Below are 107,845 nucleotides of genomic sequence, written 5' to 3'. Positions count from 1 at the left end.
GCGGCAACTTCGTTGTCTACATGGACGGGTTCATCGTCACCCTCGCCCTGCCGGCGATGGCGCGACAGTTCGGCGTCGGGCTGCCGGTTCTCAAGTGGGTGATCGTCGCCTACCTGCTCACCGTGACGGTCACCCTGCTGCCGGCCGGGCGCCTGGCCGACATCTGGGGACGCCGGCGCATCGTCGTCCTCGGCATGGGCGTTCTTGTCGTCACGTCGGTCCTGTGCGCGCTGGCGCCGACGGTGGAGATCCTGATCGGCTTCCGCGTGCTCCAGGGCGTGGGCGGCGGCCTGGTGCTGGCCAACGTGATGGCCGAGATCACCGCCGTCTTCCCGAAGCAGGAGCGGCGCAAGGCCATGGCGGTGAACGCCTCGATCCTGGCGCTGGCCCAGGTCACGGGGCTGGTGCTCGGCGGCCTGCTGATCGGCCAGTTCGGCTGGCGCTCCCTGTTTCTGGTGATCCTGGCGGTGAGCCTGGCCGGACTGATCCTCAGCCTCCGGATCCTCAAGGCCCGCCCCCGCAGCCAGGACCGCAGCGCCATGGACTGGACGGGGGCCGTGCTGGCGGTGGTGGCCACCAGCGCGCCCTTCCTGGTGATCGAGCAGCTCTCCCAGCAGGGCCTGAGCCCGGCCAGCCTGGCGATCCTGTTGGGCGGCGCGGCGGCCCTGGCCCTGTTCGTGGCGGTGGAGCAGCGCCTGGCGAAACCGCTGCTGACCCTCAGCCTGTTCCGCTCGCGGGCCTTCACCTTCGGCTCGGTGGCCGCCGCCTTCTACTTCGTGGCCGCGGTGGCCTGCTACTTCCTGCTGCCTTTGTACGCCCAGCTGGTGCTGGGCCGCACACCGGTGATGTCGGGGGTGCTGATCGTGCCGCTCTCGCTGGTGCTCACCGCCACGAGCCTGACGGTGAGCAGCCTGGGGGATCGGACCGGGGCGCGGACCCTGAGCACCGCCGGCATGCTCTGCGTCAGTTCGGGCCTGGTGGGCCTGTCCTGGCTGGGTCCGGACGCTGCCGACGCCAGCATCATCGGGCCGCTGGTGCTGCTGGGCATGGGCGGCGGCCTGTTCCATCCCCCCAACAACAGCGCCACGCTCAACACCGTGCCGCCGCAGCACCTCAGCGTGGCCAATGGGTTCCTGTCGACAGCGCGCAACTTCGGCCAGGCGATCGGCACGGCGCTGGCGGCCTCCCTGCTCGCCCACGGCCTTGGCGCCGCCGGTGCCGACGCCGCCCTGGCCGGGGAGGTGGGAGCGCGGCTGGGCGGGTCCCAGCTGGAGGCCTTTCTTGGCGCCCAGCAGTTGGCCTTCCGTCTGGCGGCCGCCCTCGGCCTGGTGGGAGCGCTGATCTCCGTTTGCCGCGGGGCCGAGGCCCCGGCGGCTCAGTGAGGCACCACGATCCAGCCGGTCTCCGGTTCGCCGTAGTGCACGCAGGCGCCACCGACGGCGGCATGGTGGGCCGTGAGGGCGCAGAGGGCGGCATCGATCCAGTCGATGCTGGTGAGGGGTGCCAGGTCGATGCCCGCCTGCTGCAGCACCGCCCGGCGCTGCGCACGCTTCTGGGAGGCCTGGGCCTGGCCGCCGCGCAGGTGCCAGGTGATGGCGTGGGGGAAGGTTTCAAAACAGCCCGGCCCGTTGATGGGCAGGCGAGCGACCAGGGGATGGGACGCCGCCAGGGCCTGATACAGCGCCTCCCCCTGCAGCATCCAGTTGTAGTAGCCGTTGGGGTGGGCCACGGCGGCCTGGCGGGTGGGGGAGGCGAAGCAGATGATCCCCTGCTGCCTCAGCTCCCGTTCGCAGGGTCGGGCGCGGCCGTCGCTGCTCCAGCGGCAGGGGGCGTCGATGGCGATCACGCTCGCCTGGACCACGGAGCGGCACCAGTGGGCGAGGTCCTGCACATCGCTCGTGGCCAACTGGGCGGCGTAGGCGCCGCCGCTGAGGGCCACGGCATGGAAGCCCTTGCGGGGGCCGCCGACATCGATGCCAACGGCCGTGCATGGGGGGCCACTGGTGGCGGGTGGGGCGAGAAAGGCTTGGGGTCCGGTCACAACGCGAGAGATGGGCGGCGGGGAATCATCCGTTTCATGGCGACGCTGCCAGCACGGCATTCGCTGCTGCTTCGCCCGCCGCGCAGGCCCCTTCCATGTAGCCCCTCCAGGCGCGGGCCAGATGGGTGCCAGCCCAGAAGATCCGGCCGCAGGGTTGCCAGAGGCGATCACCGATCGTCGTGAGGGTCCCGGTCGTCATGTAGGAGCAGGCGCCGCCCTGCGACCAAGGTTCGTTGACCCACTCCTGGACCACCATCTCGACGGGATGGCGTCCTTGCTCGCCCAGGGCAAAGGCCACCTGATCGAGAATGATTCGGTCGCGTTCTTCCACGCTCAAGTCCTCAAGCCGAAGCGACGGCTCACCGCCAAACAGAATCGAGATGGCCCCATGCCTGGCGTCGCCATCGCCAAGGTCAAAGATGCCCGTCATGCCGTTATCGAGGCTCGTGGCGATACCCGACAGCCCTTGCTCACGCCAGAACGGTGTTTCGTAGGCAAGGATGGCCTTGGTGTAGCGACCGATGGGGCAGCGTTGGTGAAAGGCGCGCCGATAAGCGGGTAGGGGTGGCTCAAACTCCAACCGATTGATCATCACCGGCGGCAGTGCACAGATCAACCGCTTGCCCTGCCAGGTGGAATCGTGGCACTCCACGACGACACCTTGATCGTTCTGAATGATCCGGCGCACAGGAGATCGGAGGGAAACAACCCCGTTGACGCTGGCGGCCAGCCCCTCGGAGATCAACTGGCTGCCCATCATGTGGGCGGCCTGTCCACCGGTGAGGGTATCCCCCATGAAGATGATGTCCCCGCACGTTTTCAACAGATGCAGGGTTTCGAGGAAAGAGACTTCCGCTGGCATCACCCCGAAGTAAGCATTCGTGCTCATCGCCAGGAGCTCGCGCGTGGCCGGTGTCTCCACGTTCTGCTGAAGCCAGGTGGCAAAGGTGATGGCATCAAAGCCCTTGGCCATCGGGTGGTCCCAGGGCGCGTCAAGGTCGATGCCAGAGAGGGCCTCCTCCAGCCTGGCAATGGCGGCCTGGAGTTCAGGCAGGGCCGCATCTCGACCAGGAAAGCTGCCGACCTCTCCGGCATGGGCTGTCGTTCCGTCAACCGCCACCTCTTGCCCGGTCTTGAACTGGCGAATCAGTGGCACAGAGAATTCGCGCACAAGTTCATGCATGCGCGTGTGGTTGTCGGCGAGCCAGGCACCGCCCAGGTCGATGTGTTCGCCGAGGTATTCGCTGTATGGGGAGCAGGTGAGCCCACCGACCCGATCGCGTGCCTCCAGGACGGCGACCCGCTGCCCGGCCTTTGACAGCACACGGGCTGCGTAGAGCCCCGAAAGGCCTGCTCCAACGATGATCGTGTCGAAGATCGGCTGATCTGACGTTGCTTGTGTTGCCATGGTGGATGCGCGTCGTGTGATTGATGAAGGGATGGTGTCGGGACGTGTGTGATCGCAGGGTCAGGAGGCGCTTCGCAGCATTCCCCAGTTCTTCAGGCCCGTGATTCCAGGAACCGAGTCTTCGATGGCGACGTTGAAGCCAAAGCGCCGATACAGGTCCAGGTTGCGCTCGCTTTGGGTCTCCAGGTAGACAGGCATGGACTCCTGCTCGGCACGTTCAAGCAGGTGATTCATGAGGATCTTGCCAACACCCTTGCCTTGCGCCTGAGGATGCACACCAAGCATCAGAAGGTAGTAGTGATGCGTAGGCGCAGATTGCTTGTGCATGGTGTCCATGTGCTCCATGAAGCCCAGGACCCTTGCCAGGGTGGTGAGGCCCAACCGAAAGGGTGCCAGCAGCAAGCCGCTGCGGGCCATGGTTAGGAGGCTGATGTTGGTATTCCCAGGGGGGAGCCAGAGAGCGACACCTTGACGGGTACTGGTGGTGTACACCTCCCCGGAATGGAGCGCATAGGCGCAGGCACAACGCACGAACTCCCTGGTCTGGCATTCGCGTCGAGCGCCTGTGAAGAGGTGGCTCATGGGCGGTTCGTTGAGGAAGGCTGCGCCCAGCAGGGCGGTTGCCCAGTCAAGGTCTGCACCGGTGAGCCTTACAACGCTGGATGTCTGTTGCATCGTCATGGTGGTGATGGGTCGTTGCGCTGCCGCTTACTGGTCTGGCCTCAGGGACATGGCCCATCGGACTTCCGCCCGTACGGCGCGATGGGAGACCGACACCTCCGACATGGCAAGGATGATGGCGGTCAGGAGGGCCAGCGATCCAAGCAGGAACATCGCCATCGCCAGGAAGGAGAAGAAGAGGGGGTACAGATTGATCGACAAACCAATCGCCATCATGCTGAGCAGGAACAGGACGATCGAGACGTAAAGCACCAGGCTCGCCTTCTGGAGAGAGGAATAGCGATCCGCCAGCTGAATCAGTTGCTTGTCGATCAGGCTCAGGCCATCGCGATACGCATGATCCTGGGGGTCGTACCTGTTGAGGATGTCAATGCGCTCCCTCGTCATGCCGCGGAGGCGATCACTGATCTTCAGGTAGCGCCCCAGGGTCAGGTTCAGAAAGACGATGCAGCTTGACAGCATCACGGACGGAGCAATGACGAGTTGAATGGCCTGGGCAACACTGTTGGCGTTCATGCGGCAGTCTCCGGGATGGAGGCAGAAGTGGCTGGCGCGGTGAGTTGCAGCTGGACGTCCGGGGTCGCGCTCTCATCAGCGGCCTGCCGGTGCTGGCGGATCCGCTCGTAGACAGACTGCAACTTCTGCGGATAATCCTTGAATTCCGTGCCCATCCACACATCCCAGAATCGGAAGTAAAGGGTGTAGTTCCCGTTCACATGGGAGTGGTGCATGTTGTGGTGCGTGGAGGGGGTCTTCCACTTCAACAACCAGTGGCCGCTCCAGCTCTCGGGAATGATTTCATAGCCCAGGTGTCCGATCACATTCATGATCAGCGACAGCACCTGATAGACAATCAGCGCCGACCAGTGCACCGGGAAGAGAAAAGGAAAGATGATGTTGGGGATCCCTTCCACAACGGCTTCAACCAGGCTGAACGAGTACGCCGTGAAGGGGCTGGTGTCGATGCTTTCGTGATGGACCCTGTGGCTCCAGCGGTACAAGGGCTTCCAATGCATCAGCCGGTGGGCCCAGTAGAAGAACGTGTCCTGAATCACAATCATCAGGACAACACTGGCCGCCAGGTAGGCGAGGCCATAGTCGCCAATGTGCTGATAGATCGTTGTGAAGCCCGACCGATCGGCCAGAAAGATTCCCACGTCGATGAGCGTGAAGATCGCCACGCTCGACAGAGACTGGCGAATCTCCCTGGTCCATTGGGCGGACGTGCTGCGCTGCTTGGGCTGGATCCGCCGCGGCTGCACCGCCTGCCGGCGCCAGACCCAGAAGACAAAGAAGAAGGGAACGGTGATCAGGGCGTAGATGGCCGCAGCCGGCAGGGCGCTGTCGAACAGCGCAAAGTCGCCGAGGGAGAGGAGGTCCGAGAGCCACGGGGCGCGCTCAAGGCCGAGCAGGAGGTCTTGCATGGGGGAGGGTGCCGCAGGGGCGTGGAGGATGTGAGCTTTGCTCATGCCGCAGACCGTACGAGCTTTGCTCACATCTGTCAACCAGGCGGGCCCTGCCGCGTCGGGCGGGGGTGTAGGACTCCCGTACTGCTCTGTTCGAAGGGGAGCCCATGGCCAGCCGCCCGACCCGGGTCAGTGGCATCCGCAGAAAGCCGCAACAGGCGAGTAGCCAGGAGCGCGTCAACCACATCCTTGACGTGGCCGAGGAGCTTTTCGTGGCCCAGGGCTTCGGTGCCACCTCCACCAACGAAATCGCCAAAAAGGCCCAGGTGCCGATCGGTTCGCTGTATCAGTTCTTTTCCGACAAGAAGGCGATCGTTCTCCTGCTGATGGAGCGGTACAACCGTCTGCTCCACGAGCGGCTTGCCCTGGCCGACAACGCCGAACTGATGCAGCTGTCCTTACCGGAGTACGTCAGCCGGCTGATTGACATCACGTCCCGCTTCTTCGACGACCATCCCGGGTATCACGCGATCTTCATGGAAACCCAGGGCTCGGTACCGGAACTCCGCGAGACCGAAGACGCCGCCGATGCTCAGCTCATCGTTGACCTCGCCGCCTCACTCGCCGGGCGCGGCATCGGCGACGGCAAGAACCAGGAGTCCAGCCCATCCACGACAGATCTGGAGCTGATGGCCCTTGTGCTGGTCAAGGCCATCACACCGCTGATCTGGCTGTCCCGCCTGCAAGAGCCCGAGAAGCGACTCCGAATGGTTGCCGAGATCAAGCGGCTTGCCCTGGGCTATCTGAGCCTCTCGGCCTGAGGATCGCAGGGGAGCCTCCCCCACGAAGAGAGACCCATATCATTGGCGTCGGCAGCCAGATGCCGCCTGCTGGGGAACGCCAACTAACGCCCGAGGGAATGGACAGCCACCCAGATCCAACCGCCCCCAAGAAGAGTGACCAGAAAGGCGCTGTAGAGCAGATTGAACCTCAATAGGCCAGCAGAGATCCCCGGCTTCAGCGTCGCCATGGCGGGCTTGCCTGGCATGTAATGCACGAGTACATCCTGGCCCACGACGAACTCAGCCGCCACCTTCTCTGCTTTGCTGCGGACTGTATTGAACCTGAATCCAAAACTGATTCGTCTGCACTTGTGCTTGGCTTGATCGACGCAGTACTCGCACACAACCCATGGTCGATAGGAAGCGTGCACGGCACTTCCATCGCCACCACTGAGGATAAACACCGTGCCTGAATAGGTGATCGTTCCAGTCACCGTTGGCCAGCTTCTGCTTTCCTCCCCCCACCTCCAGGCCAGAAATGCTGGGTACAAAATAAACAGAGCGGCGATAACGGAGCCCGCCACAAGCATGAGTTGGATGGCTCCAAGAGACGTGGAGTTCATGAGCTTCTGACTGGGTCGATCAAAGCGCCAGATTAACGCTAACGTCAACGGCGGTGTCCACCTGACGATGCAGACACTGCCGATGCCGAACGGATCACGCATGGGCAGGAAGACCCGTCGCCTCAGCGCTCAGGCCCGCCGTGCGCATGAGAACGCCGAAGCCCTCGGTGATGATGCAGAGCGTATTGGGTCGTCTTCGCGCAGCCGCCGGAGATCGTCGCGATGGGGCTCTTCTTTCAAGACACGCTGTTTGAGCGGTTTGCCGTCCGCGCCCTCTCGCACGCGCTCTATGGGGGTGCTGATTTCGGCGAGTGCTTCGTCACGGCTGCGCAGATCACGCCCGCCGATCCGGACAGCTGGTATCGGGCCTGGACAGCCACCGCCGACCGTGTGTTTCAGATCGCCGAATCCTGTGCGGCGGCCGGCTGCTCGGTGAGCGCTCGCGAGGCCTACCTGCGGGCCAGCAACTACTACCGCACGTCCTACCTGCCGCTCTTCGGCGTGCCTGTGGACGTCCGGCTGGTGGAGGCCTTCGACCGGGAGGCCGAGGCGTTCGCCAGAGCCGCCGCCCGAATGTCGCCAGCGGTGGAGGCCGTGGAAATCCCCTACGAGGGCACGAGCCTGCCCGGCTACTTCCACCGTGCCGATGACTCGGGCCAGCCGCGCCCCTTGGTGATCGCCACCAACGGCTACGACGCCACCGTGCACGAGGCGCACTTTGCCCATGCCGTGGCCGCCGTGCGCCGCGGCTACCACTGCCTCACCTTCGACGGCCCCGGCCAGGGCCGCCCCCTCATCCACCAGGGCCTGGTGTTCCGCCCCGACTGGGAGAACGTGGTGCGCCCGGTTGTCGACTACGCGCACTCCCGCCCGGAGGTGGACCCGCAGCGGATGGCGCTGATCGGCTGGAGCTTCGGCGGCTATCTGGCGCCCCGTGCAGCCAGCGGGGAGCACCGGCTTGCGGCCTGCATCGCCGACCCCGGCCAGTGGGACCTTCTCGAAGCGTTGCGGGCGAACCTGCCGCTCCCGCCTGCCGTGCGCGAACGCCTGCCCGAAATCGCCCCCACCGATCTCGAAGCCCTGCAGGGCCAGATCCGCTCCAATCCATCCCTGCACTGGACCTTCCAGCGGGCCCTCTGGGTGCATGGCCTCGATTCCCTCGCCGATTACTTCAGGATCGCCGGCGACTACAGCCTCAGGGGGCGCGCGGAACAGATCCGCTGCCCCACGCTGGTGGCCTGGGCGGAAGGCGATCCGATCGCGCGCTTCGCGGAGCAGCTGCATGGCGCGCTGCGGTGTCCCCGGACCCTGGTGCGCTTCACCAAAGCCGAAGGCGCCGGCGGGCATTGCGAGGAGATGGCGCGTTCATTGTTCCATCAGCGTGCTTACGACTGGCTGGAGTCCGTGTTCACCAGCCCTCCGAGCCGATGAACGACCTGGCCCATGGCCGCGAATCTGCTATGCGTCTTGAGCTCTGGACTGATCCGCGCCTGGATCTCGGGCTTCCAGGGTGTGTGCCTGTCCTTTGAGCTTTTTTTGACGGCACACTTACCAAGTTGCCATTTCAACCCAAGCCACTGCCAGAAAGCCAATGATAGATACGTTTCGAGGGCTTTCGAGAGATTCTTTCCTGAATATCTGACCACAAGAATCAATCGGCTCGACAGCAGAACTAACGCTCATGACCACCTGCCGCCAATCGGCATCGCCAGATCTGATCCATGCTTGAATGGGGGCGGTTCAGGTGGATTGTGATGTTGTACCGCTTGACTTAGACTGTTTCGAGCAAGTCATTAACATCGGCTTCAGCCACTCCGAGGATTCCTCCAACTTTTCGGATGTAGATTCTTTCTGCTGGATGGATACTCCCGTCTCGCCTTGATAAGGCGACCATGTCGACCAGGATTCCCACCGAGTCACTTGGATTGGCGGCCAAACCTCCATAGTCGACATCAATTTGCTTGTAGTTAGCGAGAGCTTCAACGATTTTATCCTTCTCCACTGCTGGGATATCGCAGCTTGACATTATCTCGACAATAAAAGCCGATTCTTGGTCATGAGTCTTTCCATCAATAGCTGCAAGACAGACAAGTATCTTGATCCTCTGGACAACAGAAGATACATCGTTAGATGTTTCTGTATTTTGAGTAACTTCAGGAGACTCACCAGCCTTATCCTGATCACTTTCTGTTTGATCTACTGAGACGTCTTTGCTAAGAATTTCCACGGCTTTTCGGCCAACCTTCTTAGTCATATAGTGAACCCAAGCTGCCATCGCCGCAGCACCAAGAACTGGGACCCACTTGCTTAGCGCTGATTTTAGAGCTTGCTGGGTAACTTTACCTGCCAGCAAGGTCACAATTCGCTGGAAGACTCGGAGTGAAACCCGCTTTACAATTAACTTGCTCCCCTGCATAACAATCAAACTACCCGCACCAATTCCGAATGCATCTAGAAGAACGCCGGCGAGAAGTTCCTTTGTTAGAACGTCAGACTTGCCATAGGCCATTCCAACGTCGTATATCAACATTAGCTGGTTTCGGAAAATCAATGTGAGTTCAGGAACGATGCCTACAAGGCCCCAAGGCCCGGGCGCCAGATTAAATCCTCCGGAAATTGCTGCATTTGTAGCTGAGGATGAGTTGATAAGAGAACCTACTGATTCTGGAGTTGGGATCTTGTCAGGGTGTAGTGCATAATATCCTCTTCTATTGGATATAACAAGTTCGAAGAGGCCCATAAATCCGTCGGAAAGCTTCTGTTGAAATGCTTCACTCGCAGACTTTGTGTCGGTCGCTGAGGAAGGAGCTTTCTCGGCCATGGTTAATCAGTTACTTGAGTTCATTAAAACATACTCCAGCGAGACAGTACAACGCTCGCCATCACCAAGCCACACAGAACCAGGGATGTAGATGCATTCCCTTCGGTGGCGGCTCTGGTGCATGGCGGTGCTATGTGGAGGCTTGGAGCCGAAGGCGCAAACCTTGATTTAGCCTTTCCATGTCCGCACGAATTTCATTTGGGTCAACAGACAAATCAAGCACTCCAAGAAGATCTTCATGGGTGTTATACCTTTGTGCATTGCGAATAACGAACCAGAGCAGCCCTTCAACATAGATTTTTAGGATATAGATAAGACGCTCAATCTCGTCTGGCGTCGCCCCGGCGTGGGCAATCGTGTTTCTGTGATCTCGAATAAACTCAAGCAGGAGCCTGCCCTGCTTAGGTTTATGGTCCAAGAAGGTCACTCTTTTGATCAATCTGTTCGAATCACCCACGCCCTTTACTCCCGCAATCTCTTCAAGAGTACTCCATAGATTAAGCATCGTAGTCGTTGAGTCGTATGAGTCCAGAGCTCTAACATATCGAATCAGAAACCTTTCAATCTTCTCGCCAAAATGTGACTTGCTTATTTGATTTCGTACAAATCTCTCAAACTTCTTAAGATCCGGGTACTCGCTGCCAATGGGTTTGGGCTTAGTCTCCTTGGGCATATAAGAAGTCCACCAAACACCATCGAGGGCGAGCGTTCCAGCTTGTGTGTGCAGTGTATGAATGGGGCCAGGGAGAACTGCATTTACTGGCGTCCATCCTCCATCTGATATCCAAGTCTCCCTTATGCCAATCCGTCTATTGAAATATAGATTCCAGAAGCTTCTCAGCAGATCAAGGGAATGCAACGCCACCTCTGCAGCGCCCCAATGATCTCTTGCTTGGACGTGAACCTTGACGTACGAATAGCCACTTGGTGTCGCATCCTTAACGCGAACACTGCCACCATCGGGAAGACGAAATGAACGTGGCCGAGCTGGATAGAACGTAAACGTGGCCGTTGGAGCTGAGATTCGATTGATCTGTTGACTATACTTCAGCGATACCGACGAAAGCAGGACGTATGATGTCTTATTTATTTGAAGATAGGCTTGTTCTTCTTGCCGTAGTAGCCGTGCCAACTGGGTATCGCTTTGGGGTCCAGATCTCGCAATCCCCAGAATGCACTTTGTCATTGCAGCTTGTCTAGCCTCAGAGGGGATCTCATCATTGAACCGAAAGAGTCCACAGAGAATATCTAGGTAGACACTGAACAGATTGTGGTCTAGGTATGTGATGCCACTCTCTCCCGAGGATGAAAGTAATGAGCAAGCTTCTCTGACAAGCTCTTGGGAGCTCATGACTTTTGAATCGCGCCAGTCAGTTCGGGTCGACATCTTTCTCTGAGACTCTTCGGGCTAGGTTAAACTGGGTTTCTCATGGGCTCAGTAGATGCTTATGCGTCCTGAGGCTTCCATTGCTTTGCATTGTAAGCGCTTTGTCTCGTAATACTTTCATGATGCAAAGGCTGAAAGCCTATGGAAGTGACCGAGATGATGATGCAGAAGCCACGTGTCTCTCTGGGTTCCACCTAACGCTCCAGATCAGAAGCGGGCAGGGGCGAATCGGCATGATAGGCAACCGCCGCTCCCGTCTTCTGCATTAGGATGTTATACCTCAGTTCTCTTGGAGAGACCTTTCGGTACTGTCAACGAGATTCTTTATCAGACGAATAGCCTTTTCTAGGTCATCGCGCTTAACCAGATGTGGAGCGGGTGGCCCACCGTTCTGCGGCTTCGCTCAGTGTACAACATCGCCGCGCTTGGATAAGAGGCTATCCAAGGCTTTTCTCGAAGTGGCAGGATCGGAGTTGGCCCACTTCCAGCATGCGGTTACGTCAAAATCCAAGAAATCGATGAACAGTCGTTTAGTCTTATCAGCTGTCGGATTGTTCAGTCGCTTGAGTTCTTCGGCAAGTTTGCCGCTAACAAATTTGCAAACTGGGCTGCCACTGAGAACTTTCAACCGGGCTTCGACTGCCTCGTTCAGACGGTCTTCAACGTAGGTCTCCCATGCTGTAACCGCCATTATCAGCCCAGCACGCTTAAGAACCTCCGCCGATTCAGCATTGTTCTTCTGCGTTTGGTCAAACAGCTTTAGGAGGCTTTCTGAGTCCTCGATCGCTGTCGCGAATGTGCTAACTGCTTTCGACATGTCTTTTGTAGGTCTAACTCTTTATTGGACGGTTCCGATAACCACCCGCATACCGAGGCAGCAGCGGCATAAGCACTCGCCCCAGTCCAGGCAAGTCCGACAAAACCCTCGCGCCACAACCAATTGCCCATGCGCTCCGCCCCAACCAACCGATTTAGACAAACCCGATAACAAACTGTTCATCCCCTCAAACCTTCGCCAGCGTCACCCTTTCGGGCTGGTGCTGGTACTTGCCCTGGCGGTCGTTGTAGGTGGTGGCGCAGGGGTCGCCCTCGAAGAACAGCAGCTGGCAGATGCCTTCGCCGGCGTAGATGCGGCAGTCGGCGCCGGAGGAATTGCTGAACTCCAGCGTCAGGTGGCCCTCCCAGCCCGCTTCCGCCGGGGTGGTGTTCACGATGATTCCCAGCCGCGCATAGGTGCTCTTGCCCAGGCAGATCACCGTGATGTTCGACGGCACCTTCATCTTCTCCAGCGCCACCCCCAGTCCGTAGGAATGGGCCGGCAGGATGAAGTAGTCGCCGTCTTCGTCACTGTGCATCGGCGCCGGCTCAAGGTTCGCCGGGTTGAACCGCTTCGGGTTCATCACCGTGCCCGGCACGTGGCGGAAGATCAGGAACTCCTTCGGCGACAGCCGCAGGTCGTACCCGTACGACGAGCAGCCGAAACTCAGCACCGGGCCGGTGCGGCCCTCCGGATCCAGGTGGCGCACCAGCGTCGGCTGGAACGGCTCCAGCATTCCGGCCGCGGCCTGTTCGTTGATCCAGTGGTCGTTCTTGAGCATGGCGTCAGCCGCCGCGGCGCAACTGGGTGACCTGATCGGCCATCGCCATCAGGCTGGCCGGCATCGAGGGGCCCGTCAGGATGACATCCAGATGGGCCGGCCGCTGTTCAAGCGCCTCGATCACCGCCTCGGCGCTCAGATAGCCCAGGGCGATCGCCAGGCCCAGCTCATCGAGCACCAGCAGATCCAGGTCGCCCTTGAGCAGCCGCTCGCGGCTCACCTCCCACACCTCCGCCACCGCCTCAAGCGCTTCCTCGGCCGTGGCCCCCTCGGAGCCCTGGGAGCCCGGCGGCCCATCGAGGCAGTGGGGCGTGCCCGGGCGCAGCCACTCCAGCCGGCCGCACAGCGTCAGGCTGCCCGCCGGCCCCTGCTCCACGCCCCCCTTGAGGAACTGGCTCACCAGCACCCGGCTGCCCAGCCCGGCGCTGCGCAGGGCCTGGCTGAACACCGCCGCGAAGCTGCCCCGGAACGGCGCCGTGTGGATCTGCAGCAGCCCCTCCGGCTGGCTCACCAGCCTTAGCGGCGGCACCAGGGCCAGCGGCTCGGTGCGCGCCGGGGTGGCCGTACGCCGGGGGTGGCCGGGGTCGATGAGGCTGGCGGTCATGGACACCCCACGGAAGCGTTGGTGTGAAAGGTCCGGACGGATCGCCCCGGCCGCTCACCTCCCGAATGTAGCGGCCCTCGCCAGCCCGGCACACCATCGGTAGTGGCTGGGAACAGACGTACCACCGGCGCCACCTACGCTGGCCCGGCTCCGCCAAAGGCCGCGTGACCACTCCCGCCGACGCCCCCCGCAACGACGGCCGCGCCGCCGATGCCCTGCGCCCGGTGGCCGTCGACTGGGACCCGATGGGCTTCGCCCTCAGCTCGGTGCTCTTCGCCGCCGGCCGCACCCGGGTGCTCTGCAGCGTCTGCCTCGATACCGAGGTGCCCCGCTGGCGCAAGGGCTCCGGCAGCGGCTGGCTCAGCGCCGAATACCGCCTGCTGCCGGCCTCCACCCCCAGCCGCCAGGGCCGCGAGCTGATGAAGCTCTCCGGCCGCACCCAGGAGATCCAGCGCCTCATCGGCCGCAGCCTGCGGGCCGCCCTCGACCTGGAGGCCCTCGGCGAGCGCACCCTGCTGGTCGACTGCGACGTGCTCCAGGCCGACGCCGGCACCCGCACCGCCTCGATCACCGGCGCCTGGATCGCCCTGGCCGCCGCCCTGGAGCGCCTCCAGCACCAGGGCGTGCTGGCCGCCTCGCCCCTGCGCCAGCAGGTGTCGGCCGTGTCGGTGGGCCTGGTGGATGGCCGGGCCCTGCTGGATCTGGACTACTCCGAGGATTCCCGCGCCGAGGTTGACCTCAACGTGGTGATGGACGAGCAGGGCCGGCTGCTGGAGATCCAGGGCACCGCCGAGGGCGCCCCCTTTTCCCGCTCCCGCCTCGACGCCCTGCTGGATCTGGCCGAACCGGGCCTGCGGGACCTGCAGGAGGCCCAGCGCCAGGCCCTGGCCGTGGCGCCAGGCACCACGACCGGCTAAAGAGTGTCATTGGCTACATGGATCGGCCAGACCGATCCATAGGTTCATCACCAATCGCCACGCCTTGATGGTCGGCGCTACGCGTGGCTTCAGCCGCTACCCCAGCAGCCCTTCCAGCGGATCCCCCGGCTCCGTGACCCCCATGGGCGCCCCCGGCGCCCTGGCCACCACCCTGCTGGACGTGATCCGCGGCCTGGCCGGCAGCAGCGTCGAGACCATCGAGCGCGGCAAGACGATCTTCTTCCCCGGCGACCCGGCCGAGCGCGTCTACCTGCTGCGGCGCGGTGCCGTGCGTCTCTCGCGCGTCTACGAGTCGGGCGAGGAGATCACCGTGGCACTGCTGCGCGAGAACAGCCTCTTCGGGGTGCTCTCCCTGCTCACCGGCCAACGGTCCGACCGCTTCTATCACGCCATCGCCTTCACCCGGGTGGAGATGGTCACGGCTCCGGCCACCTCGGTGCGGCGCGCCATCGAGCAGGACGCCAGCGTCGGCCTGCTGCTGCTCCAGGGCCTCTCCTCCCGCATCCTCCAGACCGAGACCATGATCGAGACCCTCACCCACCGGGACATGTCCTCCCGGCTGGTGAGCTTCCTGCTCGTGCTCTGCCGCGACTTCGGCGTTCCCGGCGCCGAGGGGATCACCATCGACCTGCGCCTCTCCCACCAGGCCATCGCCGAGGCGATCGGCTCCACCCGCGTCACCATCACCCGCCTCCTTGGCGACCTGCGCAACGACGGCCTGGTCCAGATCGACCGCAAGAAGATCACCGTCTTCGACCCCATCGCCCTGGCCAAGCGGTTCAGCTGAGATTCAGCGGATCGGCTGGCCCCGGCCGGGTGCCGTGAGGCCACCGGCATGGATACTTGGTGGATCGCGGAACCGGGGCTCGGAAGGTGTCGGGTTGGCTGCTGATCCTCGCGCTCCTGGTGCTCGGCGGAGTGCTCTCCACCCTGGGGGACCGGCTCGGCAGCCGTGTGGGCAAGGCGCGCCTCAGCCTGTTCAACCTGCGGCCCCGCAAGACCGCCGTGGTGATCACGGTGCTCACCGGCAGCCTGATCAGTGCCGTGTCGCTGGGGCTGATGCTGCTGGTGAGCGAGCGCCTGCGGGTGGGGCTCTTCGAGCTCGACCAGATCCAGGACCGCCTGCGGGACAGCCGCGCCGCCCTGAAGCGCAACGAGGGGGAACTGACCCGCACCCGCGGCGAACTGGAGCGCAGTCGCCTCGATCTGATCACGGCCAAACGCCGCCGGGACCAGGCCCTGGCCAGCCAGCGCCGCGCCCGCGATCAGCTGGTGGCCGCCGAGCGCCGCGTCGACACCCTGCGCCGCGAGCTCCAGCCCCTGCAGGCCGAGCGCGCCCGGCTGGAGGCCGAGCGGGCCCGGCTCAGCCGGGAGGTGCAGGGCCGGGACGCCGAGATCCGCCGCACCGAGGCCGAACTGGCCAGCGTCCGCCAGCGCATCGCCGCCGGCGCCAAGGAACTCAAGGACCTGGAGACCAACGTCATCGCCCTGCGCCGCGGCGACGTGGTGATCGCCAGCGGCCAGCCCCTGGCCACCGCCAAGGTGCAGCTGCAGCGCCCCGACCAGGCCAAGCAGGTGATCGATGCCCTGCTGCAGGAGTCGAACCGGGCCGCCTTCCAGCTGCTGCTGCCCGGCCAGCCCCCCAACCGCCAGATCCTGCTGGTGCCCCGCAGCGACATCACCCGGCTGGAATCGCTGCTCGCCACCCCCGGCACCTGGGTGGTCAGCATCCGCTCGGCCGCCAACGTGCTGCGGGGCGAGGCCCAGGTGCTCGCCTTCCCCGACCTGCGCCCCAACCGCCAGGTGGTGGAGCAGGGGGAGGTCCTCTCCCGCACCTCCCTGGAGCCCGACGTGCGCGACCCCGAAGCGGTCCGCAGCCGCCTCAACCTGCTGCTGGCCGCCGCCTTCGCCAAGGTCCAGCGCCAGGGCACCCTGGCCAACGGCCTCCAGTTCGATGCCGCCAGCATCAACGCCCTGGCCCGCGACCTCAGCGAGCGCCCCGCCGGCGTCACCGCCAACCTCGAGGCCGTGGCCACCCAGAACGCCGACACCCCCGACCCGATCAGCGTGGAGCTGCGCTGGCCCCGCAAGGACGGAGCCGGAGCCACCCGGCCGGGGCGGCCATGACGGTGGCGGTGCCGCCATGACCACCGGCCCTTTGGCGGGCCTCGATCCCGGCCGCAGCAAGTGCGGCCTGGTGCTCACCGATCCCGCCTGCCGCGAGATCCGTGAAGCCCTGGTGCTGCCCCCGGAGGCGGCCTGGGAGCGGCTGGAGCAGTGGCACCGCCAGCAGGCCCTGGCGGCCGTGGTGATCGGCGACGGCACCGGCAGCGGCCCCTGGCGGCGGCGTCTGGAGCCCCTGCTGCCGGTGGAGCTGGTGGATGAGCGCGGCACCACCCTGGCGGCGCGGCGCCGCTACTGGGAGCTGTTCCCCGCCCGGGGCTGGCGGCGGCTCCTGCCCCTGGGCCTGCGCCAGCCCCCCCGCGACTACGACGACGTGGTGGCCCAGCTGCTGCTGGAGCGCCGGCTGGGGCGGGAGCTGCTCAGAACGACGCCCGCACCGTGAACACGTAGTCGCCGCCGGGTTCGAGCTGGTAGTCGGCCTTGAGCAGGAAGCGCAGCAGGGCGTCCTGGATCAGGGCGCGCCCCAGGGACGGCTCCACCTGCAGTTCGCCCCGGTCGAACGCCCAGCGGAAGCGCCACTGGAAGCCGCCGGCGCTGATCTCCCCCTCCAGCAGGCAGGGGCTGAAGCTCTGGCGCAGCACCCGCAGCTGCGCGGTGGTGGCGGGAAGGCGGCTCACGGGATGGTGTCGATGCTCTCAGGATGGCGGCGGATCGGCGCGAAAACTGTTCAAACGGTTGGCCGCCTTCTCCAGCCCCAGCCGCCGGATCAGGTCGATGCCAGCCTCCACCTCCTCCAGCACCGTCTCCAGCACGGGCCGGTCGGCGGCGGAGAACTTGCCCAGCACGTGCGACACAGTGCGGGCCCGGCGCTCCTCGGGGGTCTCACCCGGCGCGCCGATGCCGATGCGCAGCCGGGCGAAAGACTCACTCCCCAGGTGGGCGATCGTGCTGCGCAGGCCGTTGTGGCCGCCGGCGCCGCCCGCGGCCCGCACCCGCAGGCGCCCCAGGGGCAGGTCCATGTCGTCCACCAGCACCAGCATCTGGGCCGGTTCGAGCCGGAACCAGTCGAGGGCGGCGCGGATCGAGCGGCCGCTGTCGTTCATGAAGGTCTGGGGCATCAGCAGCCGCAGCCGCCTGTCCCCCTGGCCGACCTCGGCCAGCAGCCCTTGCAGGCGGCCCTGGTTGCGGAAACTGGCGCCACCGGCGCGGGCCAGCCGCTCCAGCACCATGAAGCCGACGTTGTGGCGGGTGTCGGCGTAGCGGGGGCCGGGATTGCCCAGGCCCACCAGCAGTTGCAGATCCAACGGGTGGCCGTCCTCAGCTGGCGGGGCCGTTGGAGGGTGCGACGCTCTCCTCGACCACCACCACCGGCGGTGCCGGGTCGGCAGCGGGCGTGATCGCGGCGGGTTCGGCCGCAGGCGGCACGGCGGCAGGGGGACCGGAGATGTCGATCGGCTGCTCGGTGCCCACGGCCGTGCGGAACTCCTTCTCGAACTCCTGCGAGGCCGACTGGAAGCCGCGCAGGGTGCGCCCCAGGGTCTTGCCGAGCTCGGGCAGCCGCTTGGGTCCGAAGACCAGCAGTCCGATGGCGGCGATCACCGCCATCTCGGGCAGACCGATGCCGAAGATGTTCATGGACAGGGGGCGAGAGGAATCAGCCGACGCCGTTCCAGTTGACGTTGATGCCCTCGAGCAGCAGGGACTTGTTGTAAAGCTGCAGGATCACCAGCAGGAACACCAGGAAGAGCAGCATGAACACGCCCATCACGGGGGTGGTACCCCAGCCGGGCACCACCTTTCCGTACTCGGAATTCAGGGGGCGCAGCAGGTTTCCCAGACGGGTGCGTTGGGCCATGGCAGCTCGGACCTCTCGGGCACGGGATCGCGGTGCTTACTGTAAGGGTCTTGCCGGCCGCACCGAGATGGGCTGTCGAGAGTTGTGACGGAAGCGCGAGGCCCGAAGCCTCGCCACCCCGCGCCCCCTGCCCCGCCTGAATGCCCTCCATGGATCCCGCCGCCAGCACCTCCCCCGCCCTCTCCGTGGCCCTCGCGGTGCTCGCCGTGCTGCTGGCCCTCACCGGTTTCGGGGTCTACACCGCCTTCGGCCCGCCGTCCAAGGGCCTCACCGATCCCTTCGACGATCACGACGACTGAGCCGCCGCGCTCACCGCCGGCACGCGCCCCAGCCGCCAGTGGCCCAGCTGCCACGGCCCCAGTGCGAGCGGCTCGGCCGCCTGGGACTGGCCCAGGGCATCGCAGCGGCCCAACACGTTCCAGTCCGGGCCGGCTGAGAAGCGCCGCCGGCAGGGCCCCAGGTTCTGGACGCTGAGCAGCACGGAGCCGTCGGCTTCCGCGCCGTCCTCTGCCGGCAGGGGCCGCAGGGCCACCAATTGGAGGTCCTCGCCGAGGGATGGGAACAGCGTTTCGGCCTGATTCCCAGCTTCGGCGCCCGCGCCGGCGCCCGGTGCCATCGGCCGGCACCAGAGCGGCTCCCGCAGCCGGGTGGCCTGCTGGGGCGCCGCGGCCGCCCGCCAGCCGCCGGGGCAGGGCAGCAGGGCCAGTCGCTGCCGCTGCCAGCCGTTGTCGGCGCCGGGATCGGGCCAGGTGGGTGCCCGCAGCAGCGACACCCCCAGGCGCTCCTCCGTCGCCGACACCCCCTGGGGGCCATCCAGCAGCACCGCCAGCCCGTCGCCGCGGCCCGGGCCCACCGCTGCCATCCAGCTGATGGCGCTCACCTCCCAGCGGGCCCGCTCCCGGGCGGTGCGGGCCGTGGCTGGCCGTTCGATCACCCCGCCGGCGGTGTCGGCCGCCCAGCGGCAGGCCGGATCGGCCAGGGGAATCTCCAGCCGCAGCAGCTCATGGCGCTGCCGCCACTGGGTGCCCAGCACCAGCTCCAGCCAGGGACTGCCCGCCAGCAGGCGGCCGTCGAGGCGCACCGGGCTCTCGCCGCAGCGGCCGCGCCAGACGAACCGGGCGCAGAGCGGCCCCGTCTCCAGCCACTGGGGCACCCCCTCCCAGCTCCATTCCAGCGGGTGCTCGCGGTAGTCGGCGGCCAGATCCCAGGCATCCCAGAACTCGCCCCGGTCGCGCCAGCGGCACCAGGCCAGCGGCCCTGCCAGCTGGGGCCGGCCGTTTCCATCGAAGAGCTGCTCCACCCCCGCCGGGCCGACCAGCGCCGACACCAGCCCATTTCCCAGCCGCCAGCGCTCCGGCCCCCCGCCGGCGACCCGCTCCAGGCGCACCGCCCCCGCCACGGGAGCAGCCGCTGCATCGCCGCCGCTGCCGGCGGATGCCGGTTGCCGCCGCAGCGCAGGGCCCCGCGGCCGCCAGCCCCAGCCGCAGGGTCCGGTCGCGGCGGCGGGCGGCCCGGCGGCGGGCGCCCCGCCACTGGGGCTCGGCCTGCTCGAACACCTCCGGGATCGCCGTGCCCGGCAGGATGTCGTGGAACTGCTGGAACAGCAGGGTGCGCCAGTCGTCGGTGGCGGCCGGCGCCGGCCTGCCGAAGAGCGCCGCGGCCAGATCCGCCTCCCGCAGCAGCCGCTCCAGGGTGCGGTTGTGGCGCTTCTGGTCGGGCCGGCTGGTGGGGCAGCCTCGGTGCAGCTCCAGGTAGAGCTCGTCGCGCCACACCGGCAGCTGCTCCGCCAGTGACTCCAGCGGCTCCAGGTAGGCGCGCAGGGTGCCGTGGCGCTGGCCGGCGGCCACGGGCTGCTCCTGCCAGAGCGCCAGCTGCTCCAGCATCTCCGCGGTCGGCCCGCCGCCGTGGTCGCCGACCCCGGGCAGCCACAGGGCATCGGCGCAGCCGCTGGCCTGCTGCCACTGCAACCGGTAGCGCTCCATCGCCACCGGATCACCGTCGGTGCCGATCGGCGCCGTCATCAGGGCCAGCACCTCGGCCCCGCAGCGGCTGCGCCAGCGGAACAGCCGGTGGGGGAAGGGGTTGGTGGCGTTCCAGGCCAGCTTGTGGGTGCAGAACCAGCGCACCCCGGTGGCGGCCGCCAGCGCCGGCAAACCGGCGGCGAAGCCGAAGCTGTCCGGCAGCCAGGCCAGCCGGTGGCTCCACTCCGGGAAGCTGCGCAGGCTGTAGGCCTGGCCCTCCTGGAACTGGCGCAGCAGCGAGGTGGTGGAGAGCAGCACGCAGTCGCTCTCCACCCACGGCCCGTTGAGCGGCTCGAAGCGGCCCTCCCCCATGGCCCGGCGGACCCGCTCGAACAGGGCCGGACGGTGGCGCTCCAGCCAGGCATAGAGCGCCGGGGTGGAATGGCCGAAGTGGAGCGTCTCGAAGCGCTCCATCAGATCGAGGGCGGAGGTGAAGGTGCGCTCCGCCGCCTGCCAGGTGTCGGCCACCGGCCACAGCCAGGCCAGATCGAGGTGGGCATGGCCCAGCACATGCAGCACCCCCTCCCCCGGGGCCCCGTCGTGCCGCTGCTCGCGGCGCAGCTCCCGCAGCTCGTCGGCGGTGGCCGCCAGCAGGCCCAGGGGATCGGCCGGATCCAGGGGCTCCAGCTCGATGCGGCTGCTGATCAGGGCGCCGTCGTCGTGCAGGGGGCTGCGCAGCCGCAGCTCCAGGTCCAGCACCTCCCCCCGCCACCAGCGCTCGGGCAGGGGCCAGCGGCAGGCGGTGTCGAACAGATCGCCGCTGTGGATGCGCTCGCCATCCACCCAGAGCTCGGCGCTGTCGGCCCACCAGCGCAGCGCCAGCCGCGCCCGGGCGCCCTCGGCCAGCGGGACCCAGGCCTCCGGGCACGGGCAGGCCAGGCGCAGATGGCACCACTGGCCGCCCCGCGGCCAGATGATCAGGCCCCGGGCCGCCCAGTCGGGACGGTGGCGGCGGCCCCAGTCCCCCTCCAGCGCCGGACCGCTTCCGCCCCCTGGCTGGACGGCCTGCCAGAGGGGTTGGAGATCCAGGGGGCGGGGCATGGGGAACGTGACCGAAACGTTTCAATCGGAGCCGGTTGCCCCCGCCAAACGGCATCGGACAGCCTGGATGGCCAACCACCACCCATAAGATGATGCGGCTGCCGAGGGGTCATCGAGACCCGTACCGGCGCCTGTCACTCCCTGTCACCCGCCGGACAGACCATGCTCGCTCTCAAGATCTCGGTTTACTCCGTCGTCTTCTTCTTCATCGGGATCTTCGTCTTCGGCTTCCTGGCCAGCGATCCCACCCGCTCCCCCAGCCGCAAGGACCTGGAGGACTGACCCCTTCGGCGGCGGCCCCACCCGCCACCCGTCCGGAAACCGGACCGCCGCGGGGGTCGACCCCGAACTCCCATGGCAGGATCGGCCGCGTTCTCGCTGCCCATCCGCTGCCTGTGGTGCTCCACCCCCGCTCGGGACGCCGCCAGGCCCCTGAAGGCCTGACCCCTGGGCTGGGCCTGTGGCTGGGCATCTCCGGTTTTGTGGCGTTGACGGCCGCACCTGTCCAGGCACGGCCGGAGACACCCTCCAGGCTTCAGGTCGCCCAGGCGCAGCCCGCGGCGCCGGCAGCCCCCTCCACCCCGGATCCCTTCGACGACGAGCCCCAGCCCCCGACGCCCGCCGGGGCCCAGGCCGGAGCCGAGCCCCCCGCCGGAGCCCAGCCCTCAGCGGAGTCGTCGCCCAGCGTTCAGCCCCCGGCTCCCCGTCGCCGCCCCCTGGCGGTCACCCCCCAGCCCGTTCCGGAACCGCTCCCGGCCGACCCCGCCGCCACGACGGCGCCGGTGGCCGGTCTTGACGCCGCCCCGGCGGGCGACGCCATGCCCCTGGAGCTGGAGCTGACCGCCAACCAGCAGGGCTACGACGGCCAGCTGCAGCGCTTCGTGGCCAGCGGCAGCGTCATGGCCCGCCTCGCCGGTGGCCGCCTGCTGGCCGACCGGCTGGAGTTCGAGGCCAGCACCCGCACCATCTTCGCGGTGGGCAACGTGCGCTTCCAGCGCGGCCAGCAGTATCTGCAGGGCAGCCGCCTCCGCTATGCCCTGCTGGAGGGGGTGGGGGAGATCGACGACGTCTACGGCGTCATCGATCTCGACTCCACCAAGGAGGACTTCGACCTCGAGCAGGAGGCCTCCCAGCCCCTGCCGCCACCGGAGCCGATCAGCTGCACGCCCACCTATCCGGCCGTGCCCCAGTGGCAGCCCTACCCCTGGGCCGTCACCACCTGGGCCGGCCAGATGTACGCCGGTGAATTCGGCGACACCTTCACCTTCAGCGGCCGCTTCCGGCCCGAATACCTGGGCGGCATCGGCCTGCAGCGCCGCCTCTTCCAGGCCGGGCCCCTGTCGCTGGAGTTCGATGCCAACCTGCTCGGCCACCGGGCCAGCGCCCAGCCGGGCGGCGGCTTCAACCAGCTCGTCCCCTTCTCCGACACCCCCGCCCAGAACTTCGGTGAGGTCACCGGTGGCATCGGTCTGCGCCTGTGGCTGCGGCCCTGGCTCAACGTCTTCTTCGTGGAGGGCCTGAGCGTCCTCACCGCCAAGAGCAACTACGAGCAGACCTTCCGTCAGAACTCGGCGCGCCTGCTCAACTACCTGGCCTTCGAAGTGGAGGCGCTGGTCACCCCCCGCTGGTCGGCCGTCGGCCGCATCCACCACCGCTCCGGGGCCTACGGCACCTTCAGCGGCGTCAGTGAGGGCAGCAACGCCTATCTGGTGGGCCTGCGCTACCGCTTCGGCACCGACAGGCCCACCAGCCAGCCGCTGCCGGTGCCCCCCGCCCAGGGCTGCCCGGACGCCCCGCCCCTGGCCAGTGAGCAGCCCGATGGCCTGGCCCAGCAGCTCGAGCAGGTGACGATGGGGCCGGGCTGGACCGGCACCAGCGGCCAGCCGGCCCCGACACCAGCCGCCAAGCCCCCTGAGGACAAGGGTGGGGTGTGGCGCAATGCCCGGCATCAGGAGCGGCTGCGCCGCGAGGCCATCGGCCGGATCCCCCAGCGGGTCGAGAACGTCACCTTCGAGCGCAGCCTCAAGGCCGAGCGGCGCTTCGGCTTCCCGCGCGAGTTCACCACACCGGAAGTGGCCAACGACTTCGGCACCACCCGCCCCGAACAGCTCAAGGACCAGACCACCGAAGGCAACCAGGAGCTGATCAAGGGCACCGTGAGCCGCTGGCGCATCCAGGCCCGGCGCCTCAAGATCACCCCCAACACCCTCTCCGGTGATCGGGTGGGCTTCACCAACGACCCGTTCACGCCGGCCCAGTCGTGGATGGATTCGGAGAAGGTCGTCATCACCCTGCTGCCCAACGGCGACACCCTGGTGAAGGCGCGCCGCAACACGCTGCGGCTGGAGGATCGTCTGCCGATCCGGGTGGCGCGCCAGCGCCGCATCCAGAAGCAGGACGAGGTGAGCAATCCCCTGGTGATCGGCAACGACCGGGAGGACCGGGACGGCTTCTTCCTCGGCTACAACATCCCGATCAAGATCGGCGAGAAGGGGCTCCTCAACCTGCAGCCGCAGGTGATGGTCCAGCGCCTCTACACCGGCAACACCGACGCCTACCCCCTGCCCGGATCGCCGGCCGGCTCCACCAACATCTTCGAGCAGCCGGCCAAGACCGGCGACTACTTCGGCTTCGATGCCCGTCTCACCGGGCCGGTGCTGGGGTTCAACGCCGATGCCCGCCTTTCCATCTCCACCCTCAATCCCGACAACTTCGCCAACGGCACCCGCAGCTTCGGCGACCTCTCCCGGCTGGTGAAGGTGCCCGTGCTGGGCTTCAGCACCATGCGGCTGTTCGGGGCCTACCGCTTCCGCACCTGGAACGGCTCCCTCGGCGAGCAGGACGTCTATTCCGCCTACGGCGTCTCGCTGGAACAGCAGGGAAGCCTGCCCAGCTGGGGCAAGTTGAGCCGCAGCTACTACTGGCGCATGGGGGTGGGCAACTTCCAGGCCAACCCGACCACCGGCACCGGCCTGCTTGATGTGTGGCGCGCCAACGCCATCGGCTCCTTCAACTTCTCCTACCCGATCTGGACCGGCAAGCCCACCACCAGTCCGCCGGTGGTCTCCCTGGCCAATTCACCGGTGCCGATCGTGCCGGGGCTGCGCTTCAACGCCAACCTGCTCGGGGTGGCCGCCTACTTCAGTGACGGCACCAACCAGAACACGATCGGCCTCTCCGGAGGGCCCACCCTCACCCTGGGACGCTTCGAGAAGCCCTTCCTCGACTACACCCAGCTGACCGTCACCGGCGGCATCACCCTGCGGCAGGGCCAGAGCCCGCTGAACTTCGACCGGGCCGTCGACCTGGGCACGGTCGGCATCGGCCTCTCCCAGCAGATCATTGGGCCTCTCGTCTTCAGCGGCGGCATCGGCTTCAACGTCGATCCCAGTTCCGGGTTCTATGGCGATGTCACCGGCTCCTACCTGGAGCTGCGCTGGCAGCGGCGCTCCTACGAGATCGGCGTCTACTACAGCCCCTACGACGGGCTGGGCGGCATCCGCGTGCGGCTGAACGACTTCAACTTCCAGGGGCCGGGAACGCCCTTCATCCCTTACCACCCCACCCAGGGGGTCCTGCAGCGCCCCTTCTAGGTCCCTTCTAGGCGGTGGCGAAGCCGGCCAGATACGGGAGCCGGCCGGTGGTGGCCCGCAGCTCGGCGTCGTGGGCCACGAGCTGGGCCGTGCCGTTCCACTCGCCGCTCACCAGCATGCGGCGCGGGCCGGCCGCCAGCTCCAGGGGCCACGCCAGAGCCTCGCCGTCAGCCTGCAGCGTCACCTGGGGCGGCTCGAGATCGAGCTGCAGCAGGGCGCCGGGATGGGCGGCGACGGCGGCCTGGACGGCCAGCACCGTGTCGTGGTCGGCGCTGAGGCAGGGGATCCCCAGGGCCAGGCAGTTGCCGAAGAAGATCTCGGCGAAGCTCTCGCCGATCACCGCCCGGATGCCCCAGCGCATCAGCGCCTGGGGGGCGTGCTCCCGGCTGGAGCCGCAGCCGAAGTTGCGGTTGACCACGAGGATCGCGGCGCCCTGGTTGCCGGCCCGGTCGAAGGGGTGGTCGCCGGCCCGCTCGCGGCGGTCATCGGCGAAGACACCCTCCGCCAGCCCGTCAAAGGTGACGCACTTGAGATAGCGGGCCGGGATGATCCGGTCGGTGTCGATGTCGTCGCCGGGCACGACGACGGCGCGGCCCTGGCAGTGCTGGATCGGTCCGGCCGGGAAGGGGGTGGCGCTCATGCGGGGGTGGGGGCGGGCTCGGGGGAGGACGGGGTGGCGATCAGGCGGCGCACGTCGGCCACGTGTCCGCTCACCGCCGCCGCGGCCACCATGGCCGGGCTCATCAGCAGGGTGCGGCCGGAGGCGGAACCCTGGCGCCCCTTGAAGTTGCGGTTGCTGGAACTGGCGCTGATCTGGCGCCCCTCGAGCCGGTCGGGGTTCATGGCCAGGCACATCGAACAGCCCGGCTCGCGCCATTCGAAGCCGGCCTCGCGGAACACCGCATCGAGGCCCTCGGCCTCGGCTGCGGCCGCCACCTGCTCACTGCCCGGCACCACGAAGGCCTTGATGCCCGCCGCCACCTGGCGGCCGCGGGCCACGGCGGCGGCGGCCCGCAGGTCGCTGAGGCGGCCATTGGTGCAGCTGCCGATGAAGCAGACATCCACCGGCAACCCTTCGATCGGCACCCCGGGGCGCAGATCCATGTAGCGGTAGGCCTCCTCGGCGATCGGCCGCTCGTCGCTGTCGGTCTGCTCGAGGGTGGGCACGGCCTCATCGACGCCGATGGCCTGCCCCGGGGTGATGCCCCAGGTGACGGTGGGCGCGATCGTGGCCGCGTCGAACACCACCTCGTCGTCGAAGACGGCGTCGGGACCGGAGGCGAGGGCGCTCCACCAGGCGACGGCCCGCTCCCAGGCCTCGCCGGCGGGGGCATGGGGCCGCCCCTTCAGATAGGCGAAGGTGATGGCGTCGGGGTTGACGTAGCCGCAGCGCGCCCCGCCCTCGATGGCCATGTTGCAGAGCGTCATCCGCTCCTCCATCGAGAGGGCCTCGATCGCCGGCCCGGCGAACTCGTAGGCGTAGCCGACGCCGCCCTTCACCCCCAGGGTGCGGATCACGTGCAGCACCAGATCCTTGGCGTAGACGCCGCTCTGCAGGGTCCCCTCCACCCGGATCCGGCGCACCTTCAGCTTGCCCATCGCCAGGCTCTGGCTGGCGAGCACATCGCGCACCTGGCTGGTGCCGATGCCGAAGGCGATGGCACCGAAGGCGCCGTGGGTGGAGGTGTGGGAATCGCCGCAGGCCACGGTCATGCCGGGCTGGGTGAGCCCCAGCTCCGGGGCGATCACGTGCACGATCCCCTGGCGGCCGCTGCCGAGGCCATGGAGGGTGATGCCGTGCCGGGCGCAGTTGGCCTCCAGGGTGGCGAGCATCTCCTCGGCCAGGGGGTCGGCGAAGGGCCGGGCCTGGGAGGTGGTGGGAACGATGTGGTCGACCGTGGCGACCGTGCGTTCGGGGTGGCGCACCGACAGGCCCAGATCGTCGAGGGCGGCGAAGGCCTGGGGGCTGGTGACCTCGTGGATCAGGTGCAGCCCGATGAACAGCTGGGTGGCTCCGCCCGGGAGATCGGCGACGCGGTGCAGCTCCCAGACCTTGTCGTAGAGGGTGCCGGCGCTCAAGAGGAAGGATCGAGACGGTCAGAAACCACCCTAGAAGGAGGGTGTTCCACCGGTGCGGGCTCGCGGCGGAACAGGCCGTTGAGGTAATGGCGGGCCACGGCGCGGTCGTGGCTGCCGTGCTGGACCAGGAAACCGGCCAGCGCGGCCTGCATCAGGCGGTACTGGTCCCACTGGGGGTGCACCCGGATGAACTCCCGCATCGCCTCGAACAGGTCCTCCGGCATCTGGTTCTCGATGCTCACGGTGCGGGGAGCGTGGTCGGGAATCTGGCTCATACGGCGCTGGTCGTCGGTCCCCCCCATCAGGCCATGGGGCCGCCCCCCGCGTCAAAGCGACCCCCACCGGGCCGGTCCCAAGGGACCGCCGCTGAGAATCCCGGCGCAGGGCGGCTTCCCGGCCGCCGCCCGGGGGTGGCCGCTGCTGCGGTACCCGCCGGGCGGCGTGGTCAAGGGGGAGAGGCCTTTCCCGCAGCGCCGAGCCAGGACCCCTCCGGCAGCTCGGGCCGACCGCCGCCACCTGTGGAAAACGCCCCTGCTTTCGGGGGAAAAGGGCCAGGTCGGGGGGAAAAGTCCATGCCTCAGGATTCGTGATCGATGGCGGCCGCGGCAGCAGATGTTCCGATCAGGCCGGCTCAGATCGTCCCAATGTTCAGCTGTAACCGCAGACGGTTCAGGCTTTCCCCCACCGTCAGCGTCTGGATCCAGCCACGCTCGCGGCCGCTGCCGAAGCGCACCGCCTCGCTGCGGCAGCCATCGGGCCCGGCCACGGCGATGTGCACCAGCCCCACCGGCTTCTCGGCCGTGCCGCCACCGGGTCCGGCGATGCCCGTGACCGCCAGGGCCCAGGTGGCCCCCGTGAGACGCCGCACCCCCTCCGCCATCGCCTCGGCCACCGGATCGCTCACCGCCCCATGGCGCTCGAGCACCGCCGCCGGCACCCCCAGCACCGCCTGCTTGACGGCGTTGGCATAGGCGATCACGCCACCGAGGAACACCTCCGACGCCCCCGGCACCGCCACCAGGGCGGCCCCGAGGCCGCCGCCGGTGCACGACTCGGCCACCGCGAGGGTCTCGCCCCGGCGGCGCAGGGCCGCCAGCACCACCGAGGCCAGGCTGTCGCCGTCGGCGCCGAAGCAACTGGTGCCGGTGCGGCGACGCAGTTCCGCCTCCACCGGGGCCAGCAGGGCGGCGGCGGCGGCCGCGTCGCCGGCCCGGGCCGTGACCCGCAGCTTCACCTCGCCGGCGCCGGCGTAGGGCGCCACGGTGGGGTTCTCCAGGGCCAGCAGGTCGTGCACCCGCTCGGCCAGATCGGACTCGGGCACCCCCCAGAAGCGCAGCATGCGGCTGGCGAACACCCCGCCCGCCAGGCCCGCCTCCCGCAGCCAGGGGGCCGCGGTGGCCTCCCACATGGCCCGCAGCTCGCTGGGAACGCCAGGGAAGGTGAGCACGGTGAACCCCGGCACCGGGGTCCAGATCATCCCGGGGGCCGTGCCGGTGGGGTTGGGCAGCACGGCGGCCCCCCGGGGCAGCAGGGCCTGCTTGCGGTTGGAGGGGGCGACGGTGCGGCCCCGGGCCGTGATCCGGGCCTGGATCGCCGCCCAGATCTCGCCGTGTTCCACCAGGTCGGCGCCGAAGGCCGCCGCGATCGCCTCGGTGGTGAGGTCGTCGGGGGTGGGCCCCAGGCCGCCGGTGGTGACCAGCACCCGGCAGCGGCCCGCCGCCTGCCGCACCGCCTCGATCAGCCGCTCCCGGTTGTCGCCCACCACCTGCTGGCGGTGATGCACCACCCCGAGGGCGGCCAGCTGTTCGGCCAGCCAGCGGGCATTGCCGTTGACGATGTTGCCCAGCAGCAGCTCGGTGCCGATGCAGAGCACCTCCACCCCGGCGGCGCCGGGGGGGCCGCTCACTTGGCCTCCTCCTGCATCTGGCGGCGGCAGACCACCAGCACGGCGATCAGCACCGCCGTGGCCAGCGCCAGCCAGAGGAAGCGCATCTCGGCATTGGCCAGCACCAGGGCGATGGAGGCCAGCCACTGGGTGAAGGCGTAGATCAGCACCACGGTGCGGCGGTGGCTGAAGCCGGCCCGCAGCAGGCGGTGGTGCAGGTGGCGGCGATCCGGGTAGAAGGGCGAGCGGCCGGCCCGGAGGCGGCCCATGATCACCGCCGACATGTCAGCCAGGGGCAGGGACAGGATCATCAGCGGCAACAGCAGGCTGACGCTGGTGAGGCGCTTGGCCGGGCCGACGATGCTGATCGCCGCCAGGGCGAAGCCGAGGAAATAGGAACCCCCGTCGCCCATGAAGATGCGGGCCGGGTTGAAGTTGTGGCGCAGGAAGCCCAGGCAGCTGCCGGCCAGGGCCGCCGCCAGCAGGCCGGCGGCGGGCTGGCTGAGGCTGAAGCTCACCGAGAGCAGCCCCACGGCGGCGATGCCGCTCACCCCCGCCGCCAGCCCGTCGAGGCCATCGAGCCAGTTGATCGCGTTGGTGATCCCCACCAGCCAGACCACCGTGGCCAGCAGGCTCAGCCCCTCCGGCAGCGGCAGCCCGGCGACGGAATGCCCCAGGCCGAAGGGCAGGTCGATGCTGCCGATGCGCACCCCCTGGTTCCAAACCGCCGCGGCCACGAGCACCTGGCCGCAGAGGCGGGGCAGGGGCGGCAGGGCGAACAGGTCGTCCGCCAGGCCGATCACGAAGAAGCAGAGGGCCCCCGCCAGGGTGGTCCAGATCAGCTGGTCCTTGTCCGGCGGCAGGTCGGCGAAGCCGCCGAAGGTCCAGGTGCAGGCCAGCGAGAGGCTGAATCCCACAACGATGCCCACCCCCCCGAGCCGCACCATGGGGCCGGTGTGCTGCTTGCGGTCATCGGGCGGGTCCACCAGCCCCCAGCGCAGACCGAGCCTCCGCACCACAGGCACGATCAGCGCCGTGAGCAGGGCCGCCGCAGTGGCCGTGAGCAGGGCCGCCGCGTTGGGGCTGTAGGCGAGGGTCACAACGGCGGGCCGGAAGAGTGCGGTCCTGTAGGCGACACGTTACGGGTGAACGGGGCCGTCAGGCGTGCTGGAGCTCACGTTGGCGTCCATAGAGGGGGAAGCGGCCGCAGAGGGAGGCCACCCGCTCACGGCAGCGGAGCTCGACGGCGGCATCGTCCGGGTGCAGCAGGCGGTCGGCGATCACATCGGCCACCTCACGAAAGGCCTCGGCATCGAAGCCGCGGGTGGTGAGGGCAGCGCTGCCCAGGCGCAGGCCGCTGGTCACGAACGGCGACTCCGGATCGAAGGGCACCGTGTTCTTGTTGGCGGTGATGTTGACGTCGCTCACCAGGCGGTCGGCCACCTTGCCGGTCAGGCCGATGGAGCGCAGGTCGAGCAGCACCAGGTGGTTGTCGGTGCCGCCGGAGACGACGGCGATGCCCCGCTCCTGGATCCGCTCGGCCAGGGCCTGGGCATTGCGCACCACCTGCTGGCTGTACGTGCGGAAGCTGGGCTGCAGCGCTTCGCCGAAGGCCACGGCCTTGGCGGCGATCACGTGCTCGAGCGGCCCACCCTGGGAGCCGGGGAAGACGGCCTTGTCGAACTGGCGGCCGAAGGTCTCGTCGTTGCAGAGGATCAGGCCACCGCGGGGGCCCCGCAGGGTCTTGTGGGTGGTGGTGGTGACCACGTGGCAGTGGGGCACCGGGCTGGGGTGCACGCCGGAGGCCACCAGGCCGGCGATGTGGGCCATGTCGGCCAGCAGGTAGGCCCCCACCTCGTCGGCGATGGCCCGGAAGGCGGCGAAGTCGATCGTGCGGGGGTAGGCGGAGTAGCCGCAGATGATCAGCTTGGGCCGGTGCTCAAGGGCGAGCTGGCGGATGGTGTCGAAGTTGAGCTGGTGGGTCTCGGGGTCGACGCCGTAGTGGACGGCCTTGAACCACTTGCCGGACACGTTCACCGGCGAGCCGTGGGTGAGGTGGCCGCCGTGGGAGAGATCCATGCCCAGGATCGTGTCGCCGGGCTGCAGCAGCGCCAGGAACACGGCGAAGTTGGCCTGGGCGCCGCTGTGGGGCTGGACGTTGGCCCAGGCCGCGCCGAACAGCTGCTTGGCCCGCGCGATGGCCAGGTCCTCGATGATGTCGACGTGCTCGCAGCCGCCGTAGTAGCGCTTGTGGGGCAGGCCCTCGGCGTACTTGTTGGTGAGCACCGAGCCCTGGGCCTCCATCACCGCCCGGGAGGCGAAGTTCTCGCTGGCGATCAGCTCGAGGTGGGTCTGCTGGCGCCGCAGCTCCTTCTCGATCAGGGCAGCGATGGCCGGATCGCCGCTGGCCAGGGGGCTGTCGATGGAGGCTGCAGGCTGCGTGGGGCCGTGATCCGCTCGGTCCGCCATGGGGCTACTCAGTGTGAAACCGATCGTAGGCAAACGCCGCAGGCCTGACCGGCCTCGGGCGTGCAGGCCCCTGCATCCCCGTGACAGCCATAAAAAAACCGCCCCGAAGGGCGGTGTGGGAAGGAACGCGCCTGGAGAGATTCGAACTCCCGACCCTCTGATCCGTAGTCAGATGCTCTAATCCGCTGAGCTACAAGCGCCTGCCCCGACATTCTCACCCCACGGGGTGCCGATCCGTCAACAACGCCCCCGCCGCCCCCGGCCCGATAGGGTCCGCAGCAGAGCCCAACCACCGCCTGCGGCGGTCTTCCCCCCATGCCGATCCGCTGGTACGGCCCCGCCGATCCCGACGATCCCACCTATCGGCACTTCGAGCGGATCGTGAACCTCACGCTCCATGCCGCCCTGTTCGCCGCCGTCAACAGCGGCCTCTGGTTCGTCCAGGGCCTGCGCCACCCCTGGGCCCACCTGGGCTGGCTGACGATCGGCTGGGCCGCCGTGCTGCTGGTCCATGGCAGCGTGGTGGTGCTGCAACGCCCCGAGCCCCAGCCATGACGCTTGCCGCCGCCGATCTCGAGGAACTGACCCGGGCGATCGCCGACCGGCTGTACGTGCAGGTGGCCGGCTGGCACCTCTACCTGGGCGATGCGGGCCTGGCCCAGATCCTGGCGATCGAATGCGCCGCCCGGCTCGACCAGGGCGCCGAGGTCTGCGCCCGCCAGGCCCTGGAGGCGGTGCAGGTGCCGATCGGCGGCGGGGCGACGCGCCTGCCCCTGGCACGGCTGGTGCCCGCCGGCCAGCTGCGTGATCTGGAAGACGTGCTGCAACCCTTTTGCTGAAGCCTGCGGCCGGACGGCCGTTCTGCGGATAGGGTGACGCCCCACGCAGGCTGGTCGTGCTGGTCATCGAAGTCACCAATGCCCGTGACGTGGTCCGCCAGCGCATCGGCCGACTCGGCGGGCGTCTGATCGGCAAGGTGGTGGATGCGGAGGCCCAGGTGGAGAAGGCCCTGATCCAGGAACTGGAGAGTGCCTTCCGGGACTTCGGCATCGAGGCCCGCATCTTCTCGATCGACGGCCCCCAGATGATCGGCCGCTCCCATCTGGAGATTCCCGTGCAGGTAAGAGAGGAGCGCCAGGTGCGGCTCCCTTAGGCCCGGCGGCGCACCATCCGCAGCAGCTGGCCCGCCTCGGGTACGCCGGCGAGGCTCGCCAGCAGTCCGTAGAGCCCCACCGCCAGGCCGGCGCAGATCGTGTTCTGGAGCAGCAGCCCCACCAGGCCCGGAGGCCAGGCCACCGCCAGCGACAGCCACCAGCAGGCCCCCCCTCCGACCAGGGCGGCCAGCAGCAGCTTGCCGCTGTCGGCGGCCCAGAGCCGCAGGGGCAGGCCCCCCAGCCGGCGGCTGAGGGCCAGCACCAGGCCGGAGCAGGTGATCAGGTTCACCGCCACGGTGGCCAGCACCAGGCCGGCGGCGCCGGCGTTGAGCATCGGCAGCTGGAGGCCCCAGGCCGGGGTGGGGCCGCCGGTGAAGGCCCAGCAGAACACCGCGTTGAGGCCGATGCCGCCCAGGGACCAGCGGAAGGGGGTGTTGCCGTCGCCGAGGGCATAGAAGACGCGCACCAGCACGTCGCGGCCCAGGTAGGCCGGCATGCCGATCCCGTAGGCCATCAGCAGCTGGCCCACCAGGTCGGCGGCGGTGTGATCGAAGGCGCCGCGCTGGTAGATGAGGGCCACGATCGGCACGGCCAGGGCCACCATCAGTGCCCCCAGGGGCAGCATGGTGGCGTTGGAGAGCATCAGGCCCTGGCGGATGCGCGTGACCAGCTCGGGCCGGTCCTCCGGTGCCGTCAGCCGGGCATAGACGGGCAGCAGCGGCACCAGCAGGACATTGGAGAGCAGGCCCAGGGGCGTCTGCACCAGCAGGTTGGCGTAGCCCAGGCCCGCCGCCGCCGCCGGCATCCCCGAGGCGAAGAACAGCGACACGAAGACGTTGATCTGGAGCATGCCGGAGGAGAGGGTGGCCGGCCCCATCACCTGCAGCACCTCCCGCACCCCCGGATCGCGCCAGTCCCAGACCAGCTGCAGCCGGTTGAGGCCCTCCTTGGCCAGGGCCGGCAGCTGGATCAGCCACTGCAGGATCGCCCCCACCGTGGTGCTGGCGGCCAGCACCACGCCGCCGATCACCGCCGTGGCTGGCAGGGTGATGGTGCTGCCCAGCTGCCACCAGAGCAGGCCGATGCCGCCGATGACAGCGACGCTGGAGAGCAGGGGACTCACCGAGGGCAGCCAGAACACGTCGGCGGCGTTGAGGGCCCCGAAGCCGAGGCCGATCAGGCCGGCGAACAGGGCCATCGGCGCCATCCAGCGCAGCTGCAGCACGGCCAGGGCGTGGCGTTCCGGGTCGAGGCCGGGACCCACCAGGTCGATGAGCGGATCGGCGGCCACCAGCAGCAGCAGGGTGACGACGATCAGCCCCGCCCCCACCAGGGTGTTGATGCTGGCAAGCACGTGGGCGCCCTCATGGCGCGGCCGCCGGGCCAGCACGCTCACCATGGCGCTGTGGAAGGGCCCGTTGATGCCGCCGAGCAGGATCAGCAGGAACCCTGGCAGCACGTAGGCGTAGTTGTAGGCGTCATAGGCCGCGCCCACGCCGAAGGCGGCGGCGATCACCTGCTGGCGCAGCAGGCCGGCCACCTTGCTGAGGGCCGTGGCCGCCCCCACGATCAGGGCAATCCGGCGCAGGGATCGGGCCATGGCGGCGGGGCACTGCCCATCGGAACGCACGGCAGTATGGCCCTCCCCCTTCGGGCAGCCGACCCCATGGCCCCAGCGACCATTGCCGTGCCCGTGCTGTCCACCGGCCCCCTGGAGGAGGGGGTGCTGCTGAAGCGCTACAAGCGCTTCCTGGCCGACGTGCAGCTGGACGATGGCCGGACGGTGACGGCCCACTGCCCCAACACCGGGCCGATGACCGGGGTGCTGCTGCCGGGAGGACGGGTGCGCCTGCGCCACGACCCCTCACCCAGCCGCAAGCTGGCCTGGACCTGGGAGCAGGCGCAGGTCGGCGGCCATGGCGGCGAGCCGGTCTGGGTGGGGGTCAACACGGCCCTGCCCAACCGGCTGGTGCGGGCCACGATCGAGGCGGGTTGCCTGGAGCCCTGGCTGGGCCCCATCGGCAGCATCCGCGCCGAGGTGCCCTACGGCGAGGGGCGCCGCAGCCGGATCGACCTGCTGCTGACACCCGCCGAAGGCGCCGCCGATCCCCGTCCGATCTATGTGGAGGTGAAGAACACGACCTGGAGCGACGGCGATCTGGCCCTGTTCCCGGACACGGTCACCGAACGGGGCCAGAAGCACCTGGTGGAGCTCACGGCCCTGGTGCCCGGGACCCGGGCGGTGCTGGTGCCGTGCCTGAGCCGCGGCGACGTGACGCGCTTCGCGCCGGGCGACAGCGCCGACCCCCGCTACGGGGAACTGTTCAGGGCCGCTGCGGCGGCAGGGGTGGAGGTGCTCCCCTGCCGCTACAGCTTCGATGCGGCGTCCGTGACGTGGCTGGGCCTGGCCGCTCAGGCCTGGTGATGGTGGTAGTGGGTGCCGCGATAGACGAGATCAAGGGCCCCATCCACCGGGGACGGCTCGTGCCGCAGCGGCGCGTCGTAGTGGTGACCGCGGTAGACGTGGTCGATCGGGGCGGGGGAGGGAGACGCGTCGTGGGAGTGGTCGTAGGGGAGACCGCGATAGCAGAGGGCGGAACGGGCCATGGCGACAAAGGCAGAGATGGGGAGGCCAGAAGGCTTCCCTGATGCATGTCTAGCGCCTCTGCACTGTCCATAGTGAACACTTCTGAAAACTCTTTGCATCTCTTCAGGGCGGGGCCCTCCGCCGCCGGGCCGGGCCGGGCGGTGGCCTCGGACTCATTTGGTAGCGAATCAGACATTGGAACCGATGCCCGTCATGGATAGTCGGAGCTTGTTGATGCCTACCCCGGCGTCAGAAGACGAACGTTCTCTTCAACCACGATCCATGATCGATTCAAGTCACCCGCACAAGGTTCGACCGCCGAGAAGCCTCAGCGAAGCCAGCCTGCTTGAGGCACCGGGGCTGTTAATGCGCAAGGTTCGTGGTCTCTCCTCCCGCACCAGCCTCACCTGGTTCGCCTGTGTGCCTCTGGCCCTGTTCATCCTGGGCCTGTTCAACCTCTCCGCCCACGCGGCCGACCTGCCCGAGCTCACCCCCGCCTTCCTGATCAACAACCTCTGGTTGTCGATCGCGGCCTTCCTGGTGATCTTCATGAACGCCGGCTTCGCCATGGTGGAAGCCGGTCTCTGCCGCCAGAAGAACGCCGTCAACATCCTGGCCAAGAACCTGATCGTCTTCGCCTTGGCGGCCACGGCGTACTGGTTCATCGGCTACAAGATCATGTACAACGCTTCGTGGGTGATCCCCGGCGTCTTCAAGTTCGGCGGTTTCTTCTTCGACCCCACCGTCACCGCTGAAATGGTGACCGAAGGCAAGCTCGTCCCCAGTGTCGACTTCCTCTTCCAGGTGGCCTTCGCCGGAACCGCCGCCACGATCGTCTCCGGCCTGGTGGCCGAACGCATCAAGTTCAACGAGTTCGTCATCTTCTCCCTGGTTCTTGTCGGCGTCATCTACCCGATCGCCGGTTCCTGGCAGTGGAACGTGGGTGAAGGCTGGCTGAACAAACTCGGCTTCATCGACTTCGCCGGATCCACCGTCGTCCACACCGTCGGCGGCTGGGCCGGTCTGGTGGGCGCCATGATCCTCGGCCCCCGCATCGGCAAGTACATCGACGGCAAGCCCCAGGCCATCCCCGGTCACAACCTGGCCATCGCCACCCTCGGCTGCCTGATCCTCTGGCTCGGCTGGTACGGCTTCAACCCCGGTTCCGTCCTGGCGATGAATGAGCTGGTCCCCTACGTGGCCGTCACCACCACCCTGGGCGCCGCAGGCGGCGGCATCGCCGGCACCCTGTTCTCCCAGATCCACTCCGGCAAGCCCGACCTGACGATGACCATCAACGGCATCCTTGCCGGTCTGGTGGGCATCACCGCCGGCTGCGACGGCTTCCCGATGTGGGCCTCCTGGGTCGTGGGCTTCATCGGCGGCGCCATCGTCGTCTACGTTGTCAGCTTCATCGACTCGATCGGCATCGACGATCCCGTGGGTGCCTTCTCGGTCCACGGCATCGGCGGCATCTGGGGCACCCTGGCGGTGGGCCTGTTCAACGCCGACAAGGGTCTGCTGATGGGCGGTGGCTTCAGCCAGCTGGGCATCCAGATCCTGGGATCCTTCGTCTTCTCCGTCTTCACGATCGTCACCTCCTGGATCGTCTGGAGCATCCTCAGTGCCGTCTCCGGCGGCATCCGCGTCGAGGAGCATGAAGAGGTCCAGGGTCTCGACATCGGCGAGCACGGCATGGAGGCCTACCCCGACTTCGTGTCCGCCTCCAACTGATCCCCCGGATCCGGTTTCCCTTTTCGACCGCGGCTCCGGCCGCGGTTTTTTTTCGCCCGTCCCACCGCCGACCCCCATAGAGTCGGCACAACCCGGTACCTGCCTGTGGACACCCGTGCCTTCAAGCGCTCCCTGCACCACTCGGATCGCTACAACCGCCGCGGCTTCGGCCTGGGCGACGAGGTCGCGGGCAGCCTGGAGCAGGCCTACCAGAGCAACCTGATCGCCAGCCTGCGGGAGAACGGCCACGTCCTGCAGCGCGGGCGTCTCAAGATCCGCCTGGCGGAGGCCTTCGGCTTCTGCTGGGGGGTGGAGCGGGCGGTGGCCATGGCCTACGAAACCCGCCGCCACTACCCCAGTGAGCGGATCTGGATCACCAACGAGATCATCCACAACCCCTCGGTCAACGCCCATCTGCGCCAGATGGACGTCCGCTTCATCCCGGTCGACGACGACGTCAAGGACTTCTCCGAGGTGGGCACCGGGGACGTGGTGATCCTGCCCGCCTTCGGCGCCACCGTGCAGGAGATGCAGCTGCTCAACGAACGGGGCTGCCACATCGTCGACACCACCTGCCCCTGGGTCTCGAAGGTGTGGAACACCGTCGAGAAGCACAAGAAACACGCCTTCACCTCGATCATCCACGGCAAGGTGAAGCACGAGGAGACCCTGGCCACGAGTTCCTTCGCCGGCACCTACCTGGTGGTGCTCGACCTGGCCGAGGCCCGCATGGTCAGCGACTTCATCCTCGAGCGGGGCCAGGGGGCCACCGACCGTGAGGCCTTCATGAGCCATTTCGCCAATGCCTGCTCCCCCGGCTTCGATCCCGACCGGGACCTGGTGCGGGTCGGCGTCGCCAACCAGACCACCATGCTCAAGAGCGAGACCGAGGAGATCGGCCGCCTGTTCGAGCGCACCATGCTGCAGCGCTACGGCCCCGCCGAGCTCGACGAGCACTTCCTGGCCTTCAACACCATCTGCGACGCCACCCAGGAGCGCCAGGACGCCATGTTCGCCCTGGTGGACGAGCCCCTCGACCTGATGGTGGTCATCGGCGGCTACAACTCCTCCAACACCACCCACCTGCAGGAGATCGCCGTCAGCCGCGGCATCCGCTCTTTCCACATCGACACCCCCGAGCGGATCGGACCGGGCAACCGCATCGAGCACAAGCCCCTGGGGGGCGAGCTGGAGACCCTGGAGCCCTTCCTGCCGGAGGGGCCGGTGCGGGTGGGCATCACCTCCGGCGCCTCCACCCCCGACCGGGTCGTGGAGGACGTGATCGAGCGCCTGGTGGGTCTCAGCGAGGAGTGAACCACCACCCGGTGGCTTTACATTCACGAAAGGTTTTCCTCCCTCCAGGGCCGCCCGGGAGATCAGAACCCCCGTCCTTTCTGGCCGTTCCCCTCTGACCCACCGCACGCCCCAGACCACGATGGCGGCAGGCTCCTCCCTGCAACAGGATCCCGACGACGCCGGGGCCACCGCGAGCGAACCCCTGCGCGACAGGACGGACCCTGCCATCCGCCGCTACGCCAGCACCTTCGCCGATCTGATGGAGATGCGGGCGCCGGCCGCCGTGGTGGGCTCCTACCTCGACCGCCACGAGGGCTGGTTCCGCCGCTGCGCCGCCCCGATGACGGTGGAGCCCATCGGCAGCCAGGGGTATGTGCTGACCCTGGGCCGCTTCGGCAACTTCGGCTTCGAGGTGGAGCCCACCATCGGCCTGGAGCTGCTTCCCCAGGCCGCCGGGATCTACCGCATCGTCACCGTGCCCCTGCCCCACTCCGACGCGGCCCTGCGGGGGCTCTACGACGTCGAATTCGCGGCCTCCCTGTGCCTCGACGAGGCCAGCGGCTCCGAGGTGTCCCACGAGGAGGTGGATGGGGTGATGCTCCACACCCTGGTGCGCTGGCAGCTCGACCTGGCCGTGTGGCTGCGGCTGCCCGGCATGCTCTCCCTGCTGCCCGAACACCTGGTCCAGAGCAGCGGCGACCACCTGCTGCGTCAGATCGTGCGGCAGATCTCCCGCCGGCTCACCTGGAAGGTCCAGGAGGATTTCCACGCCAGCCACGGCATCCCCTGCCCGCCGCGGCGCCGGGCCCAGTTCTGACCCCCCTCCCTCAGGGGGGGGTGCTCAGGGAGCGGGAGCGGTGAGGATCTTGTTGACGATCTGCATGCCGGTGACGGCCTGCCACAGGAACAGGGTCATCAGGGTCATGTTGAGGCCCACGTGCACCTTGCGGGCGATCAGGTTGCCGGCCTGCATCAGCGGCGAGAGGGCCGCCGCCAGGGCGATCAGGCACACCATCCCCAGCGCCACCAGCAGGTGGGGACCGACGAACAGCTTGCCGTTGTTGATGTAGGTGACGGCCATGCCACCGACGAAGCCGAGCACGAGGACGGCCAGCACGAGGCTGCCCATGAGGTAATGGCGCTTGGCGAACTGCCCCTTGATGAGCTCCTTGCGATCCTCGGCCGTGGCCGTGCGGGTCTTCTTGGCCTTGATGCCCAGGAACATCGCGTAGGCCGCGAGGCCCAGCAGCACCCACATCAGCAGGGGGTGGGCGAAGTTGAGGGCGAAGGCGATCGAAGCGGGAAGGGCGGCGAACATGACGCGTTGGAACTCCACCGGGCCAGGGCGGCCGGCTGCGAGTGCACCGAAGTTACAACTTCTCCGTGCCCTCAGTGCAGAAAGTGACGACGGCCGGTGATCACCATCACCATGCCGTTGGCGTTGCAGGCGGCGATCGAATCCGGGTCGCGCTTGCTGCCGCCGGGCTGGATCACCGCCCGGATGCCGTGCTCCGCCGCCAGCAGCACCGTGTCATCGAAGGGGAAGAAGCCGTCGCTGGCCAGCACGGCCCCCCGGGCGGCTGCGCCGGCCGCCTCGAGGGCCAGCCGGGCCGAGCCCACCCGGTTCATCTGGCCCGCCCCGACGCCGAGGGTGCGGCCATCGCGGGCCACCAGGATGGCGTTGGAGCGCACATGGCGCACCACCTGCCAGGCGAAGCGCAGATCCTGCCATTCCTGGGCGCTGGGCTGGCGCTCGCTCACCACCTGCCAGGCATCGGGATCGGCGGGGCCGTCGTCCGCCTGCTGGGCCAGCACCCCTCCGAGCACGCTGCGCAGCTGCAGGGCTCCGGCGGCCCCCGCCACGGCGCCGGGATCGAGCTCCAGCAGGCGCAGGTTGGTCTTCGCCGCCAGCCGCTGGCGGGCCTCCTCGGAGAACGACGGCGCCACGACGCATTCCAGGAACAGCCCCGCCAGGTGCTCGGCAGCCGCCCGGTCCACCGGCCCGTTGAGGGCGACGATGCCCCCGAAGGCGGAGACCCGGTCGGCATCCAGGGCCCGCAGCAGGGCCTCGGCGGTGTCGGCGCCGATGGCGACGCCGCAGGGGTTGGTGTGCTTGATCACCACCGCCGCCGGCTCGGCGCCGGGGCCGTAGCCGAAGGCCGCCACCGTGGTGAGGGCCGCCTCCAGGTCGATCAGGTTGTTGTAGCTGAGTTCCTTGCCCTGGAGCTGGCGGGCCGCCCCCCAGCCCACGCCGGCTTCGCCGAACCAGCGGGCGCCCTGGTGGGGGTTCTCGCCGTAACGGAGCACCTGCCGCAGGGGCAGCTCCAGCCGCAGGGGCTGGCCCGGTTCATCGGCGAGGCGGCCATCGATCCAGGTGGCGATGGCGGCGTCGTAGGCGGCGGTGTGGGCGAAGGCCGCCAGGGCGAGCCGGCGCCGCAGGCTCCCGTCGACCTGGCCGGCCGCCAGGGCCTCCAGAAAGGCCGGGTACTGGTCGGGATCGGTGAGCACCGCCACGTCGGCGTGGTTCTTGGCGGCGGCCCGCACCATCGCCGGGCCACCGATGTCGATGGTCTCGATGGCCGTTTCCCAGCTCACGGCGGGGTCGGCCACGGTGGCGCGGAAGGGATAGAGGTTGACCACCACCACATCGATGGTGGTGATCCCCTGGGCCTCCAGGTCGGCGCGGTGGACGGGATCGTCCCGGCGGGCCAGGATGCCGCCGTGGATGCGGGGATGGAGGGTCTTGACCCGGCCGCCGAGGATCTCGGGAGCACCGGTGTGCTCCGCCACCTTCGTCACCGGCAGGCCGGCGGCGGCCAGGGCCGCGGCGGTGCCGCCGCTGGAGAGCAACGCGTAGCCCTGAGCCAGCAGCCCCTCCGCCAGCGGCACCAGGCCCCGCTTGTCGGACACACTCAGAAGGGCCGTGGCAGCCATGACGGCGGAAAGGGCGGAGGAGGAGCCAACCTACGCAGCAACAGCCGAACGTCACCGTGCCCACGGATCCCCTCGCCGAAGTGCCGCCGATCGAAGACGACGCCACCGCCCTGTTCGCGGGCCCGCGCCAGGCCGAAAGACGGCTGGTGCTGCTGCACGGCTGGGGCGCCGACGCCGATGACCTGCTGGATCTGGGGGCGGTGCTCCTGGACGCCGATCCCGCCGCCATCGGCCTGAGCGTGGTCGCCCTGCGGGCGCCCCTGCCCCATCCGGCCGGCATGGGCCGCCAGTGGTACGACCTGCAGCAGCCCGAGTGGCCCCAGCTGCCCGAGGCCCGCCGGGCGCTGCGGCGCCGGCTGCTGGCCCTGGGCGCCTCCGTGCCGCTGGAGCACACCTGCCTGCTGGGCTTCTCCCAGGGGGCGGCCATGGCCATCGATGTGGCCACGGGCTGCGGCCCGGACGCCAGCGAGGCCCTGCCACTGGCGGGGCTGGTGGCCTGCAGCGGCTACCCCCATCCCGACTGGCAGCCCCGGACGCCACGCACGGACATCCTGCTCACCCATGGCGAGCAGGATCCTGTGGTGCCCTTTGCGGCCAGTGCGGCGCTGGAACGATCGCTCGCGGAGGCCGGTGGCTCGGTGCGGCGGATCACCTTTCCAGGCGGCCACAGCATCGATCCCGAGTTGATCGCCCCGGTGCGGGAGTTCCTGGTCAGGGGCTGGGAAGCACGCTGACCAGGAGCCGCGAAGCGGGAATCAGACGAAGGCGTACTCGTACTCCTCCATCTCCTCCCAGTCGTCGGAGGCGAGGGCTTCGAGGCCCTCGAAGAGCACCTCTTCGCCGATGCTGTCGACGATCAGCCGCAGGGACGGGAACAGGAAATGGTTCTCTTCGGCGTACTGGGCGCTGAACAGGCCCTTCTCCCCCCAGAAGAAGCGGTCGGTGGTGTGCTCGTTGCGGCGCACGTTGAGGATCGCCGGAGCCGTCAGCTCCGTTTCGGCGATGTAGCGGCGGGCTGCCGTCACCGGTTTGTGGGAGCCGGTTTCGAGGTTGAAGGTCGGGACATGGGCGAGGACCCGCTGGCCTGCGAGACGACGGCGACTGATCCGCTTGCGCTTCTTGGACATGGCATGGATCCCGGTGAAGGGAGACCGAAAGGTGGAGTTGGGGGGGGGGGGGGGGGGCTGCAGACGTGCGATAGCGGCCGGAGCCGGCGACGAACGGCAGAGAGGACCGACCACCCAGGGGTGGCGGGTCCACGTCCATACGACTGTCGACCTGGGGCTGGTCGGAGAGGATCACCGTCGGTAACGCCGGCCGGCTCCCGGAGGAGGTCATGGCCGGTACAGAGGCGGTGCGCAGCTGCCTCTGCTGTAGCCTTGGTTGCGAGCAAAGCGCAACGCTGGCCGTTACGACTGCAACTTTCCGCCCGTCCGAGGACTGCGAAGTAGTGGTCGTTACCAAGATCTTAAAACTTTTTTTGCGTTTCGACACGCCTCTCCCGAAAATTTCCCGGACGGATCCGGTCCGCGGCTGGTGATGCCTGTCTCGCAACGGTTTCTGGCCCTGGTGGGGTTTCAGCTGGGCCAGTTCGTCGACTGCCCTGAGGTCCGGTCCCTGGTGGTCTACGTCACCCATCAGGGGGAAACGGGCCAGCCCAGCCTGCTGCCGGTCGGCCACTGGCCCCCGGACGAGCGGGCCCTGCCGGCGGTGGACAGCGTCAGCCGGCTGCGGGTGCCGGCGGAGCAGCGGCGCTGGCTGCCCCTGCGGGATGGCCAGCGCCTGCTCGGTGCCCTGCAGGTGGAGGCCGCCCGCAACCCCTGGCCCGAGCCGCTCGCCCAGCGGCTCCAGGCCGTGGCCCTGGCCCTCACCGAAGCCCTGCGGCTGGATCTGGAGGGCGGGGAGCTGCGGCAGCGGCTCTCGGAGCGGGAGGAGCAGCTGGGACTGCTGCTGCACCAGCTGCGCAACCCGCTCACGGCCCTGCGCACCTTCGGGCAGCTGCTGCTGCGGCGCCTCGGCCCCGACCACAACGACCGCTCCCTGGTGCAGGGCCTGCTGGCCGAGGAGCGCCAGATCAACCGTTATGTGGAGGCCATCAGCGCCCTGGTCCACCCGGAAGGGCAGCTCGCCGCCCCCGCCTCCCCCCAGCCCCTGCTGCTGCCGCCCCTGCTGAGCGGACCCGAGGGCCAGCCCCTGGCCGGGCTGCTGGAACCGCTGCTGCAGCGGGCGGCCGCCACCGCGACCCTGCAGGGGCGGGAGTGGCACGGCCCCCGGACCCTGCCGGACTGGAGCGGCGACAGCGGATCGGTGGCGGAGATCCTGGCCAACCTGCTGGAGAACGCTTTCCGCTACAGCCCCCCAGGCGCCGCCGTGGGCCTGCACTGGGCCAGCGACGACGGCGGGCTGCAGCTCACGGTCTGGGACGGCGGGCCGGCCATTGCCGCCGCCGAGCGGGAAACGATCTTCGGGCGGGGGGTGCGGGGAACCCGGGGCCAGGACCTGCCCGGCACCGGCCTGGGGCTGGCCCTCGGCCGTGATCTGGCCCGCAGCCTGGGCGGCGAACTGGCGCTCGTGGTGCCGCCCCGGACCGTGGCCGAGGCGCTCCCGGAGGAGGGCAACGCCTTCCGGCTCAGCCTGCCCAGGCCGTCAGCACCGCGGCGATGAGCAGCAGGCCCAGCGATTCGCTCCACTCCACACAGGCGCCGTAGCTGTCGCCGCTGTGGCCGCCGAGGCGGCGACCCAGGACCACCGGAACCAGCAGGGCCGGCAGCAGGGCCAGCGCTCCGATGGGGACGGGCCAGGTGGCCAGGCCCGGCCAGGGCAGCAGCAGCAGGGGCGGCAGCAGCAGCAGGGCGGGCCGCAGCTCCGCCGCCAGGCCGGCCCCGTGGGCGCGATGGAAGGCGGCGCTGCCGCCGGGCCGCAGGTAGGGGAACCAGGCCATGGCGGGCAGGGGCGCCACCCGGCCGCAGACCGCGGCCCACACCAGCGCCACCGGCGCCGCCGGCCCCAGCATCGCCAGGGCCCCGGCCCGCAGCAGCAGCACCAGCACGAGGGCCTGCACGCCGCTCGCCCCCACCCGGCTGTCGGCCATCGCCTCCAGGCAGCGGTCCCCCGCCGCCAGGCCATCGGCGCTGTCCATGACGCCGTCCATGTGCAGGCCGCCGCTCAGCCACAGCCCGAGCGCCAGCACCAGCGCCACCTGGGCCACCAGGGGCACCCGCCCCTCCAGGGCCCACCAGAGCAGCCCCTGCAGCACACCGAGAACGGCACCGATCCAGGGGGCGAAGCGGGCGATCCGCTCGAAGCGGGGCGCCGGCGCCGGCCAGGCCGGCAGCACCGAATAGAAGATCCAGGCCCCGGCGAGATCCCGCAGCCACGGTGGAGCGCTCAGGCGGGGCATGGGCAGGGCGTTGGAGGCGGCGGTGCAGGTGGAGGTGGAACCCCGGGTAGCGTCGCAGCAGCGGCGCCTAGCGTCAGCGCTGAGCCGCTGCGGCGTCATCGCCTTCGACTTCACGATCACCGCCCGTTGCCCGCGGACCCGGGCCCGCTGCGGCTGCTTCACCACCCCCCACGGCCCCGTCCACACGCCCCGGTTCATGCCGGTGGGCACCGCCGCCACCGTCAAGGGCGTCAGCACGCCCCAGCTGCGGGAGACCGGGGCCCAGATGGTCCTGGCCAACACCTTCCATCTGCATCTGCAGCCGGGGGAGCCGGTGGTGGCGGAGGCCGGCGGGCTGCATCGCTTCATGGGCTGGGACGGCCCCCTGCTGACCGACTCGGGCGGCTTCCAGGTGTTCAGCCTCGACGCCATCAACCGGATCGACGACGACGGCGTGGTGTTCCGCTCCCCTCGCGACGGCTCGCGGATCGACCTGACCCCCGAGCGCTCCATGGCCATCCAGCGGGCCCTGGGGGCCGATGTGGCCATGGCCTTCGACCAGTGCCCGCCCTATCCCGCCAGCGAAGCGGCGGTGGCCGAGGCCTGCCGGCGCACCCACCGCTGGCTGGAGCGCTGCGTCGCCTGCCACGGCGGCGGCGACCAGGCCCTGTTCGGGATCGTGCAGGGGGGCTGCTTCCCCCATCTGCGCGAGGCCTCGGCCCGGGTGGTGGCGGCGATGGACCTGCCCGGCATCGCCGTCGGGGGCGTGAGCGTGGGCGAGCCCGTCGAGGAGATGCACCGGGTGGTGCGCCAGGTGGGTCCCCTGCTGCCCCAGGAGCGTCCCCACTACCTGATGGGGGTGGGCAGCCTGCGGGAGATGGCGATCGCGGTCGCCAACGGCTTCGACCTGTTCGACTGCGTGCTGCCCACCCGGCTGGGCCGGCACGGCACCGCCCTGGTGGGGGGCGAGCGCTGGAACCTGCGCAATGCCCGCTTCCGCCACGACCACGGCCCCCTCGACCCCAGCTGCGGTTGCCTGGCCTGCCGGCACCACAGCCGCAGCTACCTGCACCACCTGTTCCGCAGCGACGAACTGCTGGGCCGCACCCTGCTGAGCCTCCACAACCTCACCACCCTGCTGCGCTTCACGACCGCCATGGCCCAGGCCATCGGCGAGGGATGTTTTTCAGAGGATTTCGCTCCCTGGGAGCCAGACTCCCCGGCCGCCCACACGTGGTAGGTTCCGGCCATTGCAACGGTTCTCCCCCAGGCATGGCTCTCTCCCTGCTGGCCAGCTACGCGCCCCATACCCTCGCCCAGCTGCCCGAGGCGTACCAAGCCTTCGGCCCCCTGGTGGACATCCTGCCGATCATTCCCCTGTTCTTCCTGCTGCTGGCCTTCGTCTGGCAGGCCTCCGTCGGCTTCCGCTGATCAGCGGCGTTCACTGAGCACCACCGTTCAGCGGCGTTCGCGCAGCACAGCCCAGGCGAAGGCCGGCAGCGAGAGCATGCGCCGCCAGCGGCTGGGCTCCTTGATCAGCCGGTAGAGCCACTCGATGTGCAGGGCTCCCATCCAGGCGGGGGCCCGCTTCTTGGCGCCGGCCCAGATGTCGAAGCTGCCGCCCACCCCCATCCAGAGGCCGCTGCGGGGTCCGGGCTGCTCCTGGATCCAGGTCTCCTGGCGCGGCACCCCCAGGGCCACCAGCACCAGATCCGGGCGGCACTGCAGCAGCTGACGCTCGAGCCCGGGCCAGGCATCCGCGCTCTGGTAGCCGTGGACGCTGAAGACGAGCTTCAGCCCAGGAAGGTCGTGGGCGAGGCGATCGCGCAGCTGATCCATCACCGCCGGACTCGCCCCCACCAGGGCCACCCGCCAACCGCTGGCGGCCGCATGGTCGAGCAGGCGGCGGGCCAGCTCGATGCCCGGAGCCCGGCGCACCCGGTGCGACTGGCGGCCCAGGGCCCAGACCACGCCGGCCCCATCGGGGATGACCATCCGGGCCGCCTCGATCGCCGCCCCCAGGGCGGGATCCGCCAGGGCCGCCATCGTCATCTCCGCATTGAGGGTGACGATCTGGCCACCGCCGGCCGCGTGCAGGGCCACGGCGTCCCGGAAGACGTCGTTGCTTACATTCACAGGAATGCCCAGGACGCGGGCACGGACCGGCGTGGTCGCGAGGGCTGCCATGGGAAGGAACGACGGCGGGGAGAATCTATGGCCTGGTTCCACGGCCGCCACCACCGGCACGCCCCGTCCTGACGCGACCATGATGAGCACGGCGAGCAATGGCGACAGGGGCGTGATCGATCCGCCAGCCCCTTCCACCGGCGAGGCGGAGGCCAGAGAGCTCCTGGAACGGCTCGACCGCGGCATCGAGCACGTCGTCCTGCGGCGCCAGCATCCGATCACGGGTCTGCTGCCCGCCAGCACCGCCAGCACCGTGCACGGCAACTACGGCGATGCCTGGGTGCGGGACTGCGTCTACTCCATCCAGTGCGTCTGGGGGCTGGCCCTGGCCCACCGTCGGCTGCAGGGACCCTGCCGCCGCAGCTTCGAACTGGAGCAGCGGGTGCTGCAGCTGATGCGGGGGCTGATGCGCTCGATGATGCGCCAGTCGGCGAAGGTGGAGCGCTTCAAGACCAGCCTCGAGCGCCTCGACGCCATCCACGCCAAGTTCGACACCGCCACGGGCGATCCGGTGGTGGACGACGACGGCTGGGGCCATCTGCAGCTCGACGCCACGGCCCTGTTCCTGCTGCAGCTCGCCCAGCTCACCCGCTCGGGCCTGGTGATCGTGCAGACCAGCCACGAACGCGATTTCCTCCAGAACCTCGTCTACTACGTGGCCCGGGCCTACCGGGTGGCCGACTACGGCATCTGGGAGCGGGGCGACAAGGGCAACCACGGCCAGCCGGAGCGCAACGCCAGCTCGATCGGCATGGTGAAGGCCGCCCTCGAGACCCTCGTGGGTCTGGATCTCTACGGCCCCCAGGGCGACGGCAGCTGCTGCCTGACCATCCCCCATGACGCCATCGTCCGGCTGCGGCGTGCCCTGCGCGGCCTGCTGCCGAGGGAATCGGCCAGCAAGGAGGTGGACAGCGCCTGCCTGTCGGTGATCGGCTACCCCGCCTGGGCCGTGGAGGATCCGGCGCTGGTGGAGCGCACCCGGGAGAAGATCCGCAGCGAGCTGGCCGGGTCCTACGGCTACAAGCGATTCCGGCGCGATGGCCACCAGACGGTGCTGGAGGACGTGACCCGGCTCCACTACGAACGGGAGGAGCTGGCCCAGTTCGAGCACATCGAATCCGAGTGGCCCCTGTTCCTGGCCTACGAGCTGATCACCGCCTGCTGCGAGGGCCGCTGGGAGGAAGCCCGCCGCTGGCGGGAGCAGCTGGCGGAGCTGAGCGTGTCGGTCGACGGGGAGGCCCTGCTGCCGGAGCTCTACCTGGTGCCGGAGCGGCTGATCGAGGCCGAGCGCCGCCAGCCCGGCAGCCAGACCCGCGTCCCCAACGAGAACGTGCCCCTGCTCTGGACCCAGAGCCTCACCTGGCTGTCGGATCTGCTGCTGCACGGCCTGATCACCGCCGAGGATCTCGACCCCTGCGGGCGCCGTCACCCCAACCCCCCGGGGGCCGAGGAGGTGCTGGTGGCCCTGGCTCCGGCCGACGACAGCATCGCCGCGGCCCTGGCGGAGGCCGGCCTGCCGGTGCGGCGGCCCTCGGACGGGACGTCCCCCCTGCGGGTGGCCAGTTCCAGCGAGCTGGCCCGGCGCCTGGCGACGGTGGGCGCCAACGGCCGCCTGGGCCTCTCGGGCCACCCGCCGGTGCGCATGGAGACCCAGGCCACCGCCCGGCTCTACCGCCACGACGGCGAACTGATCGGCTTCCTGCCGGCGGTGCTGGAGGAGGACACCTTCTACCTGGCCGACGATGCCCAGGTGCTGGTGGACACGGTGGCAACCGAGGTGCGGGTGCTGCAGCGCCACTGGCGGGGCTCCGGCGCCCCGCTGCTGCTCGTGCCGGTCGCCGCTGGCCCCTTCCGCCGCGACCCGGACGCCTTCCTGAACCTGGGCCGCGATCTGCAGCAGGGCCAGCTGGGCTCGGTGCCGGTGCGGCTGGTGTCGCTGGAGGCGCTGGTGCCGCTCGCCAGCCTGATCGACCTGCCGCCCCAGGCGCTGGCGGCCTGCGATCTGGTGCCGGACGGCCACACCCTGCTGCCGCCCAGCGCCAGCCACCAGCCGCTCACCGCCCGCCAGGAGCAGGAGCTGGAGGACGTGCCGCTGGCCCACCTGGTGGACAGGCTCTGGGCCAGCCGCTCCCTGGAGGAGCAGGCCGAGGTGCTGGAGCTGCTGAGCCGCCGGCTCGGCCCCAATGCCCGCCTGCAGGGACCCCGCAGCGGCCCGGGGGTGCGGCTGATGGTGCTGCTGGAGGAGGTCTACCGCCGCGGCCTCGCCGACGCCGACTGGAGCGTGGTGCGCCGGGCCGCCGGCGCCATGGGCCTGGTGCACCCCCAGCTGGAGGATGCCCTCACCGACCTGCTGCTGCGCCAGAAGCAGGTGGTGGTGGGCCGCAACTACACGCGCGATTCGCTGCTCGGCCATCCGGAGGGCAGCCTGGCGATCGCGGCGATGGTGCGCCGCTTCAGCGGCGAGGACGGCCGGGAATGGATGCTGCAGCAGGAGCTGCTGCTGGCCATCGACGCCCTGGCCCGCTCGGACGTGGATCTGCTCAGCGGCAGCCTCACCCTGCAGCTGGGTCAGTTCCTGCTGCTGCTCACCGGCGAGCTGGCGGCGGAGGCCAACCTCAGCCCCAGTGAGGCCTTCGAGGCCCTCTGCGCCCTGCCGCCCCACGCCATCCGCCGCCGGCTGCGGGCCGTGCTGGCGGACGTGGAGCACGCCCGGGCCTCCCTGCAGCGCAAGGAGCAGCTGCACCTGCGCGGGCGGGTGCGCTGGGAGGTGCCCGACCCCCTGGCGGAACTGCCCAAGGACGGCAGCTGGCTGCAGCACCGCATGCGGCTCGGGGCGCTGCAACGGGTGCCGAAGGACTTCTACCCGGGCATCTGGGACCTGCTGCACCACTGCCGGGGCCTGGTGATCGGCGACAAGCTGGAACGGCGCAACCGGCTGGAGAGCGCCCCCCTGCTGCGCGAGAAGACACCGGGGGAAAAGAACTTCGCGATCCTGGTGGAGCACCTGCTGAGCAAGATCGAAGCGCCGGAGTACCGCCGGCTCTGCATCGAGACCCTGCTCACCCTGATGGCCTTCGTGGCCGCCAACCCCCAGGTCCAGTTCGACGATGACCTGGCCCTGGACGTGGTGATCGGCCACGCCGTGCGGGTGGGCTGGCAGCAGCGCCATCCCGAGGTGCCGAGCGAGGCCTACGGCCGACACAAGGCTGAGGCCTGGGATCTCTTCTACCGCTCCTCCCCGGCCGACTGCCGCCGCTGGCAGCTGCTGGCCCTGCAGGAGCTGGCCGACAGGGACGCGGCCCCTGCCGCGATGATCCCGGCGGCGGGTGTCTAGATCGGGGCCTCCAGGGCCATGCAGAGGTTGGGCTGCTCGACGCACTGCTCGATCAGATCGGCCAGCTGCAGGGCCCGGGAGGCCTGCAGGCCATCCACGGCCGGGGTCTCCCGACCACGCACGCACTGGAGGAAGTGCTCGAGTTCGGCGTAGAGGGGTTCGATCGAGGTGGTGCTCACCTCTTCGATGAAGCCGTCGTTGCGGTAAAGCAGCTCGCCGTGGTCGGCGCTGACCGATTCATGGGAGCGCCGGTGGATGCGCAGATTGCGGTTGAGGAAATCCGTCTCCATCAGGCTGCTGCGGCAGTGGGCGCTGAGGCTGCGGATCTTGCGGTGGGCCATCTTGCTGGCCGTGAGGCTGGCCACCACGCCGTTGGCGAAGCCCAGGGTGGCGTTGACGTAGTCGATCGGGCCATCGGAGCTGCGGCCGCCGGCCGCCGCCAGCCGCACCACCGGGGAGGCGGCCAGTTCGAGCACCAGATCGATGTCGTGGATCATCAGATCGAGCACCACCGACACGTCGTTGGCCCGGTCGGCGTTGGGGCTGTGGCGCCGTGCCTCGAGCACCACCACCTCCTCGTTGGCCACCACCCGCAGCAGCTCCCGGAAGGCGGGGTTGAACCGCTCGATGTGGCCCACCTGCAGCAGGCGTCCGGCCGCCTCGGCGGCGCCGATCAGGTCGGCGGCCTCCTCCTGGGTGGCGGCGATCGGCTTCTCGATCAGCACGTGCACCCCCGCCTGCAGGCAGGCCATGCCGACCCGGTGGTGCAGCAGGGTGGGAACGGCGATGCAGACGGCCTCCACCTCGCCGAGCAGATCTTCGTAGGCGGGGAACCAGCGGCAGTCGAACTGCTCCACCGCCAGCCGGCCGCGGGCCTCGTCGGGGTCGGCGACACCCACCAGTTCGGCATCGCGGAGCAGGCTCAGCACCCGGGCGTGGTGCCAGCCCATGTTGCCGATGCCGATGACACCCACGCGCACTGGGTTCATGGCAGGGGCAGAGCAGGTGGCCGCATTATCGATGATCAGGTTCCGTCCGTGCTGGCGAGGGTGATCTGAACCCGCTCGATGCGGGGGCCGTCCATGGTGAGAACGTCGATGCGGACGCCCTGCCAGCGGAGACCCTCCCCAGGGGAAGGGATGTGCTGGAGCCGTTCCAGAACGAAACCGGCCAGGGTGTGGTGGCCGTCCGCCTCGGGCAGCTGCAGGCCCAGCTGGCGGTTGAGCTCGACGATCTCCAGGTCCCCCGCCGCCGACCAGCTGCCGTCGACGAGGGGCAGCAGGTCCTGGGCCGTCTCCAGGGGGTTCTCGTCCTCGCCGACGATCTCGCCGGTGAGGTCGGCCACGGTGACCAGCCCCTCCGTGCCGCCGTGTTCATCCACCACCACCAGCAGGGGCTGGCCGCTGCGGATCAGCGGCAGAAGATCGGCCAGGGAGGCGCTTTCCTGCACCTGGGCCACCGGCAGGATCCAGGGGGCCAGGGCCGTGTCGGGGTGCAGCTGGCCCCGGGCGATCGGCTCGGCCAGCCGCCGCAGGTCGAGCATGCCGCGCACGTCGTCGAGGGAGCTGCCGATCACCGGGAAGCGGGCGTGCTGGCTGGCATGCACCGCTTCCATCATCTGGGCGAAGGTGACATCCAGCGGCAGGGTGACCATGCCGGAGCGCGGCATCATCACCTCGCGCACCAGCGTGTCCCGCAGGGAGAACACCCCCTCGAGGATGCTGCGCTCGTCGGGCATCAGGCCGGTGACACTGCCGCTCTCGATGAGCGTCTCCAGCTCACCGGCCGACAGCACCGGCACCAGCTCATCCCAGTTGCGCGGCAGGCCCAGCAGCCGCAGCAGCCCGCCGCTGAAGCGCTCGATCACCAGAAGCAGCGGCGCCAGGGTGCGGGTGAGGGACTCCAGCAGCGGCGCCAGCCGCAGGGCCGAGCCCTCGGGACGGTGCAGCACCCAGGCCTTGGGCACCAGCCCGCCCAGGAGGGTGGCCAGCAGGGCCAGCACCAGGAAGACCCCGGCATCGATCCAGGCCTGCTCGCCCCGGCCCATCCAGCCGGCCACCTGCTCCGCCAGGCCCCGGGCCAGCCAGCCCATGGCCAGCAGCGCCAGCACCAGACCCAGCTGGGTGGCCACCAGGACGCTGCGCATCCGGTGCTGAAGCCGGGCCACGGAACGGGCGCCGGGCTCCTCCGCCTCTTCGAGCTGCTGGACGCGGCTGGGCCGCAGACGGATCAACGCAAGCTCCCCGGCAGCGAAGAAGGCCAGCAGGGCCAACAGGATCGCCAGAACCAGGAAGCGCATCGGTGGGGTGTCGTGGCTGAAGGTTAGGCCCCGCGGCCCGGCTCAGCCTTCGCCGCCTTCGCCGCCCTCGCCACCGTCACCGTCCTTGTCGCCGTCCTTGCCGGCCCCATCCGGCGCCCCGGGGGCCGGCCGTTCCTCGGCCGGGGCGCTGATGCCATTCTCGCCGCCCTCCTGGTCCTTCGCTTCGGGGGCCTGGGCGCAGCCCATCGTGGCCGTGATCAGGCCGGTGGTGACCAGGAACAGGGCGATGCTGGATCGGGCCATGGCATGCACCGTGGTGGGGTGGGGGGAGAATTGTGGCGCAGCGGACAGCCGGAGAATGCAGTTCCGTCTCGAACCCCTGCTGAGTGCCGGTCAGGTCGACGAGCTGCGGCAGGCCCTGCTGGCGGAGGACGTCCCCTGGCGGGACGGGGCCGAAACGGCCGGATGGCATGCCCGGGCCGTGAAGCGCAACCGCCAGCTGGACCCGGGGTCCTCCCTGCACCAGACCCTCGCCTCCGCCCTCAGCGACCGCCTGCTCCAGCATCCGCTGCTCCAGGCGGCGGCCCTGCCGGTGCGGCTGCACAACCTGCGCTTCAGCCGCTGCGGCGTCGGCGAGGGCTACGGCCGTCACGTCGACAATGCCTTCATGGCCGGCGGCCGCTCCGACCTCTCCTTCACCCTGTTCCTGAGCGAAGCCGATCAGTACGACGGTGGCGCCCTGGTGCTGGAGGATCCCGGCGGTGAGAGCCCCCTGCGGCTGCCCGCCGGCCATGCCCTGGTGTATCCGAGCTCCCTGCTGCATCGGGTGGAGCCGGTGACGCGGGGTGAACGGCTGGTTGCCGTGGGCTGGATCCAGAGCAGGGTGCGCCGCAGCGACCGGCGCGAACTGCTGTTCGAGCTCGACACCGCCCGGCGCGCCCTCTTCCAGGAGCAGGGCAAGGACGAGATCTTCGATCTGCTCAGCCGCAGCTACGCCAACCTGCTGCGGATGTGGGGCGAGTGAGGCGGATGGGGGTCGCGAGGATCGAACTCGCCTAAGGCGAATTATGAGTTCGCTGCATTCACCAGATTGCTAGACCCCCGGGGGACGGGCCACCGGCTGGGCGGAGGCGTCACCAGAGGCCCCGGATCGGCGGGGTCCAGGTGGTGGCGGCCGACGGCCGGACGTAGGTGGGGGTGGCGGCCCCAGCCCCGAGGCTGGTGCTGAAGCCGTTGGTGATGTCGGCGGTGCGCTGGGGCATCAGACCGCTCTGATCGGTCAGCATCACCGACGCGGTGTTCTCGATGGCGGTGCCGTCCCAGATGATGTTCTGGTCGGGGAAACCGAAGGCGACGATCCTGCCGCCATCGCGGCCGGGGATCGAGAGACCGAGGGGATCGGTGATCTGGTGGAGCAGGTTGACGCCCTGGGCGAAGGGAGCCGAAAAGCTGTAGAAGCGCTGCTCCATCAGCTCGGGGGCGGAGCGCGTCACGCCGCAGCGGGTGACCTCCACCGGCCCCGTGCCGGCCGAGCCGGGGATGGGGGCTTCGAGGGTGGTGGTGCACAGGACCGGGCCGGCCAGGGCGGGGGCCAGGACAACCAGGGGCAGCAGGGCTGTGACGCCGGCAGCGAGGCGGGCCGACAGGCGGGCTGTGAGACGGGCGGCGAGGGGGGCAGGCACTGCCAGGATCGGTGCTGTCATGGGGTCTACAGGCCCAGCCTCGGGGCGATATGTGCGCAGGTTAGCGACCTCTGACGCTCTCGCCCATCCATGGCCCGCCGCACCGGCCGCTTCCGCAACGCGCCTCCCCAACGCCGCTTCCCCAACGTCCATGGTCTCCCTGCCCTCCAGCCCCAGCCAACAGCGTTCCGCCCTGCTCGCCCTGCTGGCGGAGCGGGCCTACCGGCTGGGTGACTTCACCCTGGCCTCGGGGCGCCGCAGCCCGCACTACGTCAACTGCAAGCCGGTGAGCCTGAGCGGCATCGGCCTGGCCCTGCTGGGCCGCCTGATGCTGGAGCTGGTGGAAGACGAAGCCGCCGCGGTGGCGGGGCTGACCCTGGGGGCCGATCCGCTGGTGAGCGCGGTGGCCCTGCAGGCCGCCCTGGCCGGCCGCGACCTCGATGCGCTGATCGTGCGCAAGGAGGCCAAGGGCCATGGCACCGGCGCCTGGCTCGAAGGCCCCCTGCCGCCGGCCGGGAGCCAGATCACGGTCCTGGAGGACGTGGTCACCACCGGCGGCTCGGCCCTCAAGGCCGTGGCCCAGCTGCAGGAGGCGGGCTACGCCGTGGAGCGGGTGGTGGCGATCGTCGATCGCCAGGAGGGGGGTGCCGAGGCGATGGAGGAAGCGGGCCTCGACCTTCGCAGCCTGTTCCTGCTCGAGGAGGTGGCCGCCACGGCCGCTGGGCTGGACGGCGCGGCAGGCTGAGCCCCGCGACAGGCTGAACCCCGCGACGCACTCTGCCATGGCCCCCTCCCCCGACCCGACACCGGCTGCGGCCGATCCCTGGCAGTGGACGCCGCCGGAGGGGAGCCGCTGGTCGCGGCCGGTGGGCCTGCTGCGGCTCGACGGTCCCGACACCCTGCGGGTGCTGCACGGCCAGACCAGCCAGGCCCTCGAAGGGGCCCGCCCTGGCCAGTGGCTCGGCACCTGCTGCATCAGCCCCACGGCCCGGCTGCGGGCGGTGGCGGAGGTGCTGGTGGATGACGCCGGGGCCTGGCTGGTGATCGTCGACGGAGATCCCGGGGCCGTGCGCACCGCCCTCGACCGGGTGCTGTTCCCCGCCGACAAGGTGCGGCTGGGTCCGGTGACGGCAGCCGTCCTGCACCAGCCGCTGGGGGCACCGGAGCCGGAGGCCCTGCCGGCCGGCACCTGGGCGCCGCTCGAGGGCTCGCCGGGCTGGCGGCTGGGGGAGGCCCTGCTGCTTCCGGCCGACGCCCCCTTGCCCCCGGCACTGGCCGCCCGGCGCCCCCTGGAGCCGCTGGAGGCGGAACGCTGGCGGCTCCAGCAGGGCCTGCCGGCGGCGCCGGGGGAGATCAACGAGGAGATCAACCCCTTCGAGCTGGGGCTGGCGGGGCGGGTGAGCCTGAGCAAGGGCTGCTACGTGGGCCAGGAGACCCTGGCCAAGCTGGCCACCTACGACGGGGTGAAGCAGCAGCTGCGCCGCTGGTGGGCCACGGCTGTCCCCGACGGGGCCGTCGCAGTCAGCACACCCCTGCAGGACGGGGCCGGGGGCCGCGCCGGGGTGATCACCTCCAGCCTGGAACTGCCCGGTGACGGGGGCTGGATCGGCCTGGCCCTGGTGCGCAAGGCCTGGCTGCCGGAGAGCCAGCTGCTGGCCGGGGCGGCCCCGGGCGTGCCCCTGTGCCTGTCGCTGCCGGAGGCGTTTCAGCCGCCGCCGCTGGGGCCGGGGGGCAAGGCCGCGTCCTGATCGAGCAGCCAGCGGACCACCGCCCAGGTGGCCAGGCTGTCGTCCTGGTTGTAGCGGAAGATCCGCTGCAGCTTGCGGCCCAGGGCCCGCCGGCTCGGACGCCGCGGGCCGCCGGAGCCCTTCCGCCACTGGCGCCACCACAGCAGGCAACGGGCGCCGTCAACCCCCTTCTGGCTCCAGGTGAAGCCCCGCCAGCCGGCGACGGCCTTGAGCCCGTAGCTGTTGACCGGCAGCAGCCAGTGGCGCCGCAGCCGCTGGTGCACGTCCACCAGCCGGGCCCGCAGCCGTTCCCGCTCCCGCTCGCTGGCCCCCTGGCGCTCGGCCAGCCGCAGCAGGGCGACCGACTCGGTCTCGCCGTAGTGCAGCACGGGCCAGTCGGGATAGCGGGCCAGCAGCGTGCTCAGGCGCCGCCAGAGCAGGGCCTCGCCGTGCTCCTGCAGGGCGAGCAGGGGCTGGTAGCTCCCCAGGTCCTCCCCCGGCCCAGGCGCGCCGGGCCAGAGGCCGTCCGCGCCGCGCTCCAGCCGCACCAGGCCATGGAGGAAGTCGTCGCGGGCATCGGGGTCGGATTCGATGTCGTAGAGCAGCACCCCGGGCGCCGCCGCGAGCTCCGGCAGGGCAGGGCCGGCCCCATCGCCGCTGCGTCGGGGGGTGCCCTGCTGCTGCACCCTGGCCTGGGCCACCAGCTTGGGGGCCACCTCGCGGTGCTGCTCGCTGTGGACGGCCAGGTCCTCGGCCAGCCGGTCCGGATCGGCCGCCGCCAGCTGGTCGAGGCTGGTGATGCCCAGCTCCAGCAGCAGCTCGCGGCGCTTGCCGCCGATGCCGCTCACCTCGCTGAGGTGCCCCTCAGCGGCCGCGACCCGATCGCAGGCGCCGCGCCAGCTGCAGAGGGTGCATTTCTTGCGGTCGCTGACCAGGGGCGGCGGCTCGCTGCGGGCCAGGTCGAGGGCCAGGCGCTCCAGGCTCTCGTCGAGCTGGCGCTGCAGGGAAGAGCCGAGGGCGAGCCGTTCCCGCTCCAGCCCCCGGTCGGCGCCGGCCACCACCAGCCCATGGGGCACGGGGGCCCGCTGGTGCTCCTCCAGCAGCCGCCCCCACAGGGCCAGCTGCAGGCGGTGCTCCCGGGTGAGGCGCCGGCCCTGGCGGGCCAGCACCGGCCGGTAGCTGTGGGCGCCCCAGCGGCTGGGCTCCTCGACCCGCTCCAGCAGGCTCGGGTGGGCCTCCAGGCGCAGGCCCCGGGGGCCCGTTCCCGCGAGCCTGAGCCCCACCACACCGGGCGCCCCGTCGCGGCAGGCGGCCTCCCCGTGGCCGGGGCGCTGGGGCAGCAGGCTCTGGAAGCTGCGCAGCTGGTCATCGAGGGCCAGGGCGCGGTGGGCACTCCACTGCCGCTCCTGGGGCGCACCGTGGCGATCGAGCCAGGCCCGCCGCCGGCAGCGCACCCAGCTGCGCAGCAGGCGGTCGGTGAGGACGGGGGATCCGGGGGAGGCGGCGTCCGGGTTCTGGGGCATGGGATGCAGGCTAGGGGGACCGGTGGCCTGCCATCAGGCCGGCACCCGCCGCAGCCATCCGGAGCGGCCGGCCTGCTACGACCGGCCTGCCCCTCCATCGCCTCCGCGCCGCCCATGGCCTCCGCCCCCCTGCCCCTCGAGGCCGGACCGATCCTCTTCGGCACCGATGGCTGGCGGGGCATCCTCGGGGTGGACATCACCATGGAGCGGCTGCTGCCGGTGGCCGCCGCCGCCGCCCGGGAACTGGCCGCCAGCGCCCCGGAGGGCCTCGCCAGCCGGGAGGTGGTGATCGGCTACGACCGGCGCTTCCTGGCCCCGGAGCTGGCCGAGGCCATCGCCGCCGCCGTGAGGGGGGCCGATCTGGTGCCCCTGCTGGCGGCCACCCCCGTGCCCACCCCGGCCTGCAGCTGGGCGGTGGTGGAGCGCAGGGCCCTGGGCGCGCTCGTCATCACAGCCAGCCACAACCCGCCGGAATGGCTGGGCCTCAAGATCAAGGGACCCTTCGGCGGCTCGGTGGAGGGGGACTTCACCGCCCGGGTGGAGCGGCGCCTGGCGGCCGGGGGCCTGACGGTGCCGATCCCCGGCGACACCGAACGTTTCGATGCCATGGGCACCTACCTGGCGGGTCTCGGCGCCAAGGTCGACGCCGCGGCCCTGGTGGAGGGCCTGGCCGCCGCCGGCCTGCAGGTGATCGTGGACCCGATGCACGGCTCGGCCGCCGGCGGACTGCCGGCCCTGCTGGGGGAGGCGGGGGGGGCCGCGGGCGTGATCCGGGAGATCCGGGGGGAGCGGGATCCCCTCTTCGGCGGCCACCCGCCCGAACCCCTGGCCCCCTACCTGGAGCAGCTGATCGCCGAGGTGCGCCAGGCCACGGCGTCCGGCCGGCCGGCGGTGGGCATCGTCTTCGATGGCGACGGTGACCGCATCGCCGCGGTGGACGAGCAGGGCCGCTTCTGCAGCACCCAGCTGCTGATGCCCCTGCTGATCGACCACCTGGCCCGGGCCCGCGGGCTGGGGGGCCGTGTCGTCAAGACCGTGAGCGGCTCCGACTTGATGGCCCTGGTGGCAGCCGACCTGGGCCGGGAGGTGATCGAGATGCCGGTGGGGTTCAAGTACATCGCCGCCGAGATGCTCAGCAGCGAGGTGCTGGTGGGGGGAGAGGAATCGGGCGGGGTGGGCTTCGGCATCCATCTGCCGGAGCGGGATGCCCTGTTCGCAGCCCTGCTGCTGATCGAGGCCCTGGTGGAAGGGGGACTGCCCCTCGGGGCCCGGCTGGCGGCCCTGCAGGAGCGCTGCGGTGGCGCCAGCGTCTACGACCGCCTCGACCTGCGCCTGCCGGACATGGCCAGCCGCCGCCGGCTGGAGGCCCTGCTGGCCCAGGATCCGCCGCAGCAGGTGGCCGGAGCGACGGTGCTGGAGGTGAACCGCACCGATGGCGTCAAGCTGCGGATGGGCCCCAGCCACTGGCTGATGCTGCGCTTCTCCGGCACCGAGCCCCTGCTGCGGCTCTACTGCGAAGCCCCCGACGCCGACCGGGTGCAGGCGGTGCTGGCCTGGGCCCGCCAGCTGGCGGAGAGCATCTGATGGCCGCCCCATCGGAGCCCGGGGTGGCGCCCACCGTGCTGGTGATCGCCAGCGGCAACGCCGGCAAGATCCGGGAGTTCTCCCACCTGCTGGCCTCCCTGCCCCTGGAGGTGCGGCCCCAGCCGGAGGGCCTGGAGGTGGAGGAAACGGGCACCACGTTCGCCGCCAATGCCCGGCTGAAGGCCGAGGCGGTGGCCCGGGCGACCGGCCAGTGGGCCCTGGCCGACGACTCGGGCCTGGCGGTGGCGGCCCTGGGCGGCGCCCCCGGGGTCCATTCGGCCCGCTACGCCGACAGCGACCCCGCCCGGATCGCCCGCCTGCTGCGGGAGCTGGGGGATGCGGACCAGGCGCGCTGCGCTCAGGGCCTGGGGCCGGACCGGCGGGCGGCCTTCGTGGCCGCCCTGGCCGTGGCCGACCCGAGCGGGGCGATCCGCCTGGAGGTGGAGGGCCGCTGCGACGGAGAGATCCTGGAGGCCACGCGGGGCAGCGGCGGCTTCGGCTACGACCCGGTGTTCCTCGTGCCGGAGGCGGGCCTCAGCTACGCGGAGATGGACAAGGGCCTCAAGGGCCAACTCGGTCACCGGGGGCGTGCCTTCACTCGGCTGGCGCCGGGACTGAGGGAGCTGCTGGGCAGGACTGGAGCAACACCGACAGATCCTTAGCGGGCTGCGGGGGTGCGGGAGCGGGCCTCCAGCACCGCCTCCAGGGCCTGGGCGATCGCCGCAGCCCGTTGATCCCAGGTGCATCCCATGGCGAAGCGATGGCGCTCTTCCGCGCGGCCGTCATCGAAGCCGGTGGCGGCCAGGTTCTTGAGGGTGGCTGTAAGCGCCTGGCCATCGGCGCAGTGATAAGCCAGAGAGGGAGTTTCAGCGATCTGGGCGCAGGTGCCGGTGTAGAGAATCGGCTGACCGGTGGGTAGCTGGGAGAAGAAGCGGACGGGGCTGCTGCAGGGGTTGATGTCATCGTCTGTGAGGGGCAGCAAGGCCGCGTCGAGGGTGGCGAAATAGGGCTGAAGCGTCTCGTAGGGCAGGGCGCCAAGAAAGCGGCAGCGTGGGCTGCTCTGCAATTCAGCAAGACCGGGAACTTCCCTGTAGACGGGCCCGATGAAGAGCCAGCGCAAGGCTGGAAGGGCATCATGGGCTGCCAGGATTGGCAGTAGATCGACGCGTGAACTGATGACCCCAATGACGCCAATCAATGGCCGAAAGTCTTCCGATAACCGGTCAGGCAACCTCTGCCTTTCTGAGGGGATGGACGGTGGAAGCCACGAGCCAGGAAAGCCGTTGGGAATGACATGGACAGAGGGGAGCTGAAATCCGCATCGTCGCTGCAGAGCATCGACAATTCCTCGGGAAACGGCGAACACAAGATCGACATGCTTCGCGACAAACACCTCCTGGTCCAATCGAATAAAGGGATAGGCGGCATAGTTATCAAAGACATGATACGCAACAACAGGAGCTAGCCGTCGGTAGTGGATAGCAAATGGCCAGAAAGATGGATTGGCGATGATGACGACGTCACCACGGCCGTAGAACTTTTCAAGACGATGGCCCACCAAAGGAGCCAAAAGTCAGACGAGCCAGCGACGGTGGGAAAAGGCACCGCGCGGCAGCTCGCATCGGCCCCTGCGCCATGGCAGCGCGAACGGGATCCAGCCGGCCAGCGTCAGGGCAGGGGAGATGACGGTGACATCACAAAACCCACGCAAGGCCTCAAAGCATGCAAGCCGAGATGGGCCCACCAGACCGACCACAAAAACACGGCGAAGCGGAGATGTCGAATTGCTGCCGTCACCTCGCGGCGAATACCCCTGTCCTGATTGGAGCGCAGGCTGCTGATTCCTGGCCGATTGAGCCGATTGAATCATACTTACCAATGCCCGCCAGAATCGCCATTCATTGCGATCCTAACCTGACGTCCAAGGATTGACAATGAGATTTTCGGAAGAGTGTTGGGCGCGGATATCTTTCTTCGGCACCAAAGACAACATTCCGCGAGCGGGCTCGCCGCATTGCCAGGCGAAGCCTTCAGAGTAACTGCAGAGAAAGCAACACACTGGCAGTCATCAGCAGAAGGGATGCACAGAACGCCCGAACCGAACATTTCATGATAAATTCCACTGGATAAGCCCGGCAAACGAGGGTATCGCCAACCCCGTAAACCTTGTCGAAAAGCAGCTTAAGCAGTCAGGTAGCCGAATCAGCGTTGCAACGGCCATGATGTCAACCCTTGCCAACCTTGTCCGTCTACCCCGGGCCATCCTTCGTCGGCTCTGGGCATCGCTCTGGAGAGCCAGCCAGGAACAGTCCCATGGATATAAGTTTCTCCTGACTATCTACACGATGCATGCATACGCGTACCTTGGAGAATTGGTACGCCGAAAAAAGAAGCTCAACTCTAGTGACCCGCCCTGCGAACAGGTGATCTTCAACGCTGTACGACTCCAAGCTACGAACCGTGGCCCTGCAGCAGGCATCGGACCTAAAGATCGCGTTCTCCACGCCGATGCTGAATCCATTCAGGGTCAGATAATCATCCAGGACGGAGTGCTCGTCAATAGCGGAGATTCCATTCTTCATCACGGGCACTACCTTTGTGGGAGATGGCGTGAGCGCTCAGATGGTCATACCATTGAGTCCACAGAGATTGATTATCACAATGAGGCCCAGCTTCGTGATGACATTCATGGTGAGTCCGTCATCATCAATGGACGCTCTCTGTGCCTCACTGGGCCGTGGAGCGACAATTACTATCACTGGCTATTTCAGTACCTTCCAATTCTGAGAATCGCTGGCGAATGCATCCGCATGGATGAGATCGACAATGTTCTCGTCAAAGGTCCGATCAAGCCATTTCAATCCGAGTCACTATCTCTCCTAGGCATCCCCCCCCAGAAAATCATCGGGATCAGCCCAGGCAAGAACTACTTGGCCGAAGAACTTGTGTTGACCACCATACCCTGTGCAAATCGCACCTACACTCCATGGGCCATTGACTTCCTGCGTCAGCTTCGAAAACCACAGACGACTCCTTCATCGCCGATCTTTTTTGATCGTCACTTCCCTGCCACGAGAAGAATAGTGAACGCGGAGGAGGTTTATTCTGTTCTAGAGAGCTATGGAATTCAATGCATCGATTGTGGCTCCCTTTCCTTTTCTGATCAGGTTCGCCTTGCTTCCTCCGCAAATCTCCTGCTAGGTATTCACGGTGCCAGCCTCGCCAATGCGGTATTCAGCGCGCCCGGCACAACCCTTTTGGAGCTGACTCCTCGAAACTACTCTCCTCCCTATTTCAGTGGTCTTGCAAAAGTATGCCAACTGAATTACGCTCGAGTCATGGGTAGAGAGCCTGGGCCGCTATCCACTTGGGTACCCATTAAGCGTGCGGACATCATTGTCCCCATAGACATCCTCAGATTAAAGCTTGAACGATTTTTCCACCCATGCTAGAGACATATGATCACAATCGATTTAGTCGACAGCTCCATGCACCTCCAGTGGCCACTAAAATGTCATTCGCGGGACTCATCGTTCAATGACTCCTCCATTGATCAGAAGGCGCATCAGCCCAGCTGAGCCTGGCTCCAACTCTGATCGTCGTGTGCTTGTAATCTCTCCGATTGGGTGCGGACCACCGCATAGCGGAAACAGAACAAGATTACAAACCCTTCTGCAAGAATTCAGGCGCATGGGGCTGGAGGTGCATTTTGCCTGGGCTCAGATTCCAGATGAAACAACCTGGGCACGACTTTCTCCCGAGGCAAGGGAGGTAACTCACACGTTTGTTGACCAATGGGCCCAGGACTTTCTTTGGAATGAACGAACGGCCAACAGATGGAGTGTGACTCTCAGCAAAGCCAGACACCTTCTACTACGACTTACTCGCAGAGGCCGGGAAAGACACAGCCAAGGAATTCACCGTCTGGATGGGTGGTTTCATCCCGACTGGACGAAACAGGCCAAGAGGCTTCAGAAGCAACAGAACTACACGCGAGTTGTTGCCGCCTATGTGTTCGCATCTGGCTTTTTGGACGCTTTTCCGGCGAGAACATTAAAGATTCTCGATTGCCACGACATCTTCACCTGCAGAAACGATATCGCAAGCAATGAAGAATCAAAGTCCTGGTGGTACTCCATTTACAAAGCAGACGAACGCAGAGGCCTCCTCAGAGCCAACCATATTCTGGGAATTCAACACGAAGAATCCGAATTCTTTGCCAGGCTTACCCATGGCAAGCGGTCCGTCTTCACCGTGGGACATTTCACAGACATCCGCCCATTGGATTTTCTTCCAGACGCCATCAGCACCTTTGGCTACATTGCCTCCGACAGCTCGGCCAATCTGGAAAGTCTGCATTGGTTTTTGCGCGACGTCTGGCCGCTCATCAGAGCCAAGCAACCCAATGCTGTTTTCTTGATTGCAGGTTCTGCCGGCAATGAAATCCCTGAAAGTGCAAGCGTGAAGCCCGTTGGGAATGTTCCATCACTGTCCCAATTCTATTCACAGATCCTCTTCGCTATCAATCCCATACGCCTGGGAACTGGCTTGAAGATCAAGACGGTTGAAGCTTTGTCATTCGGACGCTCCGTCGTTTCAACAACATGCGGCTCCAGCGGTCTTGATGCTTATCATGGCCAAGGAATTCTGATCGCAAATTCAAAGGAAGAGTTTGCCGAGGGCGTGATCTCCAGACTTGCGGATCCGATCGCAGCTATGAAGGATGGTTCGCTGGCGACAAAAACAGCGGAGTCAATCAACATGCAATCAAGAGAAGCACTTGCTCAGGCTCTTGGGCTGGACCGTTCCAGCATGGATCGCTAGTGCGCTTGTCAGCGCACCTCCAAGTCCCCCACCGCCGGCCGCCATCCCTGCAGCTGCCAGTGGGCGCAACCGGCGATCACCATCGGATCCTGCAGCACCAGGGCGAGGGCGGCTGCATGGTCGGGGGCCTCGAGCAGCAGCAGGCCGCCGCCGCCGGGCCGCCCCTGGTCGTCCACCAGATACCCGCTGCTGATCCTGCAGCCCTCCAAGCGCAGCCGCTCTACCCAGAGGCGGTGCTCCTGCAGGTGAGCAATCACCGCATCATGGGGGAGCCGGAAGGTCTCGGTCTTGATGAACCAGGCCATGGCAGGAACGGAACGAGAGATCAGGCTCCGGGCCGCGCTCCGGAATGGAGTAGGACAGAGAGAGTCAGTAGTCGATGGTCCCATGTCCAAATCCCAGCTCAACGCTTTCCTCGCCAAGGTGGCCGCCGATCCGGCCCTCAAGGCCCGTGTGGATGCAGCCGCCGACGCCGATGCCGTGGTCGCCATCGCCCTTTCCGAAGGTCATCTCTTCTCCCCCGCCACCTTCACCCGTTTCTCGCGCGGCTGAGGCCGGCGCGGTCCTGTCACGGCTGGACGATGGGGGAGACGATGCAGGGGCGGAGCGGGGTGAACCGAGCCAGCGCGTGGCTGCTTTCAGGGGCGTCCCTGGCCTCCCATCCTCCGGCCAGCCGCGGCATCCCCAGGATCATCCACCAGACCTTCAGCACCAGGAGCCGGATGCCGGCCGTGCTGGAACAGAACTGCCGCGCGATCGAAGCCCTCAACCCGGACTTCAGCTATCGCTTCTACGACGATCACGATCGTGAGCGCTTCATCGGCGACACCTACGGCGAGGCGATCCTGGCCCGCTATCAGCGAATCGATCCTGCCTACGGTGCCGCCCGGGCCGATCTGTTCCGCTATCTGTGCATCTACCACTTCGGCGGTGTCTATCTGGACGTCAAGGTCGGCGTCACCCGGCCGCTCTCCGAGGGGCTGCGCGACGATGATGCCTTCCTGCTGAGCCAGTGGGACCATGGGGCCGGCAGTCCCCATGCCGGCTGGGGCACCCACCGGCGACTGGCCGGAATCCCGGGCGGCGAATTCCAGCAGTGGCACGTCATCGCCTCTCCGGGCCATCCGTATCTGGCCGCCGTGATCGCTGCGGTACTCAGCAACATCGATCGCTTCAATCCCTTCGCCTTCACCAATCCCTGGGAGGCGGTGATCTGCACCACCGGCCCGGTCGTCTACACCCAGAGCATCCACCGGATCCTGGCGGCCCATCCCCACCGGCGCCTGGTCGGCAGCGAGGAGATCGGTCTGCAGTACAGCGTCTTCGATGGCTCGGCAGACCCGAACGCCCATCGTCGGCTCTACAAGGATTACCGGAAGGCCGAAACCCCGCTGGTTCGCCAGCCCTTTCCCCTCTCCCTGCTCTGGCCCCTGCTCAACCTGACCCGGAAGGTGGCGCGCCGGGTCCGAGGGCTGCTGCGGCGCTGATCCTTCAGCCGCCGGCAGATTGGCGCAACCTCAGGCAGCCACCCAGCTGCCATGCAGGCCATGGGGGATGGCCAGGGGAAGCTCCAGCACGGCCACCTCGCCCATCGAGGCGGCATCGAGGACGACCAGATCGCTGGCGCTGCGGGCACCGTTCCAGACCAGGCCGAGCACCCAGCCGTCGTCCTCGGCCGTGGCGCCGGGACGGGGCACCATGATCGGTTCACTGACGAAACCGCGGGGCGCCGCACTCCAGACCCGGGACTCGCCGCTGGCGAGATCGAGCTTCATCAGGGCCTGCAGGGGGTCATTGCCGCGCTCCCGTTCGGCCACCGCCATCCAGCCGTAGCGGCTCTCGAGCCCCACCCGGGCCGGCGCCACCATGGCGAATTCACAGGTGCGCTCACTCAGCCGCGTGGCCGTGACCGTGCCGCTGGCCAGGTCGAGACGGCAGCGCTCCAGCAGGCCCTCGGGGATGCGGTCGAAATCGACCTCCTTGTAGTCCTGGTCAGGGCCGATGGAGGGGAAATCGGCGTAGAAGATGCTGTCGACCACCACCGCATCGCCGTCCTCCCAGGCGTTGAGGTGGTGGAACACGAAGCCTTCCGGAGCCTCCAGCACCCGCGGCTCCTGGCCGGCGAAGGCGCCGTCCTGGCGCGGAATCAGCCAGAACTGGCCGCGGGCACCGGCCCGGGACTTCAGGCATTGTGCGGCCCCTTTGCGGCCGAGCACGTAGGGGAGGGGGTTGAAGTCGATGGCGTTCTGCAGGAACACCGCCCAGTTGGGGGTGATGGCGAAATCGTGCAGGAAGGCGAAGCCACCGAAGCTGTGGCTGGAGTCGGCCAGCAGGGTGCCGGCCCCGGGGCCGTCGGCGGCGAACTCCATCAGGCGCACCGTGCTGCGGGGGCCGGCCTTGACACCGAAGGTGACCATCCGGGGAGCGCCGTGGTGGCCGGGATCGAAGCGGGGGTGGGCACTGAAGGCCTCACCCGGCTTGAGCACCCCGTCCAGCAGGGTCAGGCCGCGGGTCTCGAGGCTGAGGGGATCGAGGGCATGGGGGGAGCTGGCCTCCCAGAGGGCGAGCAGCTGGTCGCCGAGTCGCACCACATGGGTGTTGGCGATGTTCTTAAGCCGCAGATCGAAGGCGTTGGCCAGCGGGCCGCCGGGCTTGGGGGTGCCGAACACGCCCCGGTAGAGCACCGTGCCGGCCTTTTCCTCGGCGAGCCAGCCCTCGGTGCGCACGAAGCGGTTGCTGAGCCGGGCGCCACCCTCGGAGAAGCGCAGGGCCGTGATCATCCCGTCGCCATCGAAGGGGTGATGGACCCAGTGGCCACCGCGCTCAAGCCGGCCGGGGCCGTTGCGGTAGAGGGTGCCCCTCAGCTCGGCCGGGATGGCGCCACGGGCGGCGACGAGGGGCTCGTCGCTGAGCTCGACGCTGACGTTGCAGAAGGAGCTGGCCCAGTCGGCGCGGTCGTAGGCAGGCGAGGCCGCAGCGGCGGGGAAGGCAACGGTCATCGAATCAGCCCACGGGAAGAACAGCGCAGTGCGCTGTCCCGATTATCACGTAACGGAGTGTGAAGGCGTGGGCGGCCGTCCCGCCCTCAGGCCTCGCAGGGCAGCTCCACCACCGGGCAGGGGGGCTGGGACACGACACAGGGGGCCGCCTGGACCTGGCTCGGCAGGCAGTCGGCGGCACGGGCGGGGGCAGCCACGGCAAGGGCGGCCGTGAAACCGGCCACCAGCAGAAGGAGAGGACGCATGGCGCGTACGCAGATCACCTGATGCTAGTCGCCACGCACCGGTCAGGCACCGGCGTGGCCGGCACGCTCCAGCACCCCCTTGCTGCTGGGCACGGCCCCACCGCGGCGGGGATCGATCTCCACCGCCTGGTCGAGGGCGCGGGCGAACGCCTTGAATCCGGCCTCGACGATGTGATGGGAATTCACCCCCGCCAGCTGGCGGATGTGGAGGGTGAGGCCGGCGTTGTTGGCCACCGCCACGAAGAATTCCCGCACCAGTTCAGTGTCGTAGGTGCCGATGCGCTGGGCGGGGATGGCCAGGTCGTAGCTGAGGTGGGGCCGGCCGGAGCAGTCGAGTGCCACCTGCACCAGGGCCTCATCGAGGGGGGCGAGGAAGTGGCCGAAGCGGCGGATGCCCCGGCGGTCGGCCAGGGCCTGGGCGAGGGCCTGGCCCAGGGCGATGCCCACGTCCTCATTGGTGTGGTGGTCGTCGATGTGGGTGTCGCCCCGGGCGGTGATCTCCAGATCCAGCAGGCCGTGGCTGGCGATCTGGTGAAGCATGTGGTCGAGGAACGGGACGCCGGTGGCCACCTGGCAGCGGCCGGTGCCGTCGAGATCGAGGGCCACGTGCACGTCGGTTTCACCGGTGACGCGATGGACTTCGCCGGTGCGCTGGGGGCCGGTGCGTGGAGGGCTGATGGACACGCGAGCGAAGGCGACGGGCCGGACCTGAATCATGCCAAAGCCCCCGGGGCCGTGTTCCGGCGGTCCGATGCGCCCATGGCGATCGGGGTGCCCATGGTGTGCAGCGCTACGGCGGCGGGCCGCCAGGGGTGGTGGGGTGAGTGCCATGCATGAACGTCCGGGTGCCGTCCTCGATCAGCTGCGCGCCGGGCACCAGCGCTTTCTCGACGGCCATGTGCTCCACCCCCACAGCGATCGCCTGCGGATGCTGGAGGTGGAAGCGGGCCAGACTCCCGTGGCGGCGGTCCTGGGCTGCGCCGACTCGCGGGTGCCGGTGGAGCTGCTGTTCGACACGGGCTTCGGCGATCTGTTCGTGGTGCGCAACGCCGGCACGATGAGCACCGTGGCCGCGATCGCCTCGCTCGAATACGCCGTGAGCCATCTGGAGGTGCCGGTGATCGTGGTGCTCGGCCACGCCGCCTGCGGGGCGGTGGCGGCCGCCTTCGACCGGGAACTCAACCTGACCCCGAGCCTGGCCCAGGTGGTGGGCCAGCTGCGCATGGAGCTGTTCAGCCTCGGCGGAGAACACAACCTGGAGGAGGCCTGCCGCCGTCACACCCTCAACGCCGCCCGCAACCTCGTCGATTCCAGCGTGATGCTCACCGACAGGCTGCGCTCGGGCCGGCTGCAGGTGGAGGCGGCTTACTACAACCTGCACACCACCAGCATCGAGTGGATGGGGGCCCTGATGCCGATGCCTCAGGGCTGAGTGGGCAGGGCCGCCAGGATCCGTTCCACCCGGCTTTCCCAGGTCTGGGCCCGGGCGAAGGCCACCCGCGCAAGGAACTTCTCCGGGCCGTCGGAAGCCAGCTCCTCATCGATGGCCTGCAGGAAGCGGTCGGGATCCTTTTCGATCCGGATCAGGGCACCGGCCAGCTCCAGTCCCTCCACGGCGGAGGAGACCACCGGCATGCCACTGGCGATGTATTGAAAGGGGTTTCAGCGGACCCATCAACCGCGAGAAGGGCGTATCGAGATGGGGAATCGGGCAGAGATTCATCCGCTTCAACTGGGCCGGCACCTGATCGTTGGGCAGACTCCCCAGCCACTCCACATTGCCGAGGCCGAGCAGGCCGGAGTCCGACAGGCGCCGGTTGAGTTCGGGACCCACCAGCAGAAGCCGGCAGTGGGGCCGCTCCAGGGCGATCATGCGCTGCAGATCGATGTCCGTGCGATCCCAGAACGTGCCGACATAGCCCAGAACCGTCTGGGGGCCGGCGGGCCTGAACTCAGAGGCCTGCGCCAGAAAAGCCGAACTCACGGCCTGATCGATCCGGACACAGGGAGCCTGGGGCGAAAACTTTTCCTCATTCACCTTCGAGATGACGGCGATGAGGTCGGCCATGGCTCCGATTCGCGGATCATGAGTTATGGGTCCAGTCAACACACAGAAAAGCGTTGAATCGTCTGGAGAGATCACAGCAATGGCCCAGGGCCTGAAGGCGATTGCCAAGCCCCGCAACTCCCTTATCGACAATCGTTCGCTGCGTGGGGTCGCTCAAGGACTCTCCAGTGCCGAGCACCCTCTGGCCGACAGAAGACAGGGCTGGCTCACATCCCCGTGATGCAGTACCCGGCATCCACGTAGATCACCTGGCCGGTGATACCGCTGGCCAGGGGGCTGGCCAGGAAGGCGGCGGTGGCGCCCACCTCGTCCTGGGTGACGGTGCGGCGCAGGGGGGCCTTCTCCTCGACGTTGTGGATCATGTCAAGGATGCCGCCGATGGCCGAGCTGGCCAGGGTGCGGATCGGGCCGGCGCTGATGGCGTTCACCCGCACCTGCTGCTCGGGGCCCAGCTCCGCCGCCAGGTAGCGGACCGAGGCCTCCAGGGCCGCCTTGGCCACCCCCATGACGTTGTAGTTGGGGATCGCCCGCTCGGCCCCCAGGTAGCTCAGGGTGATCACGCTGGCCCCCGGGCTGAACAGGGGCTTGGCGTGGCGGCAGAGGGGCGCCAGGGAATAGGCGCTCACCTCCAGCGCCCGGGCGAAGCCCTCTGGACTGATGGCGCTGAAATCTCCCACCAGCTCGTCCTTGCCGGCGAAGGCCAGGCAGTGGATCAGCACATCCAGCGTTCCCCACTGCTCGGCGATGCGCTGGAACAGGGCCTCGATCTGGGCAGGGTTCTGCACGTCGAGGGGCTCGAACAGGGTGGGGTTCAGGGGGGCGGTGAGTTCGCGCACCTTGCCCTCGAAGCGACCCCGGTCGTCCGGGAGGTAGGTGATGCCCAGTTCGCAACCCGCCGCCGCCAGCTGCTGGGCGATGCCCCAGGCGATCGAGCGGTTGTTGGCGATGCCGGTGACGAGAGCCTTCTTGCCGCGCAGATCAAGGAGCATGGGGAACAGGGCGCCGGAGGGCGAAGGAATGCAGTCCGGAGATTCTCCCCCACCCGCGGGGGGGCCCTGGCTGCTCCGGCCTCAGCGCTGGCCGCCCCGGACGGCCCCTGCCCTGGCTCCGCCGCCCTGGCCCCCCGCCGGGTCCGACGGGCCTCCCCTGCTGCTGCTGATCGATCGCCGAGATCCGGACGTCCGGGCCCTGCTCACCCCCCTGGGGGATCTGCTGCAGGCAGGCGAACGGCAACGCCTGCACCGGCTCCGGGGCGAGGGGGATGGCGAACGCTTCCTGCTCGGTCGCGGCGCCCTGCGGTTGATTCTGGGGAGCTGGCTGGGGTGCGACCCCGCCGGCCTCGTGCTGGGGGCAGGTCCCCATGGCAAGCCGGAACTGCTGCCGCCGTCGGACGGGGGGGAGCCGCCTCCCCGCTTCAACGTCTCCCATTCGGGGGACCTGATCCTGCTGGGCTTTCACCCCCGTCGGCCGGTGGGGGTGGATGTGGAGCAGGGTCGGCCGGTGCCGGAGTGGGAGAGCATCGCCCGCCGCTGTCTGCCGCCGGGGGAATGGAGCGCCATCGGCACCCTGCCGCAGCAGCAGCGCGAGCAGGCTTTCCTGGCCGCCTGGTGCCGGCTGGAGGCGGGCCTCAAGGCCAGGGGAATGGGTCTGTTCGGCCCGCCGCCGACCCCGGGGGATCCGGAGCCGGAGGTCTGGCCCCTCGTGCTGCCGGAGGGGTACGTGGGCGCCGCGGCCCTGGCCTCAGCCGCTGAGGCGACGGCCGTCACCAGCCCCCGTGGTCCATTGCCCCGGGCTCCTCAAGGTCCTCGGGGGTGAGGGGCAGACCCAGCAGCTGCTTTTCAGCCCGCCGGATCGCCCGCGGGTCGCTGAGCAGATCGGGTTCCTCCAGCAGGGGCAGGACCGGCGGCCGGTGCTCGGCCGCGGTCCGCGGGGGCGGCTCCCACAGGAAGGTGCTGCCAGGGGCCCGCTGGCGGCAGAGCGCCTCCATCTGGCGGCGCAGGGCCAGACGCACCGTGCCCCGGTCCAGGGCCTGGAAGAACTCCTCCCGCGGGGCCAGCCCGAAGCTGGTGGGCTGGGGGCCGTTGCCGCCGCGCAGCCGGGCGGCGTCCGGAAGCCAGCGCGGCCGGCAGACACCGGGGCGCGCGGTGTCGGTCTCGATCCAGATGTGCAGGCCTTCGCCGCCGGGCCGGCTCACCACGGCGAGGCCGTCGTTGGGCTGGTGTCTCGGCAGGGGATACACCCGGCCGCTGGGACGCTGATCAGCGGGCACACAGCCGGTGAGCACGGCCGCCAGAAGCGGCAGCACCAGCAGACGGCACGGTGGCGACACGGCGGGGATGGCTCGGTGGCGGCGATGATCCTTGCCCGCTCTCCCCCATCCGCTCTGCAGCAAGGGCGGCAGCACAGCCATGGTTCTCACGAGCTCCACCATGCTGCCCCTCGGCACGCCGCTGCCGCTGGACGCCATGCGGGCCGCGCTGCGGCCCGTCACGGGTGGCCCGCTCGAAGCCGCCGCGCCGTTCGGCAGCCCCGTGCTGGTGCTGTTCCTGTGCCCCCACTGCCCGTTCGTGAAGCATGTGGAGGCGGAACTCACCCGGCTGCAGGGCGACCTGGAGGGGCGGGCGGGCCTGATCGGCCTCTGCAGCAACAGCACCGCCAGCCATCCCCAGGACGGGCCGGCGGGGATGGCGGCCCAGGCCGCGGCCCGGGGCTGGACCTTCCCCTACCTGCAGGACCCCGACCAGAGCGTGGCCCAGGCCTTCCGGGCCGCCTGCACCCCGGACGTCTTTCTCTTCGATCGGGCCCACCGGCTCGCCTACCGGGGCCAGCTGGATGGCAGCCGTCCCGGCGGTGAGCCCTGCGATGGGCGGGATCTGCGGGCGGCCCTGGCGGCCCTGCTGGAGGGGCGGCCGGTGCCGGAACCGCAGCGGCCGGCGATCGGCTGCAACATCAAGTGGCGGGCCGGTGCCGAGCCCCCCTGGTTCAGCGGCTGACTCTTCCAGGGTGGCGGCGGCGGCGGTCGGATCCGCAGGCTTAATGTTGCCGCCATGCATGTGCCCCCCTTCAGTCTCAGCGAGCAACTGCACCAGCTCGGAGACGCCCTCGACCAGGCCGTCCTGGACGTCCTGCGCAGTGGCCAGTACATCGGGGGGAGCACGATCAACGGCTTTGAGGCCGCCTTCGCCGAGGCCTGCGGCGTGCCCCATGCCATCGGCTGCAACAGCGGCACCGATGCCCTGGTCCTGGCGCTGCGCGCCCTGGGGATCGGCGCCGGCGACGAGGTGATCACCAGCTCCTTCAGCTTCTTCGCCACCGCCGAAGCAATCAGCGCCGTGGGGGCCACGCCGGTGTTCGTGGACGTGGACCCGGACACCTACCTGATCGATCCGGAGGCGATCGAGGCCGCCATCACCCCCGCCACCAGGGCCCTGATGCCCGTGCACCTGTTCGGCCGGCCGGTGGACATGGAGCGGATCACATCCATCGCCTCCGCCCACGGCCTGCGGGTGATCGAGGACTGCGCCCAGGCCAGCGGCGCCAGCTGGGCCGGCCGGCCGGTGGGCGGCTGGGGCGACGCCGGCTGCTTCAGCTTCTTCCCCACCAAGAACCTCGGCGCCGCGGGCGACGGCGGCATGGTGGTCTGCGGTGACGCCGAGCTGGCCCAGCGGATCCGGGAGCTGGCCGTGCACGGCATGCCCCGCCGCTACCTGCACACCGATCTGGGCTACAACAGCCGCCTCGATGCCATGCAGGCCGCCGTCCTGATGGTGAAGCTGCCCCACCTGCCCGGCTGGGTGGAGCGGCGTCGAGCCATCGCCGAGCGCTACCAGCGGGAACTGGCGGGCCTGCCGGGCCTGGTGCCGGCTGCGCCCGGACCGGAGGGCCACAGCTGGAACCAGTTCGTGGTGCGGGTGCCCCGCTGCCCCGCCGCCACCAGCGCCTGCGGGGGACGCTGCACCCCGGCCGCCGACAGCGCCAGCTACGGACTGCCCGAGGCCTGCTGCCGCGACTGGCTCAAGCAGCAGCTCCAGGAGGCGGGCGTCACGACGATCATCTACTACCCGATCCCCATCCACCGGCAACCGGCCTACGCCTCCCTCGGCTACGGACCCGGCAGCCTGCCGATCACCGAACGGCTCTGCGCCGAAGTGCTCAGCCTGCCGATCTTCCCGGAACTCACTGCCGAGCAGCAGGACAGCGTCATCGCCGCCGTGCGCAGCCTGGTGGGGGCCGAAGCGGTCGTCGCCTGAGACAGCCCCCGCCTAGCCCCGGGGCAGGGCGGCGTGGAGGGCCTTGAAGCGGGCCTGCTGGACCTTGTGGCTGACGATCGGCGCCGGGTAGCCGCGCCGTTCCAGCGGCGCAATCTCGCCGCTGATCAGGTCGGCGGTGGCCACATGGGCCAGCTCCGGCAGCCAGCGGCGGATGTAGGTGGCCTCCGGATCGAACTTCGCCGCCTGGGTGGAGGGATTGAAGATGCGCAGGGGGCGTGGATCCATGCCGCTGCTGGCGCTCCACTGCCAGCCGCCGTTGTTGGCCGCCAGATCGCCGTCCACCAGGCGGACCATGAAGGCCTTTTCGCCATGGCGCCAGTCGATGATCAGGTCCTTGACGAGGTAGGACGCCACGACCATGCGGCAGCGGTTGTGCATCCAGCCGCTCTCGTTCAGCTGGCGCATGGCGGCATCGATGATCGGCAGGCCGGTGAGCCCCTCCTCCCAGGCCCGCAGCCGCTCGGGGTCGTTCTCCCAGGGGAAGTGGCGCCACTGGGGGCGGTAGGGGCCGTCGGCCAGCTCGGGGAAATGGAACAGGGCCTGCTGGTAGAACTCGCGCCAGGCCAGCTCCTGCTCCCAGACGCCAATGGAAGTGAGGGCCTCGGTGCTGCGGGCGAGGGCGCGGGCCTCCTGGGCGGCGGCCCAGGCCTGGCGGGGGCTGAGGGTGCCGACGCTCAAGGCGGCGGACAGCCCGGAGGTGCCGGCCTCCCCCGGCAGGTTGCGACCCGGCTCGTAGGCCGCCAGGGGACCGCCGTTGACGCCACCGTCGGCGAAGGCCTGCAGCTGGGCCAGGGCCGCCGCCTCCCCGGGGCGGCAGGGGCAGAGATCGGCGCCGCTGAAAAGAAAGCCCAGCTCCTCGGCGCTGGGCACGGTGTCCAGCCTGGGCAGGGCCTCCCACAAGGAAGCGCGCTCCGCCGGCAGGGCGCCGGGATCGAGATCCCGCAGAGCGCTTGGCGCCGCCACCGGCTCCAGGCCGCCGGCCGATCCGGCACCGAGCCCGGCCCGCCCCTCCACCTGGCCGCGCCAGTTGCGCAGGAAGGGGCCATAGACCCGGTAGGGCTCGCCGGCGCCGGTGCGGATCACCTCCGGTGCCACCAGCAGCTGGTCCCAGTCCACCAGCACCCGGGTGCCCTGGCCCTGCAGCGCCGCCGCCACCTTCCGGTCGCGCTCGCGGCCGTAGGGCTCCACCTCCCGGTTCCAGGCCACCACCGCGGCGCCTGCCGCCCGGGCCGCCAGGGGCACCAGGGCGGTCGGCTCGCCCTGAAGGATCAGCAGCCGGCTGCCGGCCGCCCGCCAGCGGGCCGCCAGCTCCCGCAGGCTCTCGCAGAGGAACCAGGCCCGGGCCGGCGCCATGAGCGGGTCCGAGAGGATCGCCGGATCCAGCACGTAGAGGCCGGTGACCGCCGGGGTAGCGGCGGCGGCCGCCGCCAGGCCCAGGTTGTCGGCCAGGCGCAGGTCGCGGCGATGCCAGAACAGCCAGCGCTCCGGGGCCATCAGAGTCCGAGCAGCTGACGGGCGCGGTACCAGGCCGTGACCGTTTTGCCGTCCAGGGCCTCGTCGCCGCTGGCCAGGAGCGCATCCAGCTGGGCCGGCTCGAGCAGCAGCACCTCCATGTCCTCGTCGTCATCGCCGGGGGGGCGGTCCTGCAGCAGGGTGAGATCGCGGGCCAGGAAGAGGTGGATCACCTCGTCGGAGTAGCCGGGGCAGGGGTACATGGCCCCAAGGGGGTCCCAGCGGCTGGCGCTGTAGCCGGTCTCCTCCTCCAGCTCCCGCCGCATCGAGCCCAGGGGCTCCTCCCCCTCCTCCAGGGTTCCGGCCGGGAACTCCAGCAGCCGCCCGGCCACGGCGAAGCGGTACTGGCGCAGGATCACCACCCGGCCGTCCTCGAGCACCGGCACCGCCAGGGAGGCGCCCGGATGGCGGATCACGCCGTAGGTGCCCTCGATGCCGATCGGCAGCACCACCCGGTTGAGCTCGAAACGCACCTTGCGGGCCTGCAGGGCGGCGGTGGTCTCCAGATGGGTGCTGGGCTCGGGGGGCGGCAGGGGAGCCATGGGGCGGGCCATTGGGGCCCCCAGTGTGACGGGCGGGGGCCGGTGGGCGCGGTTCAGGGCCCTTCCGGCCAGCCCGTCGTTCCAGGCAGCACCTGGGGGGGCGGCTCCAGGGCGGCCCGCGGCAGGGCCGCCAGGCCTGCGGAGGCCGTGCGGGGGGGACCGGCGGGCGCCAGGGGAAGGGGAAGGTCCGGATCGATCGCCGCCAGCGGGGCCAGCACGAAGGCCCGCTCCCCCAGGCGCGGGTGGGGCAGCACCAGCTCCGGGCCTGGGCAGGCCATGGCCCCGCACCAGAGCAGGTCGAGGTCGAGACGACGGGGTCCCCAGCGCTCGCGGCGCTCCCGGCCGAACGCCGCCTCCAGCTGCAGAAGCCGCGCCAGCAGCCCGGTGGGATCAGGCCAGGGCGCCGCCGGCACCGGCGCAGACGCGAGCCGCGCCAGCAGGACCGCGTTGAGGTACGGCGGCTGTCCCGGCGGCCCCCCCACCGGCTGGGTGCGGAACCGGGGCGACCAGCTCAGCTGCAGGGGGGCCGCCGCCCAGGCCCGCAGCTCGGCCTCCAGCCGCGGCCGCACGGCCGTGAAGGTGGCGACGGGATCACCGAGGTTGGCCCCGATGGCGATGGCCAGGCTGGACGCAGAGGGGCCAGACGGTGGTGGAGCCGGGGTGGGAGGCATCGGCTCAGCCGCCGAAGACCGCCAGGTTGAGGAGGACGGGCTCCCCCAGCCAGGCGGCATGGTCGGTGTGATCGGCCAGATCATGGCCGGTGATGCCATGCACCAGCACCGTGAGGCCGCCGCGGTGGGTCTCGAGCCAGGGGATCAGGGCCTCGAAGTCCGCCTGGCTGAAGCTGATCTGGCAGCTGCCGACCGGATGGGGTCCCACCGGCTCGAGGTGGAGACGGCCCACCGGCAGGCCGAAACGGGCTCCGGCGGCCCCACAGAGGGCGCCGGCCTGCGCCGCTTCAGCGGCGCCGAAATAGACGTGGGCGTGGTAGCGCTCGTGAACGTTGGTGGGACGGCGGGTCATCGGCGGCCGACCGGGGCCTGACACCCAGGCAGGGTATCGGGGTCAGAGGGCCGCCACCCGCTGCCACCCGGTCGGCGAGACTGGCCAACCCACCCAGCCACTGCCCCATGGTCGTCAGCGGGTCCCCTGCCGCGCCCGCCGGTGCCGCGCCCACCGGCAGCTTTCCGCTGGCCGCCATCACCGGCCACGGCACCCTGAAGCTGGCCCTGCTGCTGGCGGCCGTGGACCCCGGCCTGGGCGGCGTGGTGATCGCCGGCGGTCGCGGCACCGGCAAGTCGGTGCTGGCCCGGGGGCTCCATGCCCTGCTGCCGCCGATCGATGTCATCGATCTGGCCGATGGTCCGGGGCTGCGGCAGGCCGATCCCTCCCGGCCCGACGAGTGGGACGGGGCCACCCGGCGCCGCATCACCGAACTGGGCGGTGATGCCAGCGGCACCGATCCAGGCGCCCTGCTGCCCACCCGGGTGATTCCAGCCCCCTTCATCCAGGTGCCCCTGGGCGTCACCGAAGACCGGCTGATCGGTTCGGTGGACGTGGCCGCCTCCCTGACGGCCGGGGCGCCGGTGTTCCAGCCCGGGCTGCTGGCGGAGGCCCACCGGGGCGTGCTGTACGTCGACGAGCTCAACCTGCTGGATGACGGCATCACCAACCTGCTGCTGGCGGCGGTGGGCTCCGGCGAAAACCGCATCGAACGGGAGGGGCTGAGCCTGTCGCACCCCTGCCGCTGCCTGCTGATCGCCACCTACAACCCGGAAGAGGGGGCGGTGCGCGACCACCTGCTCGACCGCTTCGCCATCGCCCTGTCGGCCAACCAGCTGCTCGACACCGACCAGCGGGTGGCGATCACCCGCTCGGCCCTCGACCACGGCGCCTCCAGCGCCGCCTTCGGCGCCCGCTTTCAGGAGGAGACCGAAGCCCTGGCCACCCAGCTGCTGCTGGCCCGCCAATGGCTGCCGGATGTGGTCATCGACCGGGAGCAGATCCGCTACCTGGTCACCGAAGCCATCCGCGGCGGCGTCGAGGGGCACCGGGCCGAGCTCTACGCCGTGCGGGTGGCCCGGGCCCATGCGGCCCTCTCCGGCCGCGACCGGGTGGATGCAGACGATCTGCAGGTGGCGGTGCGCCTGGTGATCGCCCCGCGGGCCCTGCAGCTGCCGCCCCCGGATCCCGACCAGCCCATGGAGCCGCCGCCGCCGCCACCGCCCCAGGGGGAGCAGCCCCCCGAGGAACCGGAGCCGCCGGAGCAGGAGCCTGAGAGTGAGGAGCCTGAGGATCAGGACGACGACGACCAGGACGACAGTCCCGAGGACCAGGCCCCGCCCCAGATCCCGGAGGAATTCCTGCTCGATCCGGAGGCCACCGCCATCGACCCCGACCTGCTGGTGTTCGCCTCGGCGAAAGCCAAGAGCGGCGGCAGCGGCAGCCGGGCGGTGGTGTTCAGCGACAGCCGCGGCCGCTACGTGAAGCCGATGCTGCCCCGGGGCCCCGTGCGCCGCATCGCCATCGACGCCACCCTGCGGGCCGCCGCGCCTTACCAGAAGGCCCGCCGCGCCAGGGAGCCGCACCGCAAGGTGATCGTGGAGGAGGGGGACCTGCGGGCCAAGCAGCTGCAGCGCAAGGCCGGCGCCCTGGTGATCTTCCTGGTCGATGCCAGCGGCTCGATGGCCCTGAATCGGATGCAGAGCGCCAAGGGGGCCGTGATCCGCCTGCTCACCGAGGCCTACGAAAACCGCGATGAGGTGGCCCTGATCACCTTCCGCGGCGAGCAGGCCGAGGTGCTGCTGCCGCCCACCCGCTCGATCACCGCCGCCCGCCGCCGACTGGAGTCGATGCCCTGCGGCGGCGGCTCACCCCTGGCCCACGGCCTGGCCCAGGCGGCCCGGGTGGGGGCGAACGCCCTGGCCACCGGCGATCTGGGCCAGGTGGTGGTGGTCGCCATCACCGACGGCCGCGGCAATGTGCCCCTGAGCCGTTCCCTGGGCCAGCCGGTGCTGGAGGGGGAGGAACCGGTGGACCTCAAGGAGGAGCTGCGGCAGGTGGCGAGCCGCTACCAGAGCCTCGGCCTGCGGCTGCTGGTGATCGACACCGAGCGGAAGTTCATCGGCAGCGGCATGGGCAAGGAGCTGGCCGAGGCGGCCGGCGGCCGCTACGTGCAGCTGCCCAAGGCGAGCGACCAGGCCATCGCCGCCATCGCCCTGGAGGCGATCAACGGTTTCTGACGGTGGGAGCCAGCCGGTCCTGGGCGGCCTGGCGGGCGGCCTTCGCCTCCTGCTGGCGGGCGTCCTGGCTGGCCTTGCGGTCACGGGCCGCATCCACCTCGGCGGGGTAGAGCTCCTCGAAGAAACGGCCCAGGCCGATCGAGACGCTGCGAATGCCGTCGAGGAACTTGGGATCACCCGTGAGCTTGCTCACGTCGCCGCCGACAGCCGACCAGCGGTCGGTCAGCTGCTTGGCGTTGGTGAGGGTGGCCTGCAGGTCGGCCACGGTCTTGGGGTTGTCCAGTGCCGCCGCCAGGTTGCCAACGTGCTTGGAGGCCCGGGCGGCATCGGCGCTGGCGAGGTTGAGGTTGCTCAGGATCGGGTCCACCTTGCCCGCCGATCGGTTCAGCTGGGTGACCAGCACCTGGGCGTCGCGCAGGAAGACCTGGCCGCTCTTGGTGAGCAGCTCGGTCTCCCTGGCGGTCTTGGAGAAGGCGGCCGTGGCCGCCACCATCTGCTGAACGAGCTGTTCCTTTTCCGCCTGGTCGAGCAGGCCCTGGACGGTCTCGGTGACGGTGTCGAGGCTGGCCGCTGCGACACCGGTCACCTTGCCGCCGTTGCAGACCATGCGCGTGTTGTCGCAGCCCCGCTCCCGAGGGCCCGGCAGGCTGGCCGGCAGGGGGGGACCGCCGGCCAGCAGGGACACCTGGGCATCTCCTCCCAGCAGGGAGGCATTGCCGACCCGGGCCACCAGGGGCCGGGCCAGACGCAGGCGTGGGTCGGTGATCTCCAGGTCGGCCACCACGGCCGCGTCGGTGACGGTGACCCGGCGCACGCTGCCGACCAGCACCCCCCGGAAGGTGACCGGAGAACGGTCGGCCAGGCCGGCGGCGTCGGCGAAGCTGGCGCGGATCGTCCAGGTGTTCCCTCCTAGGGAGATCCCCCGCAGCCAGAACCACAGACCCAGCCCGCTGGCGATCGCCGCCAGCAGAGAGAATCCAACCAGGGCTTCACGGACACTCCGGCGCATGGGCTCAGTTCTCGGCCGGCTGCATCGGTCCGTGCAGACTACCGCTCCGAAACTGCACCACATAGGGATTGGTGCTCACGCGGAAGTCCTCGACCGAGCCGATCCAGCGGAAGCGGCCGTCGTAGAGGAGGGCCACCCGCTCGGCGCAGCGGTCGATCGTGCTCATCACGTGGCTGACCACCAGGGTGGAGGCGTGGACGATGCGGGAGGTGCGCACGATCAGGTCCTCGATGCGGGTGCAGGCCACCGGGTCCAGACCGGCCGTCGGTTCGTCGAAGAGCAGCAGGGGGGTGCGGGCCGAGGCCAGGGTGGGGTCGTCGATCAGGGCGCGGGCGAAGCTCACCCGCTTCTGCATGCCGCCGCTGAGCTCGCCCGGCATGCGATCGGCGATGCCCGCCAGCCCCACGGCCTGCAGGGCCTGGTCCACCCGTTCGGCGATCTCCCGCTCCCCCAGGCCGCTGAAGCGGTAGAGGAGGAAGCCGACGTTCTCGCGCACCGACAGCGAGGCCAGCAGGGCCGGGTTCTGGAACACCAGGCGCACGTCCGGAGGGTGGCGCTGGTCCAGGCGCAGGTAGGTCTGGGGTTCGCCGTGGATGCGCAGCAGCCCATCGGTGGGCAGTTGCAGCCCGGCCAGCAGCCGCAGCAGGGTGGATTTGCCCGAGCCCGAGGGGCCCACCACCACCAGCCGCTCGCCCGGGGTGAGGCTGAGGTCGACCCGATCGAGAACCAGGGTCTCGCCCCAGCGCATGCTGAGGCTCTCCATCTGGGCCACCGGTGGGATGGCCGGGGGAGCGTTCAGCGCGAGTTGACTGAGGGCCAAGGAACCACGGCGAGGGGGCCCCGGAGGCCCGGCTCCCATCCTGCCGGTTCAGGACGGGCTTTTCATCCGTACAGTTCGGGTGGTCTGTGCCGCGTCGCCACGCCCTGCCCTTGACGGTTCGAGGCTCCGCTGCGAACGCCCGTCGGCGCCGGGGCGGCTCCCGCCCGGGGCGCCCCCGCTGGGTGGGCCGCGGCGACCTGCGTCAGCAGGACCTGATGAGCCGCTCGCGGCGGGCGGCCCGCTGGCTGCAGCCGGGCCTGGTGGTGAAGCGCTGGATGATCACCTCGGGCCTGGGCCTGGTGATCGCCCTGCTGGGGGCGGCGGTATGGGCCGACCTGCAGCCGATCTACTGGACCCTGGAGACGATCCGCTGGGGCCTCAATCGCCTCACCCAGGTGATGCCCCGGGGCATCACCGGCCCGCTGGTGCTGCTGATCGGCGCCGCCATGGTCTGGCTCGGCCAGAGCCGCAGCTTCGGCGCCATCCAGCAGGCCCTGGCTCCGGAGAAGGACACCCTGCTGGTGGATGCCCTGCTGGCCCAGCGGCGCCTGAACCGCGGCCCCACCATCGTGGCCATCGGCGGCGGCACGGGGCTGGCCACCCTGCTGAGCGGCCTGAAGCGTTACAGCAGCAACCTCACCGCGATCGTCACGGTGGCCGATGACGGCGGCAGCAGCGGCGTGCTGCGGCGGGAGCTGGGGGTGCAGCCCCCCGGCGACATCCGCAACTGCCTGGCGGCCCTGGCACGGGAGGAGCCCCTGCTCACCCGCCTGTTCCAATACCGCTTCAAGGCCGGCAGCGGCCTGGAGGGCCACAGCTTCGGCAACCTGTTCCTGAGTGCCCTGACGGCGATCACGGGCAGTCTGGAATCGGCGATCATCGCCAGCAGCCGGGTGCTGGCGGTGCAGGGGCAGGTGGTGCCTGCCACCAACGCCGACGTGCGCTTGTGGGCGGAGCTGGAGAACGGCGAGCGGATCGAGGGGGAATCCCAGATCGGCCACGCCCCCTGTCCGATCGTGCGCCTGGGCTGCACGCCGGAGCGGCCGCCGGCCCTGCCGCGGGCCCTGGAAGCGATCGCCAACGCGGAACTGATCGTGCTGGGGCCGGGGAGTCTCTACACCTCCCTGCTGCCCAACCTGCTGGTGCCGGAGCTGGTGAGCGCCATCAGCGCCAGCAAGGCGCCGCGGCTCTACATCTGCAACCTGATGACCCAGCCCGGCGAGACCGACGGCCTGGACGTCGGCGGCCACCTGCGGGCGATCGAAGCCCAGCTGGCGAGCCTGGGGGTGGAGCAGCGCCTGTTCACGGCCGTGCTGGCCCAGGAGGAACTGGACGACTCCAGCCTGCTGGACGTCTACCGGTTGCGGGGCGCCGAACCGGTGACGTGCGAGGCCTCCGTCCTCAGGGATCAGGGCTATGAGGTGATCCTGGCGCCCCTGCAGGGGGCCCGTCCCAGCGCCACCCTGCGCCATGAACCACGCAGCGTGGCCAAGGAGGTGATCCGGTTCTACCGCAAGCACAAAAGGGATTGAAAGTTGAACGTCGATGAGCGCTGCAGCCGCTGATCCCTAGGTCCATGGCCCCAAAGGGTTGTCGAACAGCAGCGTGGTGGCCGAAAACGACCTGAGGATTGGGACGCAGGAGAATTGCATGCCCATGACCTGCAGGGCAGCCACACAAAAACGAGGATTCTGTGGGGAGTTCACATTTCGGCCAACCCATGGCGCGCCTGCCAGCAATTAATAAATGGAGCTTTAGCAGCGATTCCACCCCTGAAGGCCAGATCGAACGCACTCGCCCCAGACATCAGGCATTGCGGGCGATAGGTGCCACAGCAATGCTACGGGGTCCTGACGCGACAAGGGAACGGCCCCTTCAACGCCCTTACAGGGCCTCAAGCCGATAAAGTCAAGAGCAGCGCTGGTGAAGTTACTGAGGAAAGACAATGATCATCAAAGCTCTTCGATCAATCCTGAGCCCACCTCGAAAAAGCCATCAGGCCTGGACGACTTCCTAAAGGAAGTTTCGGGCATCATTCACCGGCGCAAATACCAGGCAAGAGCGCAATCTCTACGCCAAGTACGACCTGAAAGTTGCCTGGGTTGAGCCGATCCCCGAAATCTTCAGACAACTTCAAAAGAATACTGAAGAGCTTACAAAGCAGAAAGCCATCAACGCCTTGATCACAGATGTCGATGGCAAGGAGTATGTGTTTCTCATTTCTAACAACAGCGGCGAGTCCTCCTCCATTCTCGACCTACATCTTCATAGGGACATTTGACCTGAAGTCAACTGCTCAACCACGATTCGCCTGAAGAGTACAACCCTGCCATCCCTGCTCAAAGTGCATCAACTGGATGAAAGAGATTACCAAGCACTGATCATGGACACCCAGGGATCAGAGTTGCTTGTCCTCAAGGGAGCCATTCCAGTACTGAAAGCTTTGCCATTCATCAAGACAGAAGTCCCAGATTTTGAGGCCTACACTGGCTGCTGCTAACCAAAGGACATGAACGCCTTCATGTCGCAGCTTGGATACAAAGAATACCGTCGATCGAGATTCGCGCGACGCGCACAAGGAGGAAGCTACTACAACATTGTTTACAAGGCCCGCAGGTTTACCCGCTGACACGATCGCAGCAGATAAATGTCCAGGGGCAAACAAGTACGATCGGGTCAACTTCACTGCAGGCCGAAAACGCCTATGGCGAGATTGGCCATGCAGGATGAGGGCTCGCCAGCCAACCAGATCCTGCATCGGCCAAGCCAGAAGGTACAAGCTGACACTGCCGATGCTCAAGGACATTGTCCACCCGGGTTTCCATGGGCAACACTTATGGACAGCGGGAGCGAGAAGTTCAGGGATCTACCTGTTAGGATAATCTCAATTTGACTGAGGTCTTGAGGTGCCAGTCGCCAAGCTTATGTCATGGGGCATGTCCTAAACAATGCCTTCATCGCGGACTAAAGAAGAGCAAGAGCTCGCGAAGAGGATCAGAGACATCCTGATCATGAAGCCCAAGCGATGCCCATACCCCCTGATCAGAATCGGAGGCGATGAAGATGGAGCGTATCTGATTCCTGACGATCTTCAAGGAATCAGAGCCTGCTTCTCTCCAGGAGTGAACAATACAAAGAGTTTCGAAGATGAATTGGCAATAACTCACGGGATCGTCTGCCACCTTTGTGATTACACCAGCGACTTGGAAGCCCTGGAGACGCCACTCGTTGAGTTCATGCAGACATTCAAAAAGAAATGGCTGGACATAGACCATGGCAAAGACAGCATCAACCTTGACGAATGGGTTGAAGAAGAATGTCCAGACCCGGAAGGCGATCTTCTCCTTCAAATGGACATTGAAGGCGCCGAGTACAGGAATCTTCTTGCCTGCAAGCAAAGCACACTGAACCGCTTCAGGATCATTGCGATTGAGCTGCATAGACTTGATTCAGCCAATGATCCAGAAGAGTTTGAAAACGAGCTTGGCCCATTGCTCAGAAGGCTCGACAACAGTCACATCTGCGTCCATGCCCATCCCAACAACTGCTGCGGTGAAGTAACTATTGAAGGCTCAGGTCTTGTCATACCGCGAGTCATCGAACTCACCTTTCTCAGGCGCGATCGCTTGAACCAGGGTCAGCCAGGCGCCTCCTACCAGCCACTGCTGCCGCAGCCCTTGGACCTCGACAGAAACGTGAAAGCGTTGCCGCCTCTGCTGTTAGAGGGAGATTGGGTCGACGAAAAGAGCTTTGAAGCTGAAACTCCCGCTGGAATCAGCACCTGGAAGAAAGTCGCTTTGCTATCACAAAAGCTGGATCACGCCCTTCGACAGCTCAATGAGGCCAACAAGCTATTCGAATACAAGCAAGAGTCCGCAAAGCGCAGGATTGAATACCTGGAGAAGCGCCTCGGCGAACTTGAGCGTCCCATCAAGATCTATCTTGGCATCAAAAGAATACTCAAGCCTGGAAAGAGTCGTGAATAAGGGAACTGGATCGGCCCAGTCAGCTTCTGCAGGTTAGGCGCACTGCAGGCCGGCCCTTGGGGCCTGCCGGATCAACAACCGATCACCTTGGGGTGGCTGTGTCCAATCGCCTCTCTTCGAAGCACTTGTCCGAGCCCATGGCTTCTGCCAAGCTGAGCGGTGCACATGGACAGGAATGGACAGATTCAACCCAAGCGGCAAGCCACGCTTCAACCCATCCACTTCGTAACGCCACAGCAGGATCCCCAGGGGTCCTTCGTTGCGCTGACGGTCCCGTTCGCGTTAGCTTCTGGAAGCAGATTCACGCGTGGATTCCGGAAATAAGGCAGCAACTTTGCAGTATACAAGCGTAATCAAGGCAAGGATCATTGGGCGCTTCCGCTTCCAATAGCCCCACGTCAAGGCCAAGGCGCCATAAAACCCATCTGCTTTCATGGAGGATGAAGTCCCCCCTCCCAAAAAGACAGAGATCGTCAATGGGATGTATCCGTACCCCCCACGCGTCCAGGCTCGTAGGTTGTAGTCCCAATCGGCCGTCACCTGGAAGTCCGGGTTATAGAGCGGTCGACCACCGCGTGCATGGCAGCCTCGGTAGAAGATGGCTTGATGACAGATATTGCGCCTCAGCAGCTTCGCCAGATTGAATTCACCATCGTAGATGGCCCCACCTTTTGCCCAACCTGCATCACCGTCAATCAAGACATTCCCATAGTATGCCTGCCTCCAAAAGCAAAGCCTGGATGCATGGATATGCTGCCTGACGATCCTCAGCACAGATGGGTCGGCCAGCCGATCATCATGGCCAAGGAACAAGACCCAAGCCCCCGTAGATTGAGCCAAAGCCATATTCATGGCTGGATAGATGCCACTGGCCTCGAGATCCTGCATGTAACGAACATGGGCAGACTCTCCGACCAGCCGTTTGACATCGTCGCTGCGGGCCGAGAGTGAGTCAATGATAATGATTTCCCAGTCTGAGAAGTTCTGCTTATAGACACTCTCCAAGCACCTCGCGAAGCGATCAAGCTGGGGATTGTATGTAGGGATAACAATGCTGAAGAAAGGTGCATGCGTCATGCCCATGGACGAGGGAACCAGCGCCACAGACAGCCTCAGCCGGGGAACTCAATCGTACACGGCGAAGAATAGTCTGTGCCAGTGAATGCCTTGCTATCGGCATGGCCTTGCCCACGGAGACAGATCTTTTCCGTCGGCCCTATCATTGTCTCAGGCAAGAGTCCATTCACAAGCCTGCAGGCCTCAGAACTCCATGGGATCAACCATCTAATGGCCCATGGGAGTTTCCAAGACTAGGATCCGTCCATCGGACTCGCGTGCAGCAGTGCCCTTACCCAAGGCCATCGCCTTCTATCTTCCCCAGTACCACCCGATTCCTGAAAACGATGCCTGGTGGGGAAAAGGCTTCACAGAATGGCGCAACGTAGCCAAGGCACGTTCCCTGTTCCGCCATCATTACCAACCCCATCTGCCGGCGGATCTTGGCTTCTACGACCTTCGCCTGCCGGAAGCGCGCCAGGCCCAGGCGGAACTGGCCCAGGCGTTCGGAATCCACGGCTTCTGCTACTACCACTACTGGTTCAATGGCCGCAGGGTCCTGCAACGGCCCTTCGAAGACGTGCTGGCTTCAGGGGAGCCTGACTTTCCCTTCTGCCTCTGCTGGGCCAATGAAAACTGGACCCGGCGCTGGGACGGGTCCGATGATGAGATTCTTCTTGAGCAGATCTACAGCGAGCAGGACGATCGCGATCACCTGATGTCCTTGTTGGCAGCCTTCAGGGATCCCCGCTACATCAGGATCGAAGGCAAACCGCTGTTTCTGGTCTACCGCACCAGCGCCCTGCCCCAGCCGGCCCGGACGGCCGAAATCTGGCGTTCGATCGCCCATGACCATGGCCTTGGAGATCTCTATCTCGTTTCCGTTGAATCGAAAGAGGAGGAGATCAACAACCCCCAAAGCTTCGGCTTTGATGCCGCCGTGGAATTTCAGCCCTGCTGGCCGATGCTGGGTACGCTGCCCTCGCAGACTCCCAGCCTTCGTGAAACGATCAAGGGGATCATCAAGAATGAGTCTCCAGGCAAGAAGATCCACCGGGTCATCGACTACGAGAAGGTCTGCCAAGCCGCCCTTGCCAGGCCAGCTCCCCCCTATCCCCGCTTTCCCTGTGTCACCCCTTCCTGGGACAACACGGCTCGCCGCCGCTGGGGGGGCATCATCCTCCAGGATGGGACACCGGAGCGCTACGGCCACTGGCTCAGGCAGACGGTGGAACGCCTCCCTGACTACGGTCTTCCTGAACCGGTCGTCTTCATCAACGCCTGGAACGAGTGGGCAGAAGGGAACCACCTGGAACCCGATCAGCGCTGGGGAACCCGCTACCTCAAAGAAACGCTCGCTGCGCTCAGCGGCTGAGCCGTTCCATGAAGACGTTCAATAGGCATCCTGCATCTCATAGAAATCAGGCTGCACATAGTCCTTGCGCAGCGGGTAGCCCTTCCAGTCCTCGGGCATCAGCAGCCGCTTGGGATGGGGATGGCCCTCGTAGGAGATGCCATACATGTCGAAGGTTTCGCGCTCCTGCCAGTCCGCACCGCGGAACAGGCCATAGAGGCTGGGGATCGAGAGGGCACCGTCCCGGGGCAGGAACACCTTGAGACGCACTTCCTCCGGACGCGCATCGGCCGGCAGGGGGCCGGTGGCTTCGGCCATGGCCGAAAACTGATCGACCATGGAGGCCAACTTGACCAGGTGGTAGAAGCTCACCAGCCGGCCCCCCGGTCCCTCGTCGTAGCCCCCCTGGCACTGGAGATAATCAAAGCCGGCCGCCTTCAGGGCCGTGGCCACCAGCGGCAGGGCCGCGGGCTCCACCCCGAGCAGTTCGACACCCGAGTGGTCCGGGCCCAGGGCGACGGCATCGAAACCCTGGCCGCTCAGCCAGGTGGCCACAGGGCCAGGGGCGGCGGCCTGGAGGGCACCGGCATCGGCGGATTCCTTGGCGTCCGAGGCGCCGGGGGTGACGGGGGACTCCTCAGGCATCGGTGGTGGAGGCGGGGGTGGCAGGGACGGTGGCAGTGTCAGCGGCGGCGCCCATCGGCAGACCGGCTGCGGCGGCCAGGGCGGCCTGCTGGGTTTCGGCCCGCAGGTAGGCCCCGGTGACGATCGGCTCGATCCGCTTCATCTGGTGGGGGATCGTGCAGTAGCGGTGGGTGGGTCGCAGGTTGCCACGCTCGGCCAGGGCTTCGTTGCCGACCTTCTTGCGCAGCTTGATCACCGCATCGAAGATCGCTTCGGGGCGGGGCGGGCAGCCGGGCAGGTAGAGATCGACGGGGATCAGCTTGTCGACCCCGCGCACCGCCGTGGTGGAGTCGGCGGAGAACATGCCGCCGGTGATGGTGCAGGCCCCCATGGCGATCACGTACTTGGGCTCCGGCATCTGCTCATAGAGCCGCACCAGCGCCGGCCCCATCTTCATCGTCACGGTGCCGGCCACGATCAGCAGGTCGGCCTGACGGGGGCTGGAGCGGGGCACCAGGCCGAAGCGGTCGAAGTCGAAGCGGGAGCCGATCAGGGCCGCGAACTCGATGAAGCAGCAGGCCGTGCCGTAGAGCAGCGGCCAGAGGCTGCTGAGCCGGGCCCAGTTGTGGAGGTCGTCGAGGCTGGTGAGAATGATGTTCTCGGACAGGTCGGCGGTGACGCCGGGGGCGCCCACGGGGCCGCAGCTGGCCTCGCGCATATCGCGCAGGGCATCGACGGAGAGGGAGCCGGCAGGGGGTGTGAGGGTCATGGTGGGGAGGTGCTCAGCTCCACTCGAGGGCGCCCTTGCGCCAGGCGTACGCCAGGGCCAGCACCAGGATGGAGATGAAGATCAGAGCCTCGATGAAGGCCAGCAGCCCGAGCCGGTGGAAGGCCACCGCCCAGGGATAGAGGAACACGGTCTCGACATCGAAGATGACGAAGACCAGGGCGAACATGTAGTAGCGGATATTGAACTGGATCCAGGCCCCGCCGATCGGTTCCATGCCCGATTCGTAGGTGAGCTGACGCTCCCCCTGGCGGCTCTTGGGCGCCAGCAGCTTGTTGGCCACCAGCGCCAGCACCGGAACCGCCGCCGAGATCAGCAGGAAGCCCAGAAAGGCGTCGTAGCCGGAGAGCACAAACATCGGCGGACCCAACCTGGCGCGCATTCTGCCACCTGCTTCCGGGGGCGGGGGTCGCCGCGACGACCGGCGCGGCCGGATGGCCGGAGCAGCCGCGGGCCCCGGGGTCGCCGTCGATAGAGTTCCCACGTATGGCCAGGCACGGGATGAGCACGGAACCGCCGACGGAGACACCCACCGAAGAGGTCCCCACCGGGCCCGCCGGGGCCGTCAGCGAGGCGGCCGAAACCGTCGCCGAGGATCCATCCAGCCACCGCTTCGAGTGCCGCAGCTGCGGCTTCGTCTATGACCCGGCCGAGGGGGTGAAGAAGCTGGGGATCCCCTCCGGCACCTCCTTTCTCGACCTCGACCCGGTCGGTTTCCGCTGCCCGGTCTGCCGCAGCCGGGTGGGGGCCTTCAAGGACATCGGCCCACGCAACAAGCCCAGTGGCTTCGAGGAGAACCTCAACTTCGGCCTGGGGGTGAACCGCCTCACCCCCGGTCAGAAGAACGTCCTGATCTTCGGGGGGTTCGCCCTCGCCTTCGCTTTCTTCCTCTCTCTCTATTCCCTGCGTTGATGCCTGCGCCCCTTCCCGCCCTGCCGGCCTTGCTCCGCCCGCTGCGGCCCCTGCTCAGCCTGGCGATCTCGCTCGTGCTCGCCCTCGGCCTCACGGGCTGCGTCACCACCGGATTGCCCACCGCCGCCGCCAGCCCCTGGCAGGCGGTCCCCCTGGACACCCGCTCCAATCCCCTCGACGTGGCCTTCAGCAGCGCCGACCACGGGTTCCTGGTGGGCAGCAACCGGCTGATCATGGAAACCGACGACGCTGGGGCCAGCTGGCAGGAACGGGCCCTCGACCTGCCGGAGGAGGAGAACTTCCGGCTGATCAGCATCGACTTCAACGGCCCTGAGGGCTGGATCGTGGGCCAGCCCGGCCTGCTGCTGCACAGCGACGATGCCGGCAGCAGCTGGAGCCGGCTGCTGCTCGACACCAAGCTGCCCGGCGAGCCCTACCTGGTGACGGCCCTGGGGCCGAAGACCGCGGAGCTGGCCACCAACGTCGGTGCCGTCTACCGCACCACCGATGCCGGCTCCAGCTGGCAGGCCCTGGTGGGGGATGCCGCCGGCGCCATCCGCGACCTGCGCCGCAGCGCCGAGGGCGACTACGTCAGCGTCAGCAGCCTGGGGAACTTCTTCGCCACCTGGGAACCGGGCCTGCCCGCCTGGCAGGTGCACCAGCGGGTCAGCAGCCAGCGGCTGCAGTCGATGGGCTTCCAGCCCGACGGCCACCTCTGGATGGTGGCCCGGGGCGCCCAGCTGCGTTTCGACGGCGACCCGAGCACCGCCGAGAGCACCGAGAGCGGCGACTGGAGCAAGCCCGTGATCCCGATCACCAACGGCTATGGCTACCTCGACATGGCCTGGGACCCCCGGGGCGCCGTGTGGACCGGCGGCGGCAACGGCACCCTGCTGGTGAGCGACGATGCCGGCGCCAGCTGGCAGCGGGATCCGGTGGGCACTGAGCAGCCCACCAACTTCTCCCGGATCGTCTTCTCCCCCGATGGCAAGGGCTTCGTCCTGGGGGAGCGGGGCGTGCTGCTGCGCTGGGTGGGCTGAGGGCGGGGGGCAACTGCATCCCTCTGTAACCAACCCCCCGCCCGGCTGGCGGAGCCCCCCGATCGACCCCTAGGATCTCCTGGCTGAACGCTTGTTGCTATGGCTGCCGGCTCCACAGGGGAACGCCCGTTCTTCGAGATCATCACAAGCATCCGCTACTGGGTCATCCATGCGGTGACCCTGCCGGCCATCTTCCTGGCGGGCTTCCTGTTCGTGTCGACCGGCCTGGCCTACGACGCCTTCGGCACGCCCCGTCCGGATGCCTACTTCCAGGCCCAGGAAACCAAGGCTCCCGTTGTGAGTCAGCGTTACGAGGGCAAGAGCAGCCTTGATCTGCGCCTCCAGGAACCATGACCCAGTCCACCGCCCCCACCACGCCGCGCAACTATCCGATCTTCACGGTGCGCTGGCTTTCCGTCCACGCCCTCGGCATTCCCACGGTCTTCTTCCTGGGTGCCTTGGCGGCCATGCAGTTCGTCCGTCGCTGAGACATCCATGCAGCGCAATCCCAACCCCAACAACCTGCCGGTCGAGCTGAACCGCACCAGCCTCTATCTGGGCCTGCTGTTCGTGTTCGTCATCGGCATCCTCTTCTCCAGCTACTTCTTCAACTGATCGGGAGGCACCCCATCCATGAGCGGCAAGAAATCCTCACTTCCTGACGGCCGGATCCCCGACCGCCTTCCCGACGGCCGCCCGGCCGTGGCCTGGAAGAGCCGGTGGACCGAAGGGGTCCTGCCGCTCTGGATGGTCGCCACCGCCGGTGGCATGGCCGTGATCTTTGTGGTCGGTCTGTTCTTCTACGGCTCCTATGTGGGTGTCGGTTCGGCCTGATGGGACGGTGGCCAGCGCGCTGCCCCCAGTGACCCATCCAGCGGATCCCCAGGGATCCGCTTTTTGTTGGCCATGATCCTGTAGGCCATGGTTGAGGCCGTGGGCTCCAGCGGGGCGGTTCATCCCTGGCGCCGCAGCTCCTCCGGCGGCAGGGCCAGAAACGCCTCCCGGCTCAGGACCCGATCCCCTGACCCAGCCTCGCTGGCCAGGGGCATCAGCCGCACCTGGCCGGCCCCGGCTTCCTCATCGCCCAGCAGCAGGGCCCAGCGGGCGCCGCTCCTGCGGGCGCGCTTGAGCTGTTTGTCGAAACCGGCGCCGCTGAGATCCAGCTGCACCGCCAGCGAAGCCCCTGGGCGCTGGCGGCAGCACCGGGCGAGCTCCAGGGCGCAGGCCTCTCCCAGGGCGCCCCGGTTCACCACGTAGACGTCTGGTTGGGCGGCCGTCACTGGGGCCTGGGTGCCCGCCTCCATGGCCTGGCTGAGCAGCAGCACCAGCCTCTCCATGCCCAGGGCCCAGCCGATGGCCGGCGTGGGGGGCCCGCCCAGCTGTTCCACCAGGCCGTCGTAGCGACCGCCGCCGCACACCGTCGCCTGCGCCCCGAGCTGGCTGCTGGTGATCTCGAAGGCGGTGTGGCCGTAATAATCAAGCCCCCGCACCAGCCGCGGGTTGAGCTCGAACGGGATGGCGAGGGCCTCCAGACCCTGCCGCACCCGCAGAAAGCGTTCATGGCTCTCGCCGCTGAGGGCATCGGCCAGGGCGGGGGCGCCGGCCAGCAGGGCCTGGGTGTCGGGGTTCTTGGAATCGAGCACCCGCAGGGGGTTGGTGGCGATCCGCTGCTGCGAATCGGGATCCAGACGCTCCCGATGGGCCTCCAGCCAGGCCACCAGTTCGGCCCGATAGCGCTGCCGGTCCTCGGGACTGCCGAGGGAGTTGAGCTCCAGGGACAGGCCCCCCACCCCCAGATCCATCAGCAGATCCCAGGCGATGGCGATGGCCTCGACGTCGCTGCGGGGATCGCCGTGGCCGAGGAACTCCAGGCCGATCTGGTGGAACTGCCGCTGCCGGCCGGCCTGGGGCCTCTCGTAGCGGAACATCGGCCCGCCGTACCAGAGCCGCTGGGGTCCCTGGGCCACCAGGCCATGCTGGATCGCGGCCCGCACCACCGAGGCGGTGCCCTCGGGCCGCAGGGTGCAGCTGCGGGCGCCGCGGTCCTCGAAGCTGTACATCTCCTTGCCCACCACGTCGGTGGCCTCGCCGATGCCCCGGGCGAACAGCTCGGTCACCTCGAGCAGGGGCGTGCGGATCTCCTCGACGGCGGCCCGACGGAAGTGCTCCCGGGCGGTGGCTTCGATCCGCTGCCAGAAGGGGGTCTGACCGGGCAGCAGGTCGACCATGCCCCGCAGGCTCTGGAGCGGTTTCAAGACGGTGCGGATCGGCAGCGACCCATTGTGCCCGAAGGGGTCGGCTCAGACGCCGTGGAAGGCGCGGTACCAGGCGGCGAACTGCCCGATCCCGGTTTCGATCGCCGTGGAGGGACGGAACCCCACCCAGGACTCCAGGGCGGTGGTGTCGGCGGCGGTGGCCGGCACGTCGCCGGGCTGCATGGGCTGCAGATCCCGGATCGCCGGACGGCCGAGGGCCTGCTCGAGCAGGTCGATGAACCGCAGCAGGGGCACGGGCCGGGCATTGCCGATGTTGAAGACCCGGTGGGGGGCGGCGGCCGTGGCGGGGTCGGGATGCAGCGGATCGAAGGCCGGATCCGCCGTGGCGGGCTTGTCGAGGCAGCGGATCACCCCTTCGACGATGTCGTCGATGTAGGTGAAATCCCGCTCCATGCGGCCGTGGTTGAACACCCGGATCGGATCGCCGGCCAGGATCGCGCGGGCGAACAGCATCGGCGCCATGTCGGGCCGGCCCCAGGGGCCATAGACGGTGAAGAAGCGCAGGCCGGTGGCCGGCAGACCGTAGAGGTGGCTGTAGGTGTGGGCCATCAGTTCATTGGCCTTCTTGGTGGCCGCATACAGGCTCACCGGGTGGTTCACCGGGTCCTGCTCGCGGAAGGGCATGTGGCGGTTGCCGCCGTAGATCGAGCTGCTGGAGGCATACACCAGATGCTCCACACCCGCGTGGCGACAGCCTTCGAGCACCGTGCCGAACCCCACCAGGTTGCTCTGGATGTAGAGCGCCGGGTTGTCGATCGAGTGCCGCACCCCGGCCTGGGCGGCCAGATGCAGCACCCGGGCGGGCCGCTCGGCGGCGAACAGGGCCGCCACCGCTTCGGCGTCCACCAGATCGAGGGGATGGAAGGCGAAGGCGCCCGCCGGAGCCAGGGCCTCCAGCCGCTCCAGACGGGCCCGCTTCAGGGCAGGGTCGTAGTAGGCGTTGAGATTGTCGAGCCCCACCACCCGCTCGCCCCGAGCCAGCAACCGCTCGGCCGCCGCCGCGCCGATGAAGCCGGCGACCCCGGTGACGAGGATCGGCCCTTTCGCCGTCAACGGCCCGCCCGCACCCGTTCCCGGAAGTAGGCGATGGTGGGCTCCAGTCCCTCGTCCAGGCTCACCTTCGGCTCCCACCCGAGCAGCTCGCGGGCGAGGTCGATCACGGGCTGGCGCTGCAGGGGATCGTCCTGGGGCAGGGGCTGGGTGGTGAGCTCCAGAGAGGGCTGGATCCGCTCCCGTACCTTCTCGGCCAGCTGGCGGATGGTGAACTCACCGGGGTTGCCGATGTTGATCGGACCGGTGTGCTCGCCGTTCATCAGCCGGATCATGCCCTCGATCAGGTCATCCACGTAGCAGAAGGAGCGGGTCTGGCTGCCGTCGCCATACAGAGTGAGGGGCAGACCCTGCAGGGCCTGGACGATGAAGTTGCTCACCACCCGGCCGTCGTCCGGGAGCATGCGGGGCCCGTAGGTGTTGAAGATCCGCATCACACGGATCTCGGTGCCGTGCATGCGCTGGTAATCGAAGCAGAGCGTCTCGGCGATCCGCTTGCCTTCGTCGTAGCAGGAGCGGATGCCGATGGTGTTGACGCAGCCCCGGTAGCTCTCAGGCTGGGGATGGACCTCCGGATCGCCGTAGACCTCGCTGGTGCTGGCCAGCAGCAGCCTGGCGCCGACGCGACGCGCCAGGCCGAGCATGTTGTAGGTGCCGAGGAAGCTGGTCTTGGCCGTCTTGATCGGGTTCGACTGGTAGTGCACGGGCGACGCCGGGCAGGCGAGATGCCAGATGCGGTCGATCTCGAGGCGGATCGGCTCGGTGACGTCGTGGCGAATCAGCTCGAACTGGGGGTGACCCAGCCAGTGGCGGATGTTGTCCTTGCGCCCGGTGTAGAAGTTGTCGAGGCAGATCACCTCCTCGCCAGCCTCCATCAGCCGGTCGACCAGATGGGAACCGAGGAAGCCGGCTCCGCCCGTGATCAGATTGCGCCGCGTCACTCAGCCCTCACCCACCCGCCAGACGTTAAGACCCGCCGCCCGGGCGGCAGCGGCATCGGCGATGGCCCTGGCGTCGAACAGCCAGGCCGGGCGACGCATCTGGGCCGCGATCGCCCCCCAGTCGAGCCGGGCGTAGTCACGCCATTCGGTGAGGATCACCACGGCATCGGCGCCGGCGGCGGCCTCCAGGGGCGATCCCGCCGTCTGCCAGCCGCCGTCGGCCGGCGAGGGGGGCTGGCCGAGGTCCTCGGCGATCTGGGCGGCTGACACCTTGGGATCCACGATCACCAGGCGAGCCCCCTCCTCGATCAGGTCCTGGCAGATGCGGATGGCAGGCGCCTCCCGGGTGTCGTTGGTGTCCGCCTTGAAGGCGAAGCCCAGCACCGCCAGCCGCTTGCCGGTGACGGTGCCGAACAGGCGCTGGACCACCAGCCGGGCGATGCGGTCCTGCTGCCAGGTGTTGAGGGTCACCACCTGCTCCCAGTAGCCCGCCACCTCCTCCAGCCCGTAGTGGCGGCAGAGGTACACCAGGTTGAGGATGTCCTTCTGGAAGCAGCTGCCGCCGAAGCCGGGTCCGGCCTGAAGGAACCTGGCGCCGATCCTGGAATCGGTGCCGATGGCGCGGCCCACCTCGCGCACGTCGGCCCCGGTGGCTTCGCAGAGGGCGGCGATGCTGTTGATCGAGGAGATCCTCTGGGCCAGATAGGCGTTGGCGGTGAGCTTGGACAGCTCGCTGCTCCAGAGATTGGTGCGCAGGATCCGCTCCTGGGGCACCCAGGTGCCGTAGATCCCGGCCAGGGATTCGATCGCCGCGGGGTCTTCGCCGCCGATCAGCACCCGGTCGGGGGCCTCAAGGTCGGCGACCGCCGTGCCCTCGGCCAGGAACTCGGGATTGGAGAGGACGGCGAAGGTCTTGGCTTGCCTGCGATCGCCCTCCGGGCGGTTCTGCTGGGCGGCCCCCAGGATCGCCTTCACGGTCTCGGCGGTGCGCACCGGCAGGGTGCTCTTCTCCACCACGATCGTGTGGCCCCGGGCGGAGGCGGCCACCTGGCGGGCCGAGGCCTCGATCCAGCGCAGGTCACTGGCCTGGCCGGCCCCCACGCCCTTGGTCTTGGTGGGGGTGTTCACCGAGAGAAACACCATGTCGGCGGCGGCAATCGCCGCATCCACCTCGGTGGTGAAGTGGAGGTTGCGCCCCCTGGCCCTGCCCACCACGGCATCGAGGCCGGGTTCGTACACCGGCAGCCGGCCCAGATCCGGATCATTCCAGGCGGCGATCCGCTCGGCATTGAGGTCGACCACCGTGACCTGAATCCCGGGGCAACGATCGGCGATCACCGCCATCGTCGGTCCCCCCACATAACCCGCTCCGATGCAACAGATGGTGCGAATCGGCGGATGGGCCGGGTCCATGGGGGATGGCAGTGCTGCGGGGACATTACCGCCATTGCCTGGCTTTGGCCGTGGCCGGGCGATGGCGGGGGGCGTCTCCGGAACGGTGACGAAGGTTAAGCACAGGTAAGTTGAGATCGAGAGCCTGACGGGGGTCGGTCCTTGACCACGGTGCTGCTCACGGGAGGGGCCGGATTCATCGGCAGTCACACCTGTCTGGTGCTGCTGGAGGCCGGCCACCGGGTGGTGGTGATCGACGACTTCAGCAACGGCAGTCCCGAAGCCCTGCGCCGCGTCAGCGAGCTGGCCAGGCTGGGGAGCTGGCGGCAGCTGGCGCCGGAGCAGTGGGCCGCGGGAGAGGGGCAGCCGGCCCGGCTCACCCTGCTGAAAGGAGATGTGCGCTCCCCCCAGGATCTCGACCGGGCCTTTGAAGACGGGGGAGGCGGCGACAGCGGCATCGACGCCGTGCTCCACTTCGCCGGCCTCAAGGCGGTGGGGGAGTCGATGGGGCAGCCCCTGCGCTACTGGGACGTGAACGTCGTCGGGGCGGTCCGGCTGCTGGAGGCCATGGGCCGCCACGGCTGCCAGACGCTCGTCTTCAGCAGCAGCGCCACCCTCTATGGGATCACCGACCGGGTGCCGATCCCCGAGACGGCGCCGCTGCAGCCGATCAATCCCTACGGATACACCAAGGCCGCCGTGGAAAGGATGCTGGCCGATGTGGCCGCCAGCACCCCCGGCTGGCGCATCGCCCTGCTGCGTTACTTCAATCCGGTGGGCGCCCACCCCAGCGGACGCATCGGCGAGGACCCCAACGGCCGCCCCAACAATCTCTTTCCGTTCCTCTGCCAGGTGGCGGCAGGGCGCCGCCAGCAGCTGGAGGTGTTCGGCGGCGACTGGCCCACCCCCGATGGCACGGGCGTGCGCGACTACCTGCACGTGATGGATCTGGCCGAGGGCCACGGTCGGGCCCTCGAGGTGCTCCAGGCGGAGCCACCCCAGCTGCTCACCCTCAATCTCGGCAGCGGTTGCGGCCATTCGGTGCTCGATCTGGTGCGCAGCTTCGAGGCCACCAACGGCCTCACCCTGCCCTACGCGGTGGTGGATCGCCGACCGGGGGATTCCGCCATCAGCGTTGCCGATCACCGCGAGGCGGAGCGACGCATGGGCTGGCGGACCAAGCGCTCCCTGGCGGACATCTGCCGCGATGGCTGGGCCTGGCAGAGCGCCAATCCCGAGGGTTATCGCGGGAGCGACCGGCAGCCCGGGCGGTCCCTCATCCAGGCGCAGCCTGTGTCCTGAGGTACACTCTGATCCCGTGCTCGTGCCGCACCAGCTGGAATCCCACCCGGGCGAGCTGGGCCGTGGACAGACGGTTGAGGGAGAGATCGCCATAGCGACTCAGCAGATCCGGCTGCCAGTGGGTGCTGGCCCGGGCGATCCGGCTCTCGTAGGGCACGTAGGCATCGCGGAGCACCACCACATCCACCCGGCGCTCATCGAGCCAGGCCCGCAGGGTGACGGGTGAGCCCAAGGCGCTCTGCAGCCCCGGGTACTGGCCCGTTTCCACCGTGGGCGCCGCCAGCTTGGTGATGTCCCTGGCGGCCAACGGAGCCAGGCACTGGCGCGTGCCCAGCACCGCGCCGACGTAGGGATCGCTGAGCAGGGTCCGGCCCTGCAGCCGCGGCTCCCGCCCGCACAACTCCCGCAGGGGCCCGAGGATCGGTTCGATGGTGGCGCCATCCGCTGGCCGCACCTCCTCCAGGGGGGTGAGCAGGTGGGGCACCTTGGAGGCGAACACATTGGGTCGCCCCTGCAGCCCGATCGGAACCGTCAGCACGGCGATCAGGGCGGCCAGCATCGCGATCAGGAGGCTTCGCCGCAGGGACCATCCCCTGGAGCCGTCCGGCTGCACGCCGGGATCGAGCGCCTGGGCCATCGCCGGGATGCTGATCCAGAACAGGCTCGTCCACACCAGCCGGTAGGCGCTGTCCGGTTCGATCAGCTTGAAGACCAGATCGCTGACGAAGGGGGCCCACCACTCCAGCAGCACCAGCGGTGCCAGCAGCGCCAGGGCCAGCACCCCGCCGGGGGGGCGGCACCGGCCCCTCCAGGCCACGGCACAGGCCAGCGACAGCCCGAGCGCCGCCAGAAAGGCCGGCTCCCAGGTCGCCACCGGCAGGCTGGGCCAGAAATAGAAGAAGCGGTGGCCCAGAACCCGGTAGTCGTGGACGAAGCGCATGGTCTCCGGCCAGTCGTAGAAGGATTCGAGCCTGGGGTGCCAGGGCAGGCGGTGGAGGGCCATGAGCAGCAGTCCGGCGCCGGCGACGCTGGCCAGCAGCCGCCGCCGTGAGGGCCAGACCACCAGGCAGGCGGCCGTGGTGACGGCCAGCAGGTTGACCGTGAGGAAGGCGGTCACCCCATGGGCGTGATAGGCGAGATAGGCGGACCCCAGCAGCAGCGCCGTCGCCGCGGCCAGGGGGCGGGCACCGGGCCAGCGTGGCCGCTGCAGCAGCCCCAGCAGCGGCGTGGCGGCAGCCAGCACCAGGGCCAGCCCGGGCAGGGTGCCGTTCAGGGCGATCTGGTGGAAGAAGCTGAAGTTCTGGTGCCCCATGCCCAGCAGGAACAGCAGGGCCGTGAGCCAGCAGAGGGCCACCCGGCCGCTGAGTCGCAGGCTGAGCTGGCAGCTGGCGACGAGCACCAGGAAGGTGTTCAGCCCCGCCAGCAGGCTGGCCCGCCAGGGGGCGAGGGCGTCGGGGAAGCCGAACAGGAAGCTGGCCGCGGTGAAGAACCAGTTGGCCGGCGAGCGGTAGTGCAACGGGTCGAGGCGCACCGTGTCGAGCAGATCGCTGCCGAAGTAGGTCGTGTAGTAGACGAAGCCATCGGAGGGAAACTCAAAGACCACCCCGCGCCTCGCCAGGGCGAGCGCACACACCAGGGCGGGAGCCAGCACCGCCAGCAACGGCCGCCCCAGGGCAGGGTCCGCCAGCCGCTGGCGCCAGCGGAGCGGACGGATGCCCAGGGCCGCCGCCACCACGAGCAGGTCAAGCACGACCAGCACGCCATAGGACTGGCGCAGCGTGGGCCCCGCCGGCAGCAGCGACAGCCAGCCGATGGCGGCCCAGGGGCCCACGCCCAGCAGCAGCATCTGCCAGCTGGGCCGGCGCCAGCGCCATCCCCACAACAGCGGTGCCGCGACGGCCAGCAGCAGCGGAAGGAAGGGTTGGGTCAGCGCAGCCATTCGGCGCAGGGGAAGCCGCTGCCCCGAAACCCTAGGGGACCTGCCGGGACTGACCGTTGGGGCGGCGGCTCAGAGCCGCTCATCCCGCAGCCGCTCCCCCCGCAGCTCCCGCAGCCGCTCCCCTAGGGCCGGTCCCGGCCGCAGGCCGGCGGCGATCAGATCGGCCGCCGACACCGGCGAGGGGAGGTGGCGCCAGCGGCACCACCAGCGCAGCAGGGGGCGCCGCGGCAGGGCCCCGCTCACCAGCGCCAGGGCGACGGCTTCGGCGGACCAGCCCGGCCGCTCCAGGAAGCCGGTCCAGGCCAGGGCCGTGGCCGGCGCCGCCTCCAGGGCCTGCCAGCTCTGCCGCAGCAGGGCCAGCTGGGCCAGCAGCCGCTGCTGGCCGTGGGGGAGCTGCAGCCGCGTCGCCACGGCGGACGCCGCGTCGCTGGGGGCCAGCAGGGCGGCCAGGGACGGCAAGCCGCAGCGCCGGGCCCAGCGAAGGCGGCGACACCAGCCGGAGTCGTTCTGCAGCGCCGGGTCCACCAGCACCAGGGCGCCCCACGCCTGCAGGCAGCCCAGGGCCACCTCCCAGGGTTCCCGCTCGAGCAGCAGTTCCAGCTCCATCCGCAGCCGCGTGCCCAGGGCCGGCGGCACCCGTCCGTCACCGGTGCCACCACAGCGGCTCTCCTCCCCCCAGGGCCAGCGGGCCAGGGTGGTGCGCAACTGCTCCAGGCTGGCGGGGGCCAGGCTGAACCCCAGCCGGGCGGCGTAGCGGGCGGCGCGCACGATCCGGGTGGGGTCGTCTTCCAGACTGCTGGGGTGCAGCAGGCGCAGCTGCCGGTGGGCCAGGTCGGCCCAGCCTCCATGGGGATCGAGCAGGCGCAGGCCTGGGCCGGAGCTGGCGAACACCAGGGCCATCGCATTGATGCTGAAGTCGCGGCGGGCCAGGTCCTCCTCCAGGGAGCCGTCGGTCACCACGGGGTTCTCCCCGGGGGCCGGGTAGGTCTCGCGGCGGGCGCTGGCGAGGTCGAGCAGGATCCCGTCGAGCTCCAGTTCGACGGTGCCGAAGGCCGGGTGGAACTGGCAGAAGCCCACCGCCGCGGCCGGGGTGTCCTCCAGCAGGGTCTCGGCGAGACGATGGGCCGCCGGACGGGGATCGGCCGGATCGGCCCCCGGGGCCAGCTCCACCACCAGGTCGAGGTCCAGCAGGCCCCGGAGGGGATCGCGGTGCACCCGATGCAGCAGCAGATCCCGCACGGCGCCGCCCACGACGGCCAGCACGCCGCAGTCCGCCGAGCGATGGAAGGCGGCCAGCAGACGGGGAGGCAAGGAGAGATCCCCGGGATCGATCGCGGAGACCGTCGTCAAGGCAGGCCCATGGAGCGCTGTCCAGAAGGCGCACGGTACACTCGGGCGATCGACATCGTGCGACGTCCCGATACAGAAACTTCGGGAAGGTGTCCGCCGGCAAACGCCCTTGGCCGTCGTCTTTAACCGTCGCCCTTGGCCGTCGCCTCCGCCAGCCGCCCGCTCATCGCCAGGCGATGAACCGATGAGGCGATCCAGCGCCAGCGAACACAAGCGACGAAATCCCACAAGCCACACCCTAACGGCATGACTGACAGCGCCAAGAAATTCATCAAAGCGCCGCTTGGAATCTACAAAAGGATCAAGATCAAGGCCTTCATTCTGACCGATTACCTTGCGTCCCTGGGCGAGTACTGGCTCGGCCCCAACGGTTCACGCAGCAGCCCGTCGAAGCGACTGATTCCCATTGGGAAGCCGTCTGCCGATGGCACGACGCCATCCCGGATCGCCGTCTTTGTTGCCTATTCGAAGCGGCTGACTCGATCCAACAGGGCCTATCTCGAAGCACTGAACAAGGCCGGCTTTGCGGTGCTCTACATCAACAACGAGACCACGGAGGAGGAGGCTCAGAACGGCATCAGCGACCTCAGCTGGCGCGCCTTCGACAGACGCAACATCGGCCGGGACTTTGGCGGCTTCAAAGATGGCATCCTACTGCTTCTGGAGGAGGGGCATCTGCAACGCTGCCAACTGCTCTGCGTCGTGAACGACTCGATGCAGTTCATCCCGGGAAGGAATGCTGATGCCCTCGTCAGGTCGGTGGAGGAGTTCGCCGCCTCCGACCGGAAAGCCCTCTTCAGCCACATCAGCCATCAGATTCAGACCCACTATCAATCCTATTTTCAGATTCTCAAACCCGACGTCTTTCTCTCCAGGCCCTTCATCCGCTTCTGGAAGAAATACCTACCCTTGTCCCATCGGGGGCACTGCATCTACAACGGAGAAATAGAACTTTCTCAGCAGGTGTACCGACGCTTCAACCCCGTCGAGACCCTTTACACCAGCGACAAGCTCCTGGAGGCCATTGAGCAGTCCAGCCCGGACAAGACGGGAGTTCTCGCCGAGGAAGTCCTTCGACTGATGCCCTCTCCTGCGAGGACTGCGCAGATGAAGAAGATCGGCTACTCCCTGAATCAGCTGATGGCCAAAAGCGACAAACAAGAGGCCCTCTCAAGGGTTGAGCTCTACAGCGTTCCCGACCTGATTGAAAATGGCAATCCCAGTCATATCGCGGCTTTTCTGTACCCTTTCTATCTCCACTGTCCATTTGTCAAGCACGACCTTGGAACCGCAGGCAGCTACACGATGGCTCAGGCCATCAGCCTGTTCAAGGAAGCCCTATTGGATTCCATGGGAGAGGAACGCCAGCAGGAGGTCAAGGCTCTCGCGGATGATTTCCGCGATCTCATCTACGCACGCGGAGTGCCCCTGAGCTACAACAACAGGCTGCGCGAAGCGGCCCTGAAAGGCATCACAGGTGCCTTCGTCTACCCCTCCACCTATCAATGACCGACGGGCGGGCGCTGCAGCCGATCCATTTCATCACGATTAACTATCACTGCAGTGAATTCATCATCGGTCTGATCGAGGACACCATCGCCTCGGGAGAACCTGATCTGCGCTTCATCGTGGTCAACAACTCACCCCAGGACATCGGTGTCCAGGACTGGCTGTCCTCCACACCCCATCGCCAGCGGGTGACCCTGATCGAAGCCGGTGGCAATCTCGGCTTCGGCAGCGGCTGCAATCTGGGGCTCAGCCACGTGTGGCAGACCGACAGACGGGCGGTGGCCTGGCTGATCAACCCCGATGCCCGCCTCGAAGCAGGGGCGATCGCCTACGTCAGGCAGTGCCTGTCCGACGACGATCAGATCGCCATGCTCGGCACCCGGATCCGGGACCCCCAGGGGGATGTCTGGTTCAGCCACGGCAGCTTCAACCCCTGGACCGGCCAGGTCGGCCATCGCTTCCCCGGCGACGACTGCCGCCCCCTCCCGGTCCGCACCTGGCCCACCCGCTGGATCTCCGGCTGCAGCATGATCTTCCAGCTGGGGGTGCTGCGGGAGTGCCCCCAGTTCGACCCCCGCTACTTCCTCGATTACGAGGACGCCGACATCTCCGAGCGCCACCATCGGCTGGGCTACCGGCTGCGGGTCACCCAGGCGGTGCTGGTCGAGCATCAGGTGTCGGCCATCACCCGGCGGGCCCCCCGGGCCAAGTACCAGCACGCCACCTTCAGCAAGCTCTACTTCCTGCATCGCCACGCCACGCCCCTGGCCCTGCTGCTGAACCTGCTCTATTACGCCGTCCGCCCCCTCAGCTTCTGCCTGGCCGATCCGGAGCGGGCCCGGGGCCGCTGGTGGGGGCTGGGGGATTACCTGCGCTGGTGCTGGTGGCGGCTCCTGCGCCGGCCGGAGCCGCCCCACCCGCGCACATCCTTCACCGTTTCATCCTGAGGAAGCGGCCCGCCAGGGCCCGCAGGGTGGGCCAGCGCTGGGCCGGCGGACAGTGGCGCCAGAGGATGGCGGCCACCGCCGGCAGGTAGAGGTGGGACTTGGGGTGGAAGAAGACGAACAGCAGTCCCCGCAGGCTGCCCAGGGGCAGACGCTTCTGCTCATCGCCGAAGTCGTTGAGCAGCACGACCCCCGGGGTCACGCGAGCGTCAATGCCGCAGCGGACCGCCCGCATCACCCACTCAGAATCGGCGTGGTAGTGGGGCAGCCAGCGGGCGTCATAGAGGCCGACACGGCGGAAGACCTCCTGGCGGATCAGCACCCCGTTGCCCGGCATCGCCTCGGCCTCGAGCACCTCGGCGGCGGCCAGCGCCGGATCCAGCTGGCTGGCCAGCTCGTCGTGGTGGGACAGGCGCAGGAAGCGCTCCGTGCCCCAGTCGGTGCGGGTGCCCAGGGCCCAGATCCGCCCGGGCTCGGCCAGCAGGTCGATGCGGCTGCCCAGGATGCCGCAGCCATGGCGCTGGGCCAGGGCCACCATCCGCTCCACGTAATCGGCGGGGACGACGGCATCGTCGTTGATGGTGAGCACGTAGTCGGTGCCGGCCGCCAGGGCCCGCCGCACGCCCCGGTTGGTGGCGCCGGCCCAGAAATCCCGGTCGCCGGCCGTCACCACCGTCACCTTGGGGTGCTGCCGGCGGACCGCCGCCACGGTGCCGTCGCTGGAGTTGGCATCCACCACCACGACCCGCAGGGCTCCGTGGGTCTGGCCGGCCATGGCGGCCAGGAAGCGCAGGGTGGTCTCGCGGCGGTTGCGGGTGGGCACCACGGCGGTGACCAGCGGCATGGTCATGCCGGCTCGATCGGAGCCAGGCGCGGATCGAGGATCTTCGGCCCCATGCCTTCGAACTTCACGGCGATGGAGGTCTTCTCGCCGCTGCCGAACAGGTGCGTGACCTGGCCCTCGCCGAAGCTGCTGTGCCGCACCCGATCCCCCACGGCCCAGGCGCGGGCCGGGCTGCGGCGGCGCACCGCATTGGCGGGATCAGCAGCCGCGCCGCCGGCCGCGACCCGCTGGCTGTCGTCGCGGTCCACCCGGGTGAGCCGCTCCAGCCGCTGCTCCCGCCGCAGGGCCGCACCGCCGCTGCGGGGGATGTCGCCCTGGAGCAGGGCCTCGGGCAGCTCGGAGAGGAACACCGACGGCACCGCCGGCTCCCGCATGCCGCCCCAGAGCCGCCGCTCGCTGGCATGGGAGAGGAACAGCCGCTCCTTGGCGCGGGTGATGCCCACGTAGCAGAGGCGGCGCTCCTCTTCGAGGGCGGCGGGGTCCTCCAGGGAGCGGTAGCTGGGGAACAGGCCCTGCTCCAGCCCCACCAGGAAGACCACCGGAAACTCCAGCCCCTTGCTGGCATGCAGGGTCATCAGGGTGACCCGGTCGGCTTCGGTGTCCTTGCTGTCGGCGTCGCTGGCCAGGGCGGCGGAGGCCAGGAAGCCCTCCAGGGAGCCCTCCTCGTTCTCCTCCTGGTACTGGAGGGCCGCATTCACCAGCTCCTGCAGGTTGCGGCGCCGCTCCTCCGATTCGTCGGTGGCTTCGGCCAGCAGCTCGGCCAGGTAGCCGCTCTGCTCCATCACCCGCTGCACCAGCTCGGAGGGGGGGGCATCCTGCAGGCGGCGGCTCAGGTCGGAGATCAGCTCCTGGAACTGCAGCACCCCCCGGGCGGAGCGGCCGGCGAGGGAGCGCACCGCCTCTGGATCGCTGACCACCTCCCACAGGGGAAGCCCCAGCTGGTTGGCCGCATCGGTGAGCCGCTCGATGGTGGTCTTGCCGATGCCGCGCCTGGGCACGTTCAGCACCCGCAGCAGGCTGACGGTGTCGGCCGGGTTGACCAGCAGGCGCAGGTAGGCGAGCACATCCTTGATCTCACGCCGGTCGTAGAAGCGCAGGCCCCCCACCACGATGTAGGGCAGGCCCCAGCGCACCAGCGACTCCTCCATGGCGCGGGACTGGGCGTTGGTGCGGTACAGCACGGCCATGTCGCCCCAGCGCAGGTCGGGGTGGGCCGCCTCCAGCATCCGCATCCGGTGCACCACCGCCTCGGCCTCGGCGATCTCGTCGTCGCAGCGGGTGAGACTGATGGGCTCCCCCTCGCCGCGGGTGGGCCGCAGCACCTTGTCGATCCGTTCGCTGTTGTTGGCGATCAGGGCGTTGGCCGCCTCCAGGATCGTGGCGGTGGAGCGGTAGTTCTCCTCCAGCTTCACCATCGTGCCGGTGTCCCCGTCGAGGGAGCCGTCGCCGAACTCCTTCTGGAAGCCCATCAGGATCGTGAAGTCGGCGGCCCTGAAGCTGTAGATGCTCTGGTCGGCGTCGCCCACCACGAACACGGAGCGGCCCTCCCAGTCGTCGAAGTGCTCGGGGGGATGGCCGTTGGCCACCAGCAGCTTGATCAGGTCGTACTGGGTGCGGTTGGTGTCCTGGTATTCGTCCACCAGCACGTGGCGGAAGCGGCGGTGCCAGTAGTGGCGGATCTGCTCGTTCTGCTGCAGCAGCTGCACCGGCAGCAGCAGCAGGTCGTCGAAATCGAGGGCGTTGTTGGCGGCCAGGGCGCGCCGGTAGCGGCGATAGGCCTCGGCCTCGTGCTTGCCGCGGGGGCCGGGGTGCTCCTCCTCGAGCCGCTCGGGCAGCCAGCCCTGGTTCTTGGCGCTGCTGATCGCCCAGCGCACCTTCTTCGGTTCAAAGCGCTTGGGATCGAGCTGCATCTCCTGGGTGACGATCTCCTTGACCAGGCTCTGGGCATCGCTCTCGTCGTAGATGGAGAACTGGCGCGTCCAGGTGAGCCCCTCGGGGTCGCGGAACTTGTCGATGTCGAAGCGGAGCAGCCGGGCGAACAGGGCGTGGAAGGTGCCGATCCAGAGGTCCTTGATCACTTCCCGGTAGATGCGGCTGCGCAGCTGCTTCTGCTCCCGGGCCGGCAGGGTGCTCCAGGGCTGGCCGAACTGGCTCTGGGCCAGCCGCTGGGCCAGCAGCACCTCCAGGCGCTCCTTCATCTCCCGGGCGGCCTTGTTGGTGAAGGTGACCGCCAGCACCTGGGCCGGATCGACGCCGTGGTGCCCGATCAGGTGGGCGATGCGATGGGTCAGGGCCCGGGTCTTGCCGCTGCCAGCCCCGGCCACCACCAGCAACGGGCCGGTGTGGTGATCGACCGCCCGCCGCTGGGCCTCGTTCAGACCGGCCAGAAAACTCACAGGCTCCGGCATGGAACGTTGAAATTTGACCCTAGCAGCCCCTTCCCGACAGGCGCGGCGATCGGAACAGATACGGGTCGCTCAGGGGAAGGAAACGGTGCAAGTCTGCCGATCGAAGCCATCACCATGAACCTGGAAAAACCCGGTCAGCGCCATCAACCAAGGGGGCTGGAAAGGCGACGCTCGAAGGAGGCCAGGTCGTTGAAGGTTTCGGAGCGCTGCCTGAGTTGGTCAAAGGTTCCAGAGGCCTTGATGCGTCCGGCTTCGAATTCGAAGATGCAATCGGAACGCATGACCGTGGAGAGGCGATGGGCGATCACCACCAGGGTGCAGCGACGTCCGATCACTTCAATGGCATCCATCACTTCGGATTCGGTGCGGTTGTCGAGGGCGCTGGTGGCCTCATCCAGCACCAGGAACTTGGCGTTGCGGTAGAAGGCGCGTGCCAGGGCGAGCCGTTGCCGCTGGCCACCGGAGAGCCGGATGCCGTTGTCGCCGATCGGCGTGAACAGACCAAGGGGGAGCTCGGCGACGATGTCGGCCAGCTGGGCCGCCTGGAGGGCCTCCCAGACCCGCATCTGGTCGACCTCGTCGACCTCCTCGGCGAAGGCGATGTTCTCGATGATGTTGCTGTTGAGCAGGTTGATCGCCTGGGGGACATAGGCGCAGTTGGCCTGCCAGGCCGGCACGTCCGCGTCATCGACATCGATGCCATCGAGCTGCAGGGTGCCGGTGGTGGGACGCAGCAGACAGAGCAGCTGGTTGGCCGTTGTGGTCTTGCCGCTGCCGGTGGCACCGACAAAGGCCACACGGGAGCCCACCGGGATCGACATGGAGACGTCGCGGAGAACATCGGCATCCGTTCCTGGATAGCGATAGGAAATGCTGTTGAGACGGATCACCCGCTTGGGCATCACACCGTCAGGGGAGGGCACACCCTCGGAGCGGATCGTGAGCCGGGCCTCGGGCAGTTCGATCAGCTTGAGTGTCTCCTCGAGGTCGGGCAGACCGGCCCTCAGAGACGTGATGGCCCGGAAACTGTCCTGCAGGGGAGGGGTGAGCTTGAGGGAGGTGACCGCCACCGTGGCCAGGAACGGAATGATCTTCAGCAGCGCCCCAGGATCCGGATTGGAAAGGAGGGGCAGCATCCCAGCCGCGAAGATCATCGTGATCCCGAGCGGTTCAATCAGCGCCCGTGGTGTTTCCGGCAGGACATCGGCCTTCCAGATGAAGGGAATGGTCTCGCGACCGGCCTGTTGATAATGACGCTCAAAGTAGGGCTCCGATCCTGTGAGCTGCACATCGAGAATCGTGCGCATGGATTCGGAAAGAATCGTATTGGTGCGCACCTCCAGCAGGATCCGCTGCCGGGCGGCAAAGCGCAGGAAGGGTGTGATGGCGGTGGAGATCAGCAGATACCCAAGCAGGAGTCCGAGGATCAGAACAACGGCCAGCATCTTGCCGACGATCAGCATGCCGGCGGAGAGCAGGGCGATCACGAACACGCCACTGGCCAGCTGGAGGAGGGGCAGCACAACGATGTCGGCGACGCGCGACACGTTGATCAGCACCATGGAGGAGATATCTGACTTCGATTCACCCAGAAAATAGACATAGGGCTGGGCGATCAGCTTGCGCTGCGCCATGTCGGAAAGATCACGCCAGATCGAAGCCTTCAGCCGCAGCTGGAAAGCCCGCAACATCAGCTTGGAGATCGAGGAGAACCAGGCGGCCGTCACGAAGGCCACCACCAGCACCACCACCTTGACGCGCGGATCGTCCGGAACCAGGCCTTCCCAGGGGATGGAGGGGCGGTTCTCACCGCCGACGACGACGGTGAACAGGCGGGCCACCAGGGCCACCACCACCAGATC

110 protein-coding genes, 2 tRNA genes and 1 pseudogene (2 of these 113 cut by a window edge) are annotated in these 107,845 nt (G+C 68.4%); 49 read left to right on the top strand and 64 right to left on the bottom strand.

Annotated features, from left to right (window positions below):
* Positions 1-1,382, top strand: partial view of an MFS transporter gene (locus CJZ86_RS02850; RefSeq protein WP_094584433.1) — the 3' portion only. 88 nt of this gene lie to the left of the window's left edge; 1,382 of the gene's 1,470 nt are visible here — the last part of the coding sequence; its start codon lies off the left edge, out of view; its stop codon occupies positions 1,380-1,382.
* Here CJZ86_RS02850 and CJZ86_RS02845 read toward each other — a convergent pair.
* Genes CJZ86_RS02845 through CJZ86_RS02825 form a run of 5 tightly spaced genes read right to left on the bottom strand, consistent with a single transcriptional unit; the run spans position 1,376 to position 5,554 of the window.
* Positions 1,376-2,041: a DUF429 domain-containing protein gene (locus CJZ86_RS02845; protein ID WP_233133796.1), complete on the bottom strand. Its 666-nt coding sequence runs from the start codon at positions 2,039-2,041 to the stop codon at positions 1,376-1,378. The two genes, CJZ86_RS02850 and CJZ86_RS02845, sit on opposite strands and share 7 nt — an antisense overlap.
* 34 nt (positions 2,042-2,075) lie before the next feature.
* Complete coding sequence (locus CJZ86_RS02840; RefSeq protein WP_094584431.1) at positions 2,076-3,449, bottom strand: flavin monoamine oxidase family protein; 1,374 nt, start codon at positions 3,447-3,449, stop codon at positions 2,076-2,078.
* Positions 3,450-3,509: 60 nt separating this feature from the next.
* Positions 3,510-4,130 carry a GNAT family N-acetyltransferase gene (locus CJZ86_RS02835; RefSeq protein WP_094584430.1) on the bottom strand — a complete coding sequence of 207 codons (621 nt, stop codon included), beginning with the start codon at positions 4,128-4,130 and terminating at the stop codon, positions 3,510-3,512.
* A 27-nt stretch (positions 4,131-4,157) separates the two neighbouring features.
* The gene (locus CJZ86_RS02830; RefSeq protein WP_094584429.1) at positions 4,158-4,646 is read right to left on the bottom strand and encodes a DUF2721 domain-containing protein; all 489 of its coding nucleotides are present in this window, start codon (positions 4,644-4,646) and stop codon (positions 4,158-4,160) included.
* Positions 4,643-5,554: a sterol desaturase family protein gene (locus CJZ86_RS02825; RefSeq protein ID WP_158219493.1), complete on the bottom strand. Its 912-nt coding sequence runs from the start codon at positions 5,552-5,554 to the stop codon at positions 4,643-4,645. The genes CJZ86_RS02830 and CJZ86_RS02825 overlap by 4 nt, the downstream gene beginning before the upstream one ends.
* 149 nt (positions 5,555-5,703) lie before the next feature.
* Here CJZ86_RS02825 and CJZ86_RS02820 point away from each other — a divergent pair, with 149 nt between their 5' ends.
* Entirely contained in the window at positions 5,704-6,357 is a 654-nt protein-coding gene (locus CJZ86_RS02820; RefSeq protein ID WP_094584427.1) for a TetR/AcrR family transcriptional regulator, read from the top strand.
* A gap of 83 nt (positions 6,358-6,440) precedes the next feature.
* Here CJZ86_RS02820 and CJZ86_RS02815 read toward each other — a convergent pair whose 3' ends face one another.
* Positions 6,441-7,043, bottom strand: a complete 603-nt coding sequence (locus CJZ86_RS02815; protein WP_094584426.1) for a DUF3592 domain-containing protein — start codon at positions 7,041-7,043, stop codon at positions 6,441-6,443.
* Positions 7,044-7,163: 120 nt separating this feature from the next.
* On the opposite strand from CJZ86_RS02815, the gene CJZ86_RS02810 reads away from it, so the two are divergent.
* Entirely contained in the window at positions 7,164-8,372 is a 1,209-nt protein-coding gene (locus CJZ86_RS02810; protein ID WP_094584425.1) for an alpha/beta hydrolase family protein, read from the top strand.
* Between the two features lie 340 nt (positions 8,373-8,712).
* Here CJZ86_RS02810 and CJZ86_RS02805 read toward each other — a convergent pair whose 3' ends face one another.
* The 5 genes from CJZ86_RS02805 to CJZ86_RS02790 all read right to left on the bottom strand — a co-directional run bounded on the left by CJZ86_RS02805 (position 8,713) and on the right by CJZ86_RS02790 (position 13,351).
* Complete coding sequence (locus CJZ86_RS02805) at positions 8,713-9,762, bottom strand: tellurite resistance TerB family protein (RefSeq protein WP_094584424.1); 1,050 nt, start codon at positions 9,760-9,762, stop codon at positions 8,713-8,715.
* Between the two features lie 130 nt (positions 9,763-9,892).
* Positions 9,893-11,113: a hypothetical protein gene (locus CJZ86_RS16455; RefSeq protein ID WP_143594020.1), complete on the bottom strand. Its 1,221-nt coding sequence runs from the start codon at positions 11,111-11,113 to the stop codon at positions 9,893-9,895.
* A 439-nt stretch (positions 11,114-11,552) separates the two neighbouring features.
* On the bottom strand, positions 11,553-11,966 hold the full coding sequence (locus tag CJZ86_RS02800; protein WP_198960056.1) for a HEPN domain-containing protein: 414 nt from the start codon (positions 11,964-11,966) through the stop codon (positions 11,553-11,555).
* A gap of 187 nt (positions 11,967-12,153) precedes the next feature.
* The gene (gene dcd / locus CJZ86_RS02795) at positions 12,154-12,747 is read right to left on the bottom strand and encodes a dCTP deaminase (RefSeq protein ID WP_094584423.1); all 594 of its coding nucleotides are present in this window, start codon (positions 12,745-12,747) and stop codon (positions 12,154-12,156) included.
* A gap of 4 nt (positions 12,748-12,751) precedes the next feature.
* Positions 12,752-13,351 carry a cob(I)yrinic acid a,c-diamide adenosyltransferase gene (locus CJZ86_RS02790; protein WP_094584422.1) on the bottom strand — a complete coding sequence of 200 codons (600 nt, stop codon included), beginning with the start codon at positions 13,349-13,351 and terminating at the stop codon, positions 12,752-12,754.
* 164 nt (positions 13,352-13,515) lie between these two features.
* Between CJZ86_RS02790 and rph the strand changes: the two genes are divergently transcribed.
* The 4 genes from rph to CJZ86_RS02770 all read left to right on the top strand — a co-directional run bounded on the left by rph (position 13,516) and on the right by CJZ86_RS02770 (position 16,855).
* Positions 13,516-14,268, top strand: a complete 753-nt coding sequence (gene rph / locus CJZ86_RS02785) for a ribonuclease PH (RefSeq protein ID WP_094584421.1) — start codon at positions 13,516-13,518, stop codon at positions 14,266-14,268.
* Between the two features lie 142 nt (positions 14,269-14,410).
* Positions 14,411-15,076, top strand: coding sequence for a global nitrogen regulator NtcA (gene ntcA / locus CJZ86_RS02780; protein WP_416233167.1), 666 nt, complete (start codon positions 14,411-14,413; stop codon positions 15,074-15,076).
* An 86-nt stretch (positions 15,077-15,162) separates the two neighbouring features.
* Positions 15,163-16,416: a DUF3084 family protein gene (locus tag CJZ86_RS02775; RefSeq protein ID WP_094584419.1), complete on the top strand. Its 1,254-nt coding sequence runs from the start codon at positions 15,163-15,165 to the stop codon at positions 16,414-16,416.
* A gap of 16 nt (positions 16,417-16,432) precedes the next feature.
* On the top strand, positions 16,433-16,855 hold the full coding sequence (locus CJZ86_RS02770) for a RuvC family protein (RefSeq protein ID WP_094584418.1): 423 nt from the start codon (positions 16,433-16,435) through the stop codon (positions 16,853-16,855).
* Here the strand turns inward: CJZ86_RS02770 and CJZ86_RS02765 are convergent.
* The 4 genes from CJZ86_RS02765 to psbH are packed head-to-tail and all read right to left on the bottom strand — an operon-like array spanning position 16,833 to position 18,268.
* On the bottom strand, positions 16,833-17,090 hold the full coding sequence (locus CJZ86_RS02765; protein ID WP_015109626.1) for a DUF3146 family protein: 258 nt from the start codon (positions 17,088-17,090) through the stop codon (positions 16,833-16,835). The genes CJZ86_RS02770 and CJZ86_RS02765 overlap by 23 nt on opposite strands.
* 18 nt (positions 17,091-17,108) lie before the next feature.
* A complete protein-coding gene (pth, locus tag CJZ86_RS02760) occupies positions 17,109-17,717 on the bottom strand; it encodes an aminoacyl-tRNA hydrolase (protein ID WP_094584417.1) in 609 nt (202 codons plus the stop codon).
* 13 nt (positions 17,718-17,730) lie between these two features.
* Positions 17,731-18,048, bottom strand: coding sequence for a TatA/E family twin arginine-targeting protein translocase (locus CJZ86_RS02755; RefSeq protein ID WP_094584416.1), 318 nt, complete (start codon positions 18,046-18,048; stop codon positions 17,731-17,733).
* A 19-nt stretch (positions 18,049-18,067) separates the two neighbouring features.
* Positions 18,068-18,268 (bottom strand): photosystem II reaction center phosphoprotein PsbH, encoded by a 201-nt coding sequence (gene psbH / locus CJZ86_RS02750; protein WP_015109629.1) that lies wholly within the window; start codon positions 18,266-18,268, stop codon positions 18,068-18,070.
* Between the two features lie 149 nt (positions 18,269-18,417).
* Here psbH and psbN point away from each other — a divergent pair, with 149 nt between their 5' ends.
* Positions 18,418-18,567, top strand: coding sequence for a photosystem II reaction center protein PsbN (psbN, locus tag CJZ86_RS02745; RefSeq protein ID WP_015109630.1), 150 nt, complete (start codon positions 18,418-18,420; stop codon positions 18,565-18,567).
* Here psbN and CJZ86_RS17680 read toward each other — a convergent pair.
* Both CJZ86_RS17680 and CJZ86_RS17675 read right to left on the bottom strand, forming a co-directional pair.
* The gene (locus CJZ86_RS17680; protein WP_502690414.1) at positions 18,555-19,568 is read right to left on the bottom strand and encodes a glycoside hydrolase family 38 C-terminal domain-containing protein; all 1,014 of its coding nucleotides are present in this window, start codon (positions 19,566-19,568) and stop codon (positions 18,555-18,557) included. The two genes, psbN and CJZ86_RS17680, sit on opposite strands and share 13 nt — an antisense overlap.
* 259 nt (positions 19,569-19,827) lie before the next feature.
* A pseudogene (locus CJZ86_RS17675) lies at positions 19,828-21,330 on the bottom strand (glycoside hydrolase family 38 N-terminal domain-containing protein); the annotation flags it as partial.
* Between the two features lie 162 nt (positions 21,331-21,492).
* Between CJZ86_RS17675 and CJZ86_RS02735 the strand changes: the two are divergent.
* Positions 21,493-21,612, top strand: coding sequence for a photosystem II reaction center protein I (locus CJZ86_RS02735; RefSeq protein WP_015109632.1), 120 nt, complete (start codon positions 21,493-21,495; stop codon positions 21,610-21,612).
* Between the two features lie 116 nt (positions 21,613-21,728).
* Positions 21,729-24,923, top strand: a complete 3,195-nt coding sequence (locus CJZ86_RS02730; RefSeq protein ID WP_233133795.1) for a DUF3769 domain-containing protein — start codon at positions 21,729-21,731, stop codon at positions 24,921-24,923.
* Positions 24,924-24,930: 7 nt separating this feature from the next.
* Here the strand turns inward: CJZ86_RS02730 and CJZ86_RS02725 are convergent, their stop codons facing one another.
* From CJZ86_RS02725 to CJZ86_RS02695, 7 genes are all read right to left on the bottom strand, one after another.
* Positions 24,931-25,563, bottom strand: coding sequence for a 3-isopropylmalate dehydratase small subunit (locus tag CJZ86_RS02725; RefSeq protein ID WP_094584414.1), 633 nt, complete (start codon positions 25,561-25,563; stop codon positions 24,931-24,933).
* Positions 25,560-27,002: a 3-isopropylmalate dehydratase large subunit gene (gene leuC / locus CJZ86_RS02720; protein WP_094584413.1), complete on the bottom strand. Its 1,443-nt coding sequence runs from the start codon at positions 27,000-27,002 to the stop codon at positions 25,560-25,562. Before leuC ends, CJZ86_RS02725 begins: the two co-directional genes overlap by 4 nt.
* Positions 26,999-27,277 (bottom strand): DUF2811 domain-containing protein, encoded by a 279-nt coding sequence (locus CJZ86_RS02715; protein ID WP_051017225.1) that lies wholly within the window; start codon positions 27,275-27,277, stop codon positions 26,999-27,001. Before CJZ86_RS02715 ends, leuC begins: the two co-directional genes overlap by 4 nt.
* A gap of 356 nt (positions 27,278-27,633) precedes the next feature.
* On the bottom strand, positions 27,634-28,908 hold the full coding sequence (locus CJZ86_RS02710) for a competence/damage-inducible protein A (protein WP_233133794.1): 1,275 nt from the start codon (positions 28,906-28,908) through the stop codon (positions 27,634-27,636).
* Positions 28,905-29,987 (bottom strand): MraY family glycosyltransferase, encoded by a 1,083-nt coding sequence (locus CJZ86_RS02705; protein WP_094584412.1) that lies wholly within the window; start codon positions 29,985-29,987, stop codon positions 28,905-28,907. Before CJZ86_RS02705 ends, CJZ86_RS02710 begins: the two co-directional genes overlap by 4 nt.
* A 58-nt stretch (positions 29,988-30,045) precedes the next feature.
* Positions 30,046-31,356, bottom strand: a complete 1,311-nt coding sequence (gene glyA, locus CJZ86_RS02700) for a serine hydroxymethyltransferase (RefSeq protein WP_094584411.1) — start codon at positions 31,354-31,356, stop codon at positions 30,046-30,048.
* Positions 31,357-31,482: 126 nt separating this feature from the next.
* A tRNA-Arg gene (locus CJZ86_RS02695) sits at positions 31,483-31,556 on the bottom strand.
* A gap of 115 nt (positions 31,557-31,671) precedes the next feature.
* Here CJZ86_RS02695 and CJZ86_RS02690 point away from each other — a divergent pair.
* The 3 genes from CJZ86_RS02690 to CJZ86_RS02680 are packed head-to-tail and all read left to right on the top strand — an operon-like array spanning position 31,672 to position 32,509.
* Entirely contained in the window at positions 31,672-31,911 is a 240-nt protein-coding gene (locus CJZ86_RS02690; protein WP_094584410.1) for a 2TM domain-containing protein, read from the top strand.
* A complete protein-coding gene (locus CJZ86_RS02685) occupies positions 31,908-32,195 on the top strand; it encodes a DUF3181 family protein (protein WP_015109641.1) in 288 nt (95 codons plus the stop codon). The genes CJZ86_RS02690 and CJZ86_RS02685 overlap by 4 nt, the downstream gene beginning before the upstream one ends.
* A 56-nt stretch (positions 32,196-32,251) precedes the next feature.
* On the top strand, positions 32,252-32,509 hold the full coding sequence (locus tag CJZ86_RS02680; RefSeq protein WP_015109642.1) for a hypothetical protein: 258 nt from the start codon (positions 32,252-32,254) through the stop codon (positions 32,507-32,509).
* On the opposite strand, the gene murJ is transcribed toward CJZ86_RS02680, so the two are convergent.
* On the bottom strand, positions 32,506-34,110 hold the full coding sequence (gene murJ / locus CJZ86_RS02675) for a murein biosynthesis integral membrane protein MurJ (RefSeq protein WP_094584409.1): 1,605 nt from the start codon (positions 34,108-34,110) through the stop codon (positions 32,506-32,508). The two genes, CJZ86_RS02680 and murJ, sit on opposite strands and share 4 nt — an antisense overlap.
* 66 nt (positions 34,111-34,176) lie before the next feature.
* Here murJ and sfsA point away from each other — a divergent pair, with 66 nt between their 5' ends.
* Positions 34,177-34,935, top strand: coding sequence for a DNA/RNA nuclease SfsA (sfsA, locus tag CJZ86_RS02670; RefSeq protein ID WP_094584474.1), 759 nt, complete (start codon positions 34,177-34,179; stop codon positions 34,933-34,935).
* Here sfsA and CJZ86_RS02665 read toward each other — a convergent pair.
* Positions 34,923-35,117: a DUF4278 domain-containing protein gene (locus tag CJZ86_RS02665; RefSeq protein WP_094584408.1), complete on the bottom strand. Its 195-nt coding sequence runs from the start codon at positions 35,115-35,117 to the stop codon at positions 34,923-34,925. The two genes, sfsA and CJZ86_RS02665, sit on opposite strands and share 13 nt — an antisense overlap.
* A 262-nt stretch (positions 35,118-35,379) precedes the next feature.
* Between CJZ86_RS02665 and CJZ86_RS02660 the strand changes: the two genes are divergently transcribed.
* The 3 genes from CJZ86_RS02660 (at position 35,380) to CJZ86_RS02650 (ending at position 38,944) form a co-directional block, all read left to right on the top strand.
* On the top strand, positions 35,380-36,831 hold the full coding sequence (locus CJZ86_RS02660; RefSeq protein ID WP_094584407.1) for an ammonium transporter: 1,452 nt from the start codon (positions 35,380-35,382) through the stop codon (positions 36,829-36,831).
* A gap of 105 nt (positions 36,832-36,936) precedes the next feature.
* Positions 36,937-38,145: a 4-hydroxy-3-methylbut-2-enyl diphosphate reductase gene (locus tag CJZ86_RS02655; protein ID WP_094584406.1), complete on the top strand. Its 1,209-nt coding sequence runs from the start codon at positions 36,937-36,939 to the stop codon at positions 38,143-38,145.
* 121 nt (positions 38,146-38,266) lie between these two features.
* A complete protein-coding gene (locus CJZ86_RS02650; protein ID WP_198960055.1) occupies positions 38,267-38,944 on the top strand; it encodes a DUF1997 domain-containing protein in 678 nt (225 codons plus the stop codon).
* Between the two features lie 24 nt (positions 38,945-38,968).
* On the opposite strand, the gene CJZ86_RS02645 is transcribed toward CJZ86_RS02650, so the two are convergent.
* Both CJZ86_RS02645 and purH read right to left on the bottom strand, forming a co-directional pair.
* Complete coding sequence (locus CJZ86_RS02645) at positions 38,969-39,445, bottom strand: DUF4079 domain-containing protein (RefSeq protein WP_094584405.1); 477 nt, start codon at positions 39,443-39,445, stop codon at positions 38,969-38,971.
* Positions 39,446-39,516: 71 nt separating this feature from the next.
* Positions 39,517-41,061, bottom strand: a complete 1,545-nt coding sequence (purH, locus tag CJZ86_RS02640; RefSeq protein ID WP_094584404.1) for a bifunctional phosphoribosylaminoimidazolecarboxamide formyltransferase/IMP cyclohydrolase — start codon at positions 41,059-41,061, stop codon at positions 39,517-39,519.
* A 56-nt stretch (positions 41,062-41,117) separates the two neighbouring features.
* Here purH and CJZ86_RS02635 point away from each other — a divergent pair, with 56 nt between their 5' ends.
* On the top strand, positions 41,118-41,795 hold the full coding sequence (locus tag CJZ86_RS02635) for an alpha/beta hydrolase (RefSeq protein ID WP_094584403.1): 678 nt from the start codon (positions 41,118-41,120) through the stop codon (positions 41,793-41,795).
* A 21-nt stretch (positions 41,796-41,816) separates the two neighbouring features.
* Here the strand turns inward: CJZ86_RS02635 and CJZ86_RS02630 are convergent, their stop codons facing one another.
* Positions 41,817-42,188: a DUF3155 domain-containing protein gene (locus tag CJZ86_RS02630; RefSeq protein ID WP_015109652.1), complete on the bottom strand. Its 372-nt coding sequence runs from the start codon at positions 42,186-42,188 to the stop codon at positions 41,817-41,819.
* Positions 42,189-42,600: 412 nt separating this feature from the next.
* Here CJZ86_RS02630 and CJZ86_RS02625 point away from each other — a divergent pair, with 412 nt between their 5' ends.
* Positions 42,601-43,725, top strand: a complete 1,125-nt coding sequence (locus CJZ86_RS02625) for a sensor histidine kinase (protein ID WP_094584402.1) — start codon at positions 42,601-42,603, stop codon at positions 43,723-43,725.
* Here CJZ86_RS02625 and CJZ86_RS02620 read toward each other — a convergent pair.
* Positions 43,691-44,461, bottom strand: a complete 771-nt coding sequence (locus CJZ86_RS02620) for an adenosylcobinamide-GDP ribazoletransferase (protein ID WP_094584401.1) — start codon at positions 44,459-44,461, stop codon at positions 43,691-43,693. The two genes, CJZ86_RS02625 and CJZ86_RS02620, sit on opposite strands and share 35 nt — an antisense overlap.
* Positions 44,462-44,558: 97 nt before the next feature.
* On the opposite strand from CJZ86_RS02620, the gene tgt reads away from it, so the two are divergent.
* The gene (gene tgt / locus CJZ86_RS02615; protein ID WP_094584472.1) at positions 44,559-45,680 is read left to right on the top strand and encodes a tRNA guanosine(34) transglycosylase Tgt; all 1,122 of its coding nucleotides are present in this window, start codon (positions 44,559-44,561) and stop codon (positions 45,678-45,680) included.
* A 32-nt stretch (positions 45,681-45,712) separates the two neighbouring features.
* On the top strand, positions 45,713-45,871 hold the full coding sequence (locus CJZ86_RS02610) for a photosystem II reaction center protein K (RefSeq protein WP_015109656.1): 159 nt from the start codon (positions 45,713-45,715) through the stop codon (positions 45,869-45,871).
* 27 nt (positions 45,872-45,898) lie between these two features.
* Here CJZ86_RS02610 and CJZ86_RS02605 read toward each other — a convergent pair whose 3' ends face one another.
* A complete protein-coding gene (locus CJZ86_RS02605) occupies positions 45,899-46,627 on the bottom strand; it encodes a WecB/TagA/CpsF family glycosyltransferase (RefSeq protein WP_094584400.1) in 729 nt (242 codons plus the stop codon).
* 79 nt (positions 46,628-46,706) lie between these two features.
* On the opposite strand from CJZ86_RS02605, the gene CJZ86_RS02600 reads away from it, so the two are divergent.
* Positions 46,707-49,961, top strand: coding sequence for a glycoside hydrolase family 15 protein (locus CJZ86_RS02600; RefSeq protein WP_094584399.1), 3,255 nt, complete (start codon positions 46,707-46,709; stop codon positions 49,959-49,961).
* Here CJZ86_RS02600 and CJZ86_RS02595 read toward each other — a convergent pair.
* The 3 genes from CJZ86_RS02595 to CJZ86_RS02585 are packed head-to-tail and all read right to left on the bottom strand — an operon-like array spanning position 49,958 to position 52,524.
* Positions 49,958-50,950 (bottom strand): Gfo/Idh/MocA family protein, encoded by a 993-nt coding sequence (locus CJZ86_RS02595; RefSeq protein WP_094584398.1) that lies wholly within the window; start codon positions 50,948-50,950, stop codon positions 49,958-49,960. The genes CJZ86_RS02600 and CJZ86_RS02595 overlap by 4 nt on opposite strands.
* Positions 50,951-50,985: 35 nt before the next feature.
* Complete coding sequence (locus tag CJZ86_RS02590) at positions 50,986-52,260, bottom strand: hemolysin family protein (protein ID WP_094584397.1); 1,275 nt, start codon at positions 52,258-52,260, stop codon at positions 50,986-50,988.
* A 42-nt stretch (positions 52,261-52,302) separates the two neighbouring features.
* On the bottom strand, positions 52,303-52,524 hold the full coding sequence (locus CJZ86_RS02585) for a hypothetical protein (RefSeq protein WP_094584396.1): 222 nt from the start codon (positions 52,522-52,524) through the stop codon (positions 52,303-52,305).
* A 55-nt stretch (positions 52,525-52,579) separates the two neighbouring features.
* Here CJZ86_RS02585 and CJZ86_RS02580 point away from each other — a divergent pair, with 55 nt between their 5' ends.
* Complete coding sequence (locus CJZ86_RS02580) at positions 52,580-53,245, top strand: Fe2+-dependent dioxygenase (RefSeq protein ID WP_094584395.1); 666 nt, start codon at positions 52,580-52,582, stop codon at positions 53,243-53,245.
* A gap of 6 nt (positions 53,246-53,251) precedes the next feature.
* On the opposite strand, the gene CJZ86_RS16900 is transcribed toward CJZ86_RS02580, so the two are convergent.
* Together CJZ86_RS16900 and CJZ86_RS02575 are read right to left on the bottom strand one after the other, a co-directional pair.
* Positions 53,252-53,324, bottom strand: a tRNA-Ile gene (locus CJZ86_RS16900).
* A 30-nt stretch (positions 53,325-53,354) separates the two neighbouring features.
* Positions 53,355-53,903: an Occludin/ELL family protein gene (locus CJZ86_RS02575; RefSeq protein WP_233133793.1), complete on the bottom strand. Its 549-nt coding sequence runs from the start codon at positions 53,901-53,903 to the stop codon at positions 53,355-53,357.
* Between the two features lie 151 nt (positions 53,904-54,054).
* Here CJZ86_RS02575 and pyrE point away from each other — a divergent pair, with 151 nt between their 5' ends.
* Both pyrE and ygfZ read left to right on the top strand, forming a co-directional pair.
* Positions 54,055-54,648: an orotate phosphoribosyltransferase gene (pyrE, locus tag CJZ86_RS02570; protein ID WP_094584393.1), complete on the top strand. Its 594-nt coding sequence runs from the start codon at positions 54,055-54,057 to the stop codon at positions 54,646-54,648.
* Positions 54,649-54,685: 37 nt separating this feature from the next.
* The gene (ygfZ, locus tag CJZ86_RS02565; RefSeq protein ID WP_094584392.1) at positions 54,686-55,651 is read left to right on the top strand and encodes a CAF17-like 4Fe-4S cluster assembly/insertion protein YgfZ; all 966 of its coding nucleotides are present in this window, start codon (positions 54,686-54,688) and stop codon (positions 55,649-55,651) included.
* On the opposite strand, the gene CJZ86_RS02560 is transcribed toward ygfZ, so the two are convergent.
* Positions 55,609-57,153, bottom strand: a complete 1,545-nt coding sequence (locus CJZ86_RS02560; protein ID WP_094584391.1) for a TM0106 family RecB-like putative nuclease — start codon at positions 57,151-57,153, stop codon at positions 55,609-55,611. The two genes, ygfZ and CJZ86_RS02560, sit on opposite strands and share 43 nt — an antisense overlap.
* Positions 57,154-57,267: 114 nt before the next feature.
* Between CJZ86_RS02560 and CJZ86_RS02555 the strand changes: the two genes are divergently transcribed.
* A complete protein-coding gene (locus CJZ86_RS02555; RefSeq protein WP_094584390.1) occupies positions 57,268-58,737 on the top strand; it encodes a phosphohexomutase domain-containing protein in 1,470 nt (489 codons plus the stop codon).
* Positions 58,737-59,399 carry an RdgB/HAM1 family non-canonical purine NTP pyrophosphatase gene (gene rdgB, locus CJZ86_RS02550; RefSeq protein ID WP_094584389.1) on the top strand — a complete coding sequence of 221 codons (663 nt, stop codon included), beginning with the start codon at positions 58,737-58,739 and terminating at the stop codon, positions 59,397-59,399. Before CJZ86_RS02555 ends, rdgB begins: the two co-directional genes overlap by 1 nt.
* On the opposite strand, the gene CJZ86_RS16450 is transcribed toward rdgB, so the two are convergent.
* Positions 59,396-60,295, bottom strand: coding sequence for a glycosyltransferase (locus CJZ86_RS16450; protein WP_158219492.1), 900 nt, complete (start codon positions 60,293-60,295; stop codon positions 59,396-59,398). The two genes, rdgB and CJZ86_RS16450, sit on opposite strands and share 4 nt — an antisense overlap.
* An 865-nt stretch (positions 60,296-61,160) precedes the next feature.
* Between CJZ86_RS16450 and CJZ86_RS02540 the strand changes: the two genes are divergently transcribed.
* Positions 61,161-62,189 (top strand): glycosyltransferase family 61 protein, encoded by a 1,029-nt coding sequence (locus CJZ86_RS02540; protein WP_233133792.1) that lies wholly within the window; start codon positions 61,161-61,163, stop codon positions 62,187-62,189.
* A gap of 238 nt (positions 62,190-62,427) precedes the next feature.
* On the top strand, positions 62,428-63,561 hold the full coding sequence (locus tag CJZ86_RS02535; protein ID WP_158219490.1) for a glycosyltransferase: 1,134 nt from the start codon (positions 62,428-62,430) through the stop codon (positions 63,559-63,561).
* A gap of 8 nt (positions 63,562-63,569) precedes the next feature.
* Here CJZ86_RS02535 and CJZ86_RS02530 read toward each other — a convergent pair whose 3' ends face one another.
* A complete protein-coding gene (locus CJZ86_RS02530; RefSeq protein ID WP_094584385.1) occupies positions 63,570-63,866 on the bottom strand; it encodes a YciI family protein in 297 nt (98 codons plus the stop codon).
* Positions 63,867-63,948: 82 nt separating this feature from the next.
* Here CJZ86_RS02530 and CJZ86_RS02525 point away from each other — a divergent pair, with 82 nt between their 5' ends.
* Positions 63,949-64,113: a Nif11-like leader peptide family RiPP precursor gene (locus CJZ86_RS02525; protein ID WP_094584384.1), complete on the top strand. Its 165-nt coding sequence runs from the start codon at positions 63,949-63,951 to the stop codon at positions 64,111-64,113.
* Between the two features lie 59 nt (positions 64,114-64,172).
* On the top strand, positions 64,173-65,048 hold the full coding sequence (locus CJZ86_RS02520; RefSeq protein ID WP_158219489.1) for a glycosyltransferase family 32 protein: 876 nt from the start codon (positions 64,173-64,175) through the stop codon (positions 65,046-65,048).
* Between the two features lie 30 nt (positions 65,049-65,078).
* Here the strand turns inward: CJZ86_RS02520 and CJZ86_RS02515 are convergent, their stop codons facing one another.
* The 3 genes from CJZ86_RS02515 to hisB all read right to left on the bottom strand — a co-directional run bounded on the left by CJZ86_RS02515 (position 65,079) and on the right by hisB (position 67,522).
* Positions 65,079-66,560 (bottom strand): carotenoid oxygenase family protein, encoded by a 1,482-nt coding sequence (locus tag CJZ86_RS02515; protein ID WP_094584382.1) that lies wholly within the window; start codon positions 66,558-66,560, stop codon positions 65,079-65,081.
* An 86-nt stretch (positions 66,561-66,646) separates the two neighbouring features.
* Positions 66,647-66,805: a hypothetical protein gene (locus CJZ86_RS16895; protein ID WP_158219488.1), complete on the bottom strand. Its 159-nt coding sequence runs from the start codon at positions 66,803-66,805 to the stop codon at positions 66,647-66,649.
* A gap of 42 nt (positions 66,806-66,847) precedes the next feature.
* Entirely contained in the window at positions 66,848-67,522 is a 675-nt protein-coding gene (gene hisB / locus CJZ86_RS02510) for an imidazoleglycerol-phosphate dehydratase HisB (RefSeq protein ID WP_199297099.1), read from the bottom strand.
* Positions 67,523-67,634: 112 nt separating this feature from the next.
* Between hisB and CJZ86_RS02505 the strand changes: the two genes are divergently transcribed.
* Complete coding sequence (locus CJZ86_RS02505; RefSeq protein WP_094584381.1) at positions 67,635-68,237, top strand: carbonic anhydrase; 603 nt, start codon at positions 67,635-67,637, stop codon at positions 68,235-68,237.
* Here the strand turns inward: CJZ86_RS02505 and CJZ86_RS02500 are convergent.
* The gene (locus CJZ86_RS02500; protein WP_233133791.1) at positions 68,228-68,434 is read right to left on the bottom strand and encodes a hypothetical protein; all 207 of its coding nucleotides are present in this window, start codon (positions 68,432-68,434) and stop codon (positions 68,228-68,230) included. The genes CJZ86_RS02505 and CJZ86_RS02500 overlap by 10 nt on opposite strands.
* Before the next feature lie 70 nt (positions 68,435-68,504).
* Between CJZ86_RS02500 and CJZ86_RS16445 the strand changes: the two genes are divergently transcribed.
* Positions 68,505-68,930 carry a hypothetical protein gene (locus CJZ86_RS16445; protein ID WP_143594018.1) on the top strand — a complete coding sequence of 142 codons (426 nt, stop codon included), beginning with the start codon at positions 68,505-68,507 and terminating at the stop codon, positions 68,928-68,930.
* Positions 68,931-69,079: 149 nt separating this feature from the next.
* Here CJZ86_RS16445 and fabI read toward each other — a convergent pair whose 3' ends face one another.
* Positions 69,080-69,862 carry an enoyl-ACP reductase FabI gene (gene fabI, locus CJZ86_RS02495; protein ID WP_094584379.1) on the bottom strand — a complete coding sequence of 261 codons (783 nt, stop codon included), beginning with the start codon at positions 69,860-69,862 and terminating at the stop codon, positions 69,080-69,082.
* Between the two features lie 28 nt (positions 69,863-69,890).
* Between fabI and CJZ86_RS02490 the strand changes: the two genes are divergently transcribed.
* A complete protein-coding gene (locus tag CJZ86_RS02490; protein WP_158219487.1) occupies positions 69,891-70,688 on the top strand; it encodes a 4'-phosphopantetheinyl transferase family protein in 798 nt (265 codons plus the stop codon).
* Here the strand turns inward: CJZ86_RS02490 and CJZ86_RS02485 are convergent.
* Positions 70,636-71,202, bottom strand: a complete 567-nt coding sequence (locus CJZ86_RS02485; RefSeq protein ID WP_094584378.1) for a hypothetical protein — start codon at positions 71,200-71,202, stop codon at positions 70,636-70,638. The genes CJZ86_RS02490 and CJZ86_RS02485 overlap by 53 nt on opposite strands.
* Before the next feature lie 79 nt (positions 71,203-71,281).
* Here CJZ86_RS02485 and CJZ86_RS02480 point away from each other — a divergent pair, with 79 nt between their 5' ends.
* Together CJZ86_RS02480 and CJZ86_RS02475 are read left to right on the top strand one after the other, a co-directional pair.
* Positions 71,282-71,866: a thioredoxin family protein gene (locus CJZ86_RS02480; RefSeq protein ID WP_094584377.1), complete on the top strand. Its 585-nt coding sequence runs from the start codon at positions 71,282-71,284 to the stop codon at positions 71,864-71,866.
* Between the two features lie 54 nt (positions 71,867-71,920).
* Positions 71,921-73,123 carry a DegT/DnrJ/EryC1/StrS family aminotransferase gene (locus CJZ86_RS02475; protein ID WP_094584376.1) on the top strand — a complete coding sequence of 401 codons (1,203 nt, stop codon included), beginning with the start codon at positions 71,921-71,923 and terminating at the stop codon, positions 73,121-73,123.
* Between the two features lie 12 nt (positions 73,124-73,135).
* Here CJZ86_RS02475 and CJZ86_RS02470 read toward each other — a convergent pair whose 3' ends face one another.
* Genes CJZ86_RS02470 through CJZ86_RS02455 form a run of 4 tightly spaced genes read right to left on the bottom strand, consistent with a single transcriptional unit; the run spans position 73,136 to position 76,221 of the window.
* Positions 73,136-74,638 carry an FAD-binding domain-containing protein gene (locus tag CJZ86_RS02470; protein ID WP_094584375.1) on the bottom strand — a complete coding sequence of 501 codons (1,503 nt, stop codon included), beginning with the start codon at positions 74,636-74,638 and terminating at the stop codon, positions 73,136-73,138.
* Positions 74,638-75,198 carry an NUDIX hydrolase gene (locus CJZ86_RS02465; RefSeq protein ID WP_094584374.1) on the bottom strand — a complete coding sequence of 187 codons (561 nt, stop codon included), beginning with the start codon at positions 75,196-75,198 and terminating at the stop codon, positions 74,638-74,640. Before CJZ86_RS02465 ends, CJZ86_RS02470 begins: the two co-directional genes overlap by 1 nt.
* A gap of 53 nt (positions 75,199-75,251) precedes the next feature.
* Complete coding sequence (gene folK / locus CJZ86_RS02460) at positions 75,252-75,869, bottom strand: 2-amino-4-hydroxy-6-hydroxymethyldihydropteridine diphosphokinase (RefSeq protein WP_094584373.1); 618 nt, start codon at positions 75,867-75,869, stop codon at positions 75,252-75,254.
* Between the two features lie 4 nt (positions 75,870-75,873).
* A complete protein-coding gene (locus CJZ86_RS02455; protein ID WP_094584372.1) occupies positions 75,874-76,221 on the bottom strand; it encodes a DOPA 4,5-dioxygenase family protein in 348 nt (115 codons plus the stop codon).
* A gap of 107 nt (positions 76,222-76,328) precedes the next feature.
* Here CJZ86_RS02455 and bchD point away from each other — a divergent pair, with 107 nt between their 5' ends.
* Entirely contained in the window at positions 76,329-78,440 is a 2,112-nt protein-coding gene (gene bchD, locus CJZ86_RS02450; RefSeq protein WP_094584371.1) for a magnesium chelatase ATPase subunit D, read from the top strand.
* Here the strand turns inward: bchD and CJZ86_RS02445 are convergent.
* Both CJZ86_RS02445 and CJZ86_RS02440 read right to left on the bottom strand, forming a co-directional pair.
* Positions 78,427-79,449 carry an MlaD family protein gene (locus CJZ86_RS02445; RefSeq protein ID WP_094584370.1) on the bottom strand — a complete coding sequence of 341 codons (1,023 nt, stop codon included), beginning with the start codon at positions 79,447-79,449 and terminating at the stop codon, positions 78,427-78,429. The two genes, bchD and CJZ86_RS02445, sit on opposite strands and share 14 nt — an antisense overlap.
* A 4-nt stretch (positions 79,450-79,453) precedes the next feature.
* A complete protein-coding gene (locus tag CJZ86_RS02440) occupies positions 79,454-80,212 on the bottom strand; it encodes an ABC transporter ATP-binding protein (RefSeq protein WP_198960059.1) in 759 nt (252 codons plus the stop codon).
* Positions 80,213-80,484: 272 nt separating this feature from the next.
* Here CJZ86_RS02440 and CJZ86_RS02435 point away from each other — a divergent pair, with 272 nt between their 5' ends.
* Both CJZ86_RS02435 and CJZ86_RS16435 read left to right on the top strand, forming a co-directional pair.
* A complete protein-coding gene (locus CJZ86_RS02435) occupies positions 80,485-81,801 on the top strand; it encodes a gluconeogenesis factor YvcK family protein (protein WP_094584469.1) in 1,317 nt (438 codons plus the stop codon).
* A gap of 1,479 nt (positions 81,802-83,280) precedes the next feature.
* The gene (locus CJZ86_RS16435; protein ID WP_233133790.1) at positions 83,281-84,255 is read left to right on the top strand and encodes an FkbM family methyltransferase; all 975 of its coding nucleotides are present in this window, start codon (positions 83,281-83,283) and stop codon (positions 84,253-84,255) included.
* Positions 84,256-84,537: 282 nt separating this feature from the next.
* Here CJZ86_RS16435 and CJZ86_RS02425 read toward each other — a convergent pair whose 3' ends face one another.
* A complete protein-coding gene (locus CJZ86_RS02425) occupies positions 84,538-85,359 on the bottom strand; it encodes a glycosyltransferase (RefSeq protein ID WP_094584367.1) in 822 nt (273 codons plus the stop codon).
* Positions 85,360-85,597: 238 nt separating this feature from the next.
* On the opposite strand from CJZ86_RS02425, the gene CJZ86_RS02420 reads away from it, so the two are divergent.
* Positions 85,598-86,686, top strand: coding sequence for a glycosyltransferase WbsX family protein (locus tag CJZ86_RS02420; RefSeq protein ID WP_094584366.1), 1,089 nt, complete (start codon positions 85,598-85,600; stop codon positions 86,684-86,686).
* Positions 86,687-86,704: 18 nt separating this feature from the next.
* On the opposite strand, the gene CJZ86_RS02415 is transcribed toward CJZ86_RS02420, so the two are convergent.
* From CJZ86_RS02415 to ndhC, 3 genes are read right to left on the bottom strand one after another with little or no spacing between them, the layout of a single operon-like run.
* On the bottom strand, positions 86,705-87,310 hold the full coding sequence (locus tag CJZ86_RS02415; RefSeq protein ID WP_094584365.1) for an NAD(P)H-quinone oxidoreductase subunit J: 606 nt from the start codon (positions 87,308-87,310) through the stop codon (positions 86,705-86,707).
* On the bottom strand, positions 87,303-88,058 hold the full coding sequence (gene nuoB / locus CJZ86_RS02410; protein ID WP_094584364.1) for an NADH-quinone oxidoreductase subunit NuoB: 756 nt from the start codon (positions 88,056-88,058) through the stop codon (positions 87,303-87,305). Before nuoB ends, CJZ86_RS02415 begins: the two co-directional genes overlap by 8 nt.
* Before the next feature lie 13 nt (positions 88,059-88,071).
* The gene (gene ndhC, locus CJZ86_RS02405) at positions 88,072-88,434 is read right to left on the bottom strand and encodes a photosynthetic/respiratory NAD(P)H-quinone oxidoreductase subunit C (RefSeq protein ID WP_015109697.1); all 363 of its coding nucleotides are present in this window, start codon (positions 88,432-88,434) and stop codon (positions 88,072-88,074) included.
* Between the two features lie 143 nt (positions 88,435-88,577).
* On the opposite strand from ndhC, the gene CJZ86_RS02400 reads away from it, so the two are divergent.
* The 6 genes from CJZ86_RS02400 to CJZ86_RS02375 all read left to right on the top strand — a co-directional run bounded on the left by CJZ86_RS02400 (position 88,578) and on the right by CJZ86_RS02375 (position 90,862).
* The gene (locus CJZ86_RS02400; RefSeq protein WP_094584363.1) at positions 88,578-88,988 is read left to right on the top strand and encodes a rubredoxin; all 411 of its coding nucleotides are present in this window, start codon (positions 88,578-88,580) and stop codon (positions 88,986-88,988) included.
* Positions 88,988-90,028 carry a photosynthesis system II assembly factor Ycf48 gene (locus CJZ86_RS02395; RefSeq protein WP_094584362.1) on the top strand — a complete coding sequence of 347 codons (1,041 nt, stop codon included), beginning with the start codon at positions 88,988-88,990 and terminating at the stop codon, positions 90,026-90,028. The genes CJZ86_RS02400 and CJZ86_RS02395 overlap by 1 nt, the downstream gene beginning before the upstream one ends.
* A gap of 99 nt (positions 90,029-90,127) precedes the next feature.
* On the top strand, positions 90,128-90,382 hold the full coding sequence (psbE, locus tag CJZ86_RS02390; protein WP_015109700.1) for a cytochrome b559 subunit alpha: 255 nt from the start codon (positions 90,128-90,130) through the stop codon (positions 90,380-90,382).
* Positions 90,379-90,516 carry a cytochrome b559 subunit beta gene (gene psbF, locus CJZ86_RS02385; protein WP_015109701.1) on the top strand — a complete coding sequence of 46 codons (138 nt, stop codon included), beginning with the start codon at positions 90,379-90,381 and terminating at the stop codon, positions 90,514-90,516. The genes psbE and psbF overlap by 4 nt, the downstream gene beginning before the upstream one ends.
* Positions 90,517-90,523: 7 nt before the next feature.
* Positions 90,524-90,643, top strand: a complete 120-nt coding sequence (gene psbL, locus CJZ86_RS02380; protein WP_015109702.1) for a photosystem II reaction center protein PsbL — start codon at positions 90,524-90,526, stop codon at positions 90,641-90,643.
* Positions 90,644-90,661: 18 nt separating this feature from the next.
* Positions 90,662-90,862: a photosystem II reaction center protein J gene (locus CJZ86_RS02375; RefSeq protein WP_015109703.1), complete on the top strand. Its 201-nt coding sequence runs from the start codon at positions 90,662-90,664 to the stop codon at positions 90,860-90,862.
* Positions 90,863-90,981: 119 nt separating this feature from the next.
* On the opposite strand, the gene hisS is transcribed toward CJZ86_RS02375, so the two are convergent.
* From hisS to CJZ86_RS02355, 4 genes are read right to left on the bottom strand one after another with little or no spacing between them, the layout of a single operon-like run.
* Complete coding sequence (hisS, locus tag CJZ86_RS02370) at positions 90,982-92,283, bottom strand: histidine--tRNA ligase (RefSeq protein WP_094584361.1); 1,302 nt, start codon at positions 92,281-92,283, stop codon at positions 90,982-90,984.
* Between the two features lie 45 nt (positions 92,284-92,328).
* Positions 92,329-93,357, bottom strand: a complete 1,029-nt coding sequence (locus CJZ86_RS02365) for an NAD-dependent epimerase (RefSeq protein ID WP_094584360.1) — start codon at positions 93,355-93,357, stop codon at positions 92,329-92,331.
* Positions 93,354-94,295, bottom strand: a complete 942-nt coding sequence (locus CJZ86_RS02360; RefSeq protein ID WP_094584359.1) for a UDP-glucuronic acid decarboxylase family protein — start codon at positions 94,293-94,295, stop codon at positions 93,354-93,356. The genes CJZ86_RS02365 and CJZ86_RS02360 overlap by 4 nt, the downstream gene beginning before the upstream one ends.
* Positions 94,296-95,708: a nucleotide sugar dehydrogenase gene (locus tag CJZ86_RS02355; protein ID WP_094584358.1), complete on the bottom strand. Its 1,413-nt coding sequence runs from the start codon at positions 95,706-95,708 to the stop codon at positions 94,296-94,298.
* Positions 95,709-95,849: 141 nt separating this feature from the next.
* Here CJZ86_RS02355 and galE point away from each other — a divergent pair, with 141 nt between their 5' ends.
* Entirely contained in the window at positions 95,850-96,989 is a 1,140-nt protein-coding gene (gene galE, locus CJZ86_RS02350; RefSeq protein WP_094584357.1) for a UDP-glucose 4-epimerase GalE, read from the top strand.
* Here galE and CJZ86_RS02345 read toward each other — a convergent pair.
* Together CJZ86_RS02345 and CJZ86_RS02340 are read right to left on the bottom strand one after the other, a co-directional pair.
* A complete protein-coding gene (locus CJZ86_RS02345; RefSeq protein ID WP_094584356.1) occupies positions 96,964-98,928 on the bottom strand; it encodes a hypothetical protein in 1,965 nt (654 codons plus the stop codon). The genes galE and CJZ86_RS02345 overlap by 26 nt on opposite strands.
* A 69-nt stretch (positions 98,929-98,997) precedes the next feature.
* Positions 98,998-100,278: a tRNA nucleotidyltransferase/poly(A) polymerase family protein gene (locus CJZ86_RS02340; RefSeq protein ID WP_094584355.1), complete on the bottom strand. Its 1,281-nt coding sequence runs from the start codon at positions 100,276-100,278 to the stop codon at positions 98,998-99,000.
* Between the two features lie 246 nt (positions 100,279-100,524).
* On the opposite strand from CJZ86_RS02340, the gene CJZ86_RS02335 reads away from it, so the two are divergent.
* Both CJZ86_RS02335 and CJZ86_RS02330 read left to right on the top strand, forming a co-directional pair.
* The gene (locus CJZ86_RS02335; protein ID WP_094584354.1) at positions 100,525-101,787 is read left to right on the top strand and encodes a rhamnan synthesis F family protein; all 1,263 of its coding nucleotides are present in this window, start codon (positions 100,525-100,527) and stop codon (positions 101,785-101,787) included.
* Positions 101,784-102,734: a glycosyltransferase family protein gene (locus CJZ86_RS02330; protein WP_094584353.1), complete on the top strand. Its 951-nt coding sequence runs from the start codon at positions 101,784-101,786 to the stop codon at positions 102,732-102,734. Before CJZ86_RS02335 ends, CJZ86_RS02330 begins: the two co-directional genes overlap by 4 nt.
* Here the strand turns inward: CJZ86_RS02330 and CJZ86_RS02325 are convergent.
* The 3 genes from CJZ86_RS02325 to CJZ86_RS02315 form a co-directional block, all read right to left on the bottom strand.
* Entirely contained in the window at positions 102,718-103,581 is an 864-nt protein-coding gene (locus CJZ86_RS02325; protein ID WP_094584352.1) for a glycosyltransferase family 2 protein, read from the bottom strand. The two genes, CJZ86_RS02330 and CJZ86_RS02325, sit on opposite strands and share 17 nt — an antisense overlap.
* Positions 103,578-105,971, bottom strand: a complete 2,394-nt coding sequence (locus CJZ86_RS02320; protein ID WP_094584468.1) for a UvrD-helicase domain-containing protein — start codon at positions 105,969-105,971, stop codon at positions 103,578-103,580. The genes CJZ86_RS02325 and CJZ86_RS02320 overlap by 4 nt, the downstream gene beginning before the upstream one ends.
* Positions 105,972-106,126: 155 nt before the next feature.
* On the bottom strand, positions 106,127-107,845 hold the 3' portion of the coding sequence (locus tag CJZ86_RS02315) for an ABC transporter ATP-binding protein (RefSeq protein WP_353615201.1). Its footprint extends 24 nt past the window's final position; the window shows 1,719 of its 1,743 coding nt (coding positions 25-1,743); the start codon falls outside the window, past its right edge — the gene reads right to left on this strand; it ends in the stop codon at positions 106,127-106,129.

It is taken from the genome of Synechococcus sp. BO 8801, assembly GCF_002252675.1.
Taxonomy (GTDB): Bacteria; Cyanobacteriota; Cyanobacteriia; order PCC-6307; family Cyanobiaceae; genus Cyanobium.
Note: the sequence above shows the minus strand (reverse complement) of the source record. Positions and strands in the feature narration are given on the sequence as shown.

What these genes read in the sequence shown, in the direction of transcription:
- CJZ86_RS02840 (WP_094584431.1), bottom strand. Translation starts at nt 3,449, where the DNA reads ATGGCAACACAAGCAACGTCAGATCAGCCGATCTTCGACACGATCATC.
- CJZ86_RS02835 (WP_094584430.1), bottom strand. Translation starts at nt 4,130, where the DNA reads ATGACGATGCAACAGACATCCAGCGTTGTAAGGCTCACCGGTGCAGAC.
- CJZ86_RS02830 (WP_094584429.1), bottom strand. Translation starts at nt 4,646, where the DNA reads ATGAACGCCAACAGTGTTGCCCAGGCCATTCAACTCGTCATTGCTCCG.
- CJZ86_RS02825 (WP_158219493.1), bottom strand. Translation starts at nt 5,554, where the DNA reads ATGCAAGACCTCCTGCTCGGCCTTGAGCGCGCCCCGTGGCTCTCGGAC.
- CJZ86_RS02820 (WP_094584427.1), top strand. Translation starts at nt 5,704, where the DNA reads ATGGCCAGCCGCCCGACCCGGGTCAGTGGCATCCGCAGAAAGCCGCAA.
- CJZ86_RS02815 (WP_094584426.1), bottom strand. Translation starts at nt 7,043, where the DNA reads ATGCGTGATCCGTTCGGCATCGGCAGTGTCTGCATCGTCAGGTGGACA.
- CJZ86_RS02810 (WP_094584425.1), top strand. Translation starts at nt 7,164, where the DNA reads ATGGGGCTCTTCTTTCAAGACACGCTGTTTGAGCGGTTTGCCGTCCGC.
- CJZ86_RS02805 (WP_094584424.1), bottom strand. Translation starts at nt 9,762, where the DNA reads ATGGCCGAGAAAGCTCCTTCCTCAGCGACCGACACAAAGTCTGCGAGT.
- CJZ86_RS16455 (WP_143594020.1), bottom strand. Translation starts at nt 11,113, where the DNA reads ATGAGCTCCCAAGAGCTTGTCAGAGAAGCTTGCTCATTACTTTCATCC.
- CJZ86_RS02800 (WP_198960056.1), bottom strand. Translation starts at nt 11,966, where the DNA reads ATGTCGAAAGCAGTTAGCACATTCGCGACAGCGATCGAGGACTCAGAA.
- dcd (WP_094584423.1), bottom strand. Translation starts at nt 12,747, where the DNA reads ATGCTCAAGAACGACCACTGGATCAACGAACAGGCCGCGGCCGGAATG.
- CJZ86_RS02790 (WP_094584422.1), bottom strand. Translation starts at nt 13,351, where the DNA reads ATGACCGCCAGCCTCATCGACCCCGGCCACCCCCGGCGTACGGCCACC.
- ntcA (WP_416233167.1), top strand. Translation starts at nt 14,411, where the DNA reads ATGGGCGCCCCCGGCGCCCTGGCCACCACCCTGCTGGACGTGATCCGC.
- CJZ86_RS02770 (WP_094584418.1), top strand. Translation starts at nt 16,433, where the DNA reads ATGACCACCGGCCCTTTGGCGGGCCTCGATCCCGGCCGCAGCAAGTGC.
- CJZ86_RS02755 (WP_094584416.1), bottom strand. Translation starts at nt 18,048, where the DNA reads ATGAACATCTTCGGCATCGGTCTGCCCGAGATGGCGGTGATCGCCGCC.
- psbH (WP_015109629.1), bottom strand. Translation starts at nt 18,268, where the DNA reads ATGGCCCAACGCACCCGTCTGGGAAACCTGCTGCGCCCCCTGAATTCC.
- psbN (WP_015109630.1), top strand. Translation starts at nt 18,418, where the DNA reads ATGGATCCCGCCGCCAGCACCTCCCCCGCCCTCTCCGTGGCCCTCGCG.
- CJZ86_RS02735 (WP_015109632.1), top strand. Translation starts at nt 21,493, where the DNA reads ATGCTCGCTCTCAAGATCTCGGTTTACTCCGTCGTCTTCTTCTTCATC.
- CJZ86_RS02725 (WP_094584414.1), bottom strand. Translation starts at nt 25,563, where the DNA reads ATGAGCGCCACCCCCTTCCCGGCCGGACCGATCCAGCACTGCCAGGGC.
- CJZ86_RS02715 (WP_051017225.1), bottom strand. Translation starts at nt 27,277, where the DNA reads ATGAGCCAGATTCCCGACCACGCTCCCCGCACCGTGAGCATCGAGAAC.
- glyA (WP_094584411.1), bottom strand. Translation starts at nt 31,356, where the DNA reads ATGGCGGACCGAGCGGATCACGGCCCCACGCAGCCTGCAGCCTCCATC.
- CJZ86_RS02690 (WP_094584410.1), top strand. Translation starts at nt 31,672, where the DNA reads ATGCCGATCCGCTGGTACGGCCCCGCCGATCCCGACGATCCCACCTAT.
- CJZ86_RS02685 (WP_015109641.1), top strand. Translation starts at nt 31,908, where the DNA reads ATGACGCTTGCCGCCGCCGATCTCGAGGAACTGACCCGGGCGATCGCC.
- murJ (WP_094584409.1), bottom strand. Translation starts at nt 34,110, where the DNA reads ATGGCCCGATCCCTGCGCCGGATTGCCCTGATCGTGGGGGCGGCCACG.
- sfsA (WP_094584474.1), top strand. Translation starts at nt 34,177, where the DNA reads ATGGCCCCAGCGACCATTGCCGTGCCCGTGCTGTCCACCGGCCCCCTG.
- CJZ86_RS02665 (WP_094584408.1), bottom strand. Translation starts at nt 35,117, where the DNA reads ATGGCCCGTTCCGCCCTCTGCTATCGCGGTCTCCCCTACGACCACTCC.
- CJZ86_RS02660 (WP_094584407.1), top strand. Translation starts at nt 35,380, where the DNA reads ATGATCGATTCAAGTCACCCGCACAAGGTTCGACCGCCGAGAAGCCTC.
- CJZ86_RS02650 (WP_198960055.1), top strand. Translation starts at nt 38,267, where the DNA reads ATGGCGGCAGGCTCCTCCCTGCAACAGGATCCCGACGACGCCGGGGCC.
- CJZ86_RS02645 (WP_094584405.1), bottom strand. Translation starts at nt 39,445, where the DNA reads ATGTTCGCCGCCCTTCCCGCTTCGATCGCCTTCGCCCTCAACTTCGCC.
- purH (WP_094584404.1), bottom strand. Translation starts at nt 41,061, where the DNA reads ATGGCTGCCACGGCCCTTCTGAGTGTGTCCGACAAGCGGGGCCTGGTG.
- CJZ86_RS02630 (WP_015109652.1), bottom strand. Translation starts at nt 42,188, where the DNA reads ATGTCCAAGAAGCGCAAGCGGATCAGTCGCCGTCGTCTCGCAGGCCAG.
- CJZ86_RS02625 (WP_094584402.1), top strand. Translation starts at nt 42,601, where the DNA reads ATGCCTGTCTCGCAACGGTTTCTGGCCCTGGTGGGGTTTCAGCTGGGC.
- CJZ86_RS02620 (WP_094584401.1), bottom strand. Translation starts at nt 44,461, where the DNA reads ATGCCCCGCCTGAGCGCTCCACCGTGGCTGCGGGATCTCGCCGGGGCC.
- CJZ86_RS02610 (WP_015109656.1), top strand. Translation starts at nt 45,713, where the DNA reads ATGGCTCTCTCCCTGCTGGCCAGCTACGCGCCCCATACCCTCGCCCAG.
- CJZ86_RS02605 (WP_094584400.1), bottom strand. Translation starts at nt 46,627, where the DNA reads ATGGCAGCCCTCGCGACCACGCCGGTCCGTGCCCGCGTCCTGGGCATT.
- CJZ86_RS02600 (WP_094584399.1), top strand. Translation starts at nt 46,707, where the DNA reads ATGATGAGCACGGCGAGCAATGGCGACAGGGGCGTGATCGATCCGCCA.
- CJZ86_RS02595 (WP_094584398.1), bottom strand. Translation starts at nt 50,950, where the DNA reads ATGAACCCAGTGCGCGTGGGTGTCATCGGCATCGGCAACATGGGCTGG.
- CJZ86_RS02590 (WP_094584397.1), bottom strand. Translation starts at nt 52,260, where the DNA reads ATGCGCTTCCTGGTTCTGGCGATCCTGTTGGCCCTGCTGGCCTTCTTC.
- CJZ86_RS02585 (WP_094584396.1), bottom strand. Translation starts at nt 52,524, where the DNA reads ATGGCCCGATCCAGCATCGCCCTGTTCCTGGTCACCACCGGCCTGATC.
- CJZ86_RS02580 (WP_094584395.1), top strand. Translation starts at nt 52,580, where the DNA reads ATGCAGTTCCGTCTCGAACCCCTGCTGAGTGCCGGTCAGGTCGACGAG.
- pyrE (WP_094584393.1), top strand. Translation starts at nt 54,055, where the DNA reads ATGGTCTCCCTGCCCTCCAGCCCCAGCCAACAGCGTTCCGCCCTGCTC.
- ygfZ (WP_094584392.1), top strand. Translation starts at nt 54,686, where the DNA reads ATGGCCCCCTCCCCCGACCCGACACCGGCTGCGGCCGATCCCTGGCAG.
- CJZ86_RS02560 (WP_094584391.1), bottom strand. Translation starts at nt 57,153, where the DNA reads ATGCCCCAGAACCCGGACGCCGCCTCCCCCGGATCCCCCGTCCTCACC.
- CJZ86_RS02555 (WP_094584390.1), top strand. Translation starts at nt 57,268, where the DNA reads ATGGCCTCCGCCCCCCTGCCCCTCGAGGCCGGACCGATCCTCTTCGGC.
- rdgB (WP_094584389.1), top strand. Translation starts at nt 58,737, where the DNA reads ATGGCCGCCCCATCGGAGCCCGGGGTGGCGCCCACCGTGCTGGTGATC.
- CJZ86_RS02535 (WP_158219490.1), top strand. Translation starts at nt 62,428, where the DNA reads ATGGGGCTGGAGGTGCATTTTGCCTGGGCTCAGATTCCAGATGAAACA.
- CJZ86_RS02530 (WP_094584385.1), bottom strand. Translation starts at nt 63,866, where the DNA reads ATGGCCTGGTTCATCAAGACCGAGACCTTCCGGCTCCCCCATGATGCG.
- CJZ86_RS02525 (WP_094584384.1), top strand. Translation starts at nt 63,949, where the DNA reads ATGTCCAAATCCCAGCTCAACGCTTTCCTCGCCAAGGTGGCCGCCGAT.
- CJZ86_RS02515 (WP_094584382.1), bottom strand. Translation starts at nt 66,560, where the DNA reads ATGACCGTTGCCTTCCCCGCCGCTGCGGCCTCGCCTGCCTACGACCGC.
- CJZ86_RS16895 (WP_158219488.1), bottom strand. Translation starts at nt 66,805, where the DNA reads ATGCGTCCTCTCCTTCTGCTGGTGGCCGGTTTCACGGCCGCCCTTGCC.
- hisB (WP_199297099.1), bottom strand. Translation starts at nt 67,522, where the DNA reads ATGATTCAGGTCCGGCCCGTCGCCTTCGCTCGCGTGTCCATCAGCCCT.
- CJZ86_RS02505 (WP_094584381.1), top strand. Translation starts at nt 67,635, where the DNA reads ATGCATGAACGTCCGGGTGCCGTCCTCGATCAGCTGCGCGCCGGGCAC.
- CJZ86_RS16445 (WP_143594018.1), top strand. Translation starts at nt 68,505, where the DNA reads ATGGGGAATCGGGCAGAGATTCATCCGCTTCAACTGGGCCGGCACCTG.
- fabI (WP_094584379.1), bottom strand. Translation starts at nt 69,862, where the DNA reads ATGCTCCTTGATCTGCGCGGCAAGAAGGCTCTCGTCACCGGCATCGCC.
- CJZ86_RS02490 (WP_158219487.1), top strand. Translation starts at nt 69,891, where the DNA reads ATGCAGTCCGGAGATTCTCCCCCACCCGCGGGGGGGCCCTGGCTGCTC.
- CJZ86_RS02480 (WP_094584377.1), top strand. Translation starts at nt 71,282, where the DNA reads ATGGTTCTCACGAGCTCCACCATGCTGCCCCTCGGCACGCCGCTGCCG.
- CJZ86_RS02475 (WP_094584376.1), top strand. Translation starts at nt 71,921, where the DNA reads ATGCATGTGCCCCCCTTCAGTCTCAGCGAGCAACTGCACCAGCTCGGA.
- CJZ86_RS02470 (WP_094584375.1), bottom strand. Translation starts at nt 74,638, where the DNA reads ATGGCCCCGGAGCGCTGGCTGTTCTGGCATCGCCGCGACCTGCGCCTG.
- CJZ86_RS02465 (WP_094584374.1), bottom strand. Translation starts at nt 75,198, where the DNA reads ATGGCTCCCCTGCCGCCCCCCGAGCCCAGCACCCATCTGGAGACCACC.
- folK (WP_094584373.1), bottom strand. Translation starts at nt 75,869, where the DNA reads ATGCCTCCCACCCCGGCTCCACCACCGTCTGGCCCCTCTGCGTCCAGC.
- CJZ86_RS02455 (WP_094584372.1), bottom strand. Translation starts at nt 76,221, where the DNA reads ATGACCCGCCGTCCCACCAACGTTCACGAGCGCTACCACGCCCACGTC.
- bchD (WP_094584371.1), top strand. Translation starts at nt 76,329, where the DNA reads ATGGTCGTCAGCGGGTCCCCTGCCGCGCCCGCCGGTGCCGCGCCCACC.
- CJZ86_RS02445 (WP_094584370.1), bottom strand. Translation starts at nt 79,449, where the DNA reads ATGCGCCGGAGTGTCCGTGAAGCCCTGGTTGGATTCTCTCTGCTGGCG.
- CJZ86_RS02440 (WP_198960059.1), bottom strand. Translation starts at nt 80,212, where the DNA reads ATGGAGAGCCTCAGCATGCGCTGGGGCGAGACCCTGGTTCTCGATCGG.
- CJZ86_RS02435 (WP_094584469.1), top strand. Translation starts at nt 80,485, where the DNA reads ATGAGCCGCTCGCGGCGGGCGGCCCGCTGGCTGCAGCCGGGCCTGGTG.
- CJZ86_RS16435 (WP_233133790.1), top strand. Translation starts at nt 83,281, where the DNA reads ATGAAGCCCAAGCGATGCCCATACCCCCTGATCAGAATCGGAGGCGAT.
- CJZ86_RS02415 (WP_094584365.1), bottom strand. Translation starts at nt 87,310, where the DNA reads ATGCCTGAGGAGTCCCCCGTCACCCCCGGCGCCTCGGACGCCAAGGAA.
- nuoB (WP_094584364.1), bottom strand. Translation starts at nt 88,058, where the DNA reads ATGACCCTCACACCCCCTGCCGGCTCCCTCTCCGTCGATGCCCTGCGC.
- ndhC (WP_015109697.1), bottom strand. Translation starts at nt 88,434, where the DNA reads ATGTTTGTGCTCTCCGGCTACGACGCCTTTCTGGGCTTCCTGCTGATC.
- CJZ86_RS02400 (WP_094584363.1), top strand. Translation starts at nt 88,578, where the DNA reads ATGAGCACGGAACCGCCGACGGAGACACCCACCGAAGAGGTCCCCACC.
- CJZ86_RS02395 (WP_094584362.1), top strand. Translation starts at nt 88,988, where the DNA reads ATGCCTGCGCCCCTTCCCGCCCTGCCGGCCTTGCTCCGCCCGCTGCGG.
- psbE (WP_015109700.1), top strand. Translation starts at nt 90,128, where the DNA reads ATGGCTGCCGGCTCCACAGGGGAACGCCCGTTCTTCGAGATCATCACA.
- psbF (WP_015109701.1), top strand. Translation starts at nt 90,379, where the DNA reads ATGACCCAGTCCACCGCCCCCACCACGCCGCGCAACTATCCGATCTTC.
- psbL (WP_015109702.1), top strand. Translation starts at nt 90,524, where the DNA reads ATGCAGCGCAATCCCAACCCCAACAACCTGCCGGTCGAGCTGAACCGC.
- CJZ86_RS02375 (WP_015109703.1), top strand. Translation starts at nt 90,662, where the DNA reads ATGAGCGGCAAGAAATCCTCACTTCCTGACGGCCGGATCCCCGACCGC.
- CJZ86_RS02355 (WP_094584358.1), bottom strand. Translation starts at nt 95,708, where the DNA reads ATGGACCCGGCCCATCCGCCGATTCGCACCATCTGTTGCATCGGAGCG.
- CJZ86_RS02345 (WP_094584356.1), bottom strand. Translation starts at nt 98,928, where the DNA reads ATGGCTGCGCTGACCCAACCCTTCCTTCCGCTGCTGCTGGCCGTCGCG.
- CJZ86_RS02335 (WP_094584354.1), top strand. Translation starts at nt 100,525, where the DNA reads ATGACTGACAGCGCCAAGAAATTCATCAAAGCGCCGCTTGGAATCTAC.
- CJZ86_RS02330 (WP_094584353.1), top strand. Translation starts at nt 101,784, where the DNA reads ATGACCGACGGGCGGGCGCTGCAGCCGATCCATTTCATCACGATTAAC.
- CJZ86_RS02325 (WP_094584352.1), bottom strand. Translation starts at nt 103,581, where the DNA reads ATGACCATGCCGCTGGTCACCGCCGTGGTGCCCACCCGCAACCGCCGC.